Annotated in this window: 111 protein-coding genes, 1 tRNA gene and 6 pseudogenes (1 of these 118 only partly in view); 56 read left to right on the top strand and 62 right to left on the bottom strand. The window is 60.8% G+C overall.

Annotated elements, in window-relative coordinates; genetic code table 11:
* Positions 1-43, bottom strand: the beginning of a protein-coding gene (locus C482_RS21890) for a DUF7331 family protein (RefSeq protein ID WP_169317624.1). The gene continues 119 nt to the left of window position 1, outside the view; the window shows 43 of its 162 coding nt (coding positions 1-43); its start codon is at positions 41-43; its stop codon lies off the left edge, out of view.
* A gap of 169 nt (positions 44-212) precedes the next feature.
* Between C482_RS21890 and C482_RS17145 the strand changes: the two genes are divergently transcribed.
* The 6 genes from C482_RS17145 (at position 213) to C482_RS17120 (ending at position 9240) form a co-directional block, all read left to right on the top strand.
* Positions 213-4172: an intein-containing DNA polymerase II gene (locus C482_RS17145; protein ID WP_006169036.1), complete on the top strand. Its 3960-nt coding sequence runs from the start codon at positions 213-215 to the stop codon at positions 4170-4172.
* 246 nt (positions 4173-4418) lie between these two features.
* Complete coding sequence (locus C482_RS17140; RefSeq protein ID WP_006169035.1) at positions 4419-5327, top strand: ABC transporter ATP-binding protein; 909 nt, start codon at positions 4419-4421, stop codon at positions 5325-5327.
* 61 nt (positions 5328-5388) lie between these two features.
* Entirely contained in the window at positions 5389-6819 is a 1431-nt protein-coding gene (gene sufB / locus C482_RS17135) for a Fe-S cluster assembly protein SufB (RefSeq protein ID WP_006169034.1), read from the top strand.
* A gap of 1 nt (position 6820) precedes the next feature.
* The gene (gene sufD, locus C482_RS17130; RefSeq protein ID WP_006169033.1) at positions 6821-8047 is read left to right on the top strand and encodes a Fe-S cluster assembly protein SufD; all 1227 of its coding nucleotides are present in this window, start codon (positions 6821-6823) and stop codon (positions 8045-8047) included.
* Positions 8048-8231: 184 nt separating this feature from the next.
* Complete coding sequence (locus tag C482_RS17125; RefSeq protein WP_006169032.1) at positions 8232-8726, top strand: M41 family metallopeptidase; 495 nt, start codon at positions 8232-8234, stop codon at positions 8724-8726.
* Between the two features lie 64 nt (positions 8727-8790).
* Positions 8791-9240, top strand: a complete 450-nt coding sequence (locus tag C482_RS17120) for a metal-dependent transcriptional regulator (RefSeq protein WP_006169031.1) — start codon at positions 8791-8793, stop codon at positions 9238-9240.
* Between the two features lie 77 nt (positions 9241-9317).
* Here C482_RS17120 and C482_RS17115 read toward each other — a convergent pair whose 3' ends face one another.
* From C482_RS17115 to C482_RS17105, 3 genes are all read right to left on the bottom strand, one after another.
* Positions 9318-11201 carry a phospholipase D-like domain-containing protein gene (locus C482_RS17115; protein WP_006169030.1) on the bottom strand — a complete coding sequence of 628 codons (1884 nt, stop codon included), beginning with the start codon at positions 11199-11201 and terminating at the stop codon, positions 9318-9320.
* A 162-nt stretch (positions 11202-11363) separates the two neighbouring features.
* Positions 11364-12746 carry a HEAT repeat domain-containing protein gene (locus C482_RS17110; protein ID WP_006169029.1) on the bottom strand — a complete coding sequence of 461 codons (1383 nt, stop codon included), beginning with the start codon at positions 12744-12746 and terminating at the stop codon, positions 11364-11366.
* A 75-nt stretch (positions 12747-12821) separates the two neighbouring features.
* Entirely contained in the window at positions 12822-13553 is a 732-nt protein-coding gene (locus C482_RS17105) for a protein sorting system archaetidylserine synthase (RefSeq protein WP_006169028.1), read from the bottom strand.
* Between the two features lie 170 nt (positions 13554-13723).
* On the opposite strand from C482_RS17105, the gene C482_RS17100 reads away from it, so the two are divergent.
* Positions 13724-14164, top strand: coding sequence for a cupredoxin domain-containing protein (locus tag C482_RS17100; RefSeq protein ID WP_006169027.1), 441 nt, complete (start codon positions 13724-13726; stop codon positions 14162-14164).
* Positions 14165-14549: 385 nt separating this feature from the next.
* Here C482_RS17100 and C482_RS17095 read toward each other — a convergent pair.
* Positions 14550-14995 (bottom strand): annotated as a pseudogene (locus C482_RS17095) (ISNCY family transposase); the annotation flags it as partial.
* A gap of 650 nt (positions 14996-15645) precedes the next feature.
* On the opposite strand from C482_RS17095, the gene C482_RS17090 reads away from it, so the two are divergent.
* The 10 genes and pseudogenes from C482_RS17090 to C482_RS22510 all read left to right on the top strand — a co-directional run bounded on the left by C482_RS17090 (position 15646) and on the right by C482_RS22510 (position 24633).
* The gene (locus tag C482_RS17090; protein WP_006169024.1) at positions 15646-17721 is read left to right on the top strand and encodes an eCIS core domain-containing protein; all 2076 of its coding nucleotides are present in this window, start codon (positions 15646-15648) and stop codon (positions 17719-17721) included.
* 16 nt (positions 17722-17737) lie between these two features.
* Positions 17738-18427, top strand: a complete 690-nt coding sequence (locus tag C482_RS17085; protein WP_006169023.1) for a hypothetical protein — start codon at positions 17738-17740, stop codon at positions 18425-18427.
* 181 nt (positions 18428-18608) lie between these two features.
* Complete coding sequence (locus C482_RS17080; protein ID WP_006169022.1) at positions 18609-19352, top strand: hypothetical protein; 744 nt, start codon at positions 18609-18611, stop codon at positions 19350-19352.
* Positions 19353-19374: 22 nt separating this feature from the next.
* Positions 19375-20010 (top strand): hypothetical protein, encoded by a 636-nt coding sequence (locus tag C482_RS17075; RefSeq protein ID WP_006169021.1) that lies wholly within the window; start codon positions 19375-19377, stop codon positions 20008-20010.
* Between the two features lie 4 nt (positions 20011-20014).
* Complete coding sequence (locus C482_RS17070) at positions 20015-20794, top strand: hypothetical protein (protein ID WP_006169020.1); 780 nt, start codon at positions 20015-20017, stop codon at positions 20792-20794.
* Positions 20795-20998: 204 nt separating this feature from the next.
* The gene (locus tag C482_RS22050) at positions 20999-21640 is read left to right on the top strand and encodes a hypothetical protein (RefSeq protein ID WP_006169018.1); all 642 of its coding nucleotides are present in this window, start codon (positions 20999-21001) and stop codon (positions 21638-21640) included.
* A 444-nt stretch (positions 21641-22084) separates the two neighbouring features.
* A complete protein-coding gene (locus C482_RS17055) occupies positions 22085-22501 on the top strand; it encodes a hypothetical protein (protein ID WP_006169017.1) in 417 nt (138 codons plus the stop codon).
* 22 nt (positions 22502-22523) lie between these two features.
* Complete coding sequence (locus C482_RS20900; protein ID WP_006169016.1) at positions 22524-22802, top strand: hypothetical protein; 279 nt, start codon at positions 22524-22526, stop codon at positions 22800-22802.
* Between the two features lie 300 nt (positions 22803-23102).
* Positions 23103-24127, top strand: a pseudogene (locus C482_RS17045) (FAD-dependent oxidoreductase); the annotation flags it as partial.
* A gap of 347 nt (positions 24128-24474) precedes the next feature.
* On the top strand, positions 24475-24633 hold the full coding sequence (locus C482_RS22510) for a hypothetical protein (protein ID WP_241431945.1): 159 nt from the start codon (positions 24475-24477) through the stop codon (positions 24631-24633).
* 214 nt (positions 24634-24847) lie between these two features.
* Here C482_RS22510 and C482_RS17040 read toward each other — a convergent pair whose 3' ends face one another.
* Positions 24848-25159, bottom strand: coding sequence for a hypothetical protein (locus C482_RS17040; protein WP_006169015.1), 312 nt, complete (start codon positions 25157-25159; stop codon positions 24848-24850).
* Between the two features lie 207 nt (positions 25160-25366).
* On the opposite strand from C482_RS17040, the gene C482_RS17035 reads away from it, so the two are divergent.
* The 3 genes from C482_RS17035 (at position 25367) to C482_RS17025 (ending at position 28113) form a co-directional block, all read left to right on the top strand.
* On the top strand, positions 25367-26644 hold the full coding sequence (locus tag C482_RS17035) for an RNA-guided endonuclease InsQ/TnpB family protein (RefSeq protein ID WP_006169014.1): 1278 nt from the start codon (positions 25367-25369) through the stop codon (positions 26642-26644).
* Positions 26645-26824: 180 nt separating this feature from the next.
* Positions 26825-27613 (top strand): DUF7001 family protein, encoded by a 789-nt coding sequence (locus C482_RS17030; RefSeq protein ID WP_006169013.1) that lies wholly within the window; start codon positions 26825-26827, stop codon positions 27611-27613.
* A gap of 89 nt (positions 27614-27702) precedes the next feature.
* Positions 27703-28113: an acyl-CoA thioesterase gene (locus C482_RS17025; RefSeq protein WP_006169012.1), complete on the top strand. Its 411-nt coding sequence runs from the start codon at positions 27703-27705 to the stop codon at positions 28111-28113.
* Between the two features lie 50 nt (positions 28114-28163).
* On the opposite strand, the gene C482_RS17020 is transcribed toward C482_RS17025, so the two are convergent.
* The 3 genes from C482_RS17020 to C482_RS17010 all read right to left on the bottom strand — a co-directional run bounded on the left by C482_RS17020 (position 28164) and on the right by C482_RS17010 (position 31396).
* Positions 28164-29027: a class I SAM-dependent methyltransferase gene (locus C482_RS17020; protein WP_006169011.1), complete on the bottom strand. Its 864-nt coding sequence runs from the start codon at positions 29025-29027 to the stop codon at positions 28164-28166.
* A gap of 82 nt (positions 29028-29109) precedes the next feature.
* Positions 29110-30351, bottom strand: coding sequence for an RNA-guided endonuclease InsQ/TnpB family protein (locus C482_RS17015; RefSeq protein ID WP_006169010.1), 1242 nt, complete (start codon positions 30349-30351; stop codon positions 29110-29112).
* Positions 30352-30496: 145 nt separating this feature from the next.
* Entirely contained in the window at positions 30497-31396 is a 900-nt protein-coding gene (locus tag C482_RS17010; protein WP_006169009.1) for a thiamine-phosphate synthase family protein, read from the bottom strand.
* A 192-nt stretch (positions 31397-31588) separates the two neighbouring features.
* On the opposite strand from C482_RS17010, the gene C482_RS17005 reads away from it, so the two are divergent.
* Entirely contained in the window at positions 31589-31960 is a 372-nt protein-coding gene (locus tag C482_RS17005; RefSeq protein WP_152422038.1) for a hypothetical protein, read from the top strand.
* Positions 31961-32045: 85 nt separating this feature from the next.
* On the opposite strand, the gene dcd is transcribed toward C482_RS17005, so the two are convergent.
* Together dcd and C482_RS16995 are read right to left on the bottom strand one after the other, a co-directional pair.
* Positions 32046-32648 (bottom strand): dCTP deaminase, encoded by a 603-nt coding sequence (gene dcd / locus C482_RS17000; RefSeq protein ID WP_006169007.1) that lies wholly within the window; start codon positions 32646-32648, stop codon positions 32046-32048.
* A 206-nt stretch (positions 32649-32854) separates the two neighbouring features.
* On the bottom strand, positions 32855-33475 hold the full coding sequence (locus C482_RS16995; protein ID WP_006169006.1) for a DsbA family protein: 621 nt from the start codon (positions 33473-33475) through the stop codon (positions 32855-32857).
* Between the two features lie 148 nt (positions 33476-33623).
* Between C482_RS16995 and pth2 the strand changes: the two genes are divergently transcribed.
* Positions 33624-33962: a peptidyl-tRNA hydrolase Pth2 gene (pth2, locus tag C482_RS16990; protein WP_006169005.1), complete on the top strand. Its 339-nt coding sequence runs from the start codon at positions 33624-33626 to the stop codon at positions 33960-33962.
* Positions 33963-33994: 32 nt separating this feature from the next.
* Here pth2 and C482_RS16985 read toward each other — a convergent pair whose 3' ends face one another.
* The 3 genes from C482_RS16985 to C482_RS16975 all read right to left on the bottom strand — a co-directional run bounded on the left by C482_RS16985 (position 33995) and on the right by C482_RS16975 (position 35195).
* Complete coding sequence (locus C482_RS16985; RefSeq protein ID WP_006169004.1) at positions 33995-34246, bottom strand: hypothetical protein; 252 nt, start codon at positions 34244-34246, stop codon at positions 33995-33997.
* Positions 34247-34382: 136 nt separating this feature from the next.
* Positions 34383-34817, bottom strand: coding sequence for a DUF7344 domain-containing protein (locus tag C482_RS16980; RefSeq protein ID WP_006169003.1), 435 nt, complete (start codon positions 34815-34817; stop codon positions 34383-34385).
* Positions 34818-34976: 159 nt separating this feature from the next.
* Complete coding sequence (locus C482_RS16975; protein ID WP_049896922.1) at positions 34977-35195, bottom strand: hypothetical protein; 219 nt, start codon at positions 35193-35195, stop codon at positions 34977-34979.
* Between the two features lie 169 nt (positions 35196-35364).
* Here C482_RS16975 and truD point away from each other — a divergent pair, with 169 nt between their 5' ends.
* Complete coding sequence (gene truD, locus C482_RS16970; protein WP_006169001.1) at positions 35365-36798, top strand: tRNA pseudouridine(13) synthase TruD; 1434 nt, start codon at positions 35365-35367, stop codon at positions 36796-36798.
* A 333-nt stretch (positions 36799-37131) separates the two neighbouring features.
* Here truD and C482_RS16965 read toward each other — a convergent pair whose 3' ends face one another.
* The 5 genes from C482_RS16965 to C482_RS16945 all read right to left on the bottom strand — a co-directional run bounded on the left by C482_RS16965 (position 37132) and on the right by C482_RS16945 (position 40622).
* Positions 37132-37422, bottom strand: a complete 291-nt coding sequence (locus C482_RS16965) for a hypothetical protein (protein WP_006169000.1) — start codon at positions 37420-37422, stop codon at positions 37132-37134.
* 175 nt (positions 37423-37597) lie between these two features.
* On the bottom strand, positions 37598-38239 hold the full coding sequence (locus tag C482_RS16960; RefSeq protein ID WP_006168999.1) for a 30S ribosomal protein S3ae: 642 nt from the start codon (positions 38237-38239) through the stop codon (positions 37598-37600).
* A complete protein-coding gene (locus tag C482_RS16955) occupies positions 38232-38657 on the bottom strand; it encodes a KEOPS complex subunit Pcc1 (RefSeq protein WP_006168998.1) in 426 nt (141 codons plus the stop codon). Before C482_RS16955 ends, C482_RS16960 begins: the two co-directional genes overlap by 8 nt.
* A gap of 2 nt (positions 38658-38659) precedes the next feature.
* Positions 38660-40051 carry a hypothetical protein gene (locus C482_RS16950; protein WP_006168997.1) on the bottom strand — a complete coding sequence of 464 codons (1392 nt, stop codon included), beginning with the start codon at positions 40049-40051 and terminating at the stop codon, positions 38660-38662.
* 100 nt (positions 40052-40151) lie between these two features.
* Positions 40152-40622 (bottom strand): 30S ribosomal protein S15, encoded by a 471-nt coding sequence (locus tag C482_RS16945; RefSeq protein WP_006168996.1) that lies wholly within the window; start codon positions 40620-40622, stop codon positions 40152-40154.
* 363 nt (positions 40623-40985) lie between these two features.
* Here C482_RS16945 and C482_RS16940 point away from each other — a divergent pair.
* A tRNA-Ala gene (locus C482_RS16940) sits at positions 40986-41057 on the top strand.
* 688 nt (positions 41058-41745) lie between these two features.
* On the top strand, positions 41746-42054 hold the full coding sequence (locus C482_RS16935) for a hypothetical protein (protein ID WP_006168995.1): 309 nt from the start codon (positions 41746-41748) through the stop codon (positions 42052-42054).
* Positions 42055-42379: 325 nt separating this feature from the next.
* Here the strand turns inward: C482_RS16935 and C482_RS16930 are convergent, their stop codons facing one another.
* The gene (locus tag C482_RS16930; RefSeq protein ID WP_006168994.1) at positions 42380-42607 is read right to left on the bottom strand and encodes a site-specific integrase; all 228 of its coding nucleotides are present in this window, start codon (positions 42605-42607) and stop codon (positions 42380-42382) included.
* A gap of 368 nt (positions 42608-42975) precedes the next feature.
* Here C482_RS16930 and C482_RS16925 point away from each other — a divergent pair, with 368 nt between their 5' ends.
* Both C482_RS16925 and C482_RS16920 read left to right on the top strand, forming a co-directional pair.
* Complete coding sequence (locus C482_RS16925) at positions 42976-43869, top strand: hypothetical protein (protein WP_006168993.1); 894 nt, start codon at positions 42976-42978, stop codon at positions 43867-43869.
* Positions 43870-44433: 564 nt separating this feature from the next.
* Positions 44434-44727 (top strand): annotated as a pseudogene (locus C482_RS16920) (hypothetical protein).
* A gap of 152 nt (positions 44728-44879) precedes the next feature.
* On the opposite strand, the gene C482_RS22115 reads toward C482_RS16920, so the two are convergent.
* The 10 genes from C482_RS22115 to C482_RS16875 all read right to left on the bottom strand — a co-directional run bounded on the left by C482_RS22115 (position 44880) and on the right by C482_RS16875 (position 58632).
* The gene (locus C482_RS22115) at positions 44880-45032 is read right to left on the bottom strand and encodes a PIN domain-containing protein (RefSeq protein WP_006168991.1); all 153 of its coding nucleotides are present in this window, start codon (positions 45030-45032) and stop codon (positions 44880-44882) included.
* Positions 45033-45312: 280 nt separating this feature from the next.
* Positions 45313-48912, bottom strand: coding sequence for an ATP-dependent helicase (locus C482_RS16910; RefSeq protein WP_006168990.1), 3600 nt, complete (start codon positions 48910-48912; stop codon positions 45313-45315).
* Complete coding sequence (locus tag C482_RS16905) at positions 48905-49915, bottom strand: hypothetical protein (protein WP_006168989.1); 1011 nt, start codon at positions 49913-49915, stop codon at positions 48905-48907. The genes C482_RS16910 and C482_RS16905 overlap by 8 nt, the downstream gene beginning before the upstream one ends.
* Positions 49912-52473 carry a PD-(D/E)XK nuclease family protein gene (locus tag C482_RS16900; protein ID WP_006168988.1) on the bottom strand — a complete coding sequence of 854 codons (2562 nt, stop codon included), beginning with the start codon at positions 52471-52473 and terminating at the stop codon, positions 49912-49914. Before C482_RS16900 ends, C482_RS16905 begins: the two co-directional genes overlap by 4 nt.
* A 296-nt stretch (positions 52474-52769) precedes the next feature.
* The gene (locus C482_RS20685) at positions 52770-52916 is read right to left on the bottom strand and encodes a DUF1328 family protein (RefSeq protein WP_006168987.1); all 147 of its coding nucleotides are present in this window, start codon (positions 52914-52916) and stop codon (positions 52770-52772) included.
* A gap of 349 nt (positions 52917-53265) precedes the next feature.
* The gene (locus C482_RS16895; RefSeq protein WP_006168986.1) at positions 53266-53670 is read right to left on the bottom strand and encodes a helix-turn-helix transcriptional regulator; all 405 of its coding nucleotides are present in this window, start codon (positions 53668-53670) and stop codon (positions 53266-53268) included.
* Between the two features lie 274 nt (positions 53671-53944).
* Positions 53945-54769 carry a 5'/3'-nucleotidase SurE gene (surE, locus tag C482_RS16890; RefSeq protein ID WP_006168985.1) on the bottom strand — a complete coding sequence of 275 codons (825 nt, stop codon included), beginning with the start codon at positions 54767-54769 and terminating at the stop codon, positions 53945-53947.
* A 102-nt stretch (positions 54770-54871) separates the two neighbouring features.
* On the bottom strand, positions 54872-56476 hold the full coding sequence (locus C482_RS16885) for a small ribosomal subunit Rsm22 family protein (protein WP_006168984.1): 1605 nt from the start codon (positions 56474-56476) through the stop codon (positions 54872-54874).
* On the bottom strand, positions 56473-57333 hold the full coding sequence (locus tag C482_RS16880) for a prephenate dehydrogenase/arogenate dehydrogenase family protein (protein WP_006168983.1): 861 nt from the start codon (positions 57331-57333) through the stop codon (positions 56473-56475). The genes C482_RS16885 and C482_RS16880 overlap by 4 nt, the downstream gene beginning before the upstream one ends.
* A gap of 111 nt (positions 57334-57444) precedes the next feature.
* Positions 57445-58632 carry a M24 family metallopeptidase gene (locus C482_RS16875; protein WP_006168981.1) on the bottom strand — a complete coding sequence of 396 codons (1188 nt, stop codon included), beginning with the start codon at positions 58630-58632 and terminating at the stop codon, positions 57445-57447.
* Positions 58633-58769: 137 nt separating this feature from the next.
* On the opposite strand from C482_RS16875, the gene C482_RS16870 reads away from it, so the two are divergent.
* On the top strand, positions 58770-59936 hold the full coding sequence (locus C482_RS16870) for a LolA family protein (RefSeq protein WP_006168980.1): 1167 nt from the start codon (positions 58770-58772) through the stop codon (positions 59934-59936).
* A 332-nt stretch (positions 59937-60268) separates the two neighbouring features.
* Here the strand turns inward: C482_RS16870 and C482_RS16865 are convergent, their stop codons facing one another.
* Entirely contained in the window at positions 60269-60901 is a 633-nt protein-coding gene (locus C482_RS16865) for a methyltransferase domain-containing protein (protein ID WP_006168979.1), read from the bottom strand.
* A gap of 124 nt (positions 60902-61025) precedes the next feature.
* On the opposite strand from C482_RS16865, the gene aroA reads away from it, so the two are divergent.
* The 5 genes from aroA (at position 61026) to C482_RS16840 (ending at position 66989) form a co-directional block, all read left to right on the top strand.
* Entirely contained in the window at positions 61026-62321 is a 1296-nt protein-coding gene (gene aroA, locus C482_RS16860; protein ID WP_006168978.1) for a 3-phosphoshikimate 1-carboxyvinyltransferase, read from the top strand.
* A gap of 45 nt (positions 62322-62366) precedes the next feature.
* On the top strand, positions 62367-63200 hold the full coding sequence (locus C482_RS16855) for a bile acid:sodium symporter family protein (RefSeq protein WP_006168977.1): 834 nt from the start codon (positions 62367-62369) through the stop codon (positions 63198-63200).
* Positions 63201-63350: 150 nt separating this feature from the next.
* The gene (locus tag C482_RS16850) at positions 63351-64781 is read left to right on the top strand and encodes an alkaline phosphatase family protein (RefSeq protein ID WP_006168976.1); all 1431 of its coding nucleotides are present in this window, start codon (positions 63351-63353) and stop codon (positions 64779-64781) included.
* Between the two features lie 120 nt (positions 64782-64901).
* On the top strand, positions 64902-66053 hold the full coding sequence (gene aroC, locus C482_RS16845) for a chorismate synthase (protein WP_006168975.1): 1152 nt from the start codon (positions 64902-64904) through the stop codon (positions 66051-66053).
* Between the two features lie 153 nt (positions 66054-66206).
* The gene (locus tag C482_RS16840) at positions 66207-66989 is read left to right on the top strand and encodes a PHP domain-containing protein (RefSeq protein ID WP_049896908.1); all 783 of its coding nucleotides are present in this window, start codon (positions 66207-66209) and stop codon (positions 66987-66989) included.
* 78 nt (positions 66990-67067) lie between these two features.
* On the opposite strand, the gene C482_RS16835 is transcribed toward C482_RS16840, so the two are convergent.
* Positions 67068-67508, bottom strand: coding sequence for a VOC family protein (locus C482_RS16835; protein ID WP_006168973.1), 441 nt, complete (start codon positions 67506-67508; stop codon positions 67068-67070).
* Between the two features lie 107 nt (positions 67509-67615).
* The gene (locus tag C482_RS22045) at positions 67616-67801 is read right to left on the bottom strand and encodes a hypothetical protein (RefSeq protein WP_193787761.1); all 186 of its coding nucleotides are present in this window, start codon (positions 67799-67801) and stop codon (positions 67616-67618) included.
* Positions 67802-68049: 248 nt separating this feature from the next.
* Between C482_RS22045 and C482_RS16825 the strand changes: the two genes are divergently transcribed.
* Both C482_RS16825 and C482_RS16820 read left to right on the top strand, forming a co-directional pair.
* Complete coding sequence (locus C482_RS16825) at positions 68050-69954, top strand: 2-oxoacid:acceptor oxidoreductase subunit alpha (protein WP_006168971.1); 1905 nt, start codon at positions 68050-68052, stop codon at positions 69952-69954.
* Between the two features lie 9 nt (positions 69955-69963).
* Positions 69964-70899 (top strand): thiamine pyrophosphate-dependent enzyme, encoded by a 936-nt coding sequence (locus C482_RS16820; protein ID WP_006168970.1) that lies wholly within the window; start codon positions 69964-69966, stop codon positions 70897-70899.
* A gap of 217 nt (positions 70900-71116) precedes the next feature.
* Here C482_RS16820 and C482_RS16815 read toward each other — a convergent pair whose 3' ends face one another.
* On the bottom strand, positions 71117-72349 hold the full coding sequence (locus C482_RS16815; RefSeq protein WP_152422037.1) for a LolA family protein: 1233 nt from the start codon (positions 72347-72349) through the stop codon (positions 71117-71119).
* Positions 72350-72404: 55 nt separating this feature from the next.
* The gene (locus C482_RS16810) at positions 72405-72722 is read right to left on the bottom strand and encodes a hypothetical protein (protein ID WP_006168967.1); all 318 of its coding nucleotides are present in this window, start codon (positions 72720-72722) and stop codon (positions 72405-72407) included.
* Positions 72723-72863: 141 nt separating this feature from the next.
* Between C482_RS16810 and lrpA1 the strand changes: the two genes are divergently transcribed.
* On the top strand, positions 72864-73292 hold the full coding sequence (gene lrpA1, locus C482_RS16805) for an HTH-type transcriptional regulator LrpA1 (RefSeq protein ID WP_006168966.1): 429 nt from the start codon (positions 72864-72866) through the stop codon (positions 73290-73292).
* Between the two features lie 174 nt (positions 73293-73466).
* On the opposite strand, the gene C482_RS16800 is transcribed toward lrpA1, so the two are convergent.
* From C482_RS16800 to phnD, 7 genes and pseudogenes are all read right to left on the bottom strand, one after another.
* Complete coding sequence (locus tag C482_RS16800) at positions 73467-73871, bottom strand: DUF7511 domain-containing protein (protein WP_006168965.1); 405 nt, start codon at positions 73869-73871, stop codon at positions 73467-73469.
* Positions 73872-73916: 45 nt separating this feature from the next.
* Entirely contained in the window at positions 73917-74204 is a 288-nt protein-coding gene (locus C482_RS16795; protein ID WP_006168963.1) for a hypothetical protein, read from the bottom strand.
* A 356-nt stretch (positions 74205-74560) separates the two neighbouring features.
* A complete protein-coding gene (locus tag C482_RS16790; protein ID WP_006168962.1) occupies positions 74561-75283 on the bottom strand; it encodes an HAD family hydrolase in 723 nt (240 codons plus the stop codon).
* 426 nt (positions 75284-75709) lie between these two features.
* Positions 75710-76405, bottom strand: a pseudogene (phnE, locus tag C482_RS22895) (phosphonate ABC transporter, permease protein PhnE); the annotation flags it as partial.
* Positions 76405-77238, bottom strand: coding sequence for a phosphonate ABC transporter, permease protein PhnE (phnE, locus tag C482_RS16775; RefSeq protein WP_006168958.1), 834 nt, complete (start codon positions 77236-77238; stop codon positions 76405-76407). The pseudogene phnE (C482_RS22895) and the gene phnE (C482_RS16775), both read right to left, overlap by 1 nt.
* Before the next feature lies 1 nt (position 77239).
* On the bottom strand, positions 77240-78073 hold the full coding sequence (gene phnC / locus C482_RS16770) for a phosphonate ABC transporter ATP-binding protein (protein WP_006168956.1): 834 nt from the start codon (positions 78071-78073) through the stop codon (positions 77240-77242).
* A 21-nt stretch (positions 78074-78094) separates the two neighbouring features.
* Positions 78095-79270 carry a phosphate/phosphite/phosphonate ABC transporter substrate-binding protein gene (gene phnD, locus C482_RS16765; RefSeq protein ID WP_049896905.1) on the bottom strand — a complete coding sequence of 392 codons (1176 nt, stop codon included), beginning with the start codon at positions 79268-79270 and terminating at the stop codon, positions 78095-78097.
* A 225-nt stretch (positions 79271-79495) separates the two neighbouring features.
* Here phnD and C482_RS16760 point away from each other — a divergent pair, with 225 nt between their 5' ends.
* On the top strand, positions 79496-80182 hold the full coding sequence (locus C482_RS16760; protein ID WP_006168951.1) for a hypothetical protein: 687 nt from the start codon (positions 79496-79498) through the stop codon (positions 80180-80182).
* A 153-nt stretch (positions 80183-80335) separates the two neighbouring features.
* Here the strand turns inward: C482_RS16760 and C482_RS16755 are convergent, their stop codons facing one another.
* The 8 genes from C482_RS16755 to C482_RS16720 all read right to left on the bottom strand — a co-directional run bounded on the left by C482_RS16755 (position 80336) and on the right by C482_RS16720 (position 86955).
* Entirely contained in the window at positions 80336-80767 is a 432-nt protein-coding gene (locus C482_RS16755; protein WP_006168949.1) for an arsenate-mycothiol transferase ArsC, read from the bottom strand.
* Entirely contained in the window at positions 80764-81798 is a 1035-nt protein-coding gene (locus C482_RS16750; protein WP_006168947.1) for a phosphate signaling complex PhoU family protein, read from the bottom strand. Before C482_RS16750 ends, C482_RS16755 begins: the two co-directional genes overlap by 4 nt.
* The gene (gene phoU / locus C482_RS16745) at positions 81798-82457 is read right to left on the bottom strand and encodes a phosphate signaling complex protein PhoU (protein ID WP_006168945.1); all 660 of its coding nucleotides are present in this window, start codon (positions 82455-82457) and stop codon (positions 81798-81800) included. The genes C482_RS16750 and phoU overlap by 1 nt, the downstream gene beginning before the upstream one ends.
* A gap of 2 nt (positions 82458-82459) precedes the next feature.
* Positions 82460-83347, bottom strand: coding sequence for a phosphate ABC transporter ATP-binding protein PstB (gene pstB, locus C482_RS16740; RefSeq protein WP_006168944.1), 888 nt, complete (start codon positions 83345-83347; stop codon positions 82460-82462).
* The gene (gene pstA / locus C482_RS16735; RefSeq protein WP_006168943.1) at positions 83340-84260 is read right to left on the bottom strand and encodes a phosphate ABC transporter permease PstA; all 921 of its coding nucleotides are present in this window, start codon (positions 84258-84260) and stop codon (positions 83340-83342) included. The genes pstB and pstA overlap by 8 nt, the downstream gene beginning before the upstream one ends.
* Positions 84257-85333 carry a phosphate ABC transporter permease subunit PstC gene (pstC, locus tag C482_RS16730; RefSeq protein ID WP_006168942.1) on the bottom strand — a complete coding sequence of 359 codons (1077 nt, stop codon included), beginning with the start codon at positions 85331-85333 and terminating at the stop codon, positions 84257-84259. The genes pstA and pstC overlap by 4 nt, the downstream gene beginning before the upstream one ends.
* Positions 85334-85368: 35 nt before the next feature.
* On the bottom strand, positions 85369-86397 hold the full coding sequence (locus C482_RS16725; protein ID WP_006168941.1) for a PstS family phosphate ABC transporter substrate-binding protein: 1029 nt from the start codon (positions 86395-86397) through the stop codon (positions 85369-85371).
* Positions 86398-86601: 204 nt separating this feature from the next.
* Positions 86602-86955, bottom strand: a complete 354-nt coding sequence (locus C482_RS16720; protein WP_006168940.1) for a hypothetical protein — start codon at positions 86953-86955, stop codon at positions 86602-86604.
* A gap of 209 nt (positions 86956-87164) precedes the next feature.
* Between C482_RS16720 and C482_RS16715 the strand changes: the two genes are divergently transcribed.
* From C482_RS16715 to C482_RS16700, 4 genes are all read left to right on the top strand, one after another.
* Positions 87165-88169, top strand: a complete 1005-nt coding sequence (locus C482_RS16715; protein WP_006168939.1) for a phosphate uptake regulator PhoU — start codon at positions 87165-87167, stop codon at positions 88167-88169.
* Positions 88170-88252: 83 nt separating this feature from the next.
* Positions 88253-88783, top strand: coding sequence for an SRPBCC family protein (locus tag C482_RS16710; protein WP_006168938.1), 531 nt, complete (start codon positions 88253-88255; stop codon positions 88781-88783).
* A gap of 92 nt (positions 88784-88875) precedes the next feature.
* A complete protein-coding gene (locus tag C482_RS16705) occupies positions 88876-89505 on the top strand; it encodes a nitrous oxide reductase accessory protein NosL (protein WP_006168937.1) in 630 nt (209 codons plus the stop codon).
* 90 nt (positions 89506-89595) lie between these two features.
* Positions 89596-90504 carry a DMT family transporter gene (locus C482_RS16700; protein ID WP_049896920.1) on the top strand — a complete coding sequence of 303 codons (909 nt, stop codon included), beginning with the start codon at positions 89596-89598 and terminating at the stop codon, positions 90502-90504.
* 28 nt (positions 90505-90532) lie between these two features.
* On the opposite strand, the gene C482_RS16695 is transcribed toward C482_RS16700, so the two are convergent.
* The gene (locus C482_RS16695; RefSeq protein WP_006168935.1) at positions 90533-90874 is read right to left on the bottom strand and encodes a cupin domain-containing protein; all 342 of its coding nucleotides are present in this window, start codon (positions 90872-90874) and stop codon (positions 90533-90535) included.
* A gap of 142 nt (positions 90875-91016) precedes the next feature.
* Here C482_RS16695 and C482_RS16690 point away from each other — a divergent pair, with 142 nt between their 5' ends.
* The 4 genes from C482_RS16690 to C482_RS16675 are packed head-to-tail and all read left to right on the top strand — an operon-like array spanning position 91017 to position 94466.
* Positions 91017-91925 carry an ABC transporter substrate-binding protein gene (locus C482_RS16690; protein WP_006168933.1) on the top strand — a complete coding sequence of 303 codons (909 nt, stop codon included), beginning with the start codon at positions 91017-91019 and terminating at the stop codon, positions 91923-91925.
* Positions 91922-93001: an ABC transporter substrate-binding protein gene (locus tag C482_RS16685; protein ID WP_006168931.1), complete on the top strand. Its 1080-nt coding sequence runs from the start codon at positions 91922-91924 to the stop codon at positions 92999-93001. The genes C482_RS16690 and C482_RS16685 overlap by 4 nt, the downstream gene beginning before the upstream one ends.
* Entirely contained in the window at positions 92998-94026 is a 1029-nt protein-coding gene (locus tag C482_RS16680; protein ID WP_006168930.1) for an ABC transporter substrate-binding protein, read from the top strand. Before C482_RS16685 ends, C482_RS16680 begins: the two co-directional genes overlap by 4 nt.
* Before the next feature lie 11 nt (positions 94027-94037).
* On the top strand, positions 94038-94466 hold the full coding sequence (locus C482_RS16675) for a VOC family protein (RefSeq protein ID WP_006168928.1): 429 nt from the start codon (positions 94038-94040) through the stop codon (positions 94464-94466).
* Between the two features lie 9 nt (positions 94467-94475).
* Here C482_RS16675 and C482_RS16670 read toward each other — a convergent pair whose 3' ends face one another.
* Complete coding sequence (locus C482_RS16670; RefSeq protein ID WP_006168927.1) at positions 94476-94901, bottom strand: methylated-DNA--[protein]-cysteine S-methyltransferase; 426 nt, start codon at positions 94899-94901, stop codon at positions 94476-94478.
* Positions 94902-95025: 124 nt separating this feature from the next.
* Between C482_RS16670 and C482_RS16665 the strand changes: the two genes are divergently transcribed.
* Positions 95026-95748, top strand: a complete 723-nt coding sequence (locus C482_RS16665) for a molybdenum cofactor guanylyltransferase (protein WP_006168926.1) — start codon at positions 95026-95028, stop codon at positions 95746-95748.
* 62 nt (positions 95749-95810) lie between these two features.
* On the opposite strand, the pseudogene C482_RS22890 reads toward C482_RS16665, so the two are convergent.
* Positions 95811-96083: pseudogene (locus C482_RS22890) on the bottom strand (3-keto-5-aminohexanoate cleavage protein); the annotation flags it as partial.
* Between the two features lie 367 nt (positions 96084-96450).
* Between C482_RS22890 and C482_RS16655 the strand changes: the two are divergent.
* On the top strand, positions 96451-97491 hold the full coding sequence (locus C482_RS16655; protein ID WP_006168924.1) for a ring-cleaving dioxygenase: 1041 nt from the start codon (positions 96451-96453) through the stop codon (positions 97489-97491).
* On the top strand, positions 97484-98761 hold the full coding sequence (locus C482_RS16650; RefSeq protein ID WP_006168923.1) for an iron-containing alcohol dehydrogenase family protein: 1278 nt from the start codon (positions 97484-97486) through the stop codon (positions 98759-98761). Before C482_RS16655 ends, C482_RS16650 begins: the two co-directional genes overlap by 8 nt.
* 245 nt (positions 98762-99006) lie before the next feature.
* Here C482_RS16650 and C482_RS16645 read toward each other — a convergent pair whose 3' ends face one another.
* The 5 genes from C482_RS16645 to C482_RS16625 form a co-directional block, all read right to left on the bottom strand.
* Positions 99007-99207, bottom strand: a complete 201-nt coding sequence (locus C482_RS16645) for a hypothetical protein (RefSeq protein WP_006168921.1) — start codon at positions 99205-99207, stop codon at positions 99007-99009.
* Between the two features lie 58 nt (positions 99208-99265).
* Complete coding sequence (queC, locus tag C482_RS16640; protein WP_086009516.1) at positions 99266-100018, bottom strand: 7-cyano-7-deazaguanine synthase QueC; 753 nt, start codon at positions 100016-100018, stop codon at positions 99266-99268.
* A gap of 21 nt (positions 100019-100039) precedes the next feature.
* Complete coding sequence (locus tag C482_RS16635) at positions 100040-100882, bottom strand: 7-carboxy-7-deazaguanine synthase QueE (RefSeq protein ID WP_006168919.1); 843 nt, start codon at positions 100880-100882, stop codon at positions 100040-100042.
* 6 nt (positions 100883-100888) lie between these two features.
* The gene (locus C482_RS16630) at positions 100889-101368 is read right to left on the bottom strand and encodes a 6-pyruvoyl trahydropterin synthase family protein (protein ID WP_006168918.1); all 480 of its coding nucleotides are present in this window, start codon (positions 101366-101368) and stop codon (positions 100889-100891) included.
* A 144-nt stretch (positions 101369-101512) separates the two neighbouring features.
* Positions 101513-101866, bottom strand: coding sequence for a winged helix-turn-helix domain-containing protein (locus C482_RS16625; protein WP_006168917.1), 354 nt, complete (start codon positions 101864-101866; stop codon positions 101513-101515).
* Between the two features lie 139 nt (positions 101867-102005).
* On the opposite strand from C482_RS16625, the gene C482_RS16620 reads away from it, so the two are divergent.
* The 6 genes from C482_RS16620 to C482_RS16595 all read left to right on the top strand — a co-directional run bounded on the left by C482_RS16620 (position 102006) and on the right by C482_RS16595 (position 106640).
* Positions 102006-102692, top strand: coding sequence for a competence/damage-inducible protein A (locus C482_RS16620; RefSeq protein WP_006168916.1), 687 nt, complete (start codon positions 102006-102008; stop codon positions 102690-102692).
* Between the two features lie 355 nt (positions 102693-103047).
* Complete coding sequence (locus C482_RS16615) at positions 103048-104214, top strand: ATP-NAD kinase family protein (protein ID WP_006168914.1); 1167 nt, start codon at positions 103048-103050, stop codon at positions 104212-104214.
* 122 nt (positions 104215-104336) lie between these two features.
* Entirely contained in the window at positions 104337-105368 is a 1032-nt protein-coding gene (locus C482_RS16610; RefSeq protein WP_006168913.1) for a phosphate signaling complex PhoU family protein, read from the top strand.
* Positions 105369-105475: 107 nt separating this feature from the next.
* Entirely contained in the window at positions 105476-105655 is a 180-nt protein-coding gene (locus tag C482_RS16605; RefSeq protein WP_006168912.1) for a DUF7525 family protein, read from the top strand.
* 135 nt (positions 105656-105790) lie between these two features.
* The gene (locus tag C482_RS16600; protein WP_006168911.1) at positions 105791-106027 is read left to right on the top strand and encodes a DUF7123 family protein; all 237 of its coding nucleotides are present in this window, start codon (positions 105791-105793) and stop codon (positions 106025-106027) included.
* A 178-nt stretch (positions 106028-106205) separates the two neighbouring features.
* On the top strand, positions 106206-106640 hold the full coding sequence (locus tag C482_RS16595) for a CoxG family protein (RefSeq protein ID WP_006168910.1): 435 nt from the start codon (positions 106206-106208) through the stop codon (positions 106638-106640).
* 462 nt (positions 106641-107102) lie between these two features.
* Here C482_RS16595 and C482_RS16590 read toward each other — a convergent pair.
* From C482_RS16590 to C482_RS16580, 3 genes and pseudogenes are all read right to left on the bottom strand, one after another.
* A pseudogene (locus tag C482_RS16590) lies at positions 107103-108706 on the bottom strand (aldehyde dehydrogenase family protein).
* Positions 108707-108867: 161 nt separating this feature from the next.
* A complete protein-coding gene (locus C482_RS16585) occupies positions 108868-109326 on the bottom strand; it encodes a hypothetical protein (RefSeq protein ID WP_006168909.1) in 459 nt (152 codons plus the stop codon).
* Between the two features lie 78 nt (positions 109327-109404).
* Positions 109405-110214 carry an RIO1 family regulatory kinase/ATPase domain-containing protein gene (locus C482_RS16580; RefSeq protein ID WP_006168908.1) on the bottom strand — a complete coding sequence of 270 codons (810 nt, stop codon included), beginning with the start codon at positions 110212-110214 and terminating at the stop codon, positions 109405-109407.
* Positions 110215-110414: 200 nt separating this feature from the next.
* Here C482_RS16580 and C482_RS16575 point away from each other — a divergent pair, with 200 nt between their 5' ends.
* Together C482_RS16575 and C482_RS22770 are read left to right on the top strand one after the other, a co-directional pair.
* A complete protein-coding gene (locus C482_RS16575) occupies positions 110415-111785 on the top strand; it encodes a DUF7544 domain-containing protein (RefSeq protein WP_006168907.1) in 1371 nt (456 codons plus the stop codon).
* Positions 111786-111863: 78 nt separating this feature from the next.
* Positions 111864-112256: a hypothetical protein gene (locus tag C482_RS22770; protein ID WP_006168906.1), complete on the top strand. Its 393-nt coding sequence runs from the start codon at positions 111864-111866 to the stop codon at positions 112254-112256.
* A 9-nt stretch (positions 112257-112265) separates the two neighbouring features.
* On the opposite strand, the gene C482_RS16565 is transcribed toward C482_RS22770, so the two are convergent.
* Positions 112266-113120, bottom strand: a complete 855-nt coding sequence (locus tag C482_RS16565; protein WP_006168905.1) for a DUF6517 family protein — start codon at positions 113118-113120, stop codon at positions 112266-112268.
* Between the last annotated feature and the right edge of the window lie 64 nt (positions 113121-113184).

The raw sequence follows: 113184 nt of genomic DNA, 5'->3' as shown, positions 1-113184 counted from the left end.
CAGGCTCACTACGATCCGTCGCGTCGTCAGGTATGGTGGACATATCGGTCACCTGATCGTGTGTTATGTGTTACCACATTATATGTCTTTTTGCTCCTGCAATATCAGATCAGTTGAGGGAACCGGGACCGATCGGGTTCATAGCGGTGCCGTGTCCGAATCTCGGTCCGGATTGCAGGGGTTTTTATTCACCGGCTACAAAGCCCGATACCATGACTGAGGCGGGCCAAACCGGACTCACAGAGTTTTCAGACGAGTCCGCACAGCGGCCGGACGAAGAGGCTGTCGCCGTCGCGGGCAACGGCGGGACCACTACGGCCGAGGTGATCGACGTCGTCGAGGAAACGCTGCCGGAACCCGAGGGTGAGGCGATCGACATCGCGGTGATGCAAGTCGACTACACCGTCGCTGGCTACGGCGACGAGGAGCGGCCGATCATGCACGTCTTCGGGCGTACGCCGGAGAACGAACTGGAGCACGTGCAGGTCGTCGGCTTTCGACCCTACTTCTACGCACCGACGGAGACACTCGAGCGCCCGCCCGAGGAGCAGTACGACCGGCTCACCGGTAGTGAGACAGAGGACGAGAACGGCGAGCCCTACGAGAGTATTCGCGGTGAGAAGCTTACCAAAATCTTCGGACAGACACCGCGGGACGTGGGACAGATCCGTGACGACTTCGAGCACTACGAGGCTGACATCCTGTTCCCGAACCGGTTTCTTATCGACAAAGACGTTCAGAGCGGCATTCGCGTTCCACAGCGACGCGCCGAGGACGACTCGATCGTCGTTCCCCACGACGAAGTGGAAGCCGTAGATGTCGACGCCGATCCGCGTGTCCTGATGTTCGACATCGAGGTCGAGGACCGCCACGGCTTCCCGGAGGACGGCGAGGAGCCGATCGTCTGTCTGACGAGCCACGACTCCTACCGCGACGAGTACATCATGTGGGTCTGTGCGGCCGACGAGGGCGACGGCGAGATTCCCGACGAAATAACCGATTACGAGCCGATCGAGGGCAAGATCGACCACGAGATTCGCGCCTTCGGCGATGAGGAAGCCATGCTCGAGGCGTTCATCGAGTACGTCCGGGACACGGATCCAGACGTCATGACCGGGTGGAACTTCGAGGATTTCGACGCGCCGTATTTCCTCGACCGACTCGAGGAACTTCAGGGACCACACCACGACTACGATCTCGAAATCGACCGGCTCTCTCGGGTCGACGAAGTCTGGCGCAGCGGCTGGGGCGGCCCGGATATCAAGGGACGGGTCGTCTTCGACCTGCTCTATGGCTACCAGCGGATGGTCTTCTCGGAACTCGACTCCTACCGGCTGGACGCCGTCGGCGAGTCCGAACTCGGCGTCGGCAAGGAGCGCTACGCCGGCGATATCGGCGACCTCTGGGAGGACGACCCTTACCAGCTACTCGCGTACAACCTCCGGGACGTGGAACTCTGTGTGGAACTCGACCGTCAACAATCGATCATCCCGTTCTGGGACGAGGTGCGCTCGTTCGTCGGCTGCAAGTTAGAGGACGCTCCCACGCCCGGCGACGCGGTGGACATGTACGTCCTCCACCAGGCCTACGGCGAGTTCGCACTCCCCTCCAAGGGCCAGCAGGAGGCCGGCGAGGAGTACGAGGGCGGAGCCGTCTTCGAGCCGATCACGGGCGTCAAGGAGAACGTCACCGTACTCGACCTGAAGTCGCTGTACCCAATGTGCATGACGACGATCAACGCGTCGCCGGAGACGAGGGTCGACCATGACTCCTACGACGGGGAGACCTACGAGGCACCAACGGGGACGCACTTCCGAAAGGAACCAGATGGCGTCAACCGGACGATGATCACCGAACTCCTCGCCGAGCGCGAGGAGAAGAAGGCACTACGAAACGAGCACGAACCCGGTACGCCCGAGTACGAGCAGTACGACCGCCAGCAGGGTGCAGTGAAGGTGATCATGAATTGCTTTACGCCGGATACGGAGGTGCTGACTCCAGACGGCGTGCGCGATATCACTGATCTCGAGGTCGCCGACGAGGTGTATTCGCTTGATCCGGAGACTGAAGCGTTAGAGGTAAAGCCCGTCGTCGAAACCCATGCCTATCCAGAGTACGACGGAGATCTGGTCGACATCGAGACTAGCAAGATCGATTTCCGCGTCACGCCGAACCATCGGATGCTCGTCCGCAAGAACGAAACGAACGGAATTACTGAAGACGAATACAGTTTCATCGAGGCCGGGGACCTTGATCGGGCAACGAACTACGAACTACCCCACGACTGGGACGGACCAGACGGAAACGAACTCGATACAGTCGATCTGACGGAGCTGATCGACGGTGAGTACGAGGTGTGGGTTCGGCCATCTGTTCACGGCCATACGTTCACCACAGAACTGGGCTGGAGACCACGTCGAGTGACAAAAGCAGACGTTGGGAAAACTGGCTACGTCTTCACCGCCGAAGAATTCGAGGCACACCGAGAGTACATCGAAGAGGTGTGTGAGACGAGCTTCATTCATCGCGGCTCTGGACGGAAGTGGATTCCACGGACATACGATGGAGACGAGTTCCTTGACCTGCTCGCGTGGTTCGTGACGGAAGGGAACGTGTACACCTCCGAAGACAAGCAGTTCGGCGAGAATTTCCGCGGCTCTGCGACGACAGTGAAACTGGCGCAGGACAAACCGCCGATTGCCGACGGCGGTCTCGATCATCACGCGACGATCGGTGAACTGCTCGATGAGATGGGATTCGACTACTACGTCGACGATCGTTCCTACACGGTCACGTCGAAACTCCTCGGGAATCTCCTGACATCGTGCTGCGGTGATGGAAGCTTCGAGAAACGGATACCTGAACTTGTCTTCGAGTGTAGTCGCCGACAGAAGCGCCGGTTCCTCGAGGTACTTATCGACGGCGACGGTGACCGACAGACGAACTCCTGGCGGTACACGACCTCGAGTAACCGTCTCCGGGACGATGTTCTTCGACTTTGTGCACATCTCGGTCTAACAGCGAACTACAGCCGTGACAGCGGAACGTGGCGAATCTACGTGACTGAAGGATCAAAGAACACGCTTCGAATGCATCGAAGTTCGACCCGGAGTACTGCCGACAACGGTGTCTACTGCGTCACCGTCGAAGACAACCATACACTACTTGCGGGCCGAAACGGAAAATTCCAATTCGTTGGCCAATCTCTCTACGGCGTGTCGGGTTGGGAGCAGTTCCGCCTCTACGACAAAGAGGCAGCATCCGCAATCACAGCCACTGGCCGCGAAGTGATCGAGTTCACCGAGACCGCTGCGAACGAACTGGACTACACAGTGGCCTACGGCGACACGGACTCCGTCATGCTCGAACTCGGTCCTGATATCTCAGAAGACGAGGCCTTAGAGCAATCGCTCGAAATTGAGGAGTACATCAACGACCGCTACGATGACTTCGCGCGTGACGAACTCAATGCTGAGTTCCATCGGTTCCAGATCGAGTTCGAGAAGCTCTACCGGCGATTCTTCCAGGCTGGCAAGAAGAAGCGTTACGCCGGCCACATCACCTGGAAGGAAGGAAAGGATGTCGACACAATCGACATCGTCGGCTTCGAGTACCAGCGCTCGGACATCGCTCCGATCACCAAGGAGGTCCAGCACAAAGTCATCGAGATGATCGTCAAAGAGGGTGACGTCGAGGGCGCAAAGGAGTACGTCAACGGCGTCATCGAGGACGTTCAGGAGGGAGACATTTCACTCGAGGAGATCGCCATTCCGGGCGGCATCGGCAAGCGACTGGACAACTACGACACCGATACGGCCCAAGTTCGTGGCGCGAAGTACGCGAATCGGCTGCTCGGCACCAACTTCCAGCGCGGCAGCAAGCCAAAGCGTCTCTATCTCGACCGCATTGGTCCCTCGTTCTTCGAGCGAATCGAGGAGGAAGAGGGTCTCGACGCTCGAACGGACCCAATCTATGGCGCGTTCAAGCGCGATCCAGACGTGATCTGTTTCGAGTACGAGGACCAGATCCCCGAGGAGTTCGAGGTTGACTACGACACGATGTTAGAGAAGACACTGAAAGGACCAATCGAGCGCATTCTCGAGGCACTTGGTGTCTCTTGGGAAGAGGTCAAGAACGGCCAGGAGCAGACGGGTCTGAGTAATTTCATGTGAGCAGCGGTTCTGACAGCATCCAACACATCTTTCTGCCTCGGTCTCAATACCACAGATAGAGGCGACACGCGTTCTATTTGTATTTTATAGGCCGTGAGAACGGAACTGCGTGAGCCTGTCTACGGGAGCACCCTGCAAGCGGAGGTTCCGGTTCCGGAAAATTATCTTTCGTGTTCGAAACCGAATAGGGCCAGAATACGAAACCGTTATCAGTCAGACGACCCACGATTCAGACGACAGAATACTATGGCACGCCTCGAACTATCCAACCTGCACGCAGAAGTAGCAGATGGCGACGAGAAAATCCTCGAGGGCGTCAACCTCGAGGTCAAGTCGGGCGAGATTCACGCCCTGATGGGACCGAACGGCTCCGGGAAGTCGACGACCGCGAAGGTCATCGCCGGCCACCCAGCCTACGAGGTCACCGAGGGCGAGGTCCTGCTCCACCTGGAAGAGGACGAGTTCGGTGACGAGATCGAGATCGACGACGACCAGCGCAGCTGGAACATTCTCGACCTCGAACCGAACGAGCGCGCTGCGCTCGGAATTTTCCTTGGCTTCCAGTACCCAGCCGAGATTGAGGGCGTCACGATGACGAACTTCCTCCGCACGGCGCTCAACGCCAAGATCGACGAGCGCGAAGAGCTCTTTGAGGACGAAGAAGGCGACGAGGACGAAGAAGAAGAGGAAGGCTTCGAGACCTCGCCGATGGAAGGCCCAGCGGACGAGGGCGAAGTCGGCGTCGCCGAGTTCCAGCAGATCCTCCAGGAAAAGATGGAGGAACTCGACATGGACGAGCGCTTTGCACAACGCTATCTCAACGCCGGCTTCTCCGGCGGTGAGAAGAAGCAGAACGAGGTTCTTCAGGCTGCAATCCTCGAGCCGTCGATCGCCGTTCTCGACGAGATCGACTCCGGGCTCGACATCGACCGCCTGCAGGATGTCTCGAACGGAATCAACTCGCTTCGTGACGAGCAGGGTACCGGTATTCTCCAGATTACCCACTACCAGCGCATCCTCGACTACGTCGAGCCGGATCACGTCCACGTCATGCTCGACGGCCAGATCGCAAAGAGCGGCGACGCCTCACTCGCAGAGGAACTCGAGGACAAGGGCTACGACTGGGTTCGCGAAGAAGTCTACGGCACCGCGTAACCGGATTCAGCTAGAACAACCGTAATAACGCCAGAGCCGTAAACACGACTACATACAAATCATGAGTTCCGAACAAGATCACCTCAAAGAAACCGACACCGAGGCGCGCTTCGAGTTCAAGAAGGAGCAAAACGCCGCCGTCAAGTCCGGCAAGGGCCTGACCGAGGAGGTCATCCGAATGATCTCCGACGACAAGGACGAGCCCGAGTGGATGCTCGAGCGGCGTCTGCGTGCGCTCAAGCAGTATCACAACATGCCGATGCCGACGGACTGGCCCGGGCAGCCGGATCTGACCGAGCTGGACGTCGAGGAGATTGTCCCCTACATCCGCCCAGATGTCGACAAGCGCGAAGGCGTCGACGACTGGACGGAACTGCCAGACGAGATCAAAGACACCTTCGACAAGCTGGGCATTCCAGAAGCCGAGAAGAACGCGCTCTCGGGCGTCGGCGCACAGTACGAGTCCGAGGTCGTCTACCAGAACATGCAGGAACAGTGGGAAGAAAAGGGTGTCATCTTCATGAACATGGACCGCGCGGTCCAGGAGCACCCTGAGCTTGTCAAGGAGCACTTCATGACGACCTGCGTTCCGGCAAGCGACAACAAGTTTGCTGCACTGCACGGTGCCGTCTGGTCCGGCGGCTCGTTCGTCTACGTTCCAGAGGGCGTTACCGTCGAGATGCCGGTGCAAGCGTACTTCCGAATGAACTCCGAAGGGATGGGGCAGTTCGAGCACACGCTCATCATCGCTGAGGAGGGCTCGGAAGTCCACTACATCGAGGGCTGTTCCGCACCGAAGTACGGTGCTCACAACCTCCACAGCGGCGGCGTGGAAGTCTTCGTCGAAGAAGATGCTCACGTCCAGTACTCGACCGTCCAGAACTGGTCGAAGAACACGTTCAACCTGAACACCAAGCGCGCCATCGTCGAGGAGAACGGGACGATGGAGTGGATTTCGGGCAGCATGGGCTCGAAGGCCACCATGCTCTACCCGTGCTCGATCCTCAAGGGTCGCGGCGCGACCGACACCCACATCACCATCGCCTTCGCGGGCGAGGGTCAGGACATCGACACCGGTGCGAAGGTCTACCACAACGCGCCAGAAACGAGTTCGACCATCGAATCCAAGTCGATCTCGAAGGACGGCGGCCGCACCAACTACCGCGGCCTCGTCCACATCGCCGACGGTGCCGAGAATTCGAGCACTGCCGTCGAGTGTGACGCACTGATGTTCGACAACGAGTCCACCTCGGACACCATGCCGTACATGGAGATCGAGGAGTCGAAGGTCGACGTTGCCCACGAGGCAACCGTCGGCAAGATCGGAGACGAGGATATCTTCTACCTCCAGAGCCGCGGTCTGGACGACGACGACGCCAAGAAGATGATCGTCGCCGGCTTCATCGAGCCGATCACGGAAGAACTGCCGATCGAGTACGCGGTCGAACTCAACCGCCTCATCGAACTCGAGATGGAGGGAAGCCTCGGATAATATGAGCGCAGCAACGCACACAGAAGTACACGCCAATCTGACGGACGAACAGGTACGCCAGATCTCCGACGAGTTGGACGAACCCGAGTGGCTGCTCGAGACCCGTCTCGAGGCGCTCGACGCGCTCTCCGAACTCGACATGCCGGACGTCATCCGGACGCCGGGTCGCGACTGGACGAACCTCCACGAACTCGACTACGAGTCGCTCGTGGACCCGCTGAACGCGGCGGAGAACAAGGACCAAGTCGGCCCGGACGAAGCTGAGGTTCTCGCCTGGAGCGAGGCCGTCGACGAGCACGAGGAGCTCCTCAAGGAGCACTTCGGTAGTGTTGTCGATCCCCAGGAGAACTACCTGACGGCGCTCTCGACGGCGCTGTTTAGCACCGGAACGGTCATCTACGTCCCAGAGGGCGTCGACGCCGAGGGCGTGACGATCCGAACCGAGCAGAACTCCCGCTCGCTGTTCAACTACACGCTCGTCGTCACCGAGGAGTCGAGTTCGGTGACGATCCTCGAACGCCAGTCGACGGGCGAGAAGCAGGATGAACAGTACTACAGCGGCATCGTCGAAATCGTCGCCGGCGAGAACAGCAACGTCCAGTACGGCAGCCTCCAGAACCTTTCGGAGGAGGCCTACAACTTCACGCTCAAGCGTGGCGACGCCGACACGTACGCGACGATCGACTGGATCGAGGCCAACCTCGGGACGCAGCTGACGAAGTCCGGGGTCGAGACCGAACTCAACGGCGATGGTTCCGAGAGCCAGATCGTCGGCGCGTTCTACGGCCACAACGACCAGCACTTCGACATTGACGCGAGAGTCTGGCACCGCGCCGAACACACGACTGCCGACCTCGTCACTCGCGGCGTCACCGACGACGTCGCCCGCTCGGTCTACGAGGGCGTTCAGGACGTCGGACGCGGCGCGTGGGACACCAGCTCCTACCAGCGTGAGAACACGCTCATGCTCTCTGATGAGTCCGAGGCCGACGCCTCGCCAAAGCTGATCATCAACAACCACGACACCGAGGCCTCCCACAGCGCCACGGTGGGTCAGATCGACCAGGAAGACCTCCTGTACATGACCTCGCGCGGCGTCCAGCCGCGTGACGCACGCAACATGCTCGTCGAAGGCTTCTTCGTGCCGGTACTCGAGGAGATTGCCGTCGATGAACTGCGCGATGACCTCGAAGAGCTGATCGCAGCGCGTCTTCGACAGCGCGACTAACGGTTCTTTTCGCTTTCGCACTCGTGGTTACATCGGTTGTTTTTGCAGTGTCTCGGTTCGTGTACCACACCGAACACTGGCAGCGATAGCGACGCCGGACTGGTCGTGAGGAAGGAGACGAGTAAGAGCAAGAATAAGAGCCGGAGTAGGGACGATTAAGTAGCCACGGCTCTGACGGCGTAGCATGAGCCTGGGACAGCGTGTCTCGACCGACCGACAGCTCACACGACTCCTCCAGATCGGGGTCGTGCTAGAGGAGGTCGTCGAGTCGCGTGCCGCCCACCACCTCGAGACGCTCTCGCCGGAAGAGCGGGATGCCGTCGACGAGGAGGTACGTGCGCTACTCGTCGATGCTGCTGAGGAGTCCGCCGACCACCGTGACCGCCTCGAGAAACTAATCGCAGACCTCGAGGCAGAAACGGTTCCCTACGAGGAGATCAACGCGCTGGTCGACGCCCAGTACGGGCCGCCGGAGGACACAGACGGCGTGCTCTACGATCAGCTCGCAAACGAGGAGACGGCCTACAAGTTTTATGACGACCTGATCGGGGCGATCGAGGCCTCGGACAGCGAGTTCGCCGTTGACCGTGAACGGCTCCTCGAGACGCTCAGAACGCTTCGCGAGGAGGAAAGGGAAGGTGCCGAGGAGGTAACGGAAATCATGGAGCGAAGAGCATGAGTGGAACACGGACGGCTACCCGCACCGGCGCGTGGACCGAGACCAGCAGTGACGGAGGGACGCAATGAACACGGCAGACCAATATCTCAAGGCGATCTATCTCGCACAGCGGATCGAAGAGGGCCCCGCTTCGACCGGCACACTCGCAGACCTGCTTGAGGTCAGTCCGGCGAGCGTCAACGAAATGATCGGCAAACTCGAGGAGAAGGGGCTCGTCGAACACGAGAAGTACAAGGGCGCGACGCTCACTGACGAGGGACTTGAGCGCGCCCACGATGCACTGCAGACGTACTGCATCATCGAGCGGTTTCTCACTAACGTCCTCGAGGTTGAGGAGTTCCGCGACGAAGCGCGCGCGTTAGAGAGTGTTATCGACGATACGGTCGCTGACCGTCTCGATACGATCATCGACCGGCCGGGCGAGTGTCCGGACTGCTTCGATCCCGAACACGATCACTGCGAGCGACTTGAGAGTCCCGGGACCGGAACCGGAACTGGGACGCAGTGTGATTAAGGGTCGAGACGCTGACCGTTTCTCAGAGCCAGATCGCCATCACCATGGCAATCACCATCGTCATCGGTTGCCGTCCCTCATTGCTGTCGCTCCCGTGAGTTATCCTCCGGGTTTACGATCTCCCTCTCGTCACCGAACCGAATGTATCGCCGACCGACAAGCGCTGCGAACGCGAGCGCGAGCAGTACGATGACGACAGTTCCCAGGGAGAGCGACCAGGAGTCACCCTCCCAGTCGGCGTCGAAGACAGCCGCGTAGTACGTTGCTGCCTCCGAGCCGTGCAGCGCGAGCATGACCTCACGGTTGTTCTCGAAGGCGTTCTCGTTCCAGTTCGCGCTGCCGACGACGGCAACTTCGCGGTCGATGATGACGCCCTTGGCGTGTATCTTCTCGAACCGGTCGGTGTCGTCGACCAACTGAACATCGATCGAAAGGCCTTCCGATTCTGCAATGTGTTCGAGATCCGCTGCTAGTGCCTCGTTGTCGTCCTCGTGATACCACGTCGAGTCGAGCAGGATCCGAACGTCGACACCACGACGCGCTGCGTCGACCGTCTCCTCGAGTAGGGACAGGCTTGGATCGATGCTGGCCTGTTTGAGGAGAATCTCGTCGTCGGCGTCGGCGATGAGCGTCTGGAGTCGGGGCTCGGCGTTATCCGGCGCGACCAGCAACTCGACGCTCGTCGTCGAGACTCCTTCCGCATCGTGTTCTGTCGGGTACGATGGAGAGACATCCGCACCAATGCCGTCATCGTCTTCGACGAACGAGGTATCAGCCAGATACGCCTCACCGGAGACGGTGTCCCAGCCGTCGAAATCCGCCTCGAAAATGTCCGCCAGTTCGGCTGCAAGCGCGGGGTCCTCGAGTCGGACGCCCCAGCCGCGACTCGATTCGCCACCGACGCCCGACGGCCCCCAGTTCTCGGTCGTCACGAGCACCGTGTCGTCCGCGACGGCGTACTTCGGGTGGTGGAACCGGTAGCGAGCGCCCTCGCCGCCTGTCGCGCCGACGTCGACATCGCTTTCGACGAGCGACTCGAGTACCGGTTCGCTCGCGGCCGGCGTGCCGCCGACGGGGCTGGCTTCGATCAGGACGGTCACCTCGACACCGCGGTCGGCTGCGGCGACGAGTTCGTCTGCGATTTCACTGGACGTGATCGTGTAGCCGGCGAGCAGGAGTCGGTCCTCGGTGGATCGGATCGTCTTGAGTGGGACGGCGGGTTCGTCGGGAAGGACAAACGCGGTGGCGGTCGAGACGTCGCTCTGTGCTGGTGGGACACAGGTTGCCTCGTGGGGCCACCACTGGCCGTCGGTGGCGGTGAGTTCGGTGCTGTTGGCGTCAGCAGCGGTGACACTGGTGCTGTCGTCGGCTTCAGATTCGGCTACTGTGTCGCTGTCCGCCATCGATCCACGATACCACCGCTGTGCGAGCGGCGCGCGGTCGTACTCAATAGTGTCGACGGTGGTGGAACCGTTGCGCAACTCGAGTACGTCGCCGTCAGCAGCGAACCGGATCGAGCCCTCGAGTTCGATGACGGGATCGTCAGTCAGTTGGTCGGTCTCGTTTGGGGCCGTACTCAGCGCGGTACGCCCCGAAACGGTCTGGTTGGGCAGTGTTGCAGTCGTGTGGCCGTCGGTGAGCGTCCAGTTGTCGACGTGGGTTTCGGGCGGCGTCTCGATGACAACGAACTCGCCAACGTTCTGATCGGTGGTCGGGTTGGGCGCGACTTCGACGAGTCGGGGTTGTGGTATGTTCTGTGCAGAGGGAGAGAGGCGGTCAATGGGGCAGGCGACGCCGTTAGCCGGAGACGCAGGCGCGGATGTGGACGCGGATAGACTATCTGGACCGACTGACGCCGGTGTAGTTGCAGAGACACCCCAAATCCCCACAGTGAGTCCACTGAGGAGGCTACACACGAGAAGTGTACAGAGCGCGATCGACCGTCCCGAACTGCTGGACATCAGAGAGTCTGGATTCGTATTCGTACTTAAACTACGGGACGGAGAGATGTGCGGTGACGAGCGTCGAGCGAAAGAGGATGCGAAACGCAAACCCCAAACGCAGAATTAGACGCAGCGGCGCAACGAAGTGGTGATGGTCGTAGTAGGTACTCGATACCGGACTCAGACCACGGGCTCGAGATTCGCGTTCTCGGCTTCGGCCTGCACGAGATACGCTCGGTCGTCGTCGTACTCGGCGACGATCTCGAGTGCATCGGCCGTACCGATCTGGTTGAGCGCCCAGGCGGCGCTCGCACGAACGCGGTCTTCCTCGTCGTCTGCGAGCACGTCTGCGAGCGGGTCGATTGTGCGAGTGTCACCAATCATCCCGAGTGCGCGGGCTGCCCAGCTACGGACATCTGCGTCGTCAGCGGCGAGCTGTTGGGCGAGGGGGTCGACTGCGTCCTCGGCACCGAGTTCGCCGAGTGCGCGGAATGACGGCTTCTGGAGCGCCGGATTAGAGTCGACGTAGTCGACCAGCGCGTCGACGACCTCGTCGCTCGCGACGCCGATCTTGCCGAGAATGCTGATCGCGTGTTCGTCACGCCGGCCGGCCTTCTGGACCATCGTATCGATTGCTTCCTCGGGACCCATGCGTTCGAGCGCCTCGAGACAGTGTTTCTCCATGAAGTCGGAGTCGAGGCTGTCGTAGGCGAGCAGGATCTGCTCGACGTTACCGCGCTTCTCGTGGACCTTGAGGGCGTGCCACTCCGGTGGGAAGTCCTTGATATGCTCAAGCACATCGTAAAAGCCCTCGCGGCGGAGCTGTTCGCGGACCTCGAGGTCGGTCCACTCGGTGGCGTCGTCGACCTCGCTCTCGAAGTCGTCGGTCGCCTCGAGGAGGCCGGCGATCGTTTCCTCGTCATCGTCAGCATCGAGAGCGGCGTCCTCGACGGCTGCAGTCGCCTCGCTGAGGGCTTCGTCCAGCTTTTCGGGAACGTTGCCCTCCTCGTCGCCCTTCTCGCCCAGTTCGGCACCGCTTGCGGGCTCGAGGCCGGACGGGAGTTCGAGACTGGCACCGAGCAGGTCGTTCACGTCCGCGAGGAAGGCGTCGGTTGCCTCGATCAGCTCTTCGTCGCCCTCGAACGTCCAGCGGGTGCCCGTAATCGTCCCGCTGACGCCGTCGATCTCGCTGACGACGTCCTCGCCGTAGGGACCGCGCTGGTCTTCCAGATCGGACTCGAGATCCGAGAGGTCGCTCTCGATGTCGTCGTAGGTGTCCTGCAGTTCCTCTTCGGGTGCGGGTTCGTCATCTTCGTCGTCTTCGTCCTCCTCGTCCGTCTCAGGCGGGTCCGGAATCTCGACGGACTCGAGTTCGGTCCGGAATTCGTCAAGGTCGGCTTCGACGACGTCTAAGTCGTCTTCGGTCTCCGCTGCTTCGAGGTCGTTCTCGAGTGCCTCGATGTCTGTTGCGAATGTCTCGAGGTTGGCTTCGATGGCGTCGAGGTCAGCGGGTTGTTCTGGCTCCTGTTCGGCTTCTTCGTCCTGCGGTTCGTCGTCGCTCATACTCCCACCGTCCCTGTGGCGGGACGACGCCGAGACGTACCACTGTTCATACGCTACGGTCGTGTCAGGATCGTCCTAAGCGTTTCCATGCGTGGTCGTCGTCTGGGAGCTGGTGTCCTCGCGGTCGCGCCAGTAGAGCCACGGGCTGAGTGTCATGTAGGCGACCCCGAGCGTCAAGAGCGCGTACGGGAACGTGCGGCCGGCGAAGTTCGGAATCAGGATCGCGAGGACGTGGACGACGCCCATGATGCCAGCGTCGCGCGCGAGCAGGTCCGGGTAGGAAATGCGCGAGACCATCAGGTAACAGAACGCACCCGTGATGGCGAGCACGAGTACAGGATCGGCGACCCCCGCGAGGATCGCTGCGCCGAGGACGGTCGCTGCGAGCGTCGTCTGGACGCCCTCAGTATAGTCGTCGGCGGTGTCGTAGGCCGTGTACATGCCGAGGCGGGCGACGGCCATCGCGACGAACAGCGCACAGATCGTCAACACGAAGAGCAATTCAGCCGAGACGGACTCGAGTGAGATGTTGAGGCCGTCGGTGACGACGACGAACGCGAGGGCCGCGGGGGCGACGGCGAAGGAGGCAACGTCTGCGAGCGAGTCGAGGTAGGGGCCGGCGTCGGTACCGCCGTACCGTCGGGCCAGGAGTCCGTCGAGTCCGTCCGCGACGGCGGCAAGCAGGATGAGTCGGGCGGCGAGGTCGATGTCGACGAAGGCGACGACGACGGCGACGAACCCCAGGGCGGCATTGGCGATCGTCACCGCGTCGGCGATGCCGAGTCGCCCGACGAACCGGGGAAGCATATCGCCGAGTCGGCGGGCGTGTACCTTACGTGTTTTCGTTTCTCGACGCTAACTGTATGCGGCCCGGGGCGATGATGTTCGGCCCTGTAGCGGTGGTTTCCAGTAGTTCGGGTGTCGAAGCGGACCGGCGAACCGGGGCGGTTATACCGCGACTCTCCCAAGGGGACGGTATGAACCGGCGCGTCTACCTTGCCGCCGTCGGCACCTCCCTTTCGGCCAGCCTCGCCGGCTGTACCTCGGTCATGAGCGTCTTCGACGACGAGGACCCGTGCAGCGGCGACGAGTGCGATATTGGGATGACTCGCAACGCGTTCGTTCCAGTCGAGTACGAGACAACCGTCGGCGAGACGGTCGTCTGGAAGAACACAAGCGGTGCAGACCACACCGTGACGGCTCTCGATAACGGCATTCCGGACGACGCCGAGTACTTCGCTACTGGTGGCTACGAGGACGAACAAACTGCTCGCGACGCCTGGCACAAGTATCGCGGTGGTCGACTCGGTACGCGGGAGACGTACGAGCATACGTTCGAGGTTCCCGGCGAGTACACCTACATCTGTGAACCGCACGTCGAGGGTAACATGATCGGGACGGTTATCGTCCGGGAGTAGACCGCGAGTTCAATCGGTTTCTGCGGGTTCCGCGCGATGATCTCTCTGATCGTGTCGCTCTGTTCTCTGATCGTTTCGCTCTGTTGCTTTCGTATCGGGTAGTCCGCCTGCTGCCATTTGAGATTACTCCGCTTTGTCATCGATTACGGTTCACCGATGCAACAAACTCCATAGTGATATACAAAATGGGGAAGGCTGATGTTGCGAAGATGCCTCTATGATGCACAGGTTTCACAACTAAACAGGCTGAAATAACTCTCCGAGAGCCGTTGAGAACGCACTTCTGAGAAACCTATCGGATAGATCTCAGGAAATCACCGGAGAAACCGCGCTCAGGACAGCGCTGGCGCTCCCCAGTGAGGAGAGCCCAGAGGAAACGAGTGGGTTAGTCGGGTGGGTCGAGGCCGTAATTCTTCTTGGCGAACGTCAGGAACGAGTTCGCCGTGAGCGCCGGCCCGTCCCCCNCCCGTTTTCGATACCCCAGCGCCGCTTATACCGGACTATTACCCGCCCGATCTGGTGCTTCATCTCCCGTTCGTCAGCGGGATCGACGTCTACCCACGGCAGGTTCGTCTCGAAGGGTTCCGTCGGCGCTTCGACTCGTGCCGGCTCGTCAATTTCCTCCTCGTCCGCTACTTCATCGAGAAGATTGCTCAACGGCGAGTCGCCGTCACGATCCGCCGAGAGCAATGTTGTATCGCCGATGTCCTCGAAGTCTTCGATGAGTTCCTGGCGAATCGTCACGTCCGTGCCGTCATCGGCCTCGTCCTCCCGTTCACACTCGCGCTTCGGGAGGGAGACTGCCTTCCGCGTCGGTCCATCGTCGCTTCGTATATAATCCCCAGAATATACCAGCAACCCTGCTCCTTTTTCTTGTACCGAGCTGAAAATATTGATGACGGGGTTCGGGAACCACTCATACGGTTTACTGTAAGTCATTTCCGGCGCACCCACGAGCCAGTCGGCGGGTGCGCCGGTAAATCGTTACAGTAATCCGTATAAATCCCATCTACTTTCCAATGGTAAGATATATAATTCCCCTCTGCATTTGTCTGTAATAGATGGGGTTTCGCCGCCCTCGGAAATCCAACTCTGATTCAAGAAATTCATCATCTCGCTCATCAGCGTCTCCATCGTCGAAGCCGTCGACAACGGCTCGTCGATCCAACCGCAACGCCACCCGCACTACAACCGACTCACAGTCATCTGCTGCTCGGCGTAGCCGGTCTGCTGCTGAGANTGCGAAGCGGTACTCGGCCACTCGGTGCCCACAGCCTCTCTCAGGCGAACGCTCGAGCAGGTAGTAAACACCGAAGGTCGTGAGACAGTTGAACAGTGGGCCGACGAAGGGATGCCAGTCGGGATAATGGGTGATTCCGAGAAGATGGCTGCGTTCCGAACGCGGCAAGCGCAGTCTCCTGAAGCAGTCCCAACTGATATCGAACGGCAGAACGAGCTGTCGAAANGGTGATTCCGAGAAGATGGCTGCGTTCCGAACGCGGCAAGCGCAGTCTCCTGAAGCAGTCCCAACTGATATCGAACGGCAGAACGAGCTGTCGAAATACCGAAACAGAGACACTCACCTGGATGATGACCGGTCTGGAGAAACAGCCGTTCCCGACCCTGTTCGCCGAGTTCTCTCCACACCTGGCCAGTCGCTGGATGCGGCGGTCCAGTCGGACTTAGCCGAGCGTCTGGGTGATCGTTTCGACGACGTCACGATTCATACCGGCCCGGAAGCAGCGAAAGCCTGCGAGTCGATCGACGCTCGAGCGTTCGCCGTGGGCTCGCACGTCGTTTTCAATCACGGGGAGTTCGATCCGGACAGCGCCACAGGCAAGTACCTGCTTGCCCACGAACTGGTGCATACTCGCCAGCAGACGGACGGACNCAATCACGGGGAGTTCGATCCGGACAGCGCCACAGGCAAGTACCTGCTTGCCCACGAACTGGTGCATACTCGCCAGCAGACGGACGGACGCGTCACTCGGTTGCCAGCAGACAAACAACTCGAGGTGCGAGATTCCTCGAGTGCGTACGAGCGTGAGGCGGACGAGCTTGCCAGTGAGGCGCTCCGATCGGACGCGGGCGTTGGGTCGCTCACCCCGAGCCAAGCAGCGCTGTCCGTCCAGCGGATGCACAAACACGAACTCCTCGAGGTACTCGACGACGAACTTGAGGAAGACCTCCCCGAGGAGTTCGAGGATGGCCTGCCCGAAGAGGTCCTCGAAAAGCTGCCGGAGGCGCTGCGTGAAGGCTACGAGAACGGTCATCCAGCATTTACGCGGGCCTACGAGCGGGAGTTTGACAATNTCCTCGAAAAGCTGCCGGAGGCGCTGCGTGAAGGCTACGAGAACGGTCATCCAGCATTTACGCGGGCCTACGAGCGGGAGTTTGACAATGCGACGTTCCCCGAGCTAACGAGGGAAGCGGTCCAGAACAACGAACGATACGGCGGTGAGGGGTCGGCTCACTGTACCTGGGAAGAGATCCAGAACTCACTCCTGTTCAATGACCGCGAGGGAATCGAGAACCTCAGCGAGCGCGAGCAGCGAACGCTGGCGCTGTTCATGAACGAGTCCGACGAGATCGCCGCCCAGTTCGGCGAAGCGATCGAGCGTCACTGGCAGGGTCTCTCCGGCGGTGACTACCTGGCCGCCTCGATGGAGAACGCGACTGCCGGGGCGATGGTAGACATTTCGACGGGACAACCATTCGTTTCGACGGCAGCCGGTGTGTTTTCCGGGCCGATCCGGGCACAGGTGGAGTACCAGGTAGACAAGCGTCTGCCGAAGGACTACGATGAATATGGGAAGGTGGAGCTTCTACGTGATTTGGTCGCAGAGGTGACTGAAGGGGATGAAGATAGGGCTGAGCAGGCGACTGAAGAAGCATCGGCCAGTCCGAACGAAGGCCAACTCAATGACTCAAGTTACTTTAATTCTCAAACGAATTTTGAAGACGAGAATGAGTCCGGGTCTCACTACTCTCCAATTGATCCAGATCAAATCGAATCCAATTTAGATGATCTCAGCAGAATCGACAGCAATCAATGGGTAAAGTTAAGCCAAGATCAACGAGAAGAGTACCTCAAAACGTTACAACAGACGGGCCTCATGTCACGTGTATTAGTCGGCACAATGGCGTCAGTCGATCCAGACACGATCGATGAGATCAGTGTGACAGACTACGCCAAAACGGGTGTATCCAGTGCGGGCGTGACGGGGACGGCATCAACTGGAAGCAAAGCCGGTGCTGACGTAATCGAATCGAATTCCGTCGATCTGTCCGCAACTGTGACCTCCGGCCTGACTAAAGGAGGTGTGAAAGGTGTTACTACTGTGTTGACAAAACTCGGTCTGGAAGTGTCTGGGGCGAGAGGGAAACTCACAGCAGTTGGTGACACCCTCGAAGACCGCCTCGCCAAACGCGTCAAAGGGATTCGCAGAGAGCGAGCCGCCGGTCTTGAATCTTCACAAGAGTACGACGAACTGGTCCATGCACTCTTACACGCCTTAGATGAAGAAGGCCTGTTGGAGGAGCATTATTATGACTAATGTACCACTGTCCCGAATGGAAGCCGACGTTATCGGGCTGGATAGCCCAGGGGTAGCTATCCAAGTGATCGATCACCGCGACTATACCCATCACCTGCTGTTCGACTGGGACGGTCAACTCATTGGTCACGTTCAAGACCGATTTACAGAGGAGGATCAGACTGATCTCCAGCCTGCGAAAATACTCGAGCGCGTTCGGTTTCGCGCACGCAATGTAGGACACCACGAGACTGATGCAAAACTCCTCAGCGCCATATTCGACTGGGTCGTTCTTGAAAACGCCATCGATGTCCTCCATGGTTTGGACCAATCGGCAATTATGGAACACTTCATGGACTTTCTCGAAGCGATTCGGGAGCCTCCCGTTGATGACGTGGAGTTCACCGCCTTGTACCTCTATCTGGATGACGCAAACAAGGAACTGATCGACCGGTCCGATCCCGTGACATTCTATTTTGAGGATCAGGACCTCGTTCACACACCGGTTAGCCTTGAGCGTGAACCCGACGTGTACGTGACGATTTCACCACTCACACGACCGTTCGCTTGCGATCATACCTTCCGAGATCTTATCGTTTATCAGCTTAAGTGCCAGATTCGAGATCTCTACTATATGCAAGGTGGCCAGCCACCGGAACAGTACCAAGTCGATGGGATCGGTCTTCATGATACTGAACTCGTCCCATTCGAACATCAAGCACAATAGAACTATGCAAGCAAAGGTAGTCGGAATTAAAGAAGGTGTCATTGGTGTGGAGGTTGTCGATCCACGTGGTAATTCTCATCTCATCGAATTAGCTGTGGATAACGAAGATGCGGATGACTTTCACGGCCAAGACACTTACCCACACAGTTCCGAAGAACGGGACAATGAAGAAGAGCGTTTAATGAATCAGGTCTTCGCTCGCGCCCGCTTCGAGGCTCACACACAAACGGAGTACGACATCCTCCGTTCGGGGTGGGACCCGACCCAGTTACGCCGGGGCATCGACGCCCTCGAGCGTATTTCAGACGACGAATTCGACGANCAAACGGAGTACGACATCCTCCGTTCGGGGTGGGACCCGACCCAGTTACGCCGGGGCATCGACGCCCTCGAGCGTATTTCAGACGACGAATTCGACGATCTCTTCTACGAGTATTACACGGCGTTGCACGATCCGACGCGCCTCAAAGACGAGTATGATATCGGTCCAGACACTGCCGAAGTCGAGGGGAACCCTCGGATCGCACTTGTGATCAAGAGCTTCTGTATCGACGATCAAAACGAGATTGTGAACGATTTACCCCTGTTCGTCTTCTACTCGAGCGAACAGGCCGACAAAAATTATACGGCTGGTCCGGATCCCGACTGTCCCAGTGGTACTANCTACTCGAGCGAACAGGCCGACAAAAATTATACGGCTGGTCCGGATCCCGACTGTCCCAGTGGTACTACTGAAATCCCGTCGATGCTCCCGCCGTTCAAAGACGCACCAGAAGACTTCATCTATCCTGAGGACTTCAGGGGCCTGATGATCAATAATCTCATCTGCCAAATTAGAGATATTTATCGTAATATGGGTGAGCGACCACCGAAACAGTACGATATCGACGGCTTCGGGAAACCCAACGGAAACTTTGATCGGTGATACTAATTGTAGTATTCATCGAATGGATGACAGGTACACGAATCGCGTGTTATTCGACCGGGATGGGGAACTCATTGGTCACGTACACGAACGATTCACAGAAGCAACCCAAACTGATCCAGAGCCCTCCCGAATACTCAAACGGGTACAGTTCCGGGCACGAAACGAGGCTCATCGCCAGACTGAAGCCGATCTTCTCCTTCCCGTCCTCGACTGGGCCGTCGTTGAAGATACCATTGCCGTGCTCGAATCGTTCGATGTTCCTCAGATCATGGAACACTTCGAGGACTTTTACAGAGCGATTCAGAATCCACCTGTCGAAAACGTTGCCTATACTGCACTGTTCCTCTTCCTGAACGATGGCCGTGATGAACTTGTTAGACAATCAGATCCGGTGACGTTCTATCACGAGAACGATGACCTCACTCACACTGAGTTTTCTTTCGAGCAAGAACCCGACGCGTATGTTACGATCCCACCGCTTGAGGAGATATTCGCCTGTGATAAGCGGTTTCGGGACCCTATTGTCCACCAGCTTAAATGTAGAATAAGAGACCTCCACTACATGCAAGGGTGTCAGCCACCAGAGAAATATCGGGTCGAAGGGTTAGGACTCAACGATTCTGAAATTGTTTGCTTCAACGAACAAGCAAAATAGATTTATGAAGGCAGAAATCATCGGCACCGAAGACGGTATTATTGGTGTAAAAGTTATCGACCCACGTGGAAATCAGCATCTCGTTGAGATTGACGTTGAAGACGAGGATACCGAAGATCTCCACGCCCAAGAATCGTATCCGCTCGACGCATCGGAGCGAACCCAAGAACAGGAACGTATTATGAATCAAGTTGCAGCTCGAGCACGATTCGAGGCACACACTCAGACAAAATATGAGATCCTTCGGGACGGATGGGACCCTCACCAACTACGACGAGGGATTGATGCTCTCGAGAATCTGCCGTCAGAGAAGTTTGACGAGGCATTTCGTGAGTACTATCATGCGCTCATCAATCCGGAGAAAACCAAAGAAAAATACGGGATCATTGAGGGATCGGTCGAATTCCCTGGCAAACCCCAGATCGTATTAATTATGAAGGGGTTCTGTATCAACGAGGATAACGAAGTTGTGAACGTCCTCCCCGGCTTGTTTGTCTACTATTCGAATGAGCATGCGGAGAAGAATTATACCACAGGGACTTCTGCAAGTTGCTCGGATAGCTTGACCCAAATTACGCCGATGGTTCCACCATTCAAAGATCCTCCTGATGATGATTTCGTCTACCCTGAGGACTTTCGGGGATTCATGATTCATAACCTAATCTGCCAAATCAGAGACATCTATCTGAATATGGGTGAGGATCCGCCAGAACAGTACGACATTCAAGGGTTTGGGAAAGGGACTGGTAATTTCGATTATGATGAATATCACTCATGGAAATGACTGATAGTTGTTTTTAACGAATGATTTGACATTCACGTTGTCAAATGGAATTGGTTATGAAACTCGAATGGGTGTAACCATTAACGGGCAGGATAGCCCAGGGGTAGCTATCCAGGTGATCGATCACCGCGACTATACCCATCACCTGCTGTTCGACTGGGACGGTGAACTCATTGGTCNGATAGCCCAGGGGTAGCTATCCAGGTGATCGATCACCGCGACTATACCCATCACCTGCTGTTCGACTGGGACGGTGAACTCATTGGTCACGTTCAAGACCGATTTGCAGCGGAGGATCAGACCGATCCCCAACCTGCGAACATACTGGAGCGCGTCCGATTTCGTGCACGCAACGTCGGGCATCACGAAACTGATGCAGAACTCCTCAGCCCCATCTTCGACTGGGTGGTTCTTGACGACGCTATCGATGTCCTCGAGAGCCTGGACCAATCAGCAATTATGGAGCACTTCATGGACTTTCTGGAAGCAATTCGAGATCCACCCGTTGATGACGTGGAGTTCACCGCCTTGTACCTCCATCTGGATGATGCGAACGAGGAACTGATTGACCAGTCCGATCCCGTGACGTTCTATTTTGAAGATCAGGACCTCGTTCATACACCGGTTAGCCTCGAGCGTGAGCCCGACGTGTACGTGACGATTTCACCATTCACACGACCATTCGCCTGCGATCACACCTTTCGAGATCTTATCGTTCACCAACTCAAATGCCAGATTCGAGATCTCTACTATATGCAAGGTGGCCAGCCTCCTGAACAATACAGGGTCGACGGGGTCGGTATTCACGATACCGAACTCGTCCCATTCGGAAGTCAAGCACAATAGAACCATGCAGGCAGAAATCATCGGAATTGAGGATGGTATCGTTGGTGTCAGAGTAGTTGACCCACGTGGAAACACTCATCTGGTTGAAATAGATGTTGATGAGCAAGATACGATTGATCTTCATGCCCAGGAGGCGTATCCTCTAGAGGCGTCTGATCAAACTGAAGACGTACAACGGATTATGGACCAAGTACTTGCTCGCGCCCGATTCGAGGCCCACACACAAACGGAGTACGATATCCTCCGTTCGGGGTGGGACCCGACCCAGTTACGCCGGGGCATCGACGCCCTCGAGCGTATTTCAGACGACGAATTCGACGACCTCTTCTACGAGTATTACANATCCTCCGTTCGGGGTGGGACCCGACCCAGTTACGCCGGGGCATCGACGCCCTCGAGCGTATTTCAGACGACGAATTCGACGACCTCTTCTACGAGTATTACATGGCGTTGCACGATCCGACGGGCCTCAAAGACGAGTATGATATCGGTCCAGACACTGCCGAAGTCGAGGGAGACCCCCAGATCGCACTTGTAATCAAGAGCTTCTGTATCACCGATCAAAACGAGATTGTGAGCGATTTACCCCTGTTCGTCTTCTACTCGAGCGAACAGGCCGACAAAAATTATACGGCTGGTCCGGATCCCGACTGTCCCAGTGGTACTACTGAAATCCCGTCGATGCTCCCGCCGTTCAAAGACGCACCAGAAGACTTCGTCTATCCAGAGGACTTCAGAGGTCTGATGATCAATAATCTCATCTGCCAAATTAGAGACCTTTATCGCAATATGGGTGAGCGTCCGCCGAAGCAGTACGATATCGACGGCTTCGGAAAACCCCACGGGAACTTTGATCGGTGATACTAATTGTAGTATTCATCGGATGAATGAAAAGTACACGAACCACGTGTTATTCGACCGGGACGGGGAACTCATCGGTCACGTACACGAACGATTCACAGAAGCAACCCAAACTGATCCAGAACCTGCCCGAATCCTCAAACGGGTGCAGTTCCGGGCACGAAACGAGGCTCATCGCCAGACTGAAGCCGATCTTCTCCTTCCCATCCTCGACTGGACCGTCATTGAAGACACCATCGGCGTGCTCGAATCGTTCGATGTTCCACAGATTATGGAACACTTCGAGGGGTACAGCAGATAGAGAACCAATGTTGTTTTCTCCGTTAGGGTTGCCTCCAGCGCCCGTCCGTTTTGCTCGTGGTGCAAAATCACAGATCTATCTACGTGGTACGTGGTTTGGGTTGGAATTCGAACCAAACAACGGCACCCAACAACCGCATCTCCCAAGGTTGTGTCAATTGTGGTGAATCCCCGCTTTGATCCTCCGGCCGTTGCCTCTCAACTGGTCACTGCTCCCAGGACCCACACCGATCGACGGCGTGTGACTGCTTGCGAATCATCGCGACAGACTTTTCACTACTGGATGATACCACCTAGTTGTATGAGCGAGTTCGAACAGTTCAGCGACGTCGGTGAAGCGGACGTAACGCGCGCAATCGGACAGGAATGGACCGAGGAGTTCATGGACTTCTCGGATTCAGATGTCATCATCGTCGGCGGCGGTCCCTCGGGACTGACCGCGGCGAAGGAGCTCTCCGAACGCGGCGTCAAGACGATGGTCGTCGAGAAGAACAACTATCTCGGCGGCGGCTTCTGGCTCGGCGGCTTCCTCATGAACAAGGTCACCGTCCGTGACCCCGCACAGCAGGTTCTCGACGAACTCGACGTCTCCTACAAGCAGTCCCAGGACAGTGAGGGACTCTACGTCGCGAACGGACCCGAGGCGTGTTCCGGCCTCATCAAGGCCGCCTGCGACGCCGGCGCGAAGATGCAGAACATGACCGAGTTCACGGACATCGTCATCCGTGAGGACCACAAGGTCTNTGTTCCGGCCTCATCAAGGCCGCCTGCGACGCCGGCGCGAAGATGCAGAACATGACCGAGTTCACGGACATCGTCATCCGTGAGGACCACAAGGTCTCCGGGATCGTGATGAACTGGACGCCGGTCCACGCGCTCCCGCGTGAGATTACCTGTGTCGACCCAATCGCGGTCGAAGCGGACCTCGTCATCGACGCAACAGGCCACGATGCAATGGCGATCACCAAACTCGACGAGCGCGGCGTGCTCGACGCACCTGGCGTTCAGGACGCCAGAGAACGCGGAACGGTCATGGACCAGACCGACGACGACACGTACGGCGCTCCCGGCCACGACTCGCCAGGTCACGACTCGATGTGGGTCGGCAAGTCCGAAGATGCCATCGTCGAACACACCGGCCTCGTCCACGAAGGCCTGATCGCAACCGGGATGGCAACCGCGACAACGTACGGCCTTCCCCGCATGGGCCCGACGTTCGGTGCCATGCTCGTCTCCGGCAAGCGCGCCGCCCAGGTTGCACTCGACGAGCTCGAGGTCGACGCTGAGCCAGTTGAGTTGACCTCTCGCGCTGCACCAGCAGACGACTNCAAGCGCGCCGCCCAGGTTGCACTCGACGAGCTCGAGGTCGACGCTGAGCCAGTTGAGTTGACCTCTCGCGCTGCACCAGCAGACGACTAGACGACTCCCCCATAGTCACTCTCAGTCATGTTTTCGGTGGGTTCGCCCACCGGTTTTCGAGGCCCAGAGCAACTGCTACTGTTCGCTCTCGACTAGCAGCGCGTGCCGCGACGTGGTCTTGGTGGGACTCGAGTACGATTACATACAATCGTATTGATCCGCACAACGAATCCATCCGTACGGAGCAGCGAACACCAAAACAGACACAGAACGACGAAGTCACACTGTTGCGACGGTGGGGTCAGGGTGGCGATATGGAGAGTGGCGTCACCGGTGCGACCGGCGGTGTCGGAAGCTGGCTCGCGACTAAATTCGCGGGTGCGCAATGCCGTTCGATCATAGACGCACCACTCGAGAACGCAAGCGTCGGCCACGAAACTAACCTCGCAGTTGCCACAGGGGAACTTCCTTGATCAGCCCACTGCCGGGACGATCGAGACCGTCTTCGGCGACCTCCCAGATGAGTGTGTATCCGAGGGTGACGACGCTGCGTTCTCAACGGCGAAGGCGCGAGCAGAGTTGGGGTGGGAACCGGCTCACTTCTGGCGAGACGCCGTCGACCGCGCGGACGGAGCCGTCGTTCGTCGACGAGAAAGAGTAAGTAGAACGGTGGATGTGGGGGTGGCGTTAGAAGCCGTACTCGTCGGTTCCGTCAGCGTCGTCGGAACCCACTCCGTGATCTTGCTCGGGTCGCTCGTCTGAGTGAGCCGCGGGGTCGATCTCGTCGTCGTAGATATCGATGTGATGGACGGCACTCGGCGAGAGCAGTCGGTTGCCCTCGAGCTCGAGCCAGCCGTTCGCGTGGACGACAATCGGCCCCTCATAGAGCACGTCGTCCGGATCGGAACTCTCGTAGACGATAACGTCCTGATACGCATGTGTAAGCGGGTTCGCGTCGTCGGAAACAATCGGTTCGCGCGAGAAGGGCGGCGGGAACATGTCATTGGAACTGTGACTGCGAGGCAGAATAAGCGTACGGGGTCTCGATCAGCGCGGCGATCGTAACTGATTCACAGGCGGTACGAGGCGGATGTCCCGACCCTTGAGGTCAGGGAGGAAGCCGACAGCAGATGACACAAACCACGCTACGATGGCAGACCGACTTCCAAACATGTGAGTAACACATACAGTATATGTGAGAACACAGTGGAATACTGTCGTACCGCCGTCATCAAACTCGACACTCCCGAAGGAGCCGACAAATCCCTTCGGGAGACAGTCGAGGAGTTCAAACACTGTGCCAACACCGCGAGCGAATGGTGCTGGCACGGGCGTCGCCAGATTCCGCAGGAATCTGGCTGCCAACCAGAAACGCGACGCGTTTCTGGTGACGACGACGGATACCACGTCACCTCAAAAGCCAAAGCAGAACGCGCCCTCTACGACCGACTCCGCGATGAAACCGACTTGACTGCAAATCTCGTCCAGAAAGGGATTCGCCGGGCAGTCGAAGCCGTCAAAAGCGGCGTCGAACGCCTCAAACGTGGCGAAAACACGTCACAACCGCACTTTTCCGCTGACAGCGCGGTCTACGACAAACGGAGTGCGACGTTCCACCGCGACCACGTTTCCCTTTCGACCGTGGATGGGCGAGTCGAGTGCGACTACATCCTTCCCGACGACTCGGAGACACCGCCGACCAAATACATCTCCGACGAGGATTTCGAGTTCCGAATGGCGCACTTACAACACCGGGACGGTGACTGGTATCTCCACGCTTCGATGCGGAAAGTCGAAGCACGCGAGGGAACGTCTGAATCCGAGTCCAAGCACAGAACAGTCCTTGGTGTGGACTTGGGCGTGAACAACCTCGCCGTCGCTTCGACGGGACGATTCTGGTCGGCAGACGAGTTCAACCACTGGCGACGAGAGTACGAGAAGCGTCGTGCCTCGCTTCAGCAGTGTGGTTCTCGCCACGCCCACGAGAACATCGAGTCAGTTGGACAGAAAGAGTACGGGCGGTTCGAAATCTACCTGCACACGGTGGCGAACGAACTCATCGAAGAAGCCGTCGAGAACGACTGTTCGCACATCGTGTTCGAGGACTTGACCCACATTCGAGAGAACATCCCCGAGGCGACGTGGCAACACGTTTGGGCATTCCGACGCCTCTACGAGTACGTCGAATACAAGGCCGAAGAACACGGTATCGAAACCGTACAGGTTGACCCTCGAAATACGTCGAAGCGTTGCTCGACGTGTGGATTTACCCACGACGACAATCGCCATCAAGAATCGTTCGAGTGCCAAAAGTGCGGGTACGGGAACCACGCCGACTACAACGCAGCGAAGAACATCGGTTTGCAGTATCTCCGTCGCAGGCAGAACGCAGGCGATGGAGGCGCATCCGTAGATGTGCGCTTGAATCGCGGGACGCTGAACGTGAGCGGGGAGTACGTGCCCCCTGCCTCGATTGAGGCATAGAACGGGAGTCCACGCGAAAGCCTCGGGGTCGTTCGGAAGATCTTCAATCTTCCGTGACTGAGCGGAGCGAAGCTCCGCGATGTCCGCGAGACCAAAGGTCTCGCTTGATGACGAGACGCTCCGCGTCTCGAACCACTTGATTCCCGAGGTGATTTACGGCGTGGTACAACTAGAGAATATATGGTCGATCAGATCGTTCTCTACCGAGCGCCGACGACCGTCGCCGACGTCGACGCCATCGGCGACTGGCTCGCACCCCGGGTCGACGCAGCGGTCACAGTCCGGGACCGATTCCTCGATGTACACCACAGCGACGACGATGGCGATGGCCTCGCCGAACAGTTCGCCGAGGCGCGCGTAAAATCCCCCTACGACCGAGACACGGGCAACACGATGCTCGGTACGATCCGCTACGAGGAGCAGACACTCGAGTCACCCGAGCGCGCGGGCGGAGTGCTCTACGACGGAGTTGGTGTCCAGCGGGCGCTGAACGGGGCGCTCCCACCGACAGAGCGCGACCTCGAGACGCTTCACGTGCCGGTGCTCGATCGCGTTCTTGGAACCTGGGGCGAGCACGATGGCCGGTGGCACAAACGCGTAAACGTCCTCGGCCAGCCCGCGCTTGTGTCGGTGCCGGGGCTCTACGAGGCACCGGCGAAGCCGGAGGCGTACTACAAGGAAAAACAACGCCATGCACTCCTGTCGGGAGACTCGCCGCCACGAGAGGTACTCGAGAACCAGGTCGAGGGTGAGTTCCTGATCGAGGACGATCCGCGGACGACGGACGCGCTGAAGGGGTACGTGTTGCAGGCGGTGCACTACTTGCAAACCGGGGACGCCTTCTGCGAACAGGAGGGCTGTCGGCTCTTCAACGCACACTACCACGAGGACCTGGTCGAGGCCCAGCTTGGGGAACCAGTGTTCTGTGAGGACCACGCTTCATTGTACGACGTGGCAGCGTCTCACTGACCGTCTGGCACCGTCTTGGGAATGAGAACAGCCGACAGTCATCGCCGGAATCGACGTGTACTTTTGTCGGGCAGCCCTCAAAACACACAATGAGTGAGAAGTTTACGACCGAGGTTCCCGTGCGATTTCGCGACCTCGATCCGCTGGATCACGTGAACAACGCGGTGCACGCGACCTACATCGAGACGGCGCGAACGGAGTACCTGGAGACGGTGCTCGACATTCCACAGGACGAGGTCTCCTTCGTGATCGCGAATCTCGAACTTACCTACAAGCGGCCGATCACGATCAACGACGAGCCAGTCGTGAGACTCGAGGTGACCGACCTCGGTGAGAGCAGTTGCACGATGGAGTACGAGATCTGGACGGGTGAGGAGGTAGCAACGACGGCGGAGACGACGATGGTCCAGATCGATCCTGAGACCGGACGCCCAGCGCCGATTCCGGAAACAATCCGCGAGCAGGTACGGGAGTTCGAGGGGTTTGACGTTCCGGCGTAACGAGAGGTAACGAGCACGAACCGAGAACCGACAAAAGCAGCTATTCTGCGTTAGGTCGGAAGTTCGCCGCCAGTCAGTTTGACCACGCCGAAGACGAGCGTTTCGTCGGCGACAGCGCGTGAGTTCTCTCTGAGTTGGGTGTGTGCCGCGTCGATCCGGTCGTCGAGTCGCAGGTGTGGTTCGCGTTCGTAGCGCAGTTTGGTCGTCGGCGGTGTCGAGAGGACGACGATCGCGCGGAAGACGGCGTTGACCGGGAACGAATACCAGCGATCGTCGTCGCAGCGAGCAGCGTTTGCGAGGACGACGTGACCGCCGGGACCAACGAGGTCACACCAGTGGTCGACCGCACCAGCAGGATCGTCGAGCATCCCGACGACGAACGTCGCGAGGAGTGCGTCGATGTCGGTCCCGTCGCCGTTTTCGTCGTCACTGGTACCGGTATCGGTATCGGTATCGGTACCAGTACCGGAACCGGCACTAATACTGGAACCCAACCCAACATCAGCGACGGCTGCAAACGGCGGCTCTGTCGCATCGCCGCGGACGACGTGTACGTTCTCGTAGCCGCGGTCGGCGATCATCACACGCGCCCGCTCGAGTACCGGTCGCGTGAAGTCGATCCCGATAACGGTTCCCTCGGGGCCGACCTGCTCTCGGAGATACGGCAGGTTCGCCCCGGTTCCACAACCCATTTCGACGACGGTGTCGCCGCGCTCGAGTCGACAGGCGGCGGCTGCTCGGCGTCTGAGTCGGGCGATTCCGGGCGTCTGGCGGGCGATCAGGTCGTACAGTCGTGCCCAGCGGCCGTAGAACTCCTGTGCGGATTCGGACTCGAGTCCGAGTCTGGACTGGGATGTGGATGTGGAGTCGGAGTCAGAGCTAGTATTAGAATCGGAATCAGAAACCATCGACATGCTATTGGTGCTCTGCTCGCGGAGTTCCACGACCGGACAATTGAATGTTACTCCGCACACGGTGGTGCGGGGAATCCTGCTCTCACGAGGGCAGGCTTCCTGTTTTCACGACGTGACTTGCAGACACAGACTCGAACTGAGTCGTGTCCGTAGCGGTCACAGTCTCCACAGGCGTGTCTTCGGGCCATCCCTTCCCTAGTTCAGAAAAGCCGCGCTTGAGGACGTTCATCGCCGCGTTTGCATCTCTGTCCGTCTCGAAACCGCACGACGGGCAGGAGTGTTCTCTCACCCAGATGGGTTTCGCTGTCTCCACGCCACACGATGCACACTCCTTCGTTGTTCCCTCAGGTTCAACCTGCTTGACGTGCGTGCCGTACAGATCGGCTTTGTATTCGAGGAGCGTGATGAACTGTCGCCACGCCGCATCCTGCTTGTTCCGAGCGTTCCCATCCCCTTGGAACATTCCCGATACGTTGAGGTCTTCCACGAACACGACATCGTATTCGTGGACGAGCCACGTCGTCAACTTGTGCTGGTAGTCCAGCACCTTCCGCTGGATACGACGCGTGACCTTCGCAACTTCTCGGCGTTGCTTCTCCCAGTTGTTCGACCCATGTTCTTTCCGCGAGAGCTTGCGTTGCTCGCGGCGCAATCGCTCGTAGTCGTTTTCGAGGTTGAGCCAATCCACGGTTTTGCCGTCGCTGGTGTGGATGTAGTTGAGGATACCGAGGTCGATACCCACGCTGTTGCTCGCGTTCAGCGAGCCCACGTCGGGTTTCGCCGGCAGGTCAGCATCGTCGGTTTCCAACCCGTAGGAGACGAACCACTCGCCAGTTGTCTCCTTTTTGAACGTGGCTTCTTTGATCGTGGCGTGGTCGGGAATCGGGCGAGAGTATCGGATTTTGACCCATCCAATTTTGCTGAATCGGACGTGCGCGTACTTGTCGTGGCCCCTCTTTTCATCAAGGTCGAAACCGGACTGATTGTACGTCACGCTCCGATACTCGGTGGGTGCTTGCCGTTTGAGCCGTCCAACTTTGTGTCCCTTCTCTTTCTTCTTACAAAGGTTCGAGAGGTTGCGGTGGAAGCGTGCGACGGTGGCTTGGGCGGCTTTTGAGTGGAGTTCGCTGAACACCGGCCACCGTTGTTTCCACTCGGGGAGTTTGTTGTTTTGGTCGTACTCACTGGGCTTGTCATCCTCTGGGCTGTTTTCGTAGTCCCAGCGGATGTGGTTGTAGAGTTGGCGATGAACGTCGATGTGGTGCTCCAGTCGAACCGCTACCTCTTGTGTCGGATAAACGTAGTAGCGGTGACTATATTCCATCGCTTCCTACTGGTTGGATTGTGTCTACTTAATGGTTTGTTCGGTGGCTGTCGGCTTCATCCCTGACCACGGTGGGTCGGGGTATTCGCCTAGCAAACCAGTATAAATCGTCGTCTGTTACCGTGGCTCTGCGAAACCGCAGAAGTTAGAGCAACGACCGCACGTCGTCCGCGACGGACTCCGCATCGGCACCGAGGACGTAAATCAGCGGTTCGATACCGGTACCGCCGGTCTGATACAGCACGGTCGCCTCTGGTTCGTCGTCGATCGCTGCACCGACGCTCGAGGTAATGTCGTCGACTTCGTCGAATTCGGCGGTCACGTGGCCACGCTCCGTGAGGGCGGCGAGCAGGTCGTCATCATAGGCAATGTTGATCGCCGCCGAGGCATCCGCGCCGTGACGACGCGCGGCGAGCAATACGGTTGCAACGTGTTCGGAGACACCGAACTCGGGAGCGGCGGGGACCGTCGTTCGTCCTTTTACGTCGAAGATGCGACCGGGGACACCGGCCACGTCGTCGATACCCTCCGCATCCGGCGTGCAGGCGACGAGGTTCGACCCAACTGCCGGGATGAGTCCCGCGAAGCCGCTTGCGTTTTCGAGAATCCGCAATCCGCGGCGCAGCGACGAAACGACACGCTCACTGGTCCGCAGGTCGCTCTCGGGGTCGTGCACCCGGAAGCTCGCGCCGTGATCTGCGAGTTCGGGCACCGCCTCCTCGTGGAGTTGTGCGAGCAGATCGCCTCCCGTCTCAAGTTCGCGCACGAGGACTTCGAGTTCGATGAGCGCCTGGACGGGCGTCACGTCGCCTGTCGAGAGGCCGTCGGCGAGTTCCTCGATGGTGGCGCTGACGCGCTCGTCGTCGGCGATGCGTTCGTTGATCGTGACGTCACCGTGGGCGTACTTCGAGACGGCACTTTGGCTGATCCCGAGGACATCCGCGACGTCGCTCTGGGTGAGGCCACGCTCGCGGAGTTCGCCTGCCAACAGTGACCGGATCGTCGGCAGGAACTCGTCGACGACAATCTCTTCGACGAATTGCATCTGTTAGTTCTCCGTATGAGTGCCTGGGGAATAACTTATGGGTCTTGTTGTTGCTGTTGTTGTGGGTCCCGTTGTGCGGTGGCTGTAGACCTCGTGAACTCGCTGGCGGTGACAACGTCTCACAGATGCTATCGAACCATAGCGATACGACGGATCATTTATACGGTCGTCGGCGAAACCTAGGAAAAACGGATGACTGACACTACTTCTGCGCCTGTGCCCGCGCCCGTACTCGCCATTGCATCCGGCTTTGCAACGTTCATCGTCGTCAGCGCTTCCATCGAGGGGCTGATCACGCATATGATCGCGTTCTCGATGCTGTTCGCCCTGCCGATCGGTGCGCTGGCGGGTGCGCTTGCAGTCGCTGGCGTCGTCGCCGGACTCACGGGCGAGGTCTCACAGAGCCAGCGCCGCGGTGCCGGCAGCTACGCTGGATTCAGCATCGGCTTCCTGATCGGCATCGTTGCTGGAACCGAACTCCTGAATCTTGGGCTCACTTCCGGAGTCTTGATCGGAATCGGGTTCGGGATTGTGCTCGGCACGTGGCTCTCGTCAAAGCTGTAGCCGCCACTGCCAAACAAATAGTTGTCCACACGACACCGCTTTGAGCACTGTCGAATCGTTGCAATCGTAACCGAGAGGCCCTCGATCAGTCGTCTCGGTCCAGTTGGTCACCACCGAACTCGTGATCGCTCTGAATGCGCGAGGCCTGGGGTCCGTCTTGATCCTGATATTTCGAGCCGCGCTCGCTGCCGTAGGGTCGCTCTGCCTTCGTTTTGAGTTCCGTAAACGTGAGCTGTGAGATTCGCATCCCCGGCGTGAGCGCGACCGGCGCACTGCCGAGATTCGAGAGTTCAAGCGTGATCTGCCCACGGTATCCCGGGTCGCAGAGCCCCGCAGTGGCGTGAACGACAACAGCAAGTCGGCCGAGCGAAGACCGACCCTCGACGTGGGCGATCAGGTCTGCCGGAATCTCGACGCGCTCGTAGGTCGTTCCGAGCACGAAGTCGCCCGGGTGGAGAATGAAGTCGTCGCCGTCCTCGACAACCGTCTCGGTCACGTACTCGTCGACCTCTCGCTCCGAGGTCGGGTGGATACACGGGATATTCGTCCGCTGGAACTCAAGAAACTCCCGTCCCAGTCGGAGGTCAACACTTGCCGGCTGAATCTGTAATTCGGGGTCGTCGAGTGGATCGACAACGAGGTCGCCTTCCTCCAGTCGTCGGAGAATATCCGCATCGGAGAGGATCATATCCGACGAGTCGAACGGCGGGTGTGTAAACTGTTCGATCCAGCGTTTGGATAGGGGTGAGAGTTGGCGGTACTCGAGTAGCTGCTTCGTGAGATCAGGTGACAGTGGCAGCGTACGGACGGCTGGGTACGACTGACGAGGAACAGATTGCAGTAACAGACTACAGGAACAGATTGCGGATGCACGCAACAGACGAGCGCAGAGAGTTACTCGAGTGCCGCGTCAATTGCGGCGGACGTCTCCTCGAGTGCCCTCGCTTCGAAGTCCTCGGATTCGTAGAGTTCGACGGCGTCGCCGTTGACGAGAATGGTGGGGGTTACGCTGACGCCGTTGGATTCGCCGTAGGACTTGTCGTCCTCGACCGTCGAGCGGTGACTCTCGTCTTCGGCAGCGTCGCGGATCGCCGCGCCGTCGGCTCCGACCTCGTCGGCGACGCCCTCGATGGCACCGTAGTTGTACGATCCCTGGTAGGCGTAGATCTCGGTCGTAAACTCCCAGAACGCGTCGTTGCCCGCACTCTCGAAGACCTCCCGGGCCGCGCTCGGAATCTCCCAGGACCACGGACTGTTGATGACGGGGAAGTCCCGATGCTCGTATCGAACGTCGCCCGGTTCGAGGTACTGCTCCTCGAGGTCGGGAAAGACGCCGAGTTTGAAGTCCCGACAGAACGGACAGGAGAAGTCTTCGTACACCGTCACGGTGACGTCGGCGTCCGGATTGCCGGCGACCGGTGGCTCGGGTGGATCCTCACTGCCGAGACAGCCGGCAACGACCCCGAGACCGACGACGGTCGTCGTCCCGAGGAAGGCACGGCGCGTCTGGTTCATGCTCGCGACTAGCGATGCTGCCCCCAAATGTGTATCGTCTCGCACGATGGCACCGGGACGCCACTCACACTGACACCGGCACGGCGTGGTCGGAGATGGCTATCGTTCGATCGTCGCTGCTTTATCGGTCGCACTCGAGTACGGAGACATGAAGCAGGCCATCGTCGCCCGCACGGATATCGGCATGGGACAGGGAAAGCTCGCCGCGCAGGTCGCACACGCATCGCTGTCGGCCTACGAGAAGGCGGATTCGCAACTGCGCGACCAGTGGAAGCGAAACGGGCAGAAGAAGGTCGTGCTCAAGGGCGAGAGCGAGCGGCAGTTGCACGAACTCGCTGAAATCGCCGAGCGCGACGGCGTGCCGAACGCGGTTGTCCGTGACGCTGGTCACACCCAACTCGAGCCCGGGACGGTGACGGCGCTCGCAGTCGGACCGGCGGGTGACGATCGGGTCGATAGCATTACGGGCGAACTCTCGCTGTTCTAGGGGTTCAGTTCCAGTTTTAGCGGCGACCTGCCCTACAGTTGCCACACCGCGGCGGCGACGAGAAGTACCGAGAGCGACAGGCCCGCCCACCAGGCCGTTCGTCTCGAGAGGGGTTCGTCGACGTATACGAGGCCGACGAGCAACGCAAGTGTGTACACGCCTGCGGCGAGCACAATGACAGCAGAGGTGGTGCCGACGGCACTGGTAGGAAGCAGGGTCGCAATGACAGGGATACCTGGGAGAACCGTCGTCTGGCTCACTGGGGGATTCACGGGCGTAACCATACGGTGTCGGTCGCGGTCCGTCCTGAAAAGTGGTCGTTCCTGCGTCAGCACGTCCGTCCACGACGACGGCGCACGGCACGGAGACGGCGTGCAGGCGATAGAAGTGAGTCCGCGGCTCGCAACCGCGCGCTGTGGCTCACGCTGAGGGTGGTGCGTCGGTGTCTGTGTCAGTGTCACTGTCAACGCTAACATCGATGGCCAAGTGGTCGATATCCGTTAGTTCGAGGTACGGAACGAGGATCTGTGAGTCGACGAGAAGTTCGACGAGCTCGGTGTTCGTGTCGTATTGAAGCAGGCCGATATCGGCTAGCTTTGGGAGGTGAACGTGGCAGAGGTCGACCAGTACGCGCTCGTACTGGTCATCCGTTGAGTACGGTCTGGTTGCAGCATCGCGTTCTTGGCGGGCGATGAACACGGCGAGGTCCGTGATTGGAACCGGTGATGGGTGGTGTATGAGATATGCGAGTGCGTACTGTCGCCGTTGGACGGCGAACGCGTCGAACAGTTCAGTCGTATCGATCAGGCGTGTCTCTGTCGCTTCATCGGTAGGATTGTGTGTCTGGGACTTCATACTCGCTCCGTACTTCACCTACACTGCTCCCGATCACCGACAATTCTCGCTAGCCGACTTCAGCAGAGTACATGTGTCTCTAGGCGAGAGCCATTATAGCTTTTATTGTCTATTCTTACATCCGAAAGAAACAATCACGGCGAATGAAACGTTCACCCATCACTCGACCGGAAAGCTGTCGTGTGGCGGGTCGGGCGTCGAATTCTCTCGTTTGATGGTAACTATCCAATCGGGTGCGTCCCCGATTGGCGTTTTGATCACCCACGTCGCCTCGATAGCCGCTCCACGCGCGAATCCAGTCGTGACGAGCGTCTTCAGTTCAGACTCAAACGCATCAGTCGCATCAGCCCGGTCTTCCGGAGAGTGGTTTGCATCCATGATGGGGTTTCCAAGACAGATCGGCAGTCGATCGCCTGTCGCTGTGAGGCTACCAGCAGCAATAACCATATCGACGATTCGATCCCGTAGAGGAAGACAGGGCGGGCAAATCGAACGACCGGCAAGAACGAACCGATTTACCGCCGGCACCCAAAACCACGTCATCAGCATGCGCCCGGCACACCCCACGGAACAGGCCGTTGGAATGCAGGCCTACGTCAGCGACACCGACGGCGTCGGTGGCCGCCTCCGCGCGGCCGACGACCACTTTCGCGTTCGCGAACGCGAGCGCTTCACGACTGAACCGATCGACGCCTCAACCGACGCCTACCCACACCTCGTCTTCCGCGCAACCCTGCGCGGCTGGGATACCAACGACTTCGCAACCCGTCTCTCGAACGCACTCGGCATCTCACGCGAACGCGTCAACTGGGCCGGCACCAAGGACAAGTACGCCGTCACGACCCAGCTCTTCTCCGTCTACGATACCTCCAGCGGTACCGACGCCACCGAACTTCCCGACATCGACGGTGCCGACCTCGAGGTCCTCGGACGCGCCGGCCGGTCACTCGAGTTCGGTGACCTCGCAGGGAATCAGTTCGAAATCGTGGTGAGTGATGCCGACCAACCAGAAACTGCCTCACAGATCGCGGGCGAACTGTATGAGTTCGGTGGCCTCGACGTTGCTGCGACCGGTGATGTGTCAGAGACGGAATCAACACCCGTCGGCGTCCCCAACTTCTTCGGCCAGCAGCGCTTCGGCAGCCGTCGGCCGGTCACCCACGAGGTCGGTCTCGAAATCGTCCGCGGGAACTGGGAGGGTGCAGTGATGGCCTATCTTGGCGCGCCGGCAGATGCCGAACCCGAGAGCACACAGGAGGCTCGCCGATTTATCGAGGAGACACGAGATTGGCAGGAAGCGCTCAATCGGTTCCCGAACCGACTGCGCTACGAGCGCTCGATGCTCCACGAACTCGCAGAGTGTACCGCCAATGGCGACGGAAGCAGCGAGCCCGACCCCGCCGACTTCCGCGCTGCACTCGAGCGCATGCCCTCGAACCTCCAGCGGCTGTTCGTCCACGCCGCGCAGTCGTACGCGTTCAATCTGATGCTCTCAGAGCGACTCGAGCGCGGGCTACCGTTCGACCGCCCGATAGCGGGCGACGTTGTGTGTTTCGCCGACACCGGCAACGACGTGCCCGAGGAGCTCGTGCTTCCGGATACGGACCGCCTCCAGCGCGTCGACGAGCGACGTGTCCGGTCTGTGACGCGCCACTGTGAGCGCGGGCGCGCGTTCGTCACCGCGCCGCTGGTCGGCACCGAAACAGAACTCGCCGACGGTGAACAGGGTGAGATCGAACGCGCCGTGCTTGATGACCTCGATCTTGCACCCGAGGACTTCGACCTGCCCGGTGAGTTCCACTCGACTGGCACGCGGCGGGCAGTCCTCGTGCAGACTGAACTCGGGGTCGAGACGGCCGGGGATGAGCAGTCCGAGGCTGCAGCAGACTCGCTCACCCTCTCGTTCGCGCTGCCGAAGGGGTCGTACGCGACTGTCGTCCTCCGGGAGTTCATGAAGGTCGATCCGATCCACCTTGGGTAAGAACCGCTGCGATTGAGTTGTTCGACGGACGCGCAGTCCGGACGCTGCGACAGTACCAGTAGTGGAGAGCTGGTTTTTCTATAGTAACAACTGCAACTAGTTACACACTGACCGCACGTTCGCGGTTCTCGCTCAGTTCACTCGCTCCGACCCGCGCTGCCGTCGTACGATCAGGTGCGCAGTGACTTGCAGTGGCTACTATAGTGCCAGTAGTGAAACTACCGTTCAGTATAGACCAAGTAGTGAACAGTCGAAGGCAGATTATCCAGCAATCATCTACTGGTCAACTTCTTCGTGCACCGACTCACCCGATCCAGGCTTCGATTCCCATTCTCACTCATCTTCAACTCTGATACGACCATCGTCGAGAAGTTCGACATCACCAATGGAGTGGCCGGTAGCGGTTTCGTTTGCTGTGTTTATTTGGACGTATCGGATATCCCACTGTTCCCCATCGAAGGTACCAACCAAATGTCCGTCGACGACACTGCCACCGGAATAATTCGCGTATATTCGTTGGCCGTTCTGTTCGAAGTGAAAGACAGTCTCTGCACCCACTTCTCCGCCTTCATCATTTGCAACGCCAACAAGTGTCCGCCCATCCAGTGAGATATCGTCTGTCATACGGTATTCGCGTCAATGAAGCGAATAATATTTTCGAAGTCCCATTCGCAGACGTAGGTACCGAACCGTCGGTTTCAGTTTCAGTTTCAGGTGTCGTCCTGAATACAGAACGTCGCTACTAGCCACAGCACTGCCCGCGAAAAAACGAAATCGTCTCGAAACGGTACTCGAGCAGTTAGTCGTCGGCCGTGACGTCTTCGTCGTCGACGTCGACGGAGGTCGCTTCCTCTTCGGCGACTTCCTCGGGACGGGCCTCGAGCGTTGCCTTCTGGATCTCGACGCGGCGAAGCGGGTAGATCGTCTTGGCTTCACCGTAGATTGCCGAGGAGAGTCGGCCTTCGACGACGCTGTCGATCAGTTCCTCGAAGGTGCGCTCTTCGGCCGCCGCTTCGATCATCTGCACCATCTGGTTGCGGATGGCCTTCTCCTGACTCGCGTCGGCCTTCTTCGTCGTGAAGGCAACGGGCTGGATCTGGACACGGTAGTCGTCCGTCGTGAGGACGGTGACGTAGGCCTCGATCTTCGAGGCACCGCGGCGGACGAGCGAGCGCAGGTAGTCACGGGTCAGGGAGTGCTCCATGAACTCCGTGTATGCGGCGTCGCTGCCCACGTCAGTGATCTTGAAGGTCAGCTTCGTATTGTTCTCGCTGGCGTTGTTGTTGAGTTCGCCAAGCGTCGTTTCGATGGTTCGGTCGTAGACCTTTTCCGGTTCGTCGGCGGGGGTCTCGCCGAGCTCCGTCCGGTCGAACTGCTCCGGAGCGAGCACGGTGTACCACCGCTTTTCCTGTTTCGCACGTGAGACTGAACGTTCACTCATTGGTATCGTGTGTGTTGTCGGTGTCTGTGTCGGACACAGTACCCGTGTCCGTCGGGTTATCGCGCTGTTCGTCGGCTGCGTCTGCATCCGAAGTGGATGAAGTGGATGAAGCGGGTGAAACGGATGGTGCTGGAGACTGCGCAGTCGCGTCAGTAGCCACGCCGGCCTCGCGTGCCGTGCGAACAACGTCGACTGCAACCTCGAGATTGACGACGTAGTCGTCGACCGTCGAGTGCAGCCCACTCGTCGACTCGCGCTCGATCCGCGTGACGACGCTGTCACCGTCCGTGACGGTCTCCATCTCGTCAGTGTTGTCCGGGCGTAGCGCCCGCGCAACGAGATCGGGATCGTCGTGGGACGTGCGGATCGTCGCCGTCGCGTGTTCGAGCGAGTCGTTCGTGTTCGTGTGTGCCGGCATGGTCAGTAGTGTCCTCTCACTGCTGCGATGATCGTCGAGTCGTCCGCCACTGCGTCCTGCGCCTGTGACTCCTGCTCCGACGCCGCCTCGTCCGCACCGAAGCGCAGATAGCCACGTCGGTGACCCACGTCGTACGTCGCCTGGACGCCATCGTCGGCGAGGTCGCGAACGATCGCTTCCACGGTGGCTGCGATCGAGCCCGAACTCGGCCCAGTTTCGCGAGTCGCAAGCGACGCTTCGCCCGAACCCACGGCGAGCACCGTCGGCTCCGGCGAGCGGTACGCGAGTGCGATCTGTGCGACCGCTTCGACCGGCCCGCCGTCGATGTCGACAACCAACAGCCCGTCGTAGCGCCCCATCGAGGCCGACTTGAGTGCGGCGTGTGCGCGCGAGCCGTATGCCCGCCAGGCGGCGAGCGCTGGCTCCCGAGCGTCGAGACCCATCGCCAGCGCGGCTCCCGTGCCGGGCTCCGCGCGGGCGGTCGCCTCGAGGACGGCGGCGTAGCCGCCGACAGTTGCGAACGCGTACTCGTCGCTCGTGATCGCGTACGGCCGGAGGACGCGCTGGATCGACGTCGCCGCCGTCTCCGTTGCGTCGTCCGCGCCGACGACATCGAGCGCGACGAGTGAGCCGAGCGTCCGGTGGTCGTCCCCGTCGAACGTCTCGGGCTGGTCGAGGTCGAGTCCGGTCGGCGAGAGTGCCTCCCGGATCGCCTCGAGGTCGCCAGACCACGGCGCACACAGGTGGGTCGAGTGTGCCAGCCCGTCTACCGGGTCCGCGGTCGGCACCGCGACACCCGGTCGGCGTTCGACGAGGCCGCGCTCGCGTGCGGACTCAAGTACCCACTCGCTCTCGCCAGCACCGGGATCGACCCCGGCGGCGACGAGGCCTGCGAGTGCGAGCACCGGATCGAGTGTGGGCTCGGTTCTGGTTGGTTCGTCGGTCGGTGTCCGGGTCGGTGTCTGGGTCCGTGTCTCGGCCGGGGTACTCGAGTCGTCCGAGTCCCTCGAACCGAGTTCACGAACGGTATCCGCTGCGGCGAGTGTGGCCGGCCGCTCGTCGGAATCGAGGCGGATGGCGTGCTCGCGCGCCGGTTCGTCGACCGTGCCGAAGACGACGGCCAGTTCGTCACTGGCGTCGCCAGTGTCAGCGTGGCGCGTTGCGCGCTCGGTTCGGTCGGCGATTGTCCGACCGACGGTCACCTGGAACGGCGTGTTCGTCGCCGAGAGTGCCGCCGTAAGCAGGCCGCTGGCCGCGAGGGCGTCGCCGTCGGCCCGCGTAATGACGCGGACGAAGCCGGCGCTCTCGATGGCGGTGGCGGCTGTCACAGCGGTGTCGGCGTCGGAACCGAACTCGGTTTCCGATTCCTGATCCGGGTGGCCGTTCGTGGACATTGTGGGTGTCGTGTTCGCGGTCGCGGGTCACCTGCGGACGCTACGGACGCAGCGTCTAGGTTCCAGCTCCTCCTGTCTGCCGTCGCTCCCAGCTCAGAACTCAGTGCTCCTCGAGGAGGTCGACCGCAACCTCGTAGGAGTACGTGAAGTCCGGCTCAAGCTCGTTACCTCGGTAGTAGTCGACGAGGCGTCGAACCTTCGACTCCGTGTTCTGCAGGGAGCGCTTGTTCTGGTAGTCCTGTGGGTTCTCCTGGACGTGCTCGCGCAGTCGAACTGCGCGCTTCATCAGGTTCCGAAGATCCTCGGGAACGTCCGCCTTGGCGTCGTTCTCCTCGAGAATCTCGGTGATCTTCTTGTCGGTCACCAGCTTCACGTCAGGGACGGGCGTGCCGGTGACGCCTTCGTCACGCAGCTTGATGCCGATCTGACTTGGGTCGTGACCCTGTGCTGCCAGTTCGACGACCCGTTCTTCGACATCTGCTGGGTCGACGTCGCTCCACTCCGGTGGTTCGTCTGCCGTTGGCTTGTCCGAACCGGACGAGCCACGACGGCGGGTATGCATTCGTGCCATTGGTGAGGATAGGAACCGCACTGACCGCTCGGATGGATAGCGCTCGCACTGGATCGCATGACCCAGTCGACCGCAATCCGGCTCCGTGCAAGATGCACTTCCGCAATCCCAAGCCACCCAAGTGAGTGGCACTGTCAGATTTGCGGCCGTGCGCTTCCCATCGTCGCTTCCCGCGGCACGGACTAAAGGGTTTCTAGACAGCGGTCACAGTCGGTGCACGTCGTGAACCGGACACCGTCGTGGGCGTGATTGGGATGTGGGAAACGGCGGTGTACTCGAGTACCCCTGTGTGACAACCACAGGGCCGACCCGACGATTTCGAGGGGTTTATCTATTCCCGTGGGAAAGTGCGTATTGCGAAGCGGGCTCGTAGATCAGAGGTAGATCACTCCCTTGGCATGGGAGAGGCCCCGGGTTCAAATCCCGGCGAGTCCACTATTCTGCGGCGAGAACAAATTCGTGAGCGCCGCGAATCGTCGTCGATGGCGGATTTGAAGCCCTGGAAGTCGCAGCGTGAGCGAAGCGAACGACCGTCTTCCTTCGGGTTCAAATCCCGGCGAGTCCATTTCTTTACGTCGTTTCACTCTTCAGTTGTGGACTCAACGAACATCGCACACCCTTCAGGTTTGCTCAATCCCAGCGAAACCACCGCCCTTCGTGTGAGTACCGTGATTGAGTCTCGAGTCGTCGGCTTCTGCGAACAACTACGATTGACTCCGTACAGCAAGAAGAGAGAAGTAGGTTCGAACCGTTCTGTGACTGTTTCTCGAGAGTTTCAACGGCCGAGCGGCCGCGCGGCGACGGGACGGCCACGATAGGGTGGTTAGCTACCGTCGACCGTCAGCGTCGGCGTAGGTAGTTCCGTGAGCGTTCGGGTGGTGGAAGCCAGTGTCCGCCGACGGATGCGGGGTTGACGCGTGCACCCGATCACTGATAGCCCCACAGCGGGGCAGCAGTGTGGACGTACGCGTCGGCCGCACGTGATTAGGAGCCGCCTCTCAGCGACTCCACCCTCTCTTATGTTCCTTTGGAACATGAATGTTACGCAGGTGTGCTGAAATTATATTGGTCTGTAGGTATTATATTGCGGACGTTTAGATTCCAATGTGCCGTATCCGCGAGTATGCGCTACTCAGGAGACTGGATGTCACTCGTGGACGATCGTATCCTGGAGTACATCCATGAGCACGGTTCTGGCTCTCCAAAGAAGATGAAAGAGGAGGGGCGGATTCGCTATTCTCGTCAGCATATCGCTCGCCGGTGTCGAACACTCGCCGAGAAGGGCTTACTCACGCACCTCGGAAACGGCGTCTACGTGATCACGGACGACGGAGCAGCATATCTCAATGGCGAGTTGGATACGGAAACCTGGGCTCAAGTAGATGGGACCGAAACTGAGACGGGTTCTGGAAACGAATCCGATTCAACGTGAATCACCGGTCGACGGGGTGAATTGACTCGTTCGACGACCGGTTCCTCGAGTACCTGTGCTACGGTTGCGGTCGTCAGTATCAGTGATGACCTCGAGACTGGAAGTATCAGGTTTCAAATCCTGGATTTGTGAGCAGTATCAGATGCTCGTTTCTGCCGGACTGATCGCTCCGATTCACCACGACATGTACGAGATCACGATATGGAGGATACTGAATTGAGAAAGGGAGATCGATCCGGTGTATCAACCATTGCCGTTGGCTCGAGCACTTAGAGAGAAATACTCTACCTACTATTCAGTGTCTTTCTCAAAATCTCCCATCCCATCATATGTTTGCCAGCCCTCGTGAAACAGGTATCTCGCGAAACTGGCCTCCTTTCCCATGCCGGACACGTAGCATCGTGCCGGCGTCGGTATCTACGATGTCCGCAGGAGCAATGTCGAGCACTTCGTGTGATCGGAGCCCGCAGCGCGCCCCGAGCGCGAAGGCGATTCGCTGCTGGGTTCCGTCGGCAGCCTCGAGAAGTGCCATCTTTCGTCCTAACTGGGCCATACTTTCATGTCGTCGCGCTTCTCGTGCTGTTGAAAATTCATGTGTCCGTGATGTCTGCATCCCGAACACAAACCGCAAGTAATCTAGTTTTTTCGGTGGTCCTCGAGGGCCGAATCGGGGTGATTCTGTCCGAGACCTGTCGTACTTCTCGGACATCGCCGCCCACTCACGACGAGGAAGCGGCTTAAATCACCTCAGTATCCTCGATACTCAGTTGTGTCCTGACAGTCGGTGAAGAATATGGTTGTTGGTACTCGAGTTGGCCACGATCTCGATCACAATGCCCTCGAGGACAGGCTTTGCGGACACTATGAGACGCTGAGGGCAATGGATATATCCGTCTCCCTTCCTCGTAGTAAGTTAATCAGATGACGACTCGAGTTGTCCAGCAGCACCATCCGGATGATATCAACTATTCGCTCGAGGATGTCAGTACGGATCCGGATGCGTTCGAGGACAAACTCAGCGACCCAACGGCCGATGTCAAGGTGATGGACTACCCGCTTCCGGACGGAGACGTGCGTGTCCTCTATACGCCGGGTGTGTCGGGAACGGCTGACGATCTCGATCGGGAAATTAGCCCCGCTCAGTTGGAGGAAGACTTAGAGCCAATGGATCCGACGAGCCGGGTCATCGCTATCTGGTTACTCCAGTTCTTCACCGAGATGCAACAGGAAGAACAGGAGAACGGTAGTGAACTTGCGATCTACAAGAATCTCGAGATTAAGCGAGTCCCCGAAGCGATCAATCACGTTTCGTGGAACGGATCGGCGACGGACGTTGCTGGAAGTTTGATGTCAAATCTAATCCTGAGACACTCGCTACCGAACGCGAATCACCGAACTGGGATCACGATGGCACAGACCTATCTCGAGGCTGCTGGAGCGAATTTTGAAACACCGAAAACCCATACCGAAGAGTACGAATGGCGTGAATGGGTCGATCCCTATATCATCGAATCAAAGCGGCTGCTAACTGTACGACGACATAACCTGTATTTTCTCACGCTGAAACGGATCGGGTGTGAAACCGTCCGCCGAAAACACGATATCGAGATTCCGCTCGATGACTACGACCTCGATATGCACTACCACGAGGCGTGGGAGAAATACGCCGAGTTGCACGAGGCACACTGCATTGAGTTCGCGGAGGAGTTGGCCACTCGAGGTGGAGTAGGAAATCTCGTTCAGGAGCCGGCACTATCGGAAGAGGGATTCATCGACTTCCTGCGTACCGAAAACAGTAGTTCTGAAACGGAATAAGAATTAATCACGGAGATGCGCATTCGATTGCGCCAACTCCCGGAGACGCTCGTTGTCCGGGATATCGTACTGTTCACGGACATCACGAACAGCTTCTTGAAGGGTCATTGTTACTGTGAATGCCTATGGGATTGCTATAAATAAAACTTCCCAACAAATCCCTGCTTTCTGTGACTAAGATATGCGTTGGAAAATCAGGAAAATTGTAGTGGCTTATCTCTGTAATTCACTGCTGCTTTCGAGATTGAGGGACAGTAGCAGTGGTTTAGCTATTTGACTCCGGATATTCTTCCGGACCAATAACGGAAACTTCCCATGTCCCAGTATCAGTTCGCGTCACCCATACTGGCTGATCTTTCACATTATCCTCTTCATTAACCAATCCAAGCGCCCGAAGCTCGCTCTTCGGAAGCACAATACCGCCCGACGTACGAGCAACTTGTGTCAACTGGTGGATCGGCATGGTACATTTCTACCTGGTGCCGGACCGTTTAAACATTAATTTCATTATCACGACGCTATGATATTCCGGACTGCTATCACCTTCCTCGAGCCTCTTCTGGTATGGATTCTATTGACCCGCCACTTGACAACAGCAAATCTATCGACGAGGTCTATCACGACCGAAATCTGCTCGCGATCGCCTTCGTGAGGGTGATCCTGCTCACCTAGGGACCGAACACTGCAGGCTGGTACTGGCACGACGGCTGGCCGGTGATCTGGGCCGAGATGTCGGCCGGCCAGAAGTCCTGGTACGTCACCTCTGACCTTGAGGATGTCCTCGAGTGGTCGTCACTCCACCAGATCAACCCACCAGGAGGTTACGACAGCCAGGAGCAGACACTCAAGAGTTGTTGACCCGCGCGCTACATCACCGGAAGCTACTGGTGACGGAGCCTATCGAGTTCAGATCGAAAGCAACGGCCGGCAACTTCCGCTCGTTTTGCTCACTTTACTTCGTACCAGTCATCCACTCGCACTCTACCTAAATACCGATGGGACGGAAGTGATCAGTCGTCCCGAAGATTCGTCACGTCCATTGTGTCCTCGAGTACACCCGTCTGAAAATCCGAGTCAGCAACGACGAGTTGGCCACCGGTTGAGCGCGCGGTCGCTGCCATCATGAGGTCGCGAACGGCCAGTCGCTCACCGTCGGCGAGCAATTCATCCTGTACCGGGCGGCTTCAAGTGCAATTTGCTCATTGGACTAGTGTATGCACATTCTAAGTCGTTTCGTCAGGTGGCGTTCGCAGCCGAATAGTCTTCGATAGAGCCACCAGGTGAGATTTAGTCGACCACCGCATCACGGTTCAGACGGCATCGGGTCGAATGACGCCCTCAAGTCCGCTGAGACCAACTCGAGTTGACACGGACAGAGCCGCGGGTAACTCGACCGAACACGGACGGGGGAGTCCGCACGAACGAATGCACTCGGTCCGAAACTCACTGGCCATCGATCTGGAACGCATCCAGAGACGGTGACTCGTCTTTGCCCTCGGAACAGCCAAGCGACCGGTGCGGACAGAACTGACAGTGTGGCCCCGGCGTCGCGTTCGCGAACGACGAGCCGTCCGCCGTCGCCAGATCCTCGAGTACCGACTCCCACAGCGTGGCCAGTTCGTCGACCGAGAAAACCTGGACTGCTGGCCCGGCGTCGCCGACGTAGACGTAGCCAGCGTGGTTGATCGGGTCGTCGAAGCGGTCCTGACAGGCGCGGACGTAGAGCTCAAGTTGGTGGCTCGTCTCCAGTTCCTTCTGCGCTTGGCTCGTTTTGTAGTCGAGCACGACGAGACCGCCGTCTGGGTGGCGGCGAACGCTGTCGACGTAGCCGGTTATGTCGCCTTCGATGGCTGCAAGGTCGTCTATAGCCGCGATGTCGCCGTCCACGTCCGCGATTTCGTCGCCGTCGACGGCGATCGGCACCTCGGACCCGACCGCCGGCCACTCCGGCACGTCGGTCTCGAAGTAGCGGTCGATACACTCGAGTGCTGGCCCCAGCGCGTTCGTCAGGTCGCGGCTGCGTGCGACCCATTCGCAGGCCTCACGCCACTCGGCTTTGCTGTCGTAGCCGCGCCAGTAGGCGAGTTCGGCAACATCGTGGAAGAGCGAGCCAACGTCGGCCTGGGTCACCTCTGCTGACCCCCCGGTAGCTGGGGTTGGGTCGGGGAACGCATCGACCACGTGATCGAGGACGTGCTTTCGCTCGCAGTTGCGAACGGATTCGAGTGCGGTGTGGCTGTGCTGGCGGGCGAGTTCGACGTCGACGCTGGTGCCGAGGGGGGCGTCGGCGAAGCGGGCGGTGTTCGGATTTGAGGCGCTGTCGCCATCAGCGAGCGTCCCGGCGACAACCTCGTCGGCGAACTCGAGTACCGTCTCGAGTGCTTCGTCGGTCGAGACCTCGGTCTGGTAGTACGTGATCGTCCCCGGGTCCTCGTCGACGCCGCGGTTGACGGCGTCTGTGTAGTCCCGGACGGCGTCGGGTGTGTCGGCCGCAATCTCGTCGTAGCTGTCCATGAGTGCGTCCCAGACGGGGAAACGTGGTCCCTCGGCAGCCCAGTGGATCGGGGTCTCGCTCGTTCCGCCGGTGCCGCCGTTTTCGTCGGTTCCGCCGGCCCCCTTGGGCAGGTGCTCGTCCAGCATGTCCGCACCGGGTCCCTGCTCCTCGACGTCGTTGCCGAAGAGGAACAGGTGCTCCTTCGCTCGGGTGAGTGCGACGTGGAGGACGCGCCACTCTTCTGCGATCTGGTCGTCGCTGCAGTCGGCCCGCAGCGGGTCGGCCAGCTCGCCCTGCACGTCGTCGACGAGCACGTCGTAGCGGTAGAGGTCTCGCTGGTAGTTCGCGAGAGTGATGTGGCCGAATTCGGATTCGGTGAGGAAGGGGAGCAGAACGGTATCGAAGTCGAGGCCCTTCGCCTGGTGGATCGTCATGACGTCGACGGCATTTTCGGACTGTGAACCGGGGCTAGTCGCCGTCTCGTCGTCGGCCGAGAGCAGGTGGGCTTGGCGCTCCAGGTAGTCGACGAACGCCGGTGTTAGTTCGGACTGGACGGGACTGTCGTTGAACGCCTCGATCAGGCGCTCGACGTTGGCGAGGGCGTCCCGGTCGTGCTCGCGGAGGAACCAGTCGATGCGCGTCTCGCGCTTGAAATGCCGGTAGAGCTCGGAGATCGAGTGGGTGTCCGAGACCGATCGAAGCGTGTCGTAGTCCGTGAGCGCCTCGCGGACACGGTCGGGACAGCAGAGTTCGGCGACCGGATCTGGAAGCGCGTCGTACCCCGCCGGAACGGTCTCGCCGGCTCGCAACAGCGTATCCACGTCGCCCTCGGGAACGCGATAGAGGTGCAAGAGGACGCGCTGCCAGCTCACGTCGTCGCCGGGCTCCACGAGAACCCGGAAGTACGACAGTACCGTCCGCACGCCGTGGCCGAGTTCGCCAGCGGCGTCACTCGAGAGGGTGTAGGGAATGCTGTCCCGATCTAGCTGGGCTGCGATATCGCGAGCGTTCTGGTTTCGGCGGACGAGCACTGCGATATCCTCGAGTTTGCGCTCGGGAACATCCTCAAACCGACCCGTGAGGAGGTGTGAAATTGTCGTGCTCACCTGCGCCGGTGTGCGCTCGCCCTCGCTGTCGACTTTGAAAACGTTCGGTGGGTTCGGCTCCTTGTCGGCCTCGATCTCGTCCTTTTCAGGATCGAGATTCGTCGCGAGATCGAGGATCGGCTGGCGCGACCGGAAGTTCAGATCCAGTCCGATCTCCTCGAACGACTCGGGCAATTTCGACATATTCTCGGGGTCCTGCCCGCGCCACTCGTGGATGGCCTGGTCGCTGTCGCCGACGACCATGATGTCGAGCCCGTCGCGCAGTTCCTCGACCAGCTCGAGTTGGGACTCGTCCGTATCCTGAAACTCGTCGCAGTAAACGGCGTCCCACTCGGCGAGGATGTCGTCACGGACCTGCTCGTCACGAAGCAGGTCGACGGTCCGGTGGATGAGTTCGTCGTAGTCGAAGGCGTTGCGCTCGTCGAGCGCACCGAGATAGGCCTCGTACGCGCCGACGAACGCCCGCGCCCGCCGGAGCATGTGAACGTAGTTCGACAACCGTCCCATCGGCGTCTGCGTGATCGAGGTCAGTGGCCCCCGCTCGCCCTCGAACATCGCCTCGGGGAGCCGAAACGCCTGCCACTCGAGGTCGGATTCAGTTCGGAGGTGGTCGGCCATGTTCTCTGCCGTTTCGGCCATCGCCTCGAGGTGGTCGCTGACGGCGGAGTGAACCCGACCCTCGCCGTCGAACTGGCGGGCTTTCGCGCGGTAGACTCGGGGGAGGCGGTCACAGCGGTCGGCGAGGTTGTCCGCGTTTCCGAAGAGGTCGTTCGCGTCGACGTTGATGACCTGATGGGCCATCTCCTCGAGATCGGTGACGAGCCCGAGCAGATCCCGCAGGTCCTCGTCACTGGGGAGGTACGATCGAATATCGGCCGGGGTGACGGCCTCGCGGCGCATCGCCTCGATGAACGAGGTGAGCGCGGAGAGCGTCTGGTCGCTCGTGCCGCCGGCAGAGGGCGAGCCGGCTGCGACGAACGAGAAGTCGACGTCGCCGTAGACGGACTCGATCAGTTGCGGACGGTCTTCCTCGGTGACGAGGTCGAACTCGGGCGAGACGCCGACGTGGTAGGCGTACTCCGTTAGAAGTTTCGAGCTAAACGAGTGGTAGGTGTAGACATCGATATCGAAGGCGACCTGCGGGCCGAGCGCCTCGCGGAGTTTCTCCTGAATCGTGTGAGCGGCCTCGTTCGCGAAGGTGAGCACCAGCAGCCGGTTGGGCGCAACGTCGCGCTCCTCGATTTCGGCTTGCAGGCGCTTGACCATCGTCGTCGTCTTGCCGGAGCCGGCGACAGCTTCGACGGTGTGTGCGCCACCGCTTGCGTCGATAACGGCTGGCTGGTTGCCCTTTGGCTCGAGCGCCGCGGCGTCGGGTTCGCCGTCCGTCTCACTGGTCGGTGCGACAGCGTCCGCGGTATCAGTCGTCGTCTCACGCTCAGTCATCGATCTCACCTCGTTCACCACGCTCACCGCGAGTCGGCTCCCGGTCGATAAACGCGAGTTCGGCACCCATCCGATCGGGACAGGCGTCCCGATAGGCGCAGTACTGGCAGGCCGAATTGGTAATGTTCTCAAACCGCCACGCCCGCGGGTCGGTCTTCCCGTCGCCAATTGCTGCGGCTCGCTCCTCGATCAGGTCCACGAGATCCCGCGTCTCCTCCTCGAAGGCGTCCTCGAAGTGCCGTTGCTCCACGTCGACGCGCACGCCCGACTCGGACTCGTAGGCCGGCCGACTCTCAGCCAGCGGCGCGACGTAGGCGAAGTCACAGGGCAGATCGAAGCCGTACTCGGCCTTCAGGCCCCGAATTGCGACACCGGCCCTGACGAAGCTACCGATCTGGCGCGGATAGTACGACTGGCCGTCCACGAACTCCCGGACGTGCGTGTCAGACCAGCTGACCTGCAACACGCCGTGTAGCGTCGGGACGTACCTGATGCCGAGATAGCCCCTGTCGCGCTCGACTACAGCATCGACGGTCGCCTCGTACCGGATACCGTCGCGCTCGTAGCTGACCACAGTGTCCGCCTCGACTAGCCGCTCGGCGTGTCCGTGCCCGCCGTTCTCGAAGTACGCCTCCACCGCAGCCGCCAGCGCGTTCGCATCGTACTGCTCCTGTGCGTCTGCGATGTACGGCTGCCGGTCGCCGGCGCTGGCCTGTCGCCACTCGTGATTGAGCCACTCGAGTGCGGCCTCGACACGACCCTCATCTGAATCCGCCTCCGAGCGCAGCCCGGCGATGATCGACCGCCGGAGGAGTTGCCGACGACGGTCGCGAACCCGGTCGGTACTCGTTTTGCGCGCCGAGAGTGGGCGTTCGAACGCGAACTCGTACTGGCGCGGGCAGACAAGGTGTGTCGCGAGCGCGTCAGCGGTGACGACGGGCTGGCCCGCTTGCGCAGCCGACTCGTCGTCTGCCTCACTTTCAACAGACGATGGTGGCGTCATCGCGTCTCACCTCCGTCGTTTCCGCCCAGTCTGTCGTCATCTCTTCGTCCACCGCCATCTACTCGCTCACTCCTATCACTCCCACTACCACCACCACTCTCACTACTCTCACCGACCTCACCACTCTCCGGCCGAATCGCCCCTCTCGCCAGATCGAACTGCGTCTCGACCGCCCGCTCGAATCGCGGGTCCACATCCTCGCTCTCCTCGAGTACCCGCTGGATCGCAGCCAGTGTTTTTTCAGTGGACTCGAGTGCGACCTCGCCGCCGGTGCTGGCTTCGGCCTGGACCGTTTCGAGGGCGTTCCAGGGCTGGGACAGGATTTCGGCGGAGGCGCTGCCGAGGGTGTAAAGGTCGCGCGACGGGATGGTCTCGTTCTCGCCGTCGCCATCGCCATCACTCTCGCCCTCGCAGCCGTCCGCTCCGCCACCGCCGAGGTCAGCGAGCGAGAGCGCGGGATGTGGGTGTTCGTCGATTGCGTGCAGATACCGTGAGCGGTGTTGCAGGCGGCCAACCGAGCCGTCCGTCTGCCGGTAGGTACAGAAGTAAAGGTACTCCTCGGCGGCGCGGGCACCGATCGCGAGCTGGCGGCGCGTCCGTTCGGCGTGATAGCGCTCGAACGCGTTGTCCGTAATCTCCTCGACGTTGACGGTGGCGTACGTCTCCGCGACGGCCTCCGGACTCGGATTCGTGACGGCCGGGTAGCCGTCCATCCGTTTAATCCAGGCGGTCGGAAAGAGCGGCGAGAGCGGTTCACTGCCCGGGTACTCGCCGTCGACGACGTTGAGCAGGAAGACGGCGCGCCGGCTATCGTGTTTTACGAGCCCCACGTCACCGACGGTGACGCCGCCTTCGGGGACGGCGACCTCGGCGGTGTGGGCGTAGGGCGCGTCGTAGGTGATCGCCCGCTCGAGCATGGTGACGAACTGGATCCAGTCGCCCGCGAGGATGTCCTGCTCGTCGACGAATTCGGCGATCGAGAGGAGCCGGGAGACGTTTCGAAACTGTTCTCTGGCGTCGATCGGGTCGGCGTCCTCGGCGATCCGGCGTTTGAGGTCCGTCGTGACGATCCAGCGTTTCAGGCTCTTGGAAACCGAGTTCCTGACGACACAGCGCTGCACGAGGTCTTCGGTGAGATCCGGCACTCGTGCCGCGAGCAGGTCGTAGGCCCGCTCGCGGTCATCGATGTGGTACTGGGCGAGTGCGTGCAGTTCCCGGACGGCGAGGTCCTGTTCGAGGCCGTTGACGCCGGCCGAGGCCGTCGGCACCCCGGCGTGCTGGAGCACTCTGCGAACGCGCGGCGCGGGGTTCCCGATGGAACGGAGCAGGACGGCCACGTCCTCGTATTCGAGGCCCTGTTTCTGTCGAAGGTACTCGATTTCGTTCGCGACGGTCTCGACCTGCTGGTCGAGCGTCGGTTCACTGATTACGCGCGCAGCGGTGGCCGAAGCGTGACCTTCGGTTTCTGCAAGCTCGCCGTTCTCTCCCCGGCGAGTCGGCCGTCCAGTCGCAAGAAACGCGCCGAACGGCTGACCGACTCGTCCCGGTTCGGACACCGTGTCCGGCTGTGTTGCTGCCGTTCCGCCGTCCGAGACAACACCGAGTATCGCGTCGGTTTCCCCTTTCTGCGCGCCGTCGGCGGTGTGATCGACGATCTCGAGTCCGTCTGCAAATCGCCGAACCGATCCCACCTCAGTCTTCGTCCGCTCGATGCTCGCGTGCTCCTCGGCGACGCAGATCAGGTCGACGTTCCGGGTGAGCGCACGCAGGTACTCCCGGTCGAGATCGCCACACTCCTCGTACTCGACGACGAGCACCGCGTCGAACTCGCGCTCGATCCGCTCACGAATCGCCTCGCGTTCGAGTGCCGCGATTGCGCGTTCGATCGTCTGGGCCTGCTCCGCCAGGTTGCGCTCCGCGAGATGGTCGTGGAAGGAGGCGTTGACGTCGGCCAGTTCCCGGAGGTAGTCGTCGTAGTCGTGATCGTCGTCTGTGGCGGAGCCGTCGCTTTCACTGGTCTCATCACTCTCGGTGTCCACAGCCCCATCGGCACCCAGATCCGCATCTGCATCTGTATCTGTATCCGCATCTACATCCACACCGAACCCACCGTTCCACGTCGCATCCAACAACAACTGCCCCACGTCCCGACCGAACGAATCGTGCTCGCTCGCCCGCTCGAAGTACGACGACCAGTCGTAGCCGTCGAGCACCCGCGCGAGAAACTCGATCCGCTCCTCGTAGGACAGGCGCGTCAACTCCGGCTCGGCCTCCTCCACAACCGCCGTCGCATGCCGGGGCAGCGACTTCACGTTCGGTCGCCCTTCAAGCCCGACTTCGTCGCGCAACGACGCCGCAAACTCGTCGATCGCCGTCGGCAACCGCTTGAGCACCAGCACGTTCCGCGGGTCGCCATCTACTGGTTCGTGTTCGAGGGTACTCGAGTAGATTCTTGCGACACGCGCGGCGAGCGAGCCGCCGCCGAAGGGGAGGACGTGGAGCGTGCCGGTGAGGAGAGGGGCTGCTGTATCTGAAGCGGGTGGTTGAGACTGAGACATGTGGGGACGAAATCGTATTCGTCCGGACGGTCGGTTGGCGGGTACTTATTGATTCGGGAGAACGTCACGGCGGACTGGGACTCGTGTTCAAAGATTCAACAGCGTCAACGCCGGTGCTACCAACTGTGGTTCCGGATGCTGCTGCCTGCGGTCTCGATAGCATGGACGCGAGAAGGTGCGTTTTGTATCGCGGCTATCGGTTCATCATTAGTTCACTACTGGCTACCGAAGCAACTGCGGAACCTGACAAAAGCAGTCGCTGTGGGGTATGAGAGCACGATGGTGTGAGTGTCCCGTCAGAGCAGCAGTGACACGACGGCGAGCACTAGGAATAGCAACACGAGCCACTTCGCGATGGACATCGTGAGTCCGGCGACGCCACCCGCGCCGAGTGCGGCGGCGATGATTGCGATGACGAAGAACAGGAGTGCAAGTTCTAGCATGGGTAGAGTCATGCCTGAAGCGTGGATATGAATTCGGCATGCATACGCCAAACCGCTGCATATCACTGCTGTTTCGTCCTCGAGCGACGTTCTCTTACGTACTGAGGGGTACTCGAGAGGAACGCTCCTGAGTGGACGACTTTCAAGAGCAAGAAAGCGGACCAGAGCGAAACACGTCTAAAAGCCACGGGTCACCCGACCCGTGATCGTTTACGCGTGGTAGTGGGCGGTGTCACGCACCAACACGAAAGATCGAAGAGAACGTTCGCAGACGAGTCATGCTGCGCTGTGTATTGTGGTACCCGCTCGAGTAATTCAGGGCGTTCTGCACGTTGTGTTCGCTAGCAGCTTACTCACCGAGGTGCGACCGATAGCCTTTCGGCTCGAAGCCGCGCCGGCAGATGACGCGTTTTCGGCCGACCGTGATCGCGCTGATCTGGTCGTCGTCTTCCATGCGATCGATCACCGACTCGAGTCGGTCGGCGGACCAGCCGGTTTCCTCGCGGACGGTTGACTCGTCGACGCGTCCGCCGCGTTTGACGAGGAGTCGAAGCACTTTGTCCTCGTCAGGCAGATCGTGTTCGTCGACGCCGTACTCGATCTCCTCGGCGTAACTGAGTGTCTCGTTGTCGCTCTCGTCGGTCGATTCGCCGGTCGCATCCGATGTCGATGTGGACTCGTGTGCGTCGCTCTCGTCCGTTGAGTCCCCCTGCCAGAGAGACGAGAGGCGAGCCCAAAGTGTACTGAATACCATTGTCGATCACCCGTTTCGTAGGTTTCGGAGCTGCGTGTCGCGCACCGTTGTCGGTACTCTCTTCTTCTGTCCTATCGGTTATATATCTGTGCTCTGCCCGAGCAATGCGGATGTGTGTGGATAGCGTGTGGCGTCCCGTGGTTTCGGTCGTCGCTGTGGCCGAACAGTCGCAACATCGCCGCGACAAGTATTGTTCCTGATACGATTGGTGACAGACCTCGGCTCGTGAGTGACGTGCTGCCACGGGAAATCGCGAGTGAGCTCACACGCTGTGTCAGTCACCAGCCGTCGCGACACGGTCGTGATAAGTCTCTGCAAGGTCGGTAAGCACCTCGTGGTGGTTCGTCGAGTGTGGTGCGGTGAGTGGCGAGATGCTGATACGACCTTCGGCAACCGTTCGACGGTCGGTTCCTTCAGGATCCGGAATCGTCTCTGGGTCCATGGACTCCCAGATGCGGTCGTAGAGAGTGACCTGGTCGCCGTCCGATTTGGCGTCCATCTCGTAGCGTTTCGAGGGACGCGTAATTTCGATCGGCGCGGGACGGTCGTTTGCGTCTGCCATCGGGACGTTGACGTTGAGATACGCTGCGTGCTCGAACGCACCAGCAGCGAGGGCGTGCTCGGCGAGGTAGGTCGTCACGCGCTGGGCCTCGCGGAAATCGTCGACCGTGAGGTCGATTTCGCCAAGTGGAACGTCGTCGACCGGGACGTACATCGAGGTTGCGATGGCGGGAACGTCGAAAAACGCGGCTTCAACAGCGGCGCTAATCGTTCCCGACCGGCCGAGAACGTATTCACCGAGGTTCGCACCACGGTTGCAACCAGCGACGACGAGATCCGGTTCGGGACCGAGTTCCGCGAGGCCGGCGACGACGCAGTCTGCAGGGGTGCCCTCGACAGCGTAGCCGAGTTCGTGGTCGACGAGGCCGATCTCGCCGTTGTGCGAGAGCGAGCGGCCACAGGCGCTCTGATCGCTTGCGGGCGCGACGACGGTGACGTTCGCGTTCGCATGATCAACCAACGCGTCGTGAATTGCGCGGATACCAACGCTGTCGATCCCGTCGTCGTTGGTCAGCAAAATCTCGAGAGAGTCACTCATATCGGTTGGCTTGGGGTCCGACGCGAAAAGCACTCTGGTTTCGGCGATCTGCTCGCCCAGTTCCGGTTGTGCACCAGCGACGAGAGCCTGTATTCCGGCCGCTCAACCGATTCGGTCGACGATCGTCTCCTCGTCGACCACCAGATTGTACGCCTCCTCGTCGTCGTTCCAGAGCGCGAGAATCTGCTCGAACGAACAGACCTCGCCGTACTCGGCCTCGAGTAGGGGCCGGTTGAGCGAGGTCTCCTTCGTGAGGACGGCGTAGTGGTCGATCGCCTCACTACCGTCGCTGATCTTGAACAGTGGGTTCGACGAGCCGCCGTACTCGGCGTCGTCATCCGAACTCAGCGAGTGGCTCAGTTTCGCCGCGACGAGGTCGATCCGGTTCGGAACGTGGTGCTCCATATCAGCCATCTTTGCCCAGTCACCGTCGTCGAGTTCGAGATCGATCCGCCGAGTGCCGTCCAGGCGCAACAGCGAGTGTGAGAACTGCACGTCGACGTTGACGAACTCGCCGGGTGCGTGCTCCTCGTCGTCTTCGGGTGTCACCTCGTCGAGTTGGCGCTGGAACTCGAGGACCTCGAGATCCGGGCGAACGTCGAACGACCAGCCGCGGTCCGTGGGCCGTTCGTCGGGCCAGAGACGAACTGTCGGCCCGTAGACGGTGACGCGCCCGCGGCGGTCGTCTCTGCTATCGACGTTCACGCTGTCATCGCTATCGCCATCGTCATCGACACCATCGTCGTCGCCGTCGTCACCCCTGCTATCGCCCGCAGCCGACTCCGCCGAGAACTCGCTCGCGTCTCGAACCCGTTCGTCCTCGAGTGTCCGCTCGAGTTCGCGCAGCCCGACGCTCGTGTTCTTGTCGGCGGGTTCCATCGCGAGGAGGGTGCCATCGGATGCGAGTGCGTCGAGCAGCGAACGAGCGACGGCCGTGGGATCTGCGAGTTCGTTGAGGACGTTGCAAGCGAGGATGAGGTCGAACGGTCCATCGTCGCCCTGCGCAGTAGTGCTGAGCGTTGCCGGTTCTACGTCCTCGATTGCTTCGCGGTGAATCGTCGTATGGATGTTCTGGCCCGTCTCCGCGAGCAGGGACTCGAGTACATCGGCGGCGGCGCTCGGTTCGACGGCGTGGTACTCGACGAGCGCGTCGTCGGGGAGGTACTCACAGAGTCCGAGCGCAGGGCCGCCGACGCCTGCGCCAACGTCGAGGACGCGAAGGGTGCGGTCGAGCAGCCCGCGTTCTGCCAGGTCGTCGAGGGCGTACTGAATCGCGGCGTAGTAGCCCGGCAGGTGGTAGATCGCGTAGCCCGATGCCACGTCTTCGTCGTACGTCACTGCCCGGCGCTCGAGGTACTGGGCTTTGAATCGGCGGATCGTCGACCGGAGGAGGTCGCCAACGCTGTCCGTGTGCCAGTTCACGCCGTAGCGCTCGACGAGGAGGTCCTCGAGTGCTCGCGCGTAGCGGTCCGGAAACGCCTGGACTGGCCCCCGATTCGGGGGAACCGGCTCGCCAGAGACGGGGACGAACGTGCCGTCATCGCGTTCGATCAGTCCGAGATCCAGTGCCTCCTCGCGGAGGTGCTGGCGAACGACGGCCGGATGTGGCGTGCCAGTAACGTAGTCGGAAATCTCGTCGGGGTCGATCGGCCGGACGTTGCGCAGATACTTCGCGTTGGATCGGATGGCTTCTCGTTGGTCAGTCATTGGTCTGCTCCCTCCGCTGGCTGGTCGGTAGTCGCCGGGCTGTCGGCCGCGGTCTCGCTATCGTCGTGCCACCGTGCCCCCGCTTTCTGGTAGAGGGACTCGAGTTCGGTCGCGTCGGCGTCGGCAATCGTACGTGCGGCGTCGGCGATCGCCTCGGCACCGTCGAAGGTGGACTGAATATCGGCGTAGACGCGGGGCGTGCCGCCGGTTACCTGTTCGGCGAGCGTTTGCAGCTGCTCGTAGATTGGAGTCTCGAAGCCGTCGGGAACGGATTCTGCCGCGAGGGCGAACGAGAGCACGGTTGCGTGGGTCATCGCCTGGACGGTTTCCATGGCGTCGTCGTGCTCCGCCGCCGTCGTGTCGACGAGATCGTTCCCGCGGGCGGCGAGCGCTGCGAGCAGGTCGTCGGTAATCGGCCCCGTGGCGTCGCGAACGACGGCGATCGAGCCGGGGGCGCGCTCGGGGGCGAACAGCGGGTGGAGGCTCACGCGCTCGTGGTCGGGTGCGTGCTCGCGCATTGCTGCGAGCGGTGGGGCCATGACGCCGGAGACGTCGATGACGGCGTGGTCCGTTCGTGAGAACTGCTCGGCGATTGCATCGGTGATGTGGGCCATCGGGACGGCGAGACAGACAGCATCGTAGGTGTCCTGTCCAGCCTGGACGTCGGTGTCGTTGCTATTGTCGTCGCCATCGCGGCCGCTGTTAGCGTCGAGTGTCGTTACAGAGCCCCCAGTCGCCTCCGCCGCTGCAGCCGCGGCCTCCCGGTCGACATCGGCGTAGGTGATCGTCGCCTCGCTCCCGATGGCAGTGCCGAACCAGCGTCCCATCGAGCCAGCGCCGACGATCAAGACGTTCATCGGTGGCTCCTACCGCCTGCCGTTGCAAAAGCCGTTCGATCGATCAGTTCGCGTGAGCGTCACGTACGCCAGCAGCTCTGCTCTCACCGCCGCCACCGCCGTCCACCAGGACTACTCGGCAACCGGCTCGAGTCCAACCCGATACTCAGTCAGGTTCTCGTAGCCGTCCTCGGTGACCACGACGAGGTCTTCGATACGGACGCCACCGACGGCAGGGTCGTAGAGACCCGGTTCGATCGAGATAACGTGACCCGGCTCGAGTTCCCCGCCGCTCGGGGAAACCCGTGGCTCCTCGTGAACAGCCAGTCCGACGCCGTGGCCGGTGCTGTGGATGAAACCGGTCTCGGCGGTTGGATCGCTACGCAGCGTCTCATAGCCCGCGTCCTCGATCACGTCACAAACCACGTCGTGGACGGCCTCGCCGGTGACACCGGGCTCGACCGCCTCGAGTCCGGCCTCGTAGGCCTCTTGAGTAACCTCGTAGCGTCGCGTCATTTCCTCGCTCGGCTCGCCGCGGACGAACGTGCGAGTCATGTCGCCAAAGTAGCCTGTCTCCTTGTCCTGCGGGAAAATGTCGATTACGATGAGGTCGTTTGCCGTGAGCTGTCCGCTGCCGCGGTCGTGAGGATCTGCACCATCTGCGGCGCAGGCCACGATCGTCTCGTCGAGTCCGCAGCCGTGTCGCAGCAGCGTTACTTCGATCTCCTCTTTAACGCGTTCGCTGGTGAGCGGCGTGCCGTCCAGGACGAGTCCATCGTCATTGATCTCTGCGCTCGCGATGAGTCGCTCCGCGGTCGCCATCGCGGCCTCGTTCGCCTGCTGAGTCGCCCGAATCTGATTGACTTCCCAGGGCGTCTTCGTCGCGCGAATCTCCTCAATGATCCCCTCGCTCTCGACCGTCACAGTCAGTCCCTGCTCGCGCAGCCCGTCCGCAGTTCCGGTCGGGAACGAGCGCGGAACGGCGACGAACTCGACATCGTGGTCCGCCAGAAACGCCGCGAGCGTGTGCAGCTTTCCGCCGTACGGGCCGTGCTTTGCGCGATGCTCGTGATAGTCGTACCCCGACAGCCGAGACACCGAGTCCGCGGCGGCCTCCGACTCCGCCCGGCCGTACTCGAGTCCCGACACCAGCAGGTGGACGCCGTCCTGGGTGACGAGCGTCTGGTAGGGATCCGGTGCGGTAAAGCCGGAAACGTAGCGCTGGTCCGAATCTGACGCGTCGGCGTCGATGAGGTAGCCGTCCAGGTCGTCGGTCTCGAGTGCCGTCCGAAGCGGGGTGAGGTCGACGGGGTCGTTCATACGTCCTCGTGTGGCCGGCCCGTACATAATGGCGCGGGTCTCGGCTGGGGTCGCCACTGACTGGCGGTTCACTGATATATTCAGCGAACGCGTTCGCGGAACCATAGACTTATGACCGGCGATTCCAACCCACGAGTATGCGCCGCCGCCGGCTCCTTTCGACGAGTATTGTTGTCGCGCTCGCGGGCTGTGTCTCACTCCCTGCGGACGAAGACGAAACCGACGGGAAGACCGGCGAGGATTACATCGCAGACGCAATCGAAACTCGCGTCGCGCTTACCGATATCCAGGCACAACGACGGTTGACCGTGGAGACTCCCGATGAGACGACGACACAGGTCGAGGAGATCTATCGCAAGCCGCCGGCCGAGAAGCGACGCGCGGTCCGCCGGTCGGACGACGATGATCCAGCCGCAGGATCGGTGTCGGTCACGAACCGCGAGATGACCTGGGACTACTACCCCGACGAACACCTCGTGATGAAGCGCCACCACCCGAACCGGGTCGTCGCCGACGGGCCGCGGCTCGCACTCGAGAGCCTCCGTGCGAACTACGACCTCAGCTACAACGGCCTCGATACCGTCGACGGCCGCGAGGCCCACCGAATCGAGGCGACGCCGGTCGATCCCGCGGGCGACAATGCTGGCCGGTCTATCGACTTGCTGGTCGGCGAAACCGTGTATCGGATTCCACTCGAGATGGTCTCTGAGTCGGAGTTGGACGAGGCCACTGTCTCGCGGACGATCTGGATCGACGACGAACACCGGTATCCGGTCAAGGAGCGCGATTACGTACACACTAACGACGAGTTGCTCCATCGGCTAACGGTGACCTACGAGGACCTCGAGATCGACGCTGGTCTCGATCCGGAAACGTTCGTTTACGAACCACCCGAGGACGCCGAGGTCGTTACGATCGGGCTCGAACCGAGCGGGATCTACGACTCGATCGAGACGGCTGCGGCGGACGCTCCGTACGATCTCCCTGAGCCGGACGTACCAGCGCCGTACGAACTCGACCGGGTCACCCTCGTCGAGAAGGAGCGACAGACCGGCCCGACGACGATGCTGTGGTACGCAGACCAGACGCGTCCAGAACACGAACTCTATGTCGCCGTCCGAACCGACCCGCGATTCAGTACGGATACACTCGAAGAGACCACAGTGAACGGCCACACGGCCTACCGACGAGAGGGGCGGATCGATAGTCTGTTCTGGACGTGTTCGGAGCTGAGCTACGAGGTATCGAGTGCGACTGACGAGGAAACGATTGCCGAGGTCGCAGCGTCAGTGGGCTGTCCGTAGCGTCGTCGAGAGAACTGAGGTCGATCGGTGGACAGTTGGACGCGCTGTTCCGGGCAGGCAGCTATAGTAACAACTCCAACTAGTTACACACTGATCGCACGTTCGCGGTTCTCGCTCAGTTCACTCGCTCCGAACCGCGCTGCCGTCGTGCGATCAGGTGCGCAGNGTTCGCGGTTCTCGCTCAGTTCACTCGCTCCGAACCGCGCTGCCGTCGTGCGATCAGGTGCGCAGTGACTTGCAGTGGCTACTATAGTGTCTGTCCGCGTTCACGCCACCTACATTCGTGCTACCTACGTTCGGCCCGGCGGCGGTTTAGTCTACATACGTTCGGCTTACCGGTGATTCTGTGTTTCGTCGGGGTTTCGTGCAAACAGAATCTCGGCCGCGTGTTGATGCGGTTCGCCACCAGAATCGTCGTCGAAGACGAGGTCGTCCACCCGTAGCACGTCCCAGTCCTCGTAGTAGCCGGCTAGCTCGCCTAGCTCGTAGAAGTACTCGTTTGCCGTCCAATCCGGTGGTGTCGGAACGTCGGGGTGGTCGACGAAAGCGAACAAGACGTGGAGGCCACCGGGAGTCGTCTTCGCCTTGAAGTGCTCGAACTGGGGCTCGCGGTTCGCTGGTCGAACGTACTGGATCGTTCCGGCGGAATAGACCACGTCGACCGGTTCCGGGAGCGACGCCTCGTTCGCGTCGGCTTCGATCGGCTGGATCGTCACATCCCTGTCTTCGGCGAGATGCGCCGCCTTCTCCAGACCGTTTGGAGAGACATCCATTGCGTACACGGTCCATCCCTGTTCGGCGAAGAACACGGCGTCTCTGCCCTCGCCGGCACCAATATCGATCACCGCCGGCGCGTCTGCACGCACCGGTTCGCGTTCGACAGTCTGGCGCGCCAGTTCGTTCGGCTCAGTGCCCCAATAGTAGTCCGCCCGCCCGTAGACACGCTCGCGTTCCTCGGCTCTCATTGGTGGATGCACTCGAGAGGTGAGTATAGAATTACTGGTGAATGTGTACCACGGCAGCGATCACCGGGGCACAGATACTGGCGCGACCGGTACCGGTATAGGCCGGCCGGTCCACACCCCGAGCATGAACGACACGAACGTCACGATCACACCCTCACGCGTCGCGGGAACCGCGCGAGCGCCCCCCTCGAAGAGCTACACCCACCGGGCCATTCTCGCCGCCGGCTACGCCGAGCAGACGACCGTCCGGGATGCCCTCTGGAGTGCCGACACGCAGGCGACCGCCCGCGCTGTCGACCTGTTCGGTGGGAGCGTCGAGCGCGAGGATGGCACACTCGAGATTGACGGCTTCGGTGGCCGCCCTGATGTCCCCGCGGACGTCATCGACTGTGACAACAGCGGGACGACGATGCGCCTCGTCACTGCCGCGGCCGCACTCGCAGACGGGACGTCGGTGCTCACCGGCGACGAGTCGCTTCGCTCGCGTCCACAGGGACCGCTGCTCGAGGCCGTCGCCGATCTCGGCGGCGAGGCGCTGAGCACCCGCGGGAACGGCCAGGCACCGCTCGTCGTCACCGGTCCGCTCTCGGGCGGAACGGTCTCGATTCCTGGTGACGTCTCCTCACAGTACATCACCGCGCTCCTGCTGGCCGGCGCGGTAACCGAGGAGGGTCTCGCGATCGAACTCGAGACAGCACTCAAATCCGCGCCCTACGTCGACATTACGCTCGAGGTGCTGGAGGGGTTCGGTGTCGAGGCGCGCAAAACGGACAGCGGATTTGCGGTCGAGGGCGGCCAGACCTACGACGTGGACGACGGCGAGTACGCTGTTCCAGGCGACTTCTCGTCGATCTCCTACCCGCTCGCGGCGGGCGCTATCGCGGGCGACGACGGCGTTCGCATCGAGGGCGCACACCCGAGCGCGCAGGGTGACACCGCCATCGTCGACATCGTCGACCGAATGGGTGCAACTGTCGACTGGGACCGAGCGGGCGGGACGATCGACGTGCAAGCAGATGCACTCGAGGGCGTCGAGGTCTCGGTGGAGGACACGCCGGATCTGCTGCCGACCATTGCGACGCTCGGAGCCGTCGCCGACGGAGACACGCACATCACGAACGCCGAACACGTCCGCTACAAGGAAACCGATCGCGTGAGCGCGATGGCCGAGGAACTCGGGAAGCTGGGCGTCGAGACGACCGAAGAACAGGACTCGCTGACGGTCCACGGCGACGCGTCGGTACTCGAGGGCGCGACCGTCGAGGGCCGGGGCGACCACCGGATCATCATGTCGCTCGCGCTGGCGGGGCTGGTTGCGGAGGGCGAGACGACGATTCGCGGTGCGGACCACGTCGACGTTTCGTTCCCCGGTTTCTTCGACATGCTGGCAGAGCTCGGCGCGAGTATCGACCGGACGTAGATCGAGGGCTCTTTCACATCGAGCGACCGAGTACTCGACGACCGAATGGAGACCGTTCCGATCGGAGCCGCCATCGATTCCCTGACGATCTTCTTCGTACTCACGACGATGCTGTCGATGGGACTCGAGTTGACGCTCGAGGAAATTCGGGCGTCGCTCGATCAGCGGCGGCTGCTCGCGCGGGCGCTCGTCGCGAATCTGGTACTCGTGCCGCTGCTCGCGTTCGGGCTCGTTCTCGCGGTGCCGATGCGGACCGAGTACGCGATCGGCCTGGTGTTGATCGCGATTGCACCGGGTGCGCCGTTCGGGCCGAAACTCGCCGAACTCTCGCGGAGTGATATCGCCTTCGCAAGTGGACTCATGGCTGTCCTGGGCATCGTCTCGGTCGTCACGATTCCGTTCTCCGTGAGCGTGCTCATGCCTGCAGGCGTCGCCGTCGATCCGGTCGCTATCGCGGAGCTAGTGGTCGTGGCCCAGCTCGTGCCGCTCCTGCTTGGGCTGGGTGTCAACGCGCGCTCGACAAGTCTCGCGACGCGGCTGTATCCGCCGGTCCAGCGGCTTTCGACCGGTTCCCTGATCCTCCTGATCGTGTTGCTGGTGGCCGTCAACGGCGAGGAACTCCTGGGGCTGGTCGGAACCGGGACACTGTTCGTCTCGATCGTCGTCGTGGGAAGTTCGCTGCTGCTGGGGTACGCGTTCGGCGGCCCGGCGCGTACCACGCGAGAGGTGCTCGCGACGACGACTGCAGCGCGAAACGCGGCCATCGCGCTCTTGATCGCAACGGCGAGCTTTTCGAACCCGAGCGTGCTCACGATGATCGTCGCGTTCAGCCTCATCAGTCTCGTTATGTCGGTGCTATTGGCGGGCGAGTGGCGATAACCGACACACCGACTAGCCATACCTGTCTCTCGTCCAGTACTCGCGATACGGCGCGCCTGACTGGACTCGTTGACCACACCCGTCTCGTGTCGTGCTTCGCCGTGTCAAACCACCGATAGCACTTATTGGGACGGTGGCGAAGAACGGGTCATGCTTCAGGAGTCCGTCGAACAGCGACTGCGTGCGACACAACGCGAGCACGTAGGTAGTGTCGAGGCTACCGACGGCGCTACCGGAGACGCGAGCGACCCAAAGCTAGGAGACGCCGACGCTACAGCGTACTGGTTCCCCGCATACGACGACTACTGCGTCGCCAACGTCCCCGAAACCGCGCTCTCGCTGCTTTCGCACTCGAGTTCGGACGCCTTCGACCACCGGCTCCCAGCGTCAGTCTTCGACGGCGTGGACCTCGACGGCATCGACACCGTCGTCCTGTTCCTCCTCGATGGCTTCGGCTACGAACACTGGAAGCGCGACTATCGCGACCACGACCTGCTCGCCCGGATTACAGATCAGGGTGTCGTAACGCCGCTCACCTCTATCTACCCCTCCGAGACCGCCGCAGCGATTACGACCCTTCAGACCGGCGCGCTGCCCGTCGAACACGGCCTTCTCGGCTGGTTCCAGTACCTCGGGTCAGCCGATCAGGTGATCACGACGCTCCCGTTCCTAACGACGAGCGACGAGCCACTCGAGTCGGTCGCACCTGACGCGGACCCAGACGATTTGTTCGACGCCGAGACGCTGTACACCCGGGCGGCCGACAAAGGTATTGAGAGCTACGCGATTCAACCCGAGGCGTACGCGGACTCGGGGTACAGCCGTGCGAGCACGGCCGGCGCGGAACGCATCGGCTACGACGGCCCGGCAGACCTCGCGGCGACCATCCGAGAGGTGTGTGAGTCGTCTGGACCGGGGTCGTCGTCAACCGTAACGTCGGCATCGACGCGGACGCCGACGTACATCTACGCCTACGAGCCGACCATCGACGCGGTGTCCCACGCCGAAGGGACGACAGCCGACCGATACCAGGACGAACTCGCCACGATCACGACGCAGCTCCAGCAGGAATTTGTCGGGCAACTCGAGTCCTCCGCCGCCGAGCGGACGCTCCTGCTGGTGACGGCGGATCACGGACTCGTCGATACCGTACCCTCGGAGAACATCGAGATGGCAACGTGGGGCGACTGGCCGACCATTCGTGAGTCGTTCCGACGCGACGAACACGGTGAGCCGCGGCTGCCGACCGGCAGTCCGCGAAACGTCCACTTCCATGTGCGGCCGGATCGGCTCACGGACGTTCGGGAGCGACTCGAGAGCCACCTTGGAGACGAGGCGGTGATTGTTACTCGTGAGGAGGCACTGGATTGCGGTCTGTTCGGCCCCGGGGTGCCGTCGTCGCTGTTCCAGTCGCGCTGTGGCGACCTGCTCGTCATCCACCGCAATCGCGGGCTGTCGTGGCCGCTGCCGGGCACCGACGAGAGCGCAGTTGGGGACCAGATCGGCCTGCACGGCGGGCTCGCGCGCGAGGAGATGCTCGTTCCGCTCGCGGCGGTGCGACTGGATTCGCTTCGCGGGTAGGGTGGTGGTGAGTGGAGACCGTCTGGTAGTTCTCAACTCGAGTCCATCCGACCGCCAGCAGCGGCGAAAATTCGCAGGGATCCTGCAGGGCTAAGTGTCCGCGTCTCCGAGGGGGTGGCAATGAACGGCAATCGGTTCGGTCGCCTCTTTCAGGTGACTACGTTCGGTGAGAGCCACGGTGAGGCGATGGGGTGTACCATTTCCGGCTGTCCCGCCGGCCTCGAACTCTCTGAGGAAGATATTCAGGCCGATCTGGATCGGCGCAAGCCGGGCCAGTCCATGATCACGACCAGCCGCGGCGAACCCGACGATGTCTCGATCAAGTCCGGGATTCAGGACGGCTACACCACCGGCACGCCGATCGGGCTCGTGATCCAGAACAAGGACGCGCGCTCGGGCAAGTACGAGCCCTTCATCACCGCGCCGCGGCCCTCTCACGGAGATTTTACGTACTCGGCGAAGTTCGGGACGCGAAACTGGGGCGGCGGCGGCCGCTCCTCGGCCCGGGAGACGGTCAACTGGGTCGCAGCGGGCGCAATCGCGAAGAAGTTGCTCGCCCGTGAAGGGATCGAACTCAAGGCACACGTCAACCAGATCGGCGATATCGAAGCACCCGAGGTCAGCTTCGAGGAGATGCGAGAGCACTCCGAGGAGAACGACGTGCGCTGTGCTCACCCCGAAACGGCCGATGAAATGCAGGAACTGATCGAGGAGTATCAGGACGAGGGCGACTCAATCGGCGGCTCGATCTACTTCGAGGCCCAGGGCGTTCCCGTCGGACTCGGTGCACCGCGCTTTGACTCGCTCTCGGCGCGACTCGGGCAGGCGATGATGGCGGTGCCGGCGACGACAGCGTTCGAGTTTGGGCTCGGAACGGAGGCCGCAGAGTGGACCGGCAAGGAGCGAAACGACGACTGGGAGTTCGATTCGGACGGGAATCCGACACCCGTCGAGAACGACCACGGCGGGATTCAAGGCGGCATTAGTTCGGGCGAGCCAATCTACGGCGAGGTGACACTCCACGCGCCGACCTCGATCCCGAAAAGCCAGCAGACCGCCGACTGGGAGACCGGCGAACTGAAAGAGGAGAAGGTCATCGGCCGCCACGACCCCGTTCTCCCACCCCGCGGCGTGCCGGTCGTCGAGGCGATGCTCGCGCTGACGCTGGTCGACTTCATGCTGCTCTCGGGCCGCCTCAATCCCGACCGCGTCGACAACCAGCCCGGCGAGTACGATACGGACTACCACCCGAGTAATCCACAAAACGAGTAGTCCCAGGGCGTTTGTCGTCTTTTTAGGCATTTTGGACCCCGACACGGCACACAGCACGCGCACATATATCGGCCACGCAACAGTACAACGGTCCACATCAGTCACAACAACAGCAACAACAACACCTAACCGGCCGTTCGCCGTGTCTCCGGTATGCACGATTTCCACGTCCACTCGAACTACTCGGACGGGAGCTTTCTCAGGGGCATGGTCCGCGCCGCCGAATCCGCCGGGCTCGAGGGCATCGGCTTTGCCGACCACTGTAACGTCGCCGACCGCGCCGGTGCGAACGGCATGCGCACACTGTACGGCTTCAACCTCGATCTCACCTACGAACGTCGCCGCGAGGGCATCGAGTGCGTCCGCGAGGAAACGTCGATACCCGTCTACGACGCCGTCGAAATGGACTACAATCCGCGTGACGAGGCCGAAATCGAGACATTCCTCGACGATGCCGGCTTCGACTACAGCATCGGCAGTGTCCACACCGTCGGCGGCGAGAACGTCCAGATACTCTCGGCGTTCGCAGAGCGGACCGACGAGGAACTGAACGCTGTCGTCGACGACTACTTCGATACTCTCGTCTCGCTCGTCGAATCGGACCTGTTTGATATCGCCGCCCACGTCGACCTGATCGAACGCACCCCGCCGCTTCGCGGCCGCGCAACCACGGACCACTACCGCCGGGTCGCCCAGGCGTTCGCCGACTCGAGTACCATCCCAGAACTCAACGCGGGCCGGGCGCTCACGGATGCCGAGATCGTCCACCCGTCGTCGCCGTTTCTGTCGACCTTGCGCGAGTACGACGTGCCAGTGACGGTTGGGTCTGACTCCCATCGTCCCGGAGAAATCGGCGAGCGCGCGACGTTCCTCGAGGAGTACGCCGCCGAGTTGGGCCTCGAACCGGTCGCGCCAGCGACGGTACTCGAGTCATAACCTCGATTTTGGCCGGGACTCTGGGGGCAAGGTTCCCGTCCGTAAGCACCACGAAGAGGCCGTTCGCTGGCTCCGCCGTCACTCTGGACCGACGACTTCGACTGTGATCCCCGTCGGACTCTCACAGTAGAGTGCGTAGTAGCCGCCGGCATACGGATGTTGGTCGTCGTAGAGAACGCACGAATCAGCCCGTTCGCGGACACCTGCGGTGAGCTCGTCGACCGTTGCTCGGGACGCAGCGTGGAACGCGAGGTGGTCGAGTCCCGGCGCGCGTCGGTCGAACGGGTCGTCCGTGTCGGTCTCTTTGACGACGATGTATGTCGGCCCGTTGATCCAGGAGCGGCCACCCGCCCACTCGTTTTTGGGTTCGTACTCGAGTGCGCCGAGCAGCCAGTTCCAGAAGTCGACCGACGACTCGAAGTCTGTGGTGCAGAGTTCGACGTGGTGGAGCTGGCCGGCGTGTTCAGGTGTGGCGTGGTCCGGTGCGGCGTGGTCAGATGTATCGTGGTCGGTGTCCATGCGTTCACCGTGTCGAACTATCAACCAATGAACGACCCGGTGCGAGATAGGAGGAGACGCATCAAAGAACGTACCAATCCATCTATGGTGGTGGTAGGACACTAAGGCTACTGGGTCTCTTCGAACGATTCGCCGTGACGGACCTGCAGTTCAGACTGATACTCGGGACTGCGGGGGTCGGATACGCGTGTACTCTCGTCCTGGTCGTGCAGACAGTCGGGCAGGACGGTGGCGTCCGTCTTGGGTCGCTTGCTGGAGTCGTGATTGGTGCGGGTCTTGGGTACGGTGTGCACAGACTGCTCCAATGATGGGTGCACATGTGCTCGTTCAACAACGCAAATAGTGTCACGTATCGGACTTTATCGGGGGTGAAAATGTGGACAACTCTGCACAGTTTCGCCCGTTTAGTAATGATTGTTCGTAGGGGTTAGCTCGGTGAGTATAGATTCTTCACGATAGATCCTTGGTAATGTATAGCAAAGGCTTTAGGGCAAGTGGGGCAAATTTCCGCTACGGTTGGCCTACTGGCCACTGATTTACTATGAGCGACGACGAACTTATCTGGCGAATCGCAGGGGGTTCCGGTGACGGGATCGACTCGACGAGTCAGAACTTCGCAAAAGCGCTGATGCGTTCGGGGCTCAACGTATTTACACACCGCCACTATCCATCGCGGATCCGGGGCGGCCACACGTACGTCGAGATCCGAGCCGCAGAACACGAGGTACAGTCACGTGGGGATGGTTACAACTTCCTGCTCGCGCTGGGTGACTCCTTCGCCCGCAACCCGCAGGAAGAGGCCTACTACGGCAACGAGGAGATCAAGCCCCTCTCGGAGAACCTGGACGAACTCCGCGAGGGCGGCGTCATCATCTACGACGAGGGCCTCGTCAGCGAGGACGACGTCGAGGCACTCAACCTGGAGGAGCGTGCCGAAGAGAACGACTGGCACGTTTTCCCGCTCGATCTGCGCGGCCTCGCCAAGGAACACGGCCGTGAGGTCATGCGTAACACCGCTGGTGTCGGCGCGACCGCCGCGCTGCTCGACATGGACCTCGAGCACATCGAGGACCTCATGGCGGACGCCATGGGCGGCGACGTACTCGAGGCAAACCTGGATATTCTCCACGAGGCCTACGAGGATGTCAACGAGGAGTACGAGTTCGAACACGACCTCCGCGTGCCAACGGGCGAACACGAGACCGAGCAGGCACTGTTGTCGGGTTCGAACGCGATCGCCTACGGCGCAATCGACGCCGGCTGTCGGTTCATCGCCGGCTATCCGATGACGCCGTGGACGGACGTCTTCACCATCCTCAGCCAGAACTTCCCAGACATGGGCGGGATCTCCGAGCAGGTCGAAGACGAGATCGCTGCCGCTGCGCTGGCCGTCGGTGCCAGCCACGCCGGCGTGAAGGCCATGTCCGGTTCCTCGGGCGGTGGCTTCGCGCTGATGAGCGAACCGCTCGGCCTCGCTGAGATGACCGAGACGCCGCTCGTGCTCGTCGAGTCGATGCGTGCCGGTCCGTCGACCGGGATGCCGACGAAGCCCGAACAGGCCGACCTCGAACACGTCCTCTACACGAGTCAGGGAGACTCCCAGCGCGTCGTCTTTGCGCCCGGGAACATCGAGGAAGCCTACGAGCAGACCCGCATCGCGTTCGACATCGCGTGGGACTACCAGATCCCGGTCATGCTCATCTACGACCAGAAGCTCTCGGGCGAGAACAAGAACGTCGACATCGAGTTCTTCGACCGCGAGCCGTCGCCGGATCTGGGCTCGACGCTAACCGAAGAAGAGCTGAAGGAGGCCGCACATGACAACTCCGGGAAGTTCAAGCGCTTCAACTACGAGACCGCCGAGGACGGCGTTGCGCCGCGCTCGCTGCCCGGACAGAAGAACGGGCGCTACCTCGCGACCGGCAACGAGCACAGCCCGGTCGGCCACATTAGCGAGGACCCCGACAACCGCGTTGCCCAGATGGACCGGCGTCTCGAGAAGCTCGAGGCGATCCGGACCGAACTCGACGAGGAACGCGACTCCACGCAGACCTACTTCGGTGAGGAAGACGCTGAGTACGGTATCATCACGTGGGGATCGAGTCAGGGTGCCGTCGAAGAGGCAATCGCTCGCCTGAACGCAGACGGTCACTCCGTCCGCGGGCTCAGCGTCTCGGACATGATGCCGTTCCCGGAGCAGGAAGTGACGGAGTTCCTCGAAAGCGTCGATGAGGCGATGGTTGTCGAGATGAACGCCAGCGCGCAGTTCCGCGGCCTGCTGCAGAAGGAACTGGGTCGCTTCGGCGAGAAGCTCACCAGCCTCCTCAAGTACAACGGCAACCCGTTCGAGCCCGCCGAGATCGTCGAGGGCTACGAGGTCAACGTTGCCGAGGAAGAGCGCGAACCGACCGCACAGGTCCGAATCGAACCCGCTGCAGGTGACTAACACAGATCCATGAGTGCTTTCAACGCAATCGGAGACGAACGAGAGATCGACCGGGACGAGTACACGCCCGGTGTCGAACCGCAGCCGACCTGGTGTCCGGGCTGTGGCGACTTCGGCGTCCTGAAGGCGCTGAAGCAGGCCCTCCCGGAGGTCGGCAAGACCCCGGAGGAAGTGCTAACCGTCACCGGGATCGGCTGTTCCGGCAAGCTGAACAGCTACCTCGACACGTACGGCTTCCACACGATCCACGGTCGTTCACTGCCCGTGGCTCGCGCCGCCAAACTGGCCAACCCCGACCTCGAGGTCGTCGCCGCCGGCGGTGACGGCGACGGCTACGGGATCGGTGGCAACCACTTCATCCACTCGGCCCGCGAGAACCACGACATGACCTACATCGTGTTCAACAACGAAATCTTCGGGCTGACGAAGGGCCAGACCTCACCGACCAGTCCCAAGGGCCACAAGTCGAAGACCCAGCCATCCGGCAGCGCGAAGACGCCGCTTCGCCCGCTGTCGATGTCGCTGAACGCCGGCGCGAGCTATGTCGCTCGCACGGCCGCGGTCAACCCGAACCAGGCCAAGGAGATCATCAAGGAGGCCATCGAACACGACGGCTTTGCGCACATCGACTTCCTGACCCAGTGTCCGACCTGGAACAAGGACGCACGCCAGTACGTGCCCTACGTCGACGTCCAGGAGTCCGACGACTACGACTTCGATGTCCACGACCGGACCGAAGCCGCCGAAATGATGCGCGAGACCGAGGACGTCCTCAACGAGGGCACCGTCCTCACCGGCCGCTACTACGTCGAAGAGGACCGCCCATCCTACACCCAGGAGAAACAGGCTGTCGGCGAGATGCCCGACCAGCCACTCGCAGAGCGGTACTTCGACGACGACGCCGAGTGGGAACGCAGCTACGACCTGCTCGACCGTCACAAGTAACCCGCCGTCGGGTCGAACTTCAGTTTCGGCCAGCAGTAGTACTCGAGTTCGATTTTTTATGGCCGCCTACTCGAGTAGCCGTCGCGCTGCTTTTTCGGACACCGGCCCCACACGTTGTCGACTGGTTTTCACGAATAGTACGGACGGGTGACGATAGAGGGACGGATCGATGCACCGAGCGTCGGAACATCAGGACACCAGCACATCGAGCCGCGAGTCAGCGACAGCCGAGTTGCTGACCGATCTCGAGTGCAGTGTCATCACCGAACTGGTTGTCGACATAGACCGAATAGTACTGCTCGCCACAGGGCCACTGTAGTTCCGTGCCCTGCGGGGTCTGTTCGAGTGAGCCGGTGGCGTCTCCGACGGGCACATCGTGGCCGTTCGTCGCGAATTCTCGCGGACCGTCACTCGTCGTAACCGAAACCGTGCCGTCGCTCCCGCTTCGGTAGAACACCGAAACCTGGATGCGGTCTTCGTCGGCGAACTCGTAGCTCGTGACACCGTCGAACATGACGTCGTCAGGGAGTGTACTCGGACGAGGTTCTGCGACCGCGAACGGAACGGTTTCCTCGGCATCGGCGACCGACTCGTGGTCCTCAATCGTCGGCAGCGGGAGGAAATCGGTGTCGGTCTCGTCGTCCGTATGCGGCGGCTCGGTTTCACCCTCGTGCTGGGTTTCGCCATCACCGACGTTTGCAGCGGGCGGCGTAAACTCGAACAGGTCATCGTCGAACTCACCGTCGATCGTGAGGTCCGTGTATGTCGTCTCGAGGAGCAGGTCGTCGCCTGCGATCTGGTGTTTGACCGGGAATAGCGTCTCCTGGTCGAGCCAGACCTCGACGCGGTCGACGCCCAGTTCCGATGGCTCCTCAGTGGTCGAGAGCGGGAGTTCGTAGGCAGTTTCGCCGACGAGAATAGCAACAGACTGGTCGACGGTTTCGTTCGCCGGTGGCTCGAACGTGAGATGGTAGCTGTCGCGGTCCACAACAGTTGTCTCCGTCGCGTCAACGAGGTCATACGCCGCGAGATAGCGCTCCTGTTGATCGTAGAAGCGATCAAGCCGCGCCGACACGTCGTGGTCTGTCTCGATGGCCGTCGTCGAGCCACTAGCGCGGTCGTGATGCCACCGAGTTTCTCCGTTGCTGATGGTGAGGACCCCCGGATCGTCGTCCGAATCGGTGACCGGATCGATTCGGACGGCACCATCGTCGCGCAGCCAGATCTCCTCTGTGCGTTCGTGAACGTTTCCGTCGACTTCTTCGCGGATTTCGACGGTTGCACTCACCTCGGCAGGTTGATCCGTCTCCTCGAACTCGGTCTGGATATCGCTCGCGGAGAGGTCGTCAGCGAGCGGTCCCGTACAGCCTGCGAGAAGGACTAGAAGCGGAACGAGAATGACCACCAGATAGTGGCGAGTTGGTACTCGACCGTCAGCTGGGAGGGACATACAGACTCGTTGAACCGCGCCACCTATTAGCGCACCGATGAATTACTGCACACACTTAGTCACCGCGGTAGCCGTAGCCACGAGCGAACAGCTTCGTGACGTAGCTCAACACGAGCAGCGCAACGATGAGCGCCCCGAGCAGGAACGGATCGAAGCCGTACAGCAACTGGTGGGTCGCGTAGGCGACGACGAGGCCACCCATCACGAGCGCAGTGCCGCCAGCCCAGCGGGACACGTACGCCGGATCGACCGACTCGTCGTACTCCGCGTGGAGGTCGGCACGGCCGCGGACCGCGATGAGATAGCCGAGATATAGGATCAACCCCCCACAGACGTACCAGACCACGGCAGCGATGACGTTCGGGTCGACCATTCGTTCGTGAGGGTCCGGCAAGCACCCGAATAAACCCGACGATACACCGTCTACTCGCCATCTCTGATACTGCTACCGCTAGTCGATCCGACCTTTTTCGTATACAAAAGATATTTTCCCATCCGAGCAAAAGTATCGCACATGAGTACCCAGGCGACGGAAGATCGGATCCTGGAGGTTCTCGAGCAGGACGCCCAGGCGTCCTACGCCGAGATTGCCGACCGGGCCGACGTCTCGAAACCAACGGTCAGAAAGTACATCAACCAACTCGAGGACGACGGCGTCATCGTCGGCTACTCGGCCGACATCGATCCAAAGAAGCTCTCGAGTAAGACCATCGCGCTGGTCGGACTCGACGTGGCGAGCGAACGCTACGTCGAGGCGACGAAGACGCTCAAGGAGCTGTCGGAGATCGAAGCGCTGTACAGCTCGAGTGGCGACCACATGCTGATGGCGGAGGTGCGCGCTGCTGACGGCGACGAACTCGGCGAGTTCATCTCGGAGGAGATGCTCGAAATCGACGGTGTGACGGCAGCACACCCATCGTTCTTGCAGGAGCGGCTCAAGTAAGTCTTACGTCTGGGTTACCCGAACGCGACGAACGGACGATTCTAACGGCAGGGTACTTGACCTTGACCTTGACCTTGACCTTGACCTTGACCTCGGCCCCGATCTCGACCTGCGGCCGTTCTCAGACCGCCGATGGTTGAGACGCCTGACCGTTCTGGAGTTGTGAAACAGGGATTACCGCATCATCGATCGATCGACGAAGATATCTTCGTCCGCAGAGAGCCACGCCGTCAATCGTTCCTCTGCCGTCCCCTCCTGGGGCACGAGCGTCCATCGGTTCGGCTCGTCTTCGTGTTGAACGACGATCCGTTCAAGTACTGCTTTGGGATCGGACTCAAGTACATCGTCGGTTGAAGACATGTGTTCAGTGGCGGCTGATGCCGGTGATGGAGAACCGGAGAGAACGCGGGCGTTTGGTTGGCGCTGGTCGGTATCGTCGTCGTGTTCGGGACTTGTCGTTGGTTTGGACGCTGATTCAGTACCTGTTTTCGTGTCAGAATCGGTATCGCTATCGGTATCGGTATCAGTGTCAGTGCCGGTAACGCGCTCGCCGTTTCGCTCGCGGTGACTGTTTGTCATGGATAGCTTGTCTCTCGTGCCGCGGTTCGTGTCCGTGCGGACAGATCAGTGGATGTCGGCGCGGCCCAAAGACGCTTCTAGTTGGTGTATTGTGATATCATGGCGACTATTGAGCAGTGGGGAGGGGTCGAGAACGGGGCAAACGACTGCTGGGAACGACGTGCGTCTATACGTGTTGCTCGAGGCACTCGAGGCCCAGTCGTCGCCCAGTTTGAGTGTCTCAAGCAGTTCCTCGAGGGCGTCAAGACAGCCGTAGAGATCACTAATTACGTACACGTCGTAGTTTGCGAGATCGAGACGTAAGTGATCGAACGGGACCGAACCGGCTTCCAACGAGATAGCGGTTGTTACCGGTTACTTACTGCAGAGTCCAGTTTGGCCCGGATAAGCCAGTTGGATGTACTGTAGACAGGAATACATAGCCGAACGGAGTCGGCTTCAGGACCAAAAACCAGGTCGTCTTTTAGCGTGTCGAGTAGTCTGCTTCCGTCTCGAGGGGAGCAGCAAGATCTCACTCGAGTGCCGACACGAGCGAACTCGACGTCTGTTCCGTGAGCGAGTGGGCGTTCGATCGGTTCCAGCTCTGGGTAGCTGTTATGACTGATTCCAGACCGAGTGACGGAGCGCGAGTACCGGCCTGGTTGAACGCCACGACCACCTAGATGTCGGAAAACCGATACCGTCAGTAGTTAGATGTAGTCGTGTAACTCCCCGAGCGAGTTGATCTCGAGGTAGCTGTCGACCGAGGGTTCGAGCGCCTTGTTGTGTGGTCGTCGGATCAGAACCGGGACGAGTCCCGCGTTCTGGGCGGCGAGCAGGTCTGTTTCGCGGTCGCCGACGTAGATCCCGCTGTCGAGCCCGAGGGCCTCGAGGGCCGTCTCGATATAGTACGGCTCTGGTTTCCGTCGCCGGAATCCTTCGACACCGAGGTCCCGACCGCGGACGAACGAGAACGCCTCGAGGCCGAAATATTCGACGACGAACGAGACCGTCGGATCGTAGTTGTTGCTCACCAATCCGACCGAGTGCGTGCACTCGAGTTCTTCGAGGACATCGACGTCGGTGTAGAGGCCGCGAGCGCCGTCACGAATACGCTCAGTCGCCCGTTTTGCGCTGTACTTCTCGCGGAGTGCGTAGAATTCGGCCGGATCAAGACCGAGGTCTTCGCAGGTTGTCTGGAACGCCTCAGTGTACTCGTACGTCTCGAGGGCCGACAGCGACTCGAGGGGTGCCTCGAGGTCAAGGTCGAGGTCACGGTCGACGATTGCGTCGTGGAGTGCGCGGGTGTGTACTTCGGGATCGGTTCCGTGCCCCTCGAGGATGACGCCGTCCATGTCGAACAGCAGCGCCTGTTCTCCATCCGGTTCGATCGTCGGTTCATTCGTTGTCTTTTGTGTGGATCGTGTGGTCATTGTGAAATTGTGTCCGTTGTTGTAGTCGCAATCGTGGTTTCAGCCTGGACAGTCGCAAGCGGTGTCGGCTGTTGTCTCTGCGGCTTCGTTCGTCGCGTCGAGATCACTCGTTGCCTCGGGGTCGACCCCGGTCGTGGCGACGTCGCTCGGTTTGTTGGTGGGCACTGTACCGTCTCGCTCGTTTGGCGTCGCCGTTCGAGCAGATTCCGTGGCTGGTTCCTCAGCGCGATCGCTTGAGCGGGCGCTGCCGTACCCTGCCGCACCGAGCGTGAGTGCAGCACCGATCGCCCCAATCACCGATCGCCTCGATCGAAGCCGGTCGATCGACGCCATCGTTAGCGGACCACCGCCCCTGTCTCTTATACACATCTCTGAGCNGACGGTACAGTGCCCACCAACAAACCGAGCGACGTCGCCACGACCGGGGTCGACGGCGTTGAACAGCTGGACGCCGATCCCGCCGGCACCGACCGCGCCGAGGATCGTCGCGCTGCGGACATTGATGTCCCAGCGATAGACGCCGATCCCGACCAGCGCGGGCTTGATCTGGGGGAGAACGCTGTAGAGCAGGACCTGAACCGTGGAGGCACCGGTCGCGCGGATCGCCTCGACCTGGTCGATCTCGATCTCCTCGATCTCTTCGCCCAGCAGTTTGGCGACGAAGCCGATCGATCGGACGGCGATCGCGACCATCCCGGCGAACGCGCCGGGGCCGAGCATGACGACGAACAGCATCGCCCAGATAATGACGTGAACTGACCGCGTAACGGTGACGATCAGCTTGCCAACCGCGTACGTCACCCGATTGGGAGTCGTATTTTCGGCTGCAAGGAAAGCAACAGGGAGCGACGCGGTGACGGCGATGATCGTCCCAACGACGGCGATGTGAACCGTCTCGAGCAGCGGCATGACGATCTCCGGGGTGTAGGCCCACTCCGGCGGGAACATCCGGACTGCGAGATCCATCAGTTCAGCGGGTGCTGTCCGGATGTACTGGGTGTCGAGCCCCATGTAGAGCCACGAGCCGACGACCGTTCCCATCGCGACGAGAAACGCGGCGATCCGTGTAACGCGCTGTCGCGGTTCGAAGCGTTGCCAGTGACGACCAGATTCAGCGCCCATTACTGGACCCTCCGTCGGATGTACGCGCTGAAGAGTTCACCGACGAGGACGACGGCGATGATCGAGAAGAGGATCAACGCAGCGAAGTCGAATTCGTAGCGCTCGAACGCTCGCAGAAGCAACGTCCCGATGCCACCTGCGCCGACGATTCCAATGATCGTCGAGGAACGGATGTTGATATCCCAGCGGTATACTGTGAGCCCGATGAATCGCGGTGCGACCTGCGGGATGACAGCGTAGACGAGCGTCTGGAATCGCGAGGCACCGGCGGCGTCGATGGCCTCTTTTGCCCCCATGTCGATGTCCTCGATATCCTCAGCGAACAGCTTCGAGAAGAAGCCAATCGTCAGGTAGCTGATGGCGATGATACCTGCCAGCGGCCCGACACCGACGGCTTTCACGGCGATGATGGCGATGATGAGTTCGTCGATCGCCCGCGTGATGCTGATGATCCCCCGATTCAGGTAGTAGATCGGCCGGGGTGCAATGTTCTCTGCCGCCCCAAACGCGATCGGAACCGAGATGAGGACGCCAGTAAACGTCGCGACGAACGCCATCGCGATCGTTTCGCCCATATATCCGACGACTCGGTCGACGTTTTCGCTCGCGGTGTTCGGCGGTACCATCGCCTCGAGGAGCAAGACGCCGTTGTTCACGCCAGTCAGCACTCGGCCGAGACTGACGCCCGACAGCAGGGAGACGAGTGACCACAGGACGAACAGCATCGCTCCGACGTAGACAGCCCACTTCAGTCGGTGACTGCCGAACGCAGTCGGTCGCCGCCATGTCCGATCCGTCGAACCGACGTCGGCGTGTCTGTCTCCGGTCGCCATCTCAATCCCCCGTGATCGCGGATCGTTCGGTGCGCTCTGCGTCGTCAGTGACGGTGTCGGACTCGTCGACGAAGTTGCTCGAGGACTCGCCTGCGATGGCTTCGCCGCGATAGATGACGTCTTTCGCGTTCTCGTCGAGATCCGTGGTCGGGCCATCGAAGACGAGCGTGCCGTCGTGTAAGCCGAGGATTCGATCGGCGTACTCGACGGCCAGGTGGACCTCGTGGATGTTGATCAGAACGGGAATGTTCCGTTCGGCTGCGATCTCCGTGAGTAGTTCCATCACGGCGTGTGAGGTTTCCGGGTCGAGGCTGCTGGTCGGTTCGTCGGCGAGCAAAATCGTCGGCTCCTGGACGACGGCGCGGGCGATGCCGACGCGCTGGCGCTGGCCACCAGAGAGTTCGTCTGCCCGTTTGTTCTCCATCCCGCCGAGTCCGACCGTCTCGAGGATGTCGTAGGCCAGTTCGACGTCTTCCTGTGGGAACTTCCGGCGCAAGGCCGCCCAGTTCGAAACGTAGCCGAGTCGGCCGGAGAGAACGTTCTCCATGACGGTGTGCCGTTCGACGAGGTTGTACTCCTGGAACACCATTCCGATGTTCCGGCGTGCCGCTTTCATCTCTCGGCTGTCGAGTGCAGTGAGTTCGGTTCCGTTGAGGGAGACCTCGCCGTCGGTCGGTTCGGTCAATTTGTTAACACACCGAATGAACGTCGACTTTCCGGCACCGCTCGGCCCGATCATTGCGACGATCTCGTTCCCCTCGATCGCGGTCGAGACGCCGGTCAACGCTTCGTCACCGGTCGGGTACACTTTTCGCAAGTTCGTAACTTCGAGCATTGATAACAGGGTGCGTGTAGTCTAGAGGTTCGCTTCGTCGTACTCGACGCCATTGTACTGCTGATTGACCATAACGTCGTGCCAATGGTTCATGTAGTCAACCTCCTCGTAGGTTGGGTAACCTGCCTCTTCGCCGAACACGGTTCCCGACCAGTCCGTGTTCAGGAAGGTCTCGCGGGTGGCCTGGATGATGTCTTCGTGGAGGTTGTACCGGTAGCCGACCGGTCCGGTCGGGAACGGATCGGCCGCCCAGACGACCTTGAAGTCGTCCCAGTCGATGTTGTCGACGGCGTCGACCGTTTGCTCCATACAGGTACTACAGATCGGGCCGCAGTCGTAGTCCCCGTATGCGATTCCCCGGACGGACTGTTCGTGTCCTCCGGACATCTCGGGATCGTAGTTCTCGCCTCTGGTCAGCCCGAAGTGTTCGTCGAACAGCGCAGACGGTGCCTGATTCCCGGAGTTCGACGATTCTTCGGTGTGTGTCGCTCGGAAGTCGGTAAAGTCCGAGACGCTCTGGATCTCGTCCATGTCTGCGCGAGTGATCGCAAGGAGCCGGTATCCGAACTCGCCGTCCCCCGCGACACCCATCGCCAGCGGCACCATGCCGGCCATGTTCACACCGAACGGCGTGTTGCCGGTCGCGAAGTTCGCGATATGGATCCGTTCCGAGCGCATCCCCTCGACAACTGCCGCATAACTCTCGATGGTCTGAAATTCGACGTCCCGACCCGTCTCTGCCTCGAGTTTTTCGATCATCGGTTCAAGCTGATCGGCATAGGCCTGCTCGCTATCTTCTCGTGGCAGGTCGGCGTACACGATCGGATCGGGATCGATCCACTCCGACGGGTCGTCAGGATGCTCGACCGGTTCCCGCCCGTACACTGCCTCGGTCCGGCCGCGGTCTCCCATCTGCTCGAGATCGAACTCCGATCCCCGAATGAAGTCGTGTTCGACTATCTGGCTGCCGAGATAGTTGTTGTTCTCCCAGTCGGGGTTTTGCGGGTCGAACGAATCAGAGAGCATTGGGTCATCGGGTTCACTGCCTCCACCCCCACCCAATCCCGCACCCGCTTGATTTTCACTGTCGTCTCCATCAAGACAACCCGCGAGAATCGACGTGCAGATCGCGCCGGTCGCCAGTACGAATGTTCGTCTCGAGGACCGTTCACCGGAGTTTGACTGTCGTTTCGCCATCACCAGTCAGTCCGCATGCCTTCCTAAATACACCTTATATTTTTTATATAAATAGAGTGGGAAACGGACGTGCCGGAACACAGCTATCTGGTTGGCAATGAGGGAGGCGTGTGCCGACGTACGACTATAGAGTACTTTAGCCTGGTATCGAGTGGTCGTCTGTGATACCGACTCGAACGTAACGAACATAGTGAAACTCTCCGTACCGCACGCTCGATTGAGCGTATGCTCCGAAGACGACTGTTTCGCCGCGGGTCGACTGAACCGCCAGGCTTTGATCCCGCGGCCGTACCAACATCGCCGACTACCGAGATTCGTGATATCGGTGGCCAGGAGTTCCACTGCCGCGCTGTCGAGTCACCGGACGAAAAGTGGCGACTGGTGTTCGGACGAGTGATCGATGGCGCGGATTCGTATGCGTTCGTAATCGACGACGGAACAATCGTCACCAAACAACGTGTCTCCCGGCCAGTTAACGGCACAATCGCAAACGACGGAACGGCAGCACTTGTCTGTGACACTCGTTCGACGACAATCGGAAGTACACTTGTCGTGCTCGAGTCAGATGGCGGTCGGCTCAGTAGACAGTTCGACGCGACGTTGGATCACCCAGCGATCCGGGCGACGGGTGAGCTCGTTGCGGTCGCCGCACGACCGCCGTTGTCCACTGTCTACCTAATTGATAGCCGGACAACCGACGATATCGGTTCGTATCCAGTTCGTGGCCGGACTCCACAGATACTCGGGTTCCACGGTGACGATGGCTACCTGTACGTCGGCGTCCGGGCGACGACCGACCCATACGTGGGATTCGATGCCGATGCCGACGTTGTCTGGGGAAGCGATCGGTACTGGGCATCGCGGCCTCTCACGGACCGCGTCGAATCAGCACTCGGGATACTTCGGTCCTGACGTGAGACGGCGGTTAGCGCCCAGCTGATGGGTATAGGGCGCGTATTCCTGCCGTTAAAACGAGTGCGATCCAGTGATGACAAGCCCGCTGTGACGTCGAATACTGGACAGTACTTTGTGGAGAAGATCGCTCTATCACACCGTTCGGGGAACTCAATCCTGTGTCTGACTTTCGAGTTCGTCGAACAACGCTTCAACGCGAGTTCTGATCGCCTCGCGTATTTCGCGGACATCATCGAGTGATCGCCCGTGCGGGTCAGTCAGGTCCCAGTCTCGAGCGTCACCGCGCCAGGTGGCAGGACAGACCCCGTCTGCAGAACAGCCCATCGTGATGACGATATCGCAGGTTTCGATCGCCCCAGGAGTGATTTCTCGTGGCTGCCGATCGGACATGTCAATTCCGACCTCGTCCATGACCGTCAGTACGACATCGTGAACGCTGCCAGCGGGATCAGTCCCGCCGGTACGGATACGAACGTGGTCTTCGAGTCCTCGCTCCCGCTGTTCCCGTTCAGCGAACGCAGTCGCCATCTGGCTCCGGCCAGCGTTCTGTACGCAAACGAAACCGAGTGTCGTTGGGTTCATGAGTGGGATCGTCTTTCGGCAAGACCGCAGTCCAGTAGTGTCGATTCAGTCATCGTGTCGGCAATGAAACGGCCGTTCGTCGTCGTTTGCCGGAGTCGCCTGATGACTGCACCGTACAGATATGCATTTGGGACCGTTCCGCTGTAGAGGGACTGATCAAGGTCGTCTAGCTTCGGTTCAACAGCGGTTGCTGTTTCGTATGCTGACTCGGTGTCTCCCTCGAGCGCCAACTCGAGAACAGCACGGACGTCAGCAGCGACCAACTCGAGTTGCTCAGCGAACGACTCCTCGGGCGGTGCTGCTTGCTGTGTCGCAACCGCCGCAATACGTTCCGCGTGGTCAGCGATACGCTCCAGACTGCGAGCAACGCGATACTCGCGGAACGCCGCGACCCGGTCGGTGCCGAGTTGTTCTACCTCGTGGACGTCCTCGAGGCCACGGTGAAACCCCCGGCAGACGAACGCAAATAGGCGATCGATATCGTCGTCACGGGTGATCACACGGTTAGCGAGGTCTTCGTCGCCGGTGACGAGTGCTGTGATCGCGTCGGTATTCATTTCGGTGACGAGTTGCTGTGCCTGGGTGATCGTCTGGGGGAGAGACACGTCGCTAGCATCGAGCACGTTCGTGATCGTCAGGCTGTCACCGGTATCCTCCTGAATGGTGAGGCCAATAAGCCGACTTGTGGCACGTTCGATCATCCGCCGGGCCCGCGAATCAGCCTCCTCGAGATTGGTGACCGTGATCCGGTCGAAGCCGGTCTTGTACGCAACCGCAACGCGGCGCAACGCGATGTCACCAGCGGCGGTGCCCGCGTTGATCGTCACGGTTCGTTCCTGAACAGAGGCGGTTTCAGGTGCAGCGACCAGTCGATCTTCGTGTGGATAGAGGTACATCGACATGCCCGGCTCGAGGTCCTGTTCGACTGCCCACGACTTCGGCAGTGAGACGACGAACGTCGAGTTACCGGCCATTTGGATCTTCCGTTCGACGGGATCGGCCAAATCGAGTGTCAGCTCTTCGTGTCTCATCAGTAGAGTAGCGTCTCGTCGTTGTCGACCATGTACAGCGTTCGCGCGGCAACGTTGACGGCGTGATCGCCAATTCGTTCCAGATCGCGGATCGTAAGCAGTATCCGCGAGACGTCTTCGAGAATCTGCTCGTCCGACGGTTCAGCTGTCAGTAACTCCTGAACAACGGTCCGGCTGGCTCGTTCGCAAAGCGCATCGATCTCGTCATCTGTCGCAGCGATCTCGTGAGTCGCTGCCGAATCGTCTGTCGCATACGCCTGTATCGCATCCTCGAGCAACAGGACCGTCTCGGTGCCGATATGGCTGACGTCGACGTCCGGGTAGCGCTCGTGGGTTGACTGGGTCGCGTACTCCGCTAAGTTCACTGCAAGGTCGCCGACTCGTTCAAGGTCGGTGATAATCTTGAACGACGAGGCGATGAAGCGCAGGTCGCCCGCGACCGGCTGCTGGAGGGCGAGCAATTCGACGCAGTCACTCTCGAGGTCGAGATACAACTGATTGATCTCGTGGTCGGCCTCGATCACTCGCTCGGCGAGCGCGTCGTCACCTGTCTCGTAAGCCTCGAGCGCGCGCCGAACCCGTTGACAGACGACGTCACTCATCTCGAGAATGTTCTCACGCAGTTCGTACAGTTGCTGTTGGTAGGCGTCTCGTGACATAGTTATCCGAACTTACCGGTAATGTAATTCTCGACACGGTCGTCGTCGGGATCCTCGAAAATCGTCGCAGTGTCGTCGAACTCGACGAGTTCACCGCCGGTGAGGAAGACGGCCGTCTTGTCGGAGATACGTGCCGCCTGCTGCATGTTGTGGGTGACGATGATGACTGTGTACTCGTCGACGAGTTCGTTGATGAGGTCCTCAATCTTCGAGGCAGCGACAGGGTCGAGCGCCGACGTTGGCTCGTCCATCAGGATGACCTCGGGATCGGTTGCGATCGCCCGGGCGATGCAGAGCCGTTGTTGCTGGCCGCCTGAGAGGTCGAGGCCCGACTCGTTGAGTTGGTCCTTGACTTCGTCCCACAGCGCGGCCCCACGAAGTGCGCGTTCGACTGCCGCATCGAGGTCCATCCCGTCGGCTTTTCCCTGGACGCGCAGGCCGTAGGCGACGTTGTCGTAGATCGACTTCGGGAACGGGTTCGGCGACTGGAACACCTGGCCGATCGTTCGGCGCAGGGCGACAGGGTCGACATCGTCGTCGTAGACGTTCTTCCCGCGGAAGTGGAGGCCGCCATCGACGCGTGCGGCCGGTATTCGATCGTTCATCCGGTTGATCGACCGCAGGAACGTCGATTTGCCACAGCCAGAGGGACCGATCATGGCCGTCACGCGGTGCTCTGGAATTTCGATTGTGACGTTGTCGAGCGCCTGGTCGTCACCGTAGTAGACGTCCAATCCCTCTGCACGGACGATCGTCTCGGTGTGTCCGGTGGTGTGACTTGAGCCGCGATCAACGCTAATGTCGGTTTCGATGATCGCACCGTCCGATGTGCCATCCGTTTCGTTGACCGATTCGTCAGTCACCTGTTCGTTTGACGTGTTACTAGACATTGCTAATCGAGCTGCCGTCAGTTTCGTATCGTTTCCGCAGATAGCCTGCGAGGGCGTACATCGCGACCAAGAACAACAGCAAGACGACGATACCGACTGCCGCCAGCCCGTTGAACATCCGGTCGGCCTGGTACGTCCAGTTGTAGATTTGCGTCGGCATCGCGCTGAACGATGCAAATGGGCCATCGGGGTATCGCGTCGCGTGCAACATCGTGCCGACCATGATCAGCGGGGCCGTCTCGCCGACGGCGCGGGCGAGTGCCAGAATGGTTCCAGTGAGGATGCCGGGCATCGCTTGCGGAAGCACCACCTGGCGGATCGTCTGCCACTTCGTCGCGCCCATAGCGTATGAGCCGTCGCGGACGCTGCTCGGCACCGCCCGGATCGACTCGATCGAGGCGACGATGATGATCGGCACGATAAGTAACGCCAGGGCGATAGCACCTGCCAGGATAACCGATCCGAGTCCGGCGTCGTTGACGATCAGCGCCAGAACGAGCAGCCCGTAGACGATCGAGGGGACGCCTGCGAGGTTTGCGAGGTTCGCCTCGATCAGACGGGTGACGCGGTTCTCTGGGGCGTATTCGACCAGGTAGATCGCACAGCCAACCGCGATAAAGAAGGCCAGAACGGCTGTCAACACCATCAGCCAGACCGAGGCGATGATCGACGCCCCGAAACCAGCCTGTTCGGCACGCGAAGAAGACGTGGCCGTAAGGAAGTTGCCGATGTCGATGTCGAAGTTCGTCAGCGCCTGACTGGCTTCCCAGAGCACGTCGGTGAGTAGCAGGACCAACATGGCGAGTCCGAACAACGACGCGACGACAAGCGTGCCGTAGAAGAGACGGTTAAGTAGCTTCTCCCGACCGAGGTCGACATCTGCGAGGAAGTCAGTTTCTCGTTTCGTACTCATCGGTACTCCTCCTGGAATCGCTGTTTCAGTCGATCGTTGAGCAGGTTCATCGTAAGCGTCATCAGGAACAACAGCAGGCCGACTGCGAACAGACTCTGGTACTGGACGGTGCCGACCGCAGACGTGCCACGAGCCATCGAGACCAGATAGGCAGTCATCGTCATGATTTCGTCGAAGGGGTTCACGGTCAGGTTCGCGTTGAATCCCGCGGCCATGGTGACGGCCATCGTCTCGCCGATCGCCCGCGAGAGCGCGAGGATGTACGAGGCGAAGATACCCGATACCGCCGCAGGGAGGACGATCCGCGTCGAGACCTGGTACTTCGTCGCCCCGAGCGCGTACGCACCGTTTCTGAGGTCGTCAGGAACCGCCTGCATAGCGTCCTCACTGATGGAGGAGACCATCGGGATCGTCATCGTGCCGACGACCAGGATCCCGGCGAGCATGCTGTATCGACCGACACTGGCACCCATCATGCCAGACGCGAGCGGCTCAAGGAGACCCGGCGCATGGTGGCTCACCGAGTCGAGTCCTCGTCCTGCGGGATTGACGAGGAAGGTCGCGATGCCGTCGACGAGCACCGGCGTGAGAAACGAGACCGCGAAGTACCCGTAGACGATCGTCGGAATCCCAGCGAGTATCTCGAGGATGGGTTTCAGTCTATTTCGAGTGTCACTCGAGGCGTACTCCGAGAGGTACAGCGCCGTCGCCGTCCCGATCGGAATCGAGACCAGCCCAGCGCCGATCGTAATCGCGAGGGTTCCCCAGACGATGGGCAAGACGCCGTGTGCGGGCGTCGCGTGATCGGGTGCCCACCGGGTTCCGGTAAAGAACTCGGTGAACGTGACCGTTCGGGCGATCGAGTCGCCATCGAATAACACCTCGCTGATTCGTGCGCCGAAGAAGTAACTGGCCGCGTTGTCGAACAGGACCAGGAATATGGCGACCGTGGTCACGACGGTGACCGCCGCACAGCCGAACAGCACTCGCCGAACGCGCCTGTTCTTCTCGTGGGCGGCCTCGAGGCTATCGTCGCCCGAAATTCCCGATCCGGATTGTGTCTCTGTACTCATGAGTGCAGTGAAAAGGCGATCGTCAATCAGTCAGTTCAGGGGTCCTGGCGTTCGACCGTGATCTCGTCGGGATCTTCGCCGATCGATTCGAGCACCGAATCGAGCTGATCGTGGTTGTCGACGATATCCTGGTCGGTCGCTCGGTAAAAGTCGACTGTCGTCGCGAACTCGTGCTGGTTGTTGATGTAGAACCGCGCAAACGAGGCGATCAGGTCGGGATTCTCCTCGAGTTCGGCGTGGTTGAAGTAGAAGAAGAGCGGACGGGCGAGCGGTGAGTATTCCCCGCCTTCGATGTACTGCTCTTCGGGTGGGTAGAAGTCCCCATCCAGCTCGCTCTCTACCGCGACGGTTTTCAGGGTACCGTCCTGTTCCTGGAGGCTCCGAAGGTGGCCGACGCCACCCCAGCCGAGGGCGTACTCATTGTCGGCGACAGCGTTCCAGATCTCGTCAGTCTGGCTCGTCGCGGAGTAGTCGTCGCGGATATTCCCCATCTCGCCGTTGATATTCTCGGTGAAGTAGTCGAACGTCCCCGATGCGGAGTCTCGTGCGTGCAATGCAATGTCTTCGTCCGGCCACTCGTCGCGAACGTCGCTCCACTGCTGGACATCTGATTCGAACTCCCAGATCTGGTTGAGTTCGTCGAGCGTGATCTGTTCGCACCAGTCGTTGTCCTCGTTGACACCGACTGCGAGCGTATCCTGGCCGACGGTGTAGTGAGTGTACTCGACGTCGTTCTCGCTACAGAGATCGATCTCCTCCTCGGTGATCTCTCGGCTCGCGCTCTGGAATGCAGAGTTCGCTCGGCAGAACTCCTGGAATCCAGCCCCGGTCCCCTCTGGTTCGACGTTGACACCGACGCCGGAGAACGCTGCCTCGAAGTCCTCAGCGGCAATCTGCGTGATCGGTGCCACCGTGTTGGAGCCGGACGCCTGAATCGTCCCGGAGAGTCCGTCCTCGTCGCCACCGAGACAGCCAGCTAGCGCCAGTGCGCCGATACTTCCGATCGTCGCGATTGCCGATCGTCGACTCAGTCCGCGTCCACGCAAGTTCTGGCTTGGTGCCATCGACCGATGCTTCCAACGATGAATATAAAAAGCATGCTAATAACTATATATCTGAGTATTTGGGTATATAGTCGTCTCACAGGTCGTTTAGATCGATATGAACGGCTCAATAGCCGAACGTAGACCAAGAGTACAACGGCCATCGAGCGTGGAGAACCCCGCCGGCATCCCGAGACTCGTCGGAAGTCGCCTGCACGGGACGGCTCACGAGGGATCGTTAGCACTCGAGAAGCGACCGAGCACTAGTCCCGCAACCACGTCGAAACACCCGAAAGCGATTGCGAGTCCCGAGAGAGCCACAGGGTCAAGCCCCAGACCGGTCCCGGGAAGCGCCTCCAAGAGCCCGATACCGCCGACGGCGAGAATACCGACCGAGCCCTGGAACGCATCGATTCCATCGCCGAACGTCATCCAGATGACGCCAGCGACGACTACGATGGATGCAGCGAACCAGAACGGGACGATTGTGGCCGCCCCAGCCAGGAGAACACCGCCGCCGACAACTCCGACACCCGACATTCGTAGCCGCATCGGCCCGGTCGAAGACACGTCGGCCATACGTCAGCATCCGGTCGACTGAGTAAAACGGTTCCTATTTCACCACCATATATAGAGATATAGAATCCACAATATGATTCGATAGGACCCCGGAGTAATTGATTGCGATATGCTCCACTATATTTCATAATTGGGCCCTCTAAAGCCAGATGTTGACTACCTATATAGACAAAGACAGATTTATGGTCTACCTATCGACAACTCGTACCATGGAGACGCGAAAAGTCCAGGTGACTGGCGGCTCGACGTACACCGTCTCGCTTCCGAAGACGTGGGCAACCGAAAACGATGTCAGCAGCGGCGATACAGTCGAACTGTACGCTGACAACGAGACACTCCTTGTGACGCCTCAAACCGACGTCGACCACCAAGAAGGCACGCTGGAAGTGGCGACCCTTGAGGGCACAGAGCTCGTCCGAGCGGTCTTCACGATGTACGTCAGAGGGTTCGATATTATTCATCTCGAGGCGAACCGCATCACGACCGACCAGCGGCGAGCGATCCGCAGTGCCGTACAGGGTCTTGTCGGCGTTGAAGTTGTCGAAGAGGAAACCGGCTGCGTCGTCGTCCAGGATCTGCTCGACTCCGCAGAGCTATCGATCAGCAGTGCAATCTCGCGCATGCGTCTCATCGCCACCACCATGCTCGCGGATGCAGTCACTGCCCTCGTCGAGAACGACGACGACATGGCCACCGACGTGATCGAACGTGACGACGACATCGACCGACTCTTTCTCGTCGTCGCGCGTATCTTCCGCGCCACACTTCGCTCTCCTCGTGCCGCCGAGGGACTCGGCGTCTCCCGCGAGGACTGCTTCGACTTTCACTCGAGTGCCCGTCAGCTCGAGCGGGTGGCCGACCACGCGGTGAAGATTGCCCAGCTCGCGCGCAAGCTCGAGGAGATTCCGGCGGACGTGGCGGATGGACTCTGTGCGCTTCACGAGGATGTAGCGACGATTCTCGAGCAGGCGTTGGACGCGCTGTTTGTTGACGAGAGTGAGACGGCGACCGAACTCGGCCACGATGCACTCGAGTCGGTGCTGGCGATCGACGAGCATACGCGCCAGATCGACGATATGTTGCGAGAACTTGAGCCGGTGCAGGCCCAGTCGCTAGGGTTGATTTTGGATTCGCTCTCGCGGAGTGCGGACTACGGCGGAAATATTGCAGAAACGGCGTTGCAGAAGGCGGCACCGCGGCCGTCGGGTGTGTAGGTCTGGAGTGCGTTTGTGGTTCGTGGTCTGTCGTTTGTGGTCCGTGGCACACCGATTTCGTGCTGGACGACGTACCGACTGCCATGGCCACCTACGAACGACGAACGACCGTCCGGGCACCACTCGAGTCCGTCTGGAACTTTCACAGCACCGTCGCAGGACTCGAAGCGCTGACACCGGACTGGCTCGGACTGCGCGTTGCGGCAGTGATCGGTCCCGACGGCGAGCGGCGGGGAGATCCACAGTCAGTGACCCTCGAGGCCGGCACCGAGATTTCGCTGTCACTCCAACCGTTTGGCCACGGACCGCGCCAGTACTGGACGTCGCGGATTATCGAACGAACCCGCGGGGGCGATATCGCTCGATTCCGAGATACGATGGTCAACGGTCCGTTCGAGCACTGGGAGCACAGTCACACGTTCGCTGGTGACGACGAGCAAACGACGATTATCGACCGAGTAGACTACCGACTCCCGTTCGGCCCGCTTAGCACGTTCGCAACACCGTTTTCGGTGATCGGCTTCGAAGGGATGTTTCGCCAGCGACATCGTGAAACGAGGCGGATACTCGAGGCCGAACAAGAAAACGAAACGCGGGGACGGACGCGAGTCTGAGCCCGGTGTAGCGGTATGTGAGTCGTATGAGGGTGGCAGAAATCGAGAGTTGAACCACGGCCGTTTTGAACACCCAACGAGTACGGCCACGTATGACTGATCGCGCGGACCGTGCAGACGAGTCGGTCGCTCGGCGGACAGTGCTCGGATCGGTGGGTGCGGGCACGGTCGTTGGGCTCGCCGGCTGTCTTGGCGGCTTCGGTGATAGCGATGAACCGGACGAAAACGGCAACGACCGCCATCCCTACGAGGCACGGGTAATCGAGCACGACGGCGGTGAACCGATCGAGTTCACGGACGACCAGAACTGCGCGGTATGTAACATGACACCGGCGGATTACCCGGCCTGGCAGAGCCAGCTAGCTCACGAGAACGGCGACGGCGCGGTGTTCGACACGCCCGGCTGTATGGCCGCGTACGTCGCCGCACCGCCGGTCGACGCACCTGTGGAGGGTGCCTGGACGACGGATTTCGAAACCGGTGACCTGATCGACGCGACCGAGGCTTACTTCGTCGTCGTCACCAACGAGGACGCGGTGAGCGGCGAGACGATGGGGCTCAATCCGCGGCCGTTCGCGGACCGCGAAGATGCGGTCGACTACCTAGACGAGTGGGACGGTGAGGAACTCACCCAAGACGACATCATCGGGTTCGGCGACATCGACCGAACTGTCGCAGATATCTACCGAACTGTTCCGGACGAAGACGCCGGTGAGTCCTGACGTCGCACAGCGCGAAGTGAGGAGACCCAACCGGCAGTCGGTTCAGCTTTCACAACTGGTTTAGTGCCCTCGTGCGGATGAGTGGACGACGTGTACAGGGCAGATCTCGAGGTGACACCGTACGCCGCGCTCGCGTTCGCTATCTTCGCCGCGAGTACCAGCGCCATTCTGGTTCGCTGGAGTCACGCCCCGAGTTCGGTCGCGGCCTTCTACCGCGTGCTTTTTACCACCGTAATCGTCGCACCCATCGCCGTCTACTGGTACCGTGACGAGTTCGGCCGGCTCTCACGGAACGACCTCGGCTTCGCAGTCGTCGCCGGGATCGCGCTCGCGGTCCATTTCGCAACCTGGTTTGAAAGCCTGAATCACACGAGTGTCGCTGCGAGCGTGACGCTCGTCCAGACCCAGCCGATCTTCGTGGCCATCGGCGCGGCGCTCGTCCTCGGCGAACGGGTCAATCGAGAGACGGTGATCGGGATCGTCATCGCGATGGTCGGTGCGGCCGCGATGTCGCTCGGCGATGCGGGCGAGGCACCGATTTCCGATGCGACGATGTACGGCAACGCGCTTGCCATCCTGGGTGCGATCACCGTCGCGGGATACGTGCTCGCTGGTCGGTCGATCCGCCAGCGTGTCTCGCTGTTTCCCTACGTCACCGTCGTCTATACCGCCTGTGCGGTGACGCTCTTGCTCCTCGTCGGCGTACAGGGCCACGATATCGTCGCCTACCCGCCGCGAGAGTGGCTGCTCTTCCTCGGAATGGCGATCGGCCCCGGCATCTTCGGACACACGATCGTCAACTGGGTACTCAAGCACCTCGAGTCGGTCGTCGTCAGCGTGGCCTGGCTCGGCGAACCCGTCGGGGCGACGCTGCTGGCGCTGGGGCTGCTAGCGGAGGTGCCGGACACAATTACGGTTCTCGGCGGTCTAATCGTGCTCGCAGGGATCTACGTGACGACGATCGAACGCGAACGACGGCGACGGCCGGAGTCGGACTGAGCTGGCATACCTCAGCGCCCGCCCGTTCCTACCGGTCTCGCCACTCCGGCCGATTCCGCGGCGGTGCGAGCACCCCCAGCCCCACCGCTGGTTCGTCACTTCGATTTTCAGCCCCGTGATACTCGTTGCTCGAGAACCTGTAGGCGTCGCCTTCCTCGAGCAGGACTTCCTCGTCCTCGAGGATTGCTGTCAGGGTTCCCGAGAGGACGTAGCCGATCTGTTCGTGCTCGTGTTCGTGTGTCGGCAGTGACGCGCCCGGATCGATCCGCCAGTACTTCATGCTCGCGCGCTCGCCCATCGAGAGCGTCCCGAGGAACACGCCGTCTGCGACCTCCTCGGTGACGACATCGCCCGTCTGTCTGTGGTCCATGCCACCAGTCACCAGTACCGTTTCTCCACCGGTCCGATACGTGAATCTTGTTTCAGGATTTGATGACTGTATCCGCCGCCAACGGGCGTATAAAGGATTCCTAGAAACGTTTTATGCCGACCGTTATCGTGCAGTGTACTGCATGGCACAGAGTGACACGAGCGGCGGGGTCCGAGTCTTTCACCTGCCCTTTTCGTTCATGCTGCCACAACGGGTGGCAGCCGAACAGGGCTACTTCGAGGCGGAAGGGATCACGGTCGACCTCTTCGAACGAGACCGGCGACAGGTCGACTGGAAGTACGTGCCGGCAGACTGGACGCTGACCGGCGACGACGACGTGGACCTCTACCCGGTCTGTAAGTGGGAGAGCCTGCGCCGAACCTGGTCGCTCGACGACGGGACCATCGTTGCCCACGGGGCGTTCGCCGACCTCCCTTATACGCTCTATACGCGACCAGAAACCGACATTGAGTCGCCGGCCGACCTCGCCGGCGTCCCCGTTGGCGTCAACCGCCGCACCGGCCAAGAGTACACCGCCGTCAAAGCACTCGAGGAGCACCTCGATCCGGACGAGATCGAACTCGCCCACCACGGGATGCCGACCAACCGCCTGCAGGCGCTTCGGGACGGCGAAGTCGACGCCGTGACGCTACTCGACCCCCACAGTACCCTCGCCGAGCACCTCGGCTTCCAGCGGGTACTCGAGTTCGAGAATCACATCGGCATCGTAGCGAGTGATAGCCTTGCCGAAGACGACCTCGACGCGTTCATGCGCGCCTACGAGCGCGCTGTAGATGCGATCAACGACGATCCGCAGGCGTTCCGCGACGAGTATCTCGCGATGCTCGAGTCCGACGCTGAGGTTGCGCCGGATCTCTTTGTGGACGTCGACCTCGAAGCGATCCGGGAGTCAGTTCGGGTACCCGAGTACGAGGTACCCGAGTTCGCAGGGCCGTCCGAACTGGACGGGGAACTCGAGTGGATGAAGGATCGGGAGTTGATCGACAGCGAGGCGGAGATTGGGACGATCGTGGCACCGTCGAAACAATGAGTACCGATACCGACACCGAGACTGATACCGGCTCTGGCACAGCAATGGACATCGAGACCCAGCAAGCGGCACTAGACGAGTTGCACGGTAGTCCGGAGCGCACGGACCGCGCCAACACCGACGGTGACCGTGACGGCAACCGTCCTGTCCTCCGCGCCCGCTTCGAGCACAACGGAAGCCCCCGCTACATGCTCTACACCATCAAGCGGTTCGGCTTCGACCACGACCGCGACTTCCACCTCGACGTCGAACTCGTCTCGGACGAACTCAAGGACGGCTTGGAAACCGTCGAGGCCAAACTCCACGGCGGGGATGCAGACCTGATCGACATCGACTACATCTCGACGGCACGCGAGCGGGCGAACGGCGCGCCGATCGTCGCGTTTCACCCCTATGGGCGGACCGTCGGCGGGCTCGTCGTCCCCGAGGAGTCGCCGATCGAGGACATTTCGGACCTCCCCGGCCATCGGGTTGGCGTTGTCCGCCGGCTCGACAAGAACTGGATTCTCACGCGGGCTGCCTGCCGCGAGTTCCACGGCTTCGACCCCGAGGACGAGGCTACGTCGGTCGAGGCGGGCTCGAAAGTCGGGCTGACCCAAATGCTGCACGACGGCGACGTCGACGCGGCACTTCAGTTCTGGCAGATCATCCCCGAAATCGTCGAGACCGGCCCCTACCGCGAGGCAGTACCGATGGCCGATCTCGTCCAGCAGCTGTCGGGTGTCGAGCAGACGCTGCCGATCTCGACGTTCCTCACGAGCGAAGACTACCTCGCCGAAAATCCCGACGCCATCAGCGGGTTCAAGCGCGCCTACGCGGATGCCGTCGAGCGGTTACAGACGGACGACAAGCTCTGGGACGAACTCGGCGAGCAGTTGATGTACGAGAACGAACCGACTGTCGTCCACGGCATTCGCGATCACTGGCGGGAGATGGTTGTCACCGACTGGGACGCGGAAACAGTCGACGCGATGGAGCGGCTGTTCGACCACCTGCTTGACGTCGCCGGCCCCGAGGCGCTCGGCGTCGATCATATTCCGGACGACCTGTTCCGACTGGAGGTGTCCTCGCGATGACGGATACAGACACCGACACAGACACAGAGACGAACACAACCACCGTCGACTTCCAGCTCAACTGGGAACCGAACGGCTTCCAGGCTCCCTACTTCCTCGCACGTGACCGCGGCTTCTACGAAGACGAAGGACTCGACGTGCGGTTCGTCGAAGGCCACGGCTCGCCCTTCGCCGCCGAGCAGGCCGCGAAGGGACGCGCCGAGTTCGCCCTCGCTGGCGCGAGCGCCGTCCTTTCGATTCAGAGCCGCGGCCTCGACCCGCTCGCCGTCGCCGCCGTCACCGGGAAGACGCCGGCCGCGATCTACACCTTCCGGGACGAGTTCGGCGAGCCGCTGACCGACCCCGACCAACTGCGAGGCTGCACCATCGCGCCGTCTGCGACCAAGACGAGGATTCTGACGGCGCAGCTACTCGAGGACGAGGGCATCAGCGACGAGGTCGATCTGCTCGGCGTCGACGACCACACCCACCACCGAGTCCAGCACAAACTACTCGACGGGCGCGTCGACGCCGCTGTCGGTGTCGTGACGAACGGCTACGAGCTCGAGGCCGAGCATGACCGACAGGCCGACGAACTCCCGATTGGAGATCACCTCGGCGTTTACGGCATGATGCTCGTCACGAGTCCCGAATTCGCCAGCGAGGAGCCCGAGACGGTCCGCTCGTTCCTGCGAGCGACGGCCTGCGGCTGGGCGGCTGCGACGACGGATCCCGACGCGGCGATCGACGTGCTGGTCGAACGAAACGCGACACTCGAGCGGAGTCGCCCGGTCGAACAGCGAAAGTTCGAAACGGCGGCGACCGAGCTCCAGTTCACCGACCGCACTCGAGAACAGGGCTGGGGACTCCACGACGGCGAGCGCTGGCGGACGCTTGGGCAGACGCTCGCGGAGACGGACCTCCTCGAGGGTGAGATCGATCCCGACGCGGTCTGGACGAACGACTTCATCGACACGGACGACGAGGTAATCGGAAGCTACGCAGAACGCGTTGGCAAGCCAGCGGAGACGGAGCCACGGACCTGAGACTGATTCCTATGGACGCAGTCGACCACATCAACATCGACGTCGACAATCTCACTCCCTGCTATGAGTTCTACCGCGACGAACTCGGACTCGAGGTTCGCCGTCCGCCCTCGGACTTCAAAGGTGAACACGCCATGTTCCAGGTCGGCGACACCGTCGTCACGCTGGCCGAAACCGGTCGCGCCGACGGCTGGGACGAGCGCAGACTGGACCACCCCCTCGACAAGGCACACATTGCCTTCGAGACCGACCGCGAGGAGTACGAGCGGCTGCTGGCCGCCCTCGACGAACAGTTCCCGAAGCAAGGACCCTACGACTGGGACGAGTTCGAGGGGTTCTACTTTCTCGATCCGGACGGGAACTTACTCGAGGTGATTACCTACGAGTCGCCAGCGGGCGAGCGCGAGCGGCCGCTGCTCACGCACGACGACGTCGAATAGCAGTTACCATCACTCCGTCGGCAGTTCAGTCTGCACCGCCTGCCCGCTCTCGCGTGCCTCGAACTCGAGTAGCTGCTGTTTCGTCGTGACGCCGTCGGCCGCCGAGTAGCCGGTGAGCGCGCCGTCGCTGCCGACGACGCGGTGACAGGGCACGACAATCGGGGCGGGGTTGCGGCCACAGGCCTGGCCAACGGCGACAGGACTCGTGTCGAGGTCGGCTGCGAGGTCGCCGTACGTCCGCGTCTCGCCGTAGGGAATAGCCGCCATCGCGGCCATCACGTCGCCGGTAAGGCCGTCGAGATACGTCACGTCCAAGTCGAATGTGCGGCGGTCGCCGCGTTCGTACTCCCGAACCTGATCGCGGATCTCCGCGGGCGACTGGGTGACGACCGACTCGTCGAACTCGAGTTCGGTGTCGAGTAGTGCTACATTCATCGGTGTTGTCGTCTCTTGGGTTCTCTGGCGCATAAGTGTCGCCGCGACGGGGAGCCGCGATCCAGTTCTCACTCGGCTGGATTGCGCGTCGGTGCTTTTGGCGGCAGTCGTCCAACCGGCACCTATGGTCGCCGACAGGGGTGAGGGCCAGTTCGGGTCCGAGTCCGAATCCGAATCCGAATCCGAATCCAAGTCGGAGTGTGAGTGGGCGTCCAGTCCAACCGGCCGAACCGCCGTGATCCTCGCAGGCGGCTACTCGCGTCGCTTCGGCGACGCGGACAAGGCCGTCGCCGAACTCGCAGGCACGCCGATGATTCGGCACGTTGCCGACCGGCTGGCCCCCGTCGTCGAGACGGTGGTCGTCAACTGCCGAGCGGAACAGCGGCCAGCGATCCGTGAGGCGCTCGCAGACGGTGTCGACCCGATGTTCGCCGTCGATCCCGTCCCGGGCCGCGGACCGATGTCTGGTATCCTGACCGGGCTCCGGGCGACCCACACCGACGTAGTTGCCGTTGTCGCGTGTGATATGCCGTTCGTCGATCCGGACTTCGTCTCGTCGCTGTTCGCGCAACTGTCGAATGCCGACGACACCGTAGATCCGGAGGCGATCGTTCCTCAACTCGAATTCCGACACCTGCAGCCCACTCAGGCCGTCTACCGAACCCAACCGATGATTGACGCCTGCGAACGCGCTCTTGCCCGTGGCGACTCTCGTGTGCAGGATGCACTTGCCGAACTCGAGTCGGTCGTCCTCGACGAGCACGAGGTTCGCGAGCGGACGGTACTCGAGTCGTTTGAAAACGTGAACACGCAAGCGAAGTTGGAGGCGGTGGCGAAGCGTTTGTAGTGTTGGGTGGTGACGGTGGGCGTGAATCCCTACAGGTTTAGGTTAGCACGTGCCTGTGACGGCGTCGAGTGTTGGCTGATCACGTCGTCCGCCTGCTGGCGGATTTCGTCGTCGATTTCCTGGAAGCACCCGGTCGCAAACGTGCGCTCGCCGTTGTCTTTTTGCGCGTGGACGTGGACGACGGAGGCATCGGCTTCCTCGGCCTCGGCTGCTGCCTTCCCAATCTCTTCGGGCGTCTCGGGGAGGTGTGGCGTCGCTTCCTTGCCCTGCACGCCACCGGTCAGCGCGGCGGTGATGATGACGGGGTCACCGGCGAGGTATAGTAGCCACTGCAAGTCACTGGCGGGCTGCCCTGTGTTCCCGTACCCAGCCGGAACCTCGTCCGCGTGCTCGAGATATATTTCGCAGTGTTGATCGTGTGCCAGCTCGTAGCGGTCGTTGCAGATATCGGCTCGCATTGGCTGGATAAACTGCTTTGCGGCCTCGCAGTAGGCGCGTGATTCGTCGAACTGGCGGTCGCTCGTTTCACTTCGATACTCCAGAAACGGACAGGTCATGCTACGCTGTTTTAAATGTCCAATGTTACCAACCCACACCATATTCAGCGCAGTGACGAGACGGACGCCAACGGCGGTAACACTGGCGTAACCAGGTGACACAACCGTGGACAAACGTCTCAAGGGCTGAGATTCTACGGGCAGTATGTCACCGACGACACCCGGCCTCCATCACGTGACCGCAATCGCTGGCGATCCGCAGGAAAACGCCGACTTCTACGTCGACACGCTCGGCCTTCGGTTCGTCAAGCGGACGATCAACCACGACGATACGGGCACATACCACTTCTACTTCGGCGACGAGGGCGGCACGCCCGGAACGAACATTACCTTCTTCCCTTGGACCGACCGCGGACGACAGGGAGAGTTCGGTGCCGGGCAGACGCAGGCGACGGCGTACCTCATCCCCACCGACTCGGTCGACTACTGGCAGGATCGACTCGAGAGCGCGGGCCTCGATGTCGACCGAACGGAGCGATTCGACGACCCGGTGCTCGGTGTTTCGGACCCCGACGGTATCCGACTCGAACTCGTCGCACCCGGCGGCGACGTGATCGCCGAGAGCGACGCGACACCGTGGGAAGACGGACCTGTACCGACAGACCACCAGCTTCGCGGCTTCCACAGCGTCACGCTCGCCGTAAGCGAGTTCGGACCGACAGAGACGATTCTGACCGACGTGCTCGGCTACGAACTGGAAGCCGAAACCGAAGCCGAAGCCGAAGCCGACGCTAATACTGTCACCGGCTCGGCGTCCAATACGTCAGGCACGAGTACGAACGGGCGACGACGATACCACAGCGCAGCCGGCGGCCCCGGCTCGATCGTCGATCTGGTCGAGACCGACGCCGGTCGCGGCCGGATGGGTGTCGGCACGGTTCACCACGTCGCGTTCGAGGCAGCCGATCTCGACGAACAGGAGCAGTGGCGCGAGGCCTACGCTGACCAGGGTCTCAGGCCGAGCCGGGTCATCGACCGGAAGTACTTCCAGTCAATCTATACCCGCGAACTTGGCGGCATCCTCTTCGAGATGGCAACCACCGGTCCGGGCTTCACAGTCGACGAAGCGTACGAATCACTCGGCTCCGACCTCGTACTTCCTTCGCAACTCGAGGAGGAGCGCGACCAGATCGAATCGCAACTACCGCCGTTCGACGAACCGGAGGTGACATCAGCCGATGAGTGAGGGCTCGTCGTCTGGCGACGGCTCGGAGACTGGCGGTTCAAACACAGGACACGCACCAGCACCCGCTCCGTTCCGCTTCGAGTACTCCCCGCCGACCATCCGCTTTGGCCAGAGGAGTGTGGGTGAACTGGCGAGCGAACTCGAGTCTCTCGGCTGTGAGCGGGCGCTGGTCGTCTGCGGCTCGACGGTCGGGAGCACATCCGAGGTGATCGACCCGGTCCGGGACGGCCTCGGAGAGCGACTCGCGGGTGTCTTCGACGAGACGACGCCGGAGAAGCGACTCTCGACGGTGTTCGACGGACTCAAGCGCGTGCGTGAGACGGAGGCTGACGCAATCGTCGCGCTGGGCGGCGGCAGCAGCCTCGACATTGGAACGGTCATTGGGGCGCTCGCGGCGGACAACCGCTCGCGTGGGGAGATTGCCAGCGAGTTCGCCGAATCGGGTACGGTCACCGTCCCCGAGTCGGGGCTGGTCCCGGTCGTCACGATTCCGACGACGCTCGCCGGAGCGGAGCTCTCGCAGGTCGCTGGCGTAACCGCAGCGCCGGACACCGACGATACCGGACGCGTCGACGAAGAAATCGGCGGCGGCATCTCCGCGCCCGAACTGATGCCCGCGACGGCAGTCTACGACCCCGATATCGTCGCAACCACGCCCGAGTCCGTGCTCGCCGGCTCTGCCATGAACGGCTTCGACAAGGGACTGGAAACGATTTACGCCGCCAACGCAACGCCGGTCACCGACGCGACGGCCGCCAGCGGCCTCGGCGTACTCGAGTCCGGCCTGCGCGCGTACGGCCACGGCGAGCGCGACACCGAGACGTTCGAGCAGATTCTCGAGGGCATCCTGCTGGTGCAGTACGGCATCTCGCGGCCGGAGGGAACGACGCTCTCGATCGTTCACGCCTTCGGGCACGGACTAACGCACACTTCCCCCGTCCAGCAGGGAGCGGCCCACGCCGTCGTCGTCCCGCACGTACTCGAGTACCTGTTCGAACAGGACGGCGTCGACGCGCGGGCTCGGCAGTTGGCGGACGCGCTCGGGGTTGGCGACGCCGCCGATCCGGGTGCGGCGGTGGTCGAGCAGGTGCGCGAGGTTCGGGACGCGCTCTCGCTTCCCACCCGCTTGCGGGACGTGGACGGTCCCGAAGCCGACGAGTTCGAGGCCGTTGCGGAGGTGGTTCTCGCGGACCGCTTCATGGCGAACGCGCCGCCGGGACTCGATCCCTCGGCTGCTGAACTCGTGGCGGTACTCGAGTCGGCGTGGTAAGCGCACCCGTCAACTATCTGGATCGCTGATTGTTACTCATACATTCTTGAGAAACAAAGATTGCTGAAGCGACGGCGTGTCCTCGGTGCAGTCGGCGCTGCAGGAGTCCTCTTGGCTGTCTGAGTGCTGCAGACGAGTCGCAGAATCGGGCTGCCGACGAAGAAACGTCGATCACCGCATCCCGGAGTGGGCTGCGTAGAGAAAGCCACAGCTGACGCCGATCAGCGCGGGGAGCCAGTGTGCCGTCACCGCGAGCGAGCCGGTGTCACTCGAGACGAGCCAGGCGAACACCGGGAGTCCGATTGCGAGACCGACGAACTCGCGGCGGCACCCTCGGGAAGTGTCCAGCCGTCGTCGTCGTCGCCGTCGCCGTCCCTGTCGTCGCTGTCCCCGTTACCATCGATGTCGTCGCGAAACGATTCGATGACCGGGAGGGCCGAAGTCATACAGTGAAACGAGGATACGGTCGATCGGAGAAAGGGTTTGTATTCTGACAGCGAGCGGTCAGCCCTCCTCGACGTACGACGGCCGCTCGGCGTACTCGATCGGATCGCGAACGCCGGTTCGCTGGAACGCCTGCAGCCGGTACGCACAGGCGTCGCAGGTCCCACAGGCTGGCTGATCGTCCCGGTAACAGCTCCAGGTGTGTTCGTAGGGGACTTCGAGTTCAGTGCCATGGGCCGCGATATCCGTCTTCGACCACTCGACGAACGGCGCTTCGATCGAAATCTCGGTCTCCGGTTTCGTCCCCACGTCGGCGACCCGCTCGAACGCCTCGAAGAACTCGGGCCGACAGTCCGGATACCCCGAGAAGTCCTCACTGTGCGCACCGATGAAAACCGCCTCGCAGTCGTTCGCCTCCGCGTAGGAGACCGCCATCGCGAGCAGGTTCGCGTTCCGGAAGGGAACGTACGAGGACGGAATCTCGTCGCTCTCCATATCCGCATCTGCGACGGCCATCTCGTCGTCGGTCAGACTCGAGGCCCCGATCGCCGAAAGGTGACCCGTCTCAATCTGAAGGAAGTCGTTCGCCTCGAACTCGTCGGCCAACTGGCGGGCGCACTCGAGTTCTCGCGTTTCGGTTCGCTGGCCGTAAGATGTGTGGAGGGCGTAGATGTCGTAGCCCTGATCGCGAGCCTCGGCGGCGGCGGTGGCGCTGTCCATGCCGCCGGAGAGGAGGACGACGGCGCGTTTGGGGGTGGAAGTGGGGTTCGTGTCTGCTGTCGATTCGGTGTCGCTTGCGTCGGTCGCTGTCATTTCGTGAGCCATTGGTCGAGATCAGGTTTCGGGGGCGTCGTTCCAGAGGTCGACGTGCAGTCGCGGCGTGTACCGGAAGCCGTGCTCCATCGCGAGGTCGGCGACACGCGTTCGAGTTTCGGCGAGGCGGTCGCGGGTCGCCCCCTCCGGCATCAGGAGCACGTCGTCGTCGCGAATCGGCACGTCGGCTGCCTCTCGCAGGTCTGCGAGCAGGTCGAGGATTTCGGGCATGTCGTCGGCGTCGGTGACGACGAACTTCAACTGGAACGTATAGTCCTCGACGAGTGCGGCAAGTGCAGCCATGTCGATGCGGTTTGCCTCGTGGCGCTGCTCCCACTCGCCATCACCTTGGTTCGCGGCACCTTGCGATTGGGGCTCACCGTTCCGAGATTCCGCTGGAACCTCGCTTCGCGGATCGCGCTCCGGCGTCGGCGTACTGCTCGCGAGTTTCGGGCTGATCGAGGCGAGATCGATCGGCGCGTCGCGGTGAATTGTCCCGTTCGTCTCGACTGTCGTGTGGTAGCCACGTTCGTCGAGTTCCTCGAGAAGCGCAACGCTAGCGTCGTGCAGCAGCGGTTCCCCGCCAGTGAGGACGATGTGGTCGGCATCGTGGGACTCGATTTCGTCGAGAATCGCGTCGAGATCCATCCAGGCGTGTGTTGGTTCCCAGGAGGTGTGATAGGAATCACAGAACCAGCAGCGAAGGTTACACCCGCTGGTACGGATGAAGATCGACGGGACGCCCGCGAGGGTTCCCTCACCCTGCAGCGAGTAGAACAGTTCGTTGATGGGCAGGCCCTCGCCCGTCGACTCGGTGTCCGGTTCAGCGGACATCTCTCGATCGGTCGAGTTGGAAACCGGCATCGTCGATCAGAGGTGGCTCCCGCCACAGAGTTCGTGTGTTTCGTTCACCCGGACGGCGACATCGGTGACGTTCTCACCGAGTTCGGCGAGCAGTTTCTCCTCAAGAAGGACGCTCATCACCTCGGCGGTCGGCGGGTGTTCGAGGACGACTATCCCATCCTCGTCACCGGCGGTTTCGAAGGCCTCGACAAGGGGGTCATCAGCCTGCAGCAGGAACTTGTGATCCCACTCGTCTATTACTGCAGTAATATCTCCCTTGTCCGCGACCCAGCCCTCCTCGGTGAGGGTCCCCTTGACGGTCACCGACACTTCGTAGTTGTGGCCGTGAGGTCGCGCGCACTTGCCGTCGTGATGGAGGATGCGATGGCCTGTACTGATTCTGATCGGGCGGTCCTGACCGACGTGGAGCGTGCGCGTGCGGCCGACGATGTCGTGTGCACCGGTAGCAGATCCGTCTCGGTCGTGGTTCGATGCGCGTTTAGTCATATCCTGGTATTCCCGAGAGAATACTTAAGTCTGGTCGAACGGACCGTTGGCCGGGAATGCTGTGGTCGGTATCCGTAGTCACTACGAAAACCAGCGTCGCAACTCCCACGACGATGCTGAGAGCAGTTGAGAACCCCAAACTCGTCAGTTCTCGAGTTTGTCCTGTAACCTGTTTTTTGCCTCGGTGCGTCGCTTCTGGGAGAACGACGGCTGCTCGTCGCAGAAGTCGACTTCGAGCTCGTCGACCGTTCGCCGATAGATGTTCGTTCGCCGCCCCTCCTCCGAGAGTTGGCGACCCTCACACGTGAGGAGTCCCGCATCAACGAGTTCCTCAATGCGCCGATAGCAGGTTGCAATCGGGATTTCGATATCTTCGCTCAATGCCTGTGCCGACTTTGGGGTCCCCGCCGCGCAGAGAATTTCGGCACTGTACTTACTCCCGAGTGCCGAAAGAACCGCAGTCGAATTGACTTCCGTTCGTTTCGTCCGACGAGACATTGTCCATCCATTGCTAATTATCAGAATTGAATCTTGTGGTTATCCAGAGTGACACAGAAATTGATTGGTCAGTACTCTTGGTTGATTATTCCGCGACATCTTCGAGGTACATTTGGGTCACCGACGCGAACCCTTCTGTATGAACGTCGCGGTCGTCACAGTCGGTGACGAATTGCTTGCCGGACGAACAGTAAACTCGAACGCTACCTGGCTCTGCAAACGACTCGCCGAGCGCGGTGTCACCGTCGAGCGCGTCACGACGCTCCCCGATCGCATCTCGGATATTGCCCACGTTGTCAACGAGTATCGCGCGGCCTACGACGCGGTAATCGTCACCGGCGGCCTCGGCCCAACACACGACGACGTGACGATGGCCGGCGTCGCCGCCGCACTCGGGCGCGACCTCGCCGATCACGAACAGGCACACACCTGGCTCGCGAACGAGGGCTACTCCCGCGATGACCTCACCGATGGGACCACCGACCTCCCCGCTGGCGCGCGAGCCCTGCACAACGAGATCGGCGTCGCACCCGGCGCAGTACTCGAGTCCGTCTACGTCCTCCCCGGGGTGCCCGCAGAGATGAAGGCGATGTTCGAGACGGTGGCCGACGAGTTTGCGGGTACACCGACGTATCGCGAGGTTGTCGTGGCGGATGAACCGGAGAGTGCGCTCCTCGAGCGAATCGAGGAGCTTCGGTCGGCCTTCGACGTGTCTGTGGGAAGTTATCCGGGCGAGTCGGTTCGGGTTGCGATCGAGAGCACCGACGAGGCAGTTGTCCGGGAGGCGGCGGCGTGGCTCCGCGAGCGGGTTGAAAGTCGAGCGTAGGCCGCGTAACTCCCGGACGCTTGAGAGAGTACTGGAGCGGATGGGCGCAGCCGGGCCTGCGTGGCTGAGACTACTTATCTGTAAAAGTAGACGACCCAGCCGACGGTGATCAGGAGGCTCAGGATCAGGGCCACCCAACCGCTCATCGGCATCGCTGGTTCGGCGTCGAGGACGTAGGTCAGTTCGTTCATAGACGGCGTTCTATCCCGATCCCTCTTAATTTTTGAGAAACGACGCAGCGACGCCGGTTTTGCCGGTTGCTACGATGGGTGTCACCGCATCCGTGAGGGAGACCGACAACTGCGCACGGGGAACCGATCGGACGGCTTTTTGAACAACCCGCCGTAGCCCACGTATGGACGCACTCGGCGTCGTCGTCAACCCCATCGCGGGAATGGGTGGACGGGTCGGACTCAAGGGAACCGACGGCAAACTCACCGAGGCTCGCGAGCGCGGTGCCGAGCCACGCGCTCCCGAGCGGGCGCAAGAAGCACTTACCACCTTCTCTCGGCACGCACCGGACGTTCCGATCTACACCGCCGCCGGCATCATGGGCGAGTTCGCCACGCGCGATGCTGGTTTCGAGCCACAGGTCGTCTATGATCCCAGCGACGAGTCCGAACGCGTGGGGGAGTCGGCCGGCACGCCACCCGACCCGACCGTCGACCCCGCCGACGCCGAGACTACCGCGACCGATACGCGACGCGCCGTCCGCGCGCTACTCGAGTCCGGTGTGGATCTCGTGCTGTTCGTCGGCGGAGATGGAACGGCTGTCGATGTGGCGGAGGTACTCGGGACTGAAGCTGAGGACCAGACACCGATACTCGGTGTGCCCGCCGGCGTCAAGATCTACTCCTCCGTCTTCGCGGTCACACCACGGGATGCCGGCCGGATCGCAGCCGAGTTCGAGCGCGTCGAGTCCCGCGAGGTCAACGACATCGACGAGGCGGCCTACCGCGAGGGCGAGGTTCGCTCGGAGCTGAAGGCCGTCGTCCCGGTCCCCGTCGCGCCGGACGTCCAATCGAGCAAGCAACTCTCGAGTGGCTCCGTCGACGCACTAGCAGCAGGATTCGCGCGCGAGGTGGAGCCGGAGCGGACGTACGTCTTCGGGCCGGGTGGCACGGTCGGGACAATCGAGTCCGAACTCGGAATCGAACCGTCGCCGCTGGGGGTGGACGTCTGGCGGGCTGGGAGTGCGGACAGCGAGGTCGACGGTGACGAACAACTCCTCGCAAGCGACGCCGCCGAAGCCGACATCCTCGACGTACTCGAGTCACCTGTCACTGTCGTCGTCTCGCCGATCGGCGGCCAGGGGGTCATCTTCGGCCGCGGCAACCACCAGATTTCGCCGGCCGTACTCGAGCAGGCCGACGAGATCGCCGTCGTCGCCGACGCGGAGAAACTAGCCGAGATTCCCGCACTTCGTGTCGATACGGACGACGAGACAATCAACGAGGAGCTTCGAGGCTGGCAGCGCGTCCGGACGGGGCGGTTTACTACCCGGCTCGTGAAGGTTGTTTGAGAAGGAACCTGTTTAAGGAGTGGTGGCAAAGCGGGGTCAGGAACAGACTCATATAACGACGGCAGTCACACATAATGGGTGTATAGTCAATATTAAGGTCGGCTCGGTCCTACGGACTGCGCATGGAAACGCGGAAAGTTCAACGGCTTGGGCCATCCACGCTGGCGATGACCCTCCCCGCCGAGTGGGCGTCCGAACACGGCGTCGAAAAGGGCGACGAGGTGTCGCTGCGAACCAGCGGAAAGGGCACGCTGACGGTGATGTCCGAGTCCGCAAGCTCCGAAGAGACAGAGGCGATCATCCACGCGGACAACCTCGATGCCGGGGCTGTCGAGCGCGCCATCGTCGCCCAGTACGTCCTCGGTCGGCGCGTGATCCGCATCGAGCGCGAGGAGGGTGCACTCGAGTCGGCTCACATCAACGCGGTCTATCAGGCCGAAACCCAGCTCATGGGGCTGGGTGTGATCGAGGAGACGCCGGAGAGTATCTCGATTCGGTGTTCGGTGGACCCGGAGGACTTCACGCTCGACAATCTGCTGGAGCGACTCGAGCGGACCGGACAGACGATGCGCGGTGAGGGGATTAAGGCGTTGGCTCACGGCAACACAGATCTCGCTCAGCGGGCACTCAACCGAGAGCGACAGGCGAATAAGATCTTCGTCCTCCTCTTGCGGCTCATCTTTACGGCCTACCAGAACCCAAACCTCGCGCGTGCAGTCGGCCTCAACAGCGGCTTCCCGTTGATCGGTTACCGCTCGATCGCGAAGAACCTCGAACTGACAGCGGACAACGGCGAGGACATCGCGGAGATTGTCATCGAGACGAACGGTCACACGCTCGACGTCGAGGGTTCGGTGATTCGAGATATCCGCGAACTGAACGAACTGGTCGACGAGATTACCTCGCTTGCTGTCGAGTCGGCGGTTGAACGTGATTACGACAAGTCAAACGAGGTTCGAGCGCTGTTCCACGAGATCGCAGACCGAGAACGCGAGATTCTCGACGAATTGCCGGAGATGTCGAACGAGGAACTGCTACGCGTCCGCGAGGTACTCGTCAGCCTCCAGCAGACGGCCCAGTACGCGATGCGTAACGCCGAGATTGCAGCGAACCTCGCACTGAACGAGGAGTCCGAGCACACGACGATTAACTGAACCCACCGAACGGGAAGCGCCGAGCGGGTGTGTCTCCGGGCCGTGTCACCCGTTCTCGCTGGCCGGAATAAGTGCAATTAAGAGACCCCATCGACAACCTGTCGAGCATGGCTACGCACACGGAGTCGACGACAGACAAGGGCGTTGGACTGGCGCTCGCACTCAGCGCGGTCGCGGTACTTGGCGCACTGTTGATGGTCACGGACATCGAAGCAGCCTGGGGCTTTGCCGGCGCAGTCCTCTTTAGCGCGCTCGCAGTCGTTGCGATCCACCTCTACTGGGAGTGATCGACCGCCATCGAGACGAATTGCCCTATCAATCCGTCCTGATCGATAGTGCTGTTTTTAGGACAGGAGCGGACTCTCTCACTGGGACGGCCGTCAAGAGTTAAGAGCGCCGACCGCCTAGAGAGTGTACGGACGATGACCGATTACTCCGACGAAGAACAGCGGATCATCTCGTATCTACGCGAGAGCGCTGCCCGTGGCGAACGGTACTTCCGGGCGAAAAATATCGCTGATGCGATCGGACTTTCGTCGAAACAGGTCGGCGCACGCCTTCCCCACCTTGCGGAGAAATCTGAAGATGTCGATATCGAGAAGTGGGGGCGGGCTCGGTCGACCACGTGGAAAGTAACGGTTCGCTCCTCGACAGCCTGATTCGGGCCGCCACCTCAACTATCCGTTGGTGACCCGAACACAGTCCACAGTGTGTCGTAGCCGTTGGCAAGACGCCACGACACACATCCCGAACCGTGCTCGATTGTGTTACCGTTGGACACGCTACCGCTAGCGCCTGTCCACGGTCTTTTTACCCACAACGCACACAGGTAGTGCCATGACTGTACGGGTCGATCGGTCGTTCGAACTTTCGGCACCCCCCGAACGCGTCTGGGACTTCATCGCCGACCCCGCGAACCGCGCGCGGTCGATCAGTGTCGTCGACGAGTACACGGTCACCGACAACGCCGGGCGACACGTCACCTGGCACGTCGAACTCCCCATTCCGCTCGTCCGTCGTACCGTCAGTGTCGAAACCGAAGACGTCACTCGAAAACCACCAGAGTACGTCAAATTCGTCGGCGATTCTTCCGTCCTGCACGTCACCGGCGAGCACGAAATCGTTGAAACCGAAACTGGCTCTCGTCTCGAGAATCACTTCGTCGTCGACGGTAAACTCCCCGGCGTTGAACAGTTCTTCAAACACAATCTGGACGACGAACTCGAGAACCTTCGGTACGAACTCGAGCGCGACCTACAGACGACACAGTGAGTCCAGATAGCAGGATGAGTGATGAAGCGACTCGGATACGCGGGTCCGCTCGCGCAGACGACACAGAGACGTCTCGTCTGCTCACACGCCTGTGTTAGTCATAGACAGACATCATTCCGGTCGGCTGACCGCTGACTTTTTGTGCTAGCGTGCCAAATGATGGGTGCCGGTATTGGCGCTTTTCACGTCATCGCCGGCAAGCGCGTCTCCGGCCCGACACTGCTCGTTCCCGGGACGAGCACCCCACTCCCGTCTCTTCGTCCGCATCCTTCCTTTCGCCCCTTCGCCTTTCATCCGGTTGTCGTCTACGTGCCGACGAACAGCAACACCTCGAGACTGCCGGGTTCGATAGCGGCGGCTCACTCGTTGCTGACGGTGGCTGCACTCAGTCCAGAAGAGGACACTGTTCCTCACAACAAAATAGAAGCAACTGCGGCTGCGGGCTGCTCGACGCAGATTGGGTTAGTCGTCTCGGGTGACGATGTCAGCGGAAAGCCCCTGTGCCATCTCGATCTCCTTGGAGTTGTTCATCGTCCAGGCGGTACGCTCAGTGACGGCTTCGATAGCCTCACGCGCGGATGGGTAACCATTGCCGGACTTCTTCACGCCGCCGAACGGGAGCTGGACCTCTGCGCCGATACACGGCAGGTTCGCGTACGCCAGACCGATCTCCGCGCGGTCGCGGAAGTAGTTGATCTGACGATAGTCCTCGGAGATAATGGCTCCGGCGAGGCCGTATGGCGTGTCGTTGTGGATCTCAACTGCGTCCTCGATGTCGCCGTCGTACTCCAGAAGGGCAACGTGCGGGCCGAAACATTCCTCTTTCAGACAACGCAGATCGCTGTCGTACTCGATTTCGTAGACGAACGGGCCGACCCAGTTGCCCTCGTCGTGACCCTCGGGAATCTCGTCGTCCTCGAGTTCGAAGCGGTCGACGAGGACAGCTGCGCCTTCCTGCTCTGCCAACTCGTTGTGCTTCTTGATCTTCTCGACGTGTTCGGGCTCGATTGCCGGGCCCATGAAGGTGTCCTCCTGCAGGGGGTCGCCGACGGCGACGTCTTCGGCAATGTCGACGTAGCGTTCCTTGAACTCGTCGTAGATGTCCGTGTGCACAATCAGGCGCTCGCTCGAGACACAGCGCTGCCCGGTCGTCTTGAAGCTCGACATGATCGCCGAGTGAACGGCGATGTCGAGGTCGGCTTCCTCGGTAACGATAATACCGTTCTTGCCGCCCATCTCGCAGGCCGCGAGTTTGCCGGGTTCGCCGCCAACCTTGCTGGCTATCTCCTGGCCGACTTCGGCTGATCCCGTGAAGAGAACGGTGTTGACGCGCTCGTCGTCCGTAATGGCCGCGCCGGCGTCACCGAAGCCTTGGACCATGTTGAAGACGCCATCCGGAATACCGGCGTCCTCGAACATCTCGGCGATGATCTGACCGCACCACGGCGTCTGCTCTGCTGGCTTCCAGACGACCGTGTTCCCCTCGACGAGGGCGATGGCCATGTGCCAGAACNCGTCTGCTCTGCTGGCTTCCAGACGACCGTGTTCCCCTCGACGAGGGCGATGGCCATGTGCCAGAACGGGATTGCAACCGGGAAGTTCCATGGCGTGATGCAGCCGATGACGCCACGAGGCTTCCGGCGCATGTACACATCTTTCGAGCCGACTTCGCTCGGTACCACGTCCCCGTGCGGGTGTCGCGCGTTACCCGCTGCCCACTCGACCATGTGCCAGGCCTCGGCGACATCTGCTTTCCCTTCGGAGATCTCCTTGCCACACTCCTTGGAGATTATCTCACCCAACTCGTCGTGGCGCTCGCGCAGTTCGTGGTAGATGTCCCAGAGGTATTCCGCACGGTCGATGTGGGAGAGCTCTCGCCACTCCTCGAACGCGTCGTTCGCTGCAGCGAGGGCGGCGTCGACGTCATCTTCAGTGCCGCGCTGGAATGCTGCCAGCGCCTCCCCCGTCGCCGGATTCTCGCTTTCGAACGTTTCCGAGCCGCTGCCATCGGTCCACTCGCCGCCGATGTAGTGCTGGTTCACCTGCTCTGTTGCTTGCTGGCTCATACTCGAGTGGACAACGAGCGACGTGAAAACGCTGCTGGTGGCAGCATCTCGAAGCTGGTGGGTTCCCCGGTTTGCATCGGCATCGGCATCGGCATCGGCTTCGACTTCGGGTTCCAGTCTGCGTTCAAGCGTCCGAGATCGAGTTCCGATTCTGACGCCACTCAGTTCTGATCGAGTTCTCTCACCGCGTCGTCGTTGTGGCGAGACTGTGGCGTAGTTGATTGTCGGTCTGACTCGCCAGAGTCAGCACTGTTGCTCACACTGGAACCAGCAGCCTCGGAGGAGTCGGCGTCGAACACGCGCTCGAGTTCGCGGTCCAGTTCACGCTCGGTGAGCCCGCCACGGGCATACTGTTCGCGCAAGGACTCGAGTTCGGTGTCGCTCGACGCATCGGTTGCCTCGCTGGCAGTGGTGTCGAGCGTATCGGCAACAGTTGACGCGGCCGCCGGCTGTGTGTTGTCGTCAGCAAACTCCCCGGCGACGACGAACGCGAGAGCGAGGGAATCAGGGAGGCCGAACACAGCGAGTGAGCTTGGAATTCCTGCAGTGAATGCAGCCACGACGACCAGCGGGAATCCAAGAACGAGTGCGAGGAGGGCGGCTGCCGTCCCGTTGTCCATTGGCCGCGTTTCGAGTGGTGAACGTGAAAGACTCTCGACGAGATGGTGGCTGTGGATCGTGACGCGTTCGAGGCGTCCCTACTGACCACTCAGATCCGCTGCCTTCTCGAGTTCACTCCGGAGTAAGGTCGAGTCGAACTCGTGATCCGGACGGAGCCGAACGAAGTCGAGGAAGCGACGCGCCGAGAGCAGTTCCGACGGTCCATAGACCGACGAGGCGGCGAGGACGGCCTTGCGAGCGCCGATTCGGGGCTCCAAGATTGCGAGGGCACAGGCGAGGTCGTAGGCGGTCGTCTCCACAACACGATCCTCGTGGACGCTGGTCGCATCGATAAAGTACAGGTCGCCGTCACACAGCAAGATATTCTCGTCGCGGAGGTCACCGTGAGCGAGTCCGTGGTCGTGCAGCGTCGCGAGCATCTCGAACAGTTCCGGCGCGCGGGCGGCAACCTCCCGGTCCGAAACCGTGTGCAGCGATTCGAACTCGGGGAGGTACTCGAGTACCAGCACGCCGAGGCCGTTGACTTCGAATGCTTCGATGGGTCGGGGGGCGTTGATGCCGATGGCGCGCATGCGCTGGGTGGCTTCGTACTCGTGTTCGACCATTTCGCGGGGCGTATCGAAGCGGTCGAAGAAGCCTTCGGTACCGGAGGAAACAGCACCGACGTTGCGGCCGGTCGTCAGAAGCGCGTGGACGAGCGCGTTCTGGCGGGTGACGATCTTGACGAACCACTCCTCGTCGATGACACAGGGGGTCGAAAGCCAGTTGTCGGCTTCGAGGAACTCGACGCGGACGGCGTCACGATCGTGTCGTTCCGCCAGCGTGCGGATGACGCGCTCGATGCGTCCCCACTCGACCGTGCCGCGTGCGAGCTGGCGGAGATCCATTACTAGAGATGGTATGGGCTCGGAGTTAAATGCGTCTCGAAGTGTCTCCACCGAGACGTGTCTCCCACAACACTTGTCCGCCCGTTCGATCGTCACGGGAACAGAAGTGTGGGCGACTGGATTGGTGCATGCAGCACGTGCGGGCGCACCTAAGCAGTACTGTTTTCATCGTTGCTCTAGGAGTACGACATAGAGCTAGCATGGACGCTGTGGATGACCTTGGTGATGCGATCGACGTGACGCGGGAGTTGCTGGTGCCGGTTCGAGTCGGTCGCTGGCTCAAGCTGGCGCTCGTCGTCCTCTTCGTCGGCGGCGGTCTGGGTATGAGCGGTGGCGTGCCGGCCGGAGACATCGAACCCCTGCTCGATCAGCCGACGCCGGCAGTTGAGACGGATGTCGACACCGTTCCGGACGAGGTGATTGCCGTTCTCGGGCTGTTGGTCGTGGCTGGCTTTCTTCTCTGGATTGTGTATGCGATTATCGGCGCGGTTATGGAGTTCGTCTTCATCGAGTCGCTTCGGTCGAATGCGGTCCACGTCAGGCGTTACACGCGAGAACACATCGGACGAGGATTACGGCTGTTTGCCTTCAGAGCGGGCGCATTACTCCTGCTGACTGGTGTTTTCGGAGTCGTTGTACTGGCCGTGTCCGGCGGTGTTCCAGACGCGAGTTCACTCGCACTTGCTGGCATCCTCTCGATTCCGCTGTATCTCATCTACGCGGTTGTGATGCGTTTTACATCTGAGTTCGTCGCGCCTGTCATGCTTCTCGAGCACCGGGGTGTATTGAGCGGCTGGCGGCGGTTTTGGCCGACCGTCACCTCGAACTGGGGAAACTACACCGTCTATCTGGTGTTAGTGTGGGTCCTGCAGTTCGTTCTCAACATCGTCGTCGGTTTCGTCCTCGTGATCAGCGCGCTTATCGTCGCGATCCCGTTCGTCGTTCTGGCTGTGCTCGCGTACGTTATGGGCGGTGTCGGTGTCTACCTCGCTGTCGCGATTGGTTTCGTCGGACTCCTGGGAGTGATCGCAGTGTTCGCGCTCATCCAGATGCCCATCCGGACCTACTTCCAGTACTACGCGCTGCTCGTTCTTGGCGACACCAACCCCGAGCTTGATCTCATCCCAGACCAGCGCCGCGTTGCACGAACGGGTGAGAACGGTGTCACTGGTGCGGGTGAGACCGTTTCCCCAACCGATGGCTGGGAGCTGACTGGACCGTCGACCGACACCGATGGTGCAAACGCAGAGCCAGCGGGTACGGGTTCGAATTCGGATTTGGATACGACTACAAGTACGGATACAACTACTGGAACGAAAACAGAGACAAGCGGTGTTCAGGATCCAAACACCACTTCCGACAGTAACCAGGGAAGATCCGTCGACGATGCTGGCTTCTGGGGTGACAGCGAACCCACCAGCAACTGGGATATCACAGACCGGAGTGAGCCCGATCAAACGGATACGGAGCGCAGTGAGGACAGTACCGAGAGAGACGACAACAGGGCGGATAGCGAAACCGGCAACGATACCGATGCTGACGCAGACAGCGACGACAGTCGCGGCTGGTGAGCACCACACACCCCTCTCATCTACTGCAACCCCGCCATCCCGTTTATCTCATCAGTCGGTGACGTATCCCGAGAACCGATGGGACCACCGACACTCGAGGTCGCGTTGCCCGGACTGGACTCGAGTACCGACTGGCCCACGCCCAGCGTTGAGTCCGTCCTCAAAATCGGATCGGGGAGCGGATTTGGTGGGAGTCGTGGGAGTAGTGTATTCAGCGGGGGCGGACTGGCCGGGAGCAGTGACGGATTCCGAGGGGGCGTGTTCATCGTTGGATGTTGTCTGATCCTGCTCGGTGTCGTCGGCGTTCGATACGCGCCGGCGATCGTTCGTGCGCAAGCGAGAGAAGGGATGACACCGGTCGAGGACGAACAACTCGAGGAGACGGATCGGATTCGTGTGACGAAGGGGACGAGCGTAGGGTTTCTGGTCGTCGGTGTGGTGCTCGTCGTTTATGCGAGTGGCGTCGTCTGAGGAGCGCTGTTAGTTGATCGTAGAGAGGATGCCGTCATCGTCATCATCCTCAGTATCGTCTTCACCGTCACCTGTCTCGTCGTCGTTGTCGCCAGCTGTATCGTCCTGGCTGTCACCGTCGTTTGCGTCACCGTCGTCGCCGTCACTGTCGTCGTCACCGTCATCAGCCGTATCATCGCCCCCATCACCGTTCTCCCCATCTTCGTCCGTCTCCTCGTCGATCCCAGGAACGACGCCGTCCATGAGCGCGAAGATGTTCTCCTCCTCTTGCCAGTCTAGATCTCGTGGATAGACGCCGATAGTCACAAGCAGGTCTTCACCCGCCTCGACTGCCTCGGTGAGATGGAGTGCGACATCGATGTCGGTTCCATCGAAGGATGCCTCCGCCGAGAAGCGAGACTGTGTGGTTGTCTGATCGACGACAGTTGCTGAGGACTCCTCCTCGAGTTCGACGTTGTTGATATCGTCGTAGTTGCTCGCAACCAGTTCGACGAGTTCGTCCGTAGACATGTCTGAGACTGGATTGACTTGCTGGCCCAGAACGGAAACCTGCGGTGTCGAGAGCACGATGAAGACGGCACCGCGTTGACGCCCGAGTGGGCCCATATCGACTGCCTTCTCGTGTTCAGTCATGTAGTTCGTCACCACAACCTCTTCGGTCGCGATGCTGGCACCAACCTCTTCGCGGACGACGAGGTCGTCGATCTGCGTCTGTTCGTATCCCGTCTCTGACCGGACGGATTCGTCGACACCCGCTGGTGCTGCCTCGTGAGTCGCAAGTCCAACGAGATTGAGACACCCAGCGAGTCCGGCAAGGCTGGCGGTACCGATCCCACCCAGCATGGTTCGACGATTCAGGTCCATAGGGGAAATCTCACGTTGGTTCATAAGTGTTTATTGCTGTCTCTTATACACATCTCTGATGGCG

This window comes from Natrialba chahannaoensis JCM 10990 (assembly GCF_000337135.1).
Classification (GTDB): Archaea; Halobacteriota; Halobacteria; order Halobacteriales; family Natrialbaceae; genus Natrialba; species Natrialba chahannaoensis.
Note: the sequence above shows the minus strand (reverse complement) of the source record. Positions and strands in the feature narration are given on the sequence as shown.

What these genes read in the sequence shown, in the direction of transcription:
- C482_RS17145 (WP_006169036.1), top strand. Translation starts at nt 213, where the DNA reads ATGACTGAGGCGGGCCAAACCGGACTCACAGAGTTTTCAGACGAGTCC.
- C482_RS17140 (WP_006169035.1), top strand. Translation starts at nt 4,419, where the DNA reads ATGGCACGCCTCGAACTATCCAACCTGCACGCAGAAGTAGCAGATGGC.
- sufB (WP_006169034.1), top strand. Translation starts at nt 5,389, where the DNA reads ATGAGTTCCGAACAAGATCACCTCAAAGAAACCGACACCGAGGCGCGC.
- sufD (WP_006169033.1), top strand. Translation starts at nt 6,821, where the DNA reads ATGAGCGCAGCAACGCACACAGAAGTACACGCCAATCTGACGGACGAA.
- C482_RS17125 (WP_006169032.1), top strand. Translation starts at nt 8,232, where the DNA reads ATGAGCCTGGGACAGCGTGTCTCGACCGACCGACAGCTCACACGACTC.
- C482_RS17120 (WP_006169031.1), top strand. Translation starts at nt 8,791, where the DNA reads ATGAACACGGCAGACCAATATCTCAAGGCGATCTATCTCGCACAGCGG.
- C482_RS17115 (WP_006169030.1), bottom strand. Translation starts at nt 11,201, where the DNA reads ATGTCCAGCAGTTCGGGACGGTCGATCGCGCTCTGTACACTTCTCGTG.
- C482_RS17110 (WP_006169029.1), bottom strand. Translation starts at nt 12,746, where the DNA reads ATGAGCGACGACGAACCGCAGGACGAAGAAGCCGAACAGGAGCCAGAA.
- C482_RS17105 (WP_006169028.1), bottom strand. Translation starts at nt 13,553, where the DNA reads ATGCTTCCCCGGTTCGTCGGGCGACTCGGCATCGCCGACGCGGTGACG.
- C482_RS17100 (WP_006169027.1), top strand. Translation starts at nt 13,724, where the DNA reads ATGAACCGGCGCGTCTACCTTGCCGCCGTCGGCACCTCCCTTTCGGCC.
- C482_RS17085 (WP_006169023.1), top strand. Translation starts at nt 17,738, where the DNA reads ATGGAAGCCGACGTTATCGGGCTGGATAGCCCAGGGGTAGCTATCCAA.
- C482_RS17075 (WP_006169021.1), top strand. Translation starts at nt 19,375, where the DNA reads ATGGATGACAGGTACACGAATCGCGTGTTATTCGACCGGGATGGGGAA.
- C482_RS17070 (WP_006169020.1), top strand. Translation starts at nt 20,015, where the DNA reads ATGAAGGCAGAAATCATCGGCACCGAAGACGGTATTATTGGTGTAAAA.
- C482_RS17055 (WP_006169017.1), top strand. Translation starts at nt 22,085, where the DNA reads ATGGCGTTGCACGATCCGACGGGCCTCAAAGACGAGTATGATATCGGT.
- C482_RS20900 (WP_006169016.1), top strand. Translation starts at nt 22,524, where the DNA reads ATGAATGAAAAGTACACGAACCACGTGTTATTCGACCGGGACGGGGAA.
- C482_RS22510 (WP_241431945.1), top strand. Translation starts at nt 24,475, where the DNA reads ATGGAGAGTGGCGTCACCGGTGCGACCGGCGGTGTCGGAAGCTGGCTC.
- C482_RS17040 (WP_006169015.1), bottom strand. Translation starts at nt 25,159, where the DNA reads ATGTTCCCGCCGCCCTTCTCGCGCGAACCGATTGTTTCCGACGACGCG.
- C482_RS17030 (WP_006169013.1), top strand. Translation starts at nt 26,825, where the DNA reads ATGGTCGATCAGATCGTTCTCTACCGAGCGCCGACGACCGTCGCCGAC.
- C482_RS17025 (WP_006169012.1), top strand. Translation starts at nt 27,703, where the DNA reads ATGAGTGAGAAGTTTACGACCGAGGTTCCCGTGCGATTTCGCGACCTC.
- C482_RS17020 (WP_006169011.1), bottom strand. Translation starts at nt 29,027, where the DNA reads ATGTCGATGGTTTCTGATTCCGATTCTAATACTAGCTCTGACTCCGAC.
- C482_RS17015 (WP_006169010.1), bottom strand. Translation starts at nt 30,351, where the DNA reads ATGGAATATAGTCACCGCTACTACGTTTATCCGACACAAGAGGTAGCG.
- C482_RS17010 (WP_006169009.1), bottom strand. Translation starts at nt 31,396, where the DNA reads ATGCAATTCGTCGAAGAGATTGTCGTCGACGAGTTCCTGCCGACGATC.
- C482_RS17005 (WP_152422038.1), top strand. Translation starts at nt 31,589, where the DNA reads ATGACTGACACTACTTCTGCGCCTGTGCCCGCGCCCGTACTCGCCATT.
- dcd (WP_006169007.1), bottom strand. Translation starts at nt 32,648, where the DNA reads ATGATCCTCTCCGATGCGGATATTCTCCGACGACTGGAGGAAGGCGAC.
- C482_RS16995 (WP_006169006.1), bottom strand. Translation starts at nt 33,475, where the DNA reads ATGAACCAGACGCGCCGTGCCTTCCTCGGGACGACGACCGTCGTCGGT.
- pth2 (WP_006169005.1), top strand. Translation starts at nt 33,624, where the DNA reads ATGAAGCAGGCCATCGTCGCCCGCACGGATATCGGCATGGGACAGGGA.
- C482_RS16985 (WP_006169004.1), bottom strand. Translation starts at nt 34,246, where the DNA reads ATGGTTACGCCCGTGAATCCCCCAGTGAGCCAGACGACGGTTCTCCCA.
- C482_RS16980 (WP_006169003.1), bottom strand. Translation starts at nt 34,817, where the DNA reads ATGAAGTCCCAGACACACAATCCTACCGATGAAGCGACAGAGACACGC.
- C482_RS16975 (WP_049896922.1), bottom strand. Translation starts at nt 35,195, where the DNA reads ATGGATGCAAACCACTCTCCGGAAGACCGGGCTGATGCGACTGATGCG.
- truD (WP_006169001.1), top strand. Translation starts at nt 35,365, where the DNA reads ATGCGCCCGGCACACCCCACGGAACAGGCCGTTGGAATGCAGGCCTAC.
- C482_RS16965 (WP_006169000.1), bottom strand. Translation starts at nt 37,422, where the DNA reads ATGACAGACGATATCTCACTGGATGGGCGGACACTTGTTGGCGTTGCA.
- C482_RS16960 (WP_006168999.1), bottom strand. Translation starts at nt 38,239, where the DNA reads ATGAGTGAACGTTCAGTCTCACGTGCGAAACAGGAAAAGCGGTGGTAC.
- C482_RS16955 (WP_006168998.1), bottom strand. Translation starts at nt 38,657, where the DNA reads ATGCCGGCACACACGAACACGAACGACTCGCTCGAACACGCGACGGCG.
- C482_RS16950 (WP_006168997.1), bottom strand. Translation starts at nt 40,051, where the DNA reads ATGTCCACGAACGGCCACCCGGATCAGGAATCGGAAACCGAGTTCGGT.
- C482_RS16945 (WP_006168996.1), bottom strand. Translation starts at nt 40,622, where the DNA reads ATGGCACGAATGCATACCCGCCGTCGTGGCTCGTCCGGTTCGGACAAG.
- C482_RS16935 (WP_006168995.1), top strand. Translation starts at nt 41,746, where the DNA reads ATGCGCTACTCAGGAGACTGGATGTCACTCGTGGACGATCGTATCCTG.
- C482_RS16930 (WP_006168994.1), bottom strand. Translation starts at nt 42,607, where the DNA reads ATGGCCCAGTTAGGACGAAAGATGGCACTTCTCGAGGCTGCCGACGGA.
- C482_RS16925 (WP_006168993.1), top strand. Translation starts at nt 42,976, where the DNA reads ATGACGACTCGAGTTGTCCAGCAGCACCATCCGGATGATATCAACTAT.
- C482_RS16910 (WP_006168990.1), bottom strand. Translation starts at nt 48,912, where the DNA reads ATGACTGAGCGTGAGACGACGACTGATACCGCGGACGCTGTCGCACCG.
- C482_RS16905 (WP_006168989.1), bottom strand. Translation starts at nt 49,915, where the DNA reads ATGACGCCACCATCGTCTGTTGAAAGTGAGGCAGACGACGAGTCGGCT.
- C482_RS16900 (WP_006168988.1), bottom strand. Translation starts at nt 52,473, where the DNA reads ATGTCTCAGTCTCAACCACCCGCTTCAGATACAGCAGCCCCTCTCCTC.
- C482_RS20685 (WP_006168987.1), bottom strand. Translation starts at nt 52,916, where the DNA reads ATGCTAGAACTTGCACTCCTGTTCTTCGTCATCGCAATCATCGCCGCC.
- C482_RS16895 (WP_006168986.1), bottom strand. Translation starts at nt 53,670, where the DNA reads ATGGTATTCAGTACACTTTGGGCTCGCCTCTCGTCTCTCTGGCAGGGG.
- surE (WP_006168985.1), bottom strand. Translation starts at nt 54,769, where the DNA reads ATGAGTGACTCTCTCGAGATTTTGCTGACCAACGACGACGGGATCGAC.
- C482_RS16885 (WP_006168984.1), bottom strand. Translation starts at nt 56,476, where the DNA reads ATGACTGACCAACGAGAAGCCATCCGATCCAACGCGAAGTATCTGCGC.
- C482_RS16880 (WP_006168983.1), bottom strand. Translation starts at nt 57,333, where the DNA reads ATGAACGTCTTGATCGTCGGCGCTGGCTCGATGGGACGCTGGTTCGGC.
- C482_RS16875 (WP_006168981.1), bottom strand. Translation starts at nt 58,632, where the DNA reads ATGAACGACCCCGTCGACCTCACCCCGCTTCGGACGGCACTCGAGACC.
- C482_RS16870 (WP_006168980.1), top strand. Translation starts at nt 58,770, where the DNA reads ATGCGCCGCCGCCGGCTCCTTTCGACGAGTATTGTTGTCGCGCTCGCG.
- C482_RS16865 (WP_006168979.1), bottom strand. Translation starts at nt 60,901, where the DNA reads ATGAGAGCCGAGGAACGCGAGCGTGTCTACGGGCGGGCGGACTACTAT.
- aroA (WP_006168978.1), top strand. Translation starts at nt 61,026, where the DNA reads ATGAACGACACGAACGTCACGATCACACCCTCACGCGTCGCGGGAACC.
- C482_RS16855 (WP_006168977.1), top strand. Translation starts at nt 62,367, where the DNA reads ATGGAGACCGTTCCGATCGGAGCCGCCATCGATTCCCTGACGATCTTC.
- C482_RS16850 (WP_006168976.1), top strand. Translation starts at nt 63,351, where the DNA reads ATGCTTCAGGAGTCCGTCGAACAGCGACTGCGTGCGACACAACGCGAG.
- aroC (WP_006168975.1), top strand. Translation starts at nt 64,902, where the DNA reads ATGAACGGCAATCGGTTCGGTCGCCTCTTTCAGGTGACTACGTTCGGT.
- C482_RS16840 (WP_049896908.1), top strand. Translation starts at nt 66,207, where the DNA reads ATGCACGATTTCCACGTCCACTCGAACTACTCGGACGGGAGCTTTCTC.
- C482_RS16835 (WP_006168973.1), bottom strand. Translation starts at nt 67,508, where the DNA reads ATGGACACCGACCACGATACATCTGACCACGCCGCACCGGACCACGCC.
- C482_RS16825 (WP_006168971.1), top strand. Translation starts at nt 68,050, where the DNA reads ATGAGCGACGACGAACTTATCTGGCGAATCGCAGGGGGTTCCGGTGAC.
- C482_RS16820 (WP_006168970.1), top strand. Translation starts at nt 69,964, where the DNA reads ATGAGTGCTTTCAACGCAATCGGAGACGAACGAGAGATCGACCGGGAC.
- C482_RS16815 (WP_152422037.1), bottom strand. Translation starts at nt 72,349, where the DNA reads ATGTCCCTCCCAGCTGACGGTCGAGTACCAACTCGCCACTATCTGGTG.
- C482_RS16810 (WP_006168967.1), bottom strand. Translation starts at nt 72,722, where the DNA reads ATGGTCGACCCGAACGTCATCGCTGCCGTGGTCTGGTACGTCTGTGGG.
- lrpA1 (WP_006168966.1), top strand. Translation starts at nt 72,864, where the DNA reads ATGAGTACCCAGGCGACGGAAGATCGGATCCTGGAGGTTCTCGAGCAG.
- C482_RS16800 (WP_006168965.1), bottom strand. Translation starts at nt 73,871, where the DNA reads ATGACAAACAGTCACCGCGAGCGAAACGGCGAGCGCGTTACCGGCACT.
- C482_RS16790 (WP_006168962.1), bottom strand. Translation starts at nt 75,283, where the DNA reads ATGACCACACGATCCACACAAAAGACAACGAATGAACCGACGATCGAA.
- phnE (WP_006168958.1), bottom strand. Translation starts at nt 77,238, where the DNA reads ATGGCGACCGGAGACAGACACGCCGACGTCGGTTCGACGGATCGGACA.
- phnC (WP_006168956.1), bottom strand. Translation starts at nt 78,073, where the DNA reads ATGCTCGAAGTTACGAACTTGCGAAAAGTGTACCCGACCGGTGACGAA.
- phnD (WP_049896905.1), bottom strand. Translation starts at nt 79,270, where the DNA reads ATGGCGAAACGACAGTCAAACTCCGGTGAACGGTCCTCGAGACGAACA.
- C482_RS16760 (WP_006168951.1), top strand. Translation starts at nt 79,496, where the DNA reads ATGCTCCGAAGACGACTGTTTCGCCGCGGGTCGACTGAACCGCCAGGC.
- C482_RS16755 (WP_006168949.1), bottom strand. Translation starts at nt 80,767, where the DNA reads ATGAACCCAACGACACTCGGTTTCGTTTGCGTACAGAACGCTGGCCGG.
- C482_RS16750 (WP_006168947.1), bottom strand. Translation starts at nt 81,798, where the DNA reads ATGAGACACGAAGAGCTGACACTCGATTTGGCCGATCCCGTCGAACGG.
- phoU (WP_006168945.1), bottom strand. Translation starts at nt 82,457, where the DNA reads ATGTCACGAGACGCCTACCAACAGCAACTGTACGAACTGCGTGAGAAC.
- pstB (WP_006168944.1), bottom strand. Translation starts at nt 83,347, where the DNA reads ATGTCTAGTAACACGTCAAACGAACAGGTGACTGACGAATCGGTCAAC.
- pstA (WP_006168943.1), bottom strand. Translation starts at nt 84,260, where the DNA reads ATGAGTACGAAACGAGAAACTGACTTCCTCGCAGATGTCGACCTCGGT.
- pstC (WP_006168942.1), bottom strand. Translation starts at nt 85,333, where the DNA reads ATGAGTACAGAGACACAATCCGGATCGGGAATTTCGGGCGACGATAGC.
- C482_RS16725 (WP_006168941.1), bottom strand. Translation starts at nt 86,397, where the DNA reads ATGGCACCAAGCCAGAACTTGCGTGGACGCGGACTGAGTCGACGATCG.
- C482_RS16720 (WP_006168940.1), bottom strand. Translation starts at nt 86,955, where the DNA reads ATGGCCGACGTGTCTTCGACCGGGCCGATGCGGCTACGAATGTCGGGT.
- C482_RS16715 (WP_006168939.1), top strand. Translation starts at nt 87,165, where the DNA reads ATGGAGACGCGAAAAGTCCAGGTGACTGGCGGCTCGACGTACACCGTC.
- C482_RS16710 (WP_006168938.1), top strand. Translation starts at nt 88,253, where the DNA reads ATGGCCACCTACGAACGACGAACGACCGTCCGGGCACCACTCGAGTCC.
- C482_RS16705 (WP_006168937.1), top strand. Translation starts at nt 88,876, where the DNA reads ATGACTGATCGCGCGGACCGTGCAGACGAGTCGGTCGCTCGGCGGACA.
- C482_RS16695 (WP_006168935.1), bottom strand. Translation starts at nt 90,874, where the DNA reads ATGGACCACAGACAGACGGGCGATGTCGTCACCGAGGAGGTCGCAGAC.
- C482_RS16690 (WP_006168933.1), top strand. Translation starts at nt 91,017, where the DNA reads ATGGCACAGAGTGACACGAGCGGCGGGGTCCGAGTCTTTCACCTGCCC.
- C482_RS16685 (WP_006168931.1), top strand. Translation starts at nt 91,922, where the DNA reads ATGAGTACCGATACCGACACCGAGACTGATACCGGCTCTGGCACAGCA.
- C482_RS16680 (WP_006168930.1), top strand. Translation starts at nt 92,998, where the DNA reads ATGACGGATACAGACACCGACACAGACACAGAGACGAACACAACCACC.
- C482_RS16675 (WP_006168928.1), top strand. Translation starts at nt 94,038, where the DNA reads ATGGACGCAGTCGACCACATCAACATCGACGTCGACAATCTCACTCCC.
- C482_RS16670 (WP_006168927.1), bottom strand. Translation starts at nt 94,901, where the DNA reads ATGAATGTAGCACTACTCGACACCGAACTCGAGTTCGACGAGTCGGTC.
- C482_RS16665 (WP_006168926.1), top strand. Translation starts at nt 95,026, where the DNA reads ATGGTCGCCGACAGGGGTGAGGGCCAGTTCGGGTCCGAGTCCGAATCC.
- C482_RS16655 (WP_006168924.1), top strand. Translation starts at nt 96,451, where the DNA reads ATGTCACCGACGACACCCGGCCTCCATCACGTGACCGCAATCGCTGGC.
- C482_RS16650 (WP_006168923.1), top strand. Translation starts at nt 97,484, where the DNA reads ATGAGTGAGGGCTCGTCGTCTGGCGACGGCTCGGAGACTGGCGGTTCA.
- C482_RS16645 (WP_006168921.1), bottom strand. Translation starts at nt 99,207, where the DNA reads ATGACTTCGGCCCTCCCGGTCATCGAATCGTTTCGCGACGACATCGAT.
- queC (WP_086009516.1), bottom strand. Translation starts at nt 100,018, where the DNA reads ATGACAGCGACCGACGCAAGCGACACCGAATCGACAGCAGACACGAAC.
- C482_RS16635 (WP_006168919.1), bottom strand. Translation starts at nt 100,882, where the DNA reads ATGCCGGTTTCCAACTCGACCGATCGAGAGATGTCCGCTGAACCGGAC.
- C482_RS16630 (WP_006168918.1), bottom strand. Translation starts at nt 101,368, where the DNA reads ATGACTAAACGCGCATCGAACCACGACCGAGACGGATCTGCTACCGGT.
- C482_RS16625 (WP_006168917.1), bottom strand. Translation starts at nt 101,866, where the DNA reads ATGTCTCGTCGGACGAAACGAACGGAAGTCAATTCGACTGCGGTTCTT.
- C482_RS16620 (WP_006168916.1), top strand. Translation starts at nt 102,006, where the DNA reads ATGAACGTCGCGGTCGTCACAGTCGGTGACGAATTGCTTGCCGGACGA.
- C482_RS16615 (WP_006168914.1), top strand. Translation starts at nt 103,048, where the DNA reads ATGGACGCACTCGGCGTCGTCGTCAACCCCATCGCGGGAATGGGTGGA.
- C482_RS16610 (WP_006168913.1), top strand. Translation starts at nt 104,337, where the DNA reads ATGGAAACGCGGAAAGTTCAACGGCTTGGGCCATCCACGCTGGCGATG.
- C482_RS16605 (WP_006168912.1), top strand. Translation starts at nt 105,476, where the DNA reads ATGGCTACGCACACGGAGTCGACGACAGACAAGGGCGTTGGACTGGCG.
- C482_RS16600 (WP_006168911.1), top strand. Translation starts at nt 105,791, where the DNA reads ATGACCGATTACTCCGACGAAGAACAGCGGATCATCTCGTATCTACGC.
- C482_RS16595 (WP_006168910.1), top strand. Translation starts at nt 106,206, where the DNA reads ATGACTGTACGGGTCGATCGGTCGTTCGAACTTTCGGCACCCCCCGAA.
- C482_RS16585 (WP_006168909.1), bottom strand. Translation starts at nt 109,326, where the DNA reads ATGGACAACGGGACGGCAGCCGCCCTCCTCGCACTCGTTCTTGGATTC.
- C482_RS16580 (WP_006168908.1), bottom strand. Translation starts at nt 110,214, where the DNA reads ATGGATCTCCGCCAGCTCGCACGCGGCACGGTCGAGTGGGGACGCATC.
- C482_RS16575 (WP_006168907.1), top strand. Translation starts at nt 110,415, where the DNA reads ATGGACGCTGTGGATGACCTTGGTGATGCGATCGACGTGACGCGGGAG.
- C482_RS22770 (WP_006168906.1), top strand. Translation starts at nt 111,864, where the DNA reads ATGGGACCACCGACACTCGAGGTCGCGTTGCCCGGACTGGACTCGAGT.
- C482_RS16565 (WP_006168905.1), bottom strand. Translation starts at nt 113,120, where the DNA reads ATGGACCTGAATCGTCGAACCATGCTGGGTGGGATCGGTACCGCCAGC.